The organism is Methylobacterium sp. 190mf (assembly GCF_900107945.1).
In the GTDB taxonomy this organism is placed as follows: domain Bacteria; phylum Pseudomonadota; class Alphaproteobacteria; order Rhizobiales; family Beijerinckiaceae; genus Methylobacterium.
In genome coordinates this window covers 1-111,609 of the sequence record NZ_FNVI01000008.1, presented here as the reverse complement: position 1 = coordinate 111,609, position 111,609 = coordinate 1, and the positions used below count along the sequence as shown (strand labels likewise).

The following is a 111,609-nucleotide window of genomic DNA, read 5'->3' as shown; positions in this document are numbered from 1 at the left end:
TTACGGTCAGGCCGACCTCTACCTGATCGATCCGGCGGTCCGCGTGATCACGCCGATGACCGGGGCGGCCATCGGCCTCGGCGCCCTCGCCCTCGGCTGGCTGATCTATGACGGGCTCAACCGCTCGCCCCTGGCCAACCGGCCGCCGCTGCTCGCGGCCGCCGTGTTCCTCACGGTCGTCGCCTTCGCGTACGGCTTCCAGCAGGTCTTCTCCGGCCGGGCCGCGATGCTGCACACGGGCGCGGTGATCGCGACCTGGATGACCGGCAACGTGTTCTTCGTCATCATGCCCAACCAGCGCAAGGCGATCGCCGAGCTGGTCGCGGGCCGGGTCCCGAACCCCGCCTGGGGCAAGCAGGCGAAGAACCGCTCGTCCCACAACAACTACCTGACGCTGCCGGTGCTGTTCTTCATGCTGTCCGGCCACTACCCGATGGCGTGGTCCTCGCCCTACAGCTGGACCATCGTCGGCCTCGTGGTGATCGCGGGCGGCGTCGTCCGCCACTACTTCAACGTGCGCAACGCCGGTGGGGGCGACCGCTGGTGGACCTGGGGCGTCGCGACGGCCTGTGTGGCGGTGGCGGTCGCGATCAGCGTCGCCTCGTCGCCGGGCGCCCGCGAGCAAATCGGCCTGTCGACCGCCGCCGAGGCGGCCCCGGCTCCGGCCCCGGCGATCAGCCTCGCGGCGGCCGGGGCGGGCGCGCTCGAGGGCCCCGCGGTCGACGACGCCGTGATGGCCGTGGTCGGGACGCGCTGCGCCATGTGCCACGCCGCCGAGCCCCTGTGGCCGGGCCTGACGAGCCCGCCCAAGGGCGTGCTCCTCGACAGCCCCGAGCACGTCGCGCGCTTCGCGCCGGCCATCCGCCTGCAGGCCGTCCTGACGCACGCGATGCCGCCGAACAACATCACCGACATGCAGCCCGAGGAGCGCGCGGCGCTCGCCCGCTGGCTCGCCGCGCGATAACCGTCGGACCCCGTCTATTCGCGCCAACGCAGGATCCCGCCCGTGACCGCACCGGATACAGACGGCCCCCCGCGCGACTTCGTCGGCTACGGCGAGGCGCCGCCCGACGCCCGCTGGCCCGGCGGCGCCCGCGTCGCCGTCCAGTTCGTGCTGAACTACGAGGAGGGCGGCGAGCGCTCCGTCCTCGACGGCGACCCCCACGCCGAGATCTTCCTCTCCGAGATCGCCGGGGCCACGCCCTTCCCCGCGCGGCACATGAGCATGGAGAGCCTCTACGAGTACGGCGCGCGCGCGGGCGTCTGGCGGATCCTGCGCCTGTTCCGCGAGCGCGGCGTGCCCCTCACGGTCTTCGGCGTCGCGCAGGCGCTCGCCCGCAATCCGGCCGCCGTCGAGGCCTTTCTCCGCGACGGCCACGAGATCGCCGGCCACGGCTGGCGCTGGCTGCCCTACCAGGACGTCCCGGAGGCGATCGAGCGGGAGCACCTCGCCCGCGCGGTCGAGACGATCCGGAGCCTGACCGGCGAGACGCCGCTCGGCTGGTACACCGGCCGCGACAGCCCGAACACCCGGCGGCTCGTGGTCGAGCAGGGCGGCTTCCTCTACGATTCGGACAGCTACGCCGACGACCTGCCCTACTGGGTCCGCGTCGCCGGCCGGGACCACCTCGTGGTGCCCTACACCCTCGACACCAACGACATGCGCTTCTCGATCCCCGGCGGCTTCCCGTCGGGCGAGCAGTTCTTCGCGCACCTGCGCGACGCCTTCGACTGCCTCTACGAGGAGGGGGCGAGCGCCCCGAAGATGCTGTCGATCGGGCTGCATTGCCGCCTCGTCGGGCGCCCGGCGCGCCTGCCGGCCCTCGCCCGGTTCCTCGACCACGTCCTGGCCCGTTCCGACGTCTGGGTGACCCGGCGGATCGACATCGCCCGGCACTGGGCGGCCCACCATCCTCCCGGCGCCCCGGCGGCGGGACCGACCCCGGAGAGGACAGGTCCGTGATCACCATCGCCGCGCTCAACGCGCTCGCGCGCGACGCCTTCGTGGACCTCCTCGCCGAGGTCTACGAGCACTCCCCCTGGGTCCCCGAGGCGGCCTTCGACCGCGGGCCCTTCGCGGGGCGCGCGGACCTGCACGCGGCGATGGAGGCGACGGTCGCCGGCGCCGACCGCGTCCGCCAGCTCGCGCTGCTGCGGGCGCATCCCGAGCTCGCCGGGCGGGCCGCCCAGCGCGGCGCGCTCACCGCGCATTCCAGCCGCGAGCAGGCGGGAAGCGGATTGCTGGGCGGCCCCTCCCCCGCGGTGGCGCGGCTGCGGGACCTCAACCGGGCCTACGCCGAGCGCTTCGGCTTCCCGTTCATCATCGCGGTCCGGGGCCTCGACCGCGACGCGATCCTCGCCCGGCTGGAGCAGCGGCTCGGCAACCCGCCGGAGACCGAGCGGGCCGAGGCCCTGCGGCAGGTTGGACGGATCGCCGCCCTGCGCCTTGAGGCCCTCGTCGCGGCCTGAGGCGCCCGCCTCAGACCGCCCGGCCGCCGACCAGGGCGAGCTGCTCGCTCACGTGCTGGCGCAGGGCCTCGTGCGTCATGTCGACGAAGGTCTTGGTCCGGGCCGACAGCATCTTGCGGGACGGGTAGAGCAGGCCGAGCGTCACGCTGGTCGGCGGGGTGTGCTCCAGGACCGGGACGAGCCGACCCTCGGCGATGTGCGCCGCGACCTCGAACAGCGGCTTCAGGACGATGCCCTCGCCGGCCAGCGCCCAGGCGGTGAGCGTGTCGCCGTCGTCGGCATCGATGTGCCCCGAGACCGGCAGGGTCACGGTCTCCTGCCCGTCGACCAGGGTCCAGCGGAACTGCTCGGCGCCGGGATAGCGCAGCAGCAGGCAATCGTGCTGCAGCAGGTCCGCCGGCTCGGCGGGCGCGGGGTGCCCGGCCAGGTAGGCCGGCGCCGCGCACAGGACCCGCTCGATCTCCGCGACTTTGCGCAGGGTGAAGGTGGAATCGCGCATCTGCGACAGGCGGACCGCGACGTCGACCGCCTCCTGCACGAGGTCGAGGAGGTGCTCCGACAGGCGCAGCCGGACATCGGTCTCGCCGTGGCGGGCGCGGAAGCGGGGCACGAGCGGCGCGACGACCCGGCGGCCGAGGCCGAGCGGCGCCGTCACCTTCAGCACCCCGCGCGGCACCGCGCCCGCGGTCTCGACGCTCTTCTCGGCTTGCTCGACCGCCGCGGTGATGTCGAGGCAGCGGTCGTAGAAGATCCGGCCGGCCTCCGTGAGGCTCATGCGCCGCGTCGTCCGGGTGAGCAGGAGGCAGCCGAGATGCTCCTCCAGGGTCTGGATCCGGTAGCTCACCACCGACGGTGACAGCCGCAGCGAGCGGCCGGCGGCCGAGAAGCTTCCTGTCTCCGCCGAGCGCAGGAAGATGCGGATGCTCTCCAGGGAAATCATGGGCGGGGATCGTTAGGAGCAGTTCGGACCTGTCAACGGACTGTCCCGCCAATGTGAACTCGGCGTCCGACCCGATCATCCTCCGCGGCGTGACGCTTCGGTCGGTGCAGCCCGCTCCGTCATTGCGAGCGCAGCGAAGCAACCCAGGGCTGCGGGACATCGGGGAACGTGGTGCCGGCTGGATTGCTTCGCTCCGCTCGCAACGACGGCGGAACCGATCTGATCGACCGAAACGGCATCAGAAGACGTGGAACGCGACGCCGGCGAGGAAGCTCTTCTCCTCGGTGCCCTTGAAGGTCGCGGTCTCGACGTTCCCGAACTTGTTGTGCCAGTACTGGAACCCGACGAAGACATCGACCCGGTTGGGCTGATCGTAGACGAGCTTGCCGAGATCGAGCACGAGGTTGGTGCGCGACAGGAATTCGAGCCCGCGGGGCGGGTTGAAGGCGAAGGCGGCCGGGTTGCTCACGCCCCGCCCCTTCGGCAGCACGATGTTGTTGAAGCCGACGAGGCTGAGCGGCAGCCCCGTGAAGGTCAGGGGAAAGTTGTAGACCAGCTCGAATTCCGGGACCGTGTCGAAGCTCTGGTCGCGGTCCGGCTGGAGATTGAACCCGTTCCGGTTCCACTCCTTGTAGGCTTGCACGGAGAGGTTGAGAAAGCCCGCCGGCACGTCGAAGGCGAAGTTCAGGCCGCCGACGATGTCGCGCTTCTTCGAGCCGAAGGCGTCGTTCTGGGCGTTGGCGTCGAAGCCGAAGGCCAGCGACACCTCCTTGACGAGGCCGGGAACCGTGAAGGCCTTCGTGCCCGTGAGCGCGTTGAGGCTCAGCGTGCCGCGATACAGCCCGTAGGCTTCGGTGTTGCCGTAATCGGCGAAGAACGGGGCGGCGACGGAGCCCGGCGCGTTGGTGGTGCCGGCCGGGAACTGGGACCCGGACTTGAGGATGTCGAGGGAGAAGAAATTCGTCCCGTAGGCCCAGGCATCGGCGTGGGAGATGTTCAGGATGTGCTTGGGCGCCGCGCGGGAGACGAAGCTGCCGTCGGGGCGCTGGATCTGGATTCCTGGCGAGACGGTGGGGAACTGGTAGCGGTAGCTGATCTGGGTGTCGGCGAAGAGGAAGAACGGGCCGTCCTCCACCACCGTCGTGGCCTCGGGCGCCACCGGCGCCGAGGAGGCCGTCCCGAGGTCCTGCGCCCCCGCCGCGCACGTCATCCCGAGCGGCAGCAGCGCGGCCGCGATCCGACAAGCCATGGTCATGTCCGCCCCCTCCTCCCGGCCGCCTTCAGTGCGAAGCGTCGGCCCGCAAACCCGCGCGCTGGCGCGCGACCTCGTCCGGCGTGACCGCCTGACCCTGCCCGCCCCACTCGGCCCGCATCCAGGTCGCGAGGTCGGCGAGCGCCGCGTCGTCGATCAGGGCGGCGAAGGGCGGCATGGCCTCCATCCGCTCGTTGCCCGGGAAGCGCTGCGCCGGGAGCCCGACGAGGATCGCCCGCAGGAGACCGCCCGCGCCCGCGACCCGCATCGCGGTGTTCGTCCGCAGCGGCACGGAGACGTGGGGGATCCCCTCCCCCGCCCCGCCGTGGCATCCGGCGCAGAGGCCGGCGTAGCTGGCCCGACCCCGGGCCGCGACCGCCGCGGGGATCGCCGCGGGGGGGACGGCGACCGGCGTCTCGGGCTCGGCGGGCAGGGCGTCGCGGTCGAACAGGTAGGCGGAGAGCGCCGTGAGGTCGGCCGCGTCCATGTGCTGTGTCGAGAAATGCACGACGTCGAACATCTGGTGCGTCGCGCCGCCCTGGGCCGAGAGCCCCGTGCGCATGAACCCGACGAGCCCGTGCGGGGTGAAGCCCATACGCGCGAGGCCCGCGGGCGTGATGTCGGGCGCCTCGACGCCCTCGATCGTGGCGCCGCGATAGACGGCGTCCGGGCGCATGGCCTGGATCACGGTGCGCGGCGTGTGGCACTCGCCGCAATGGCCGAGGGCGTCGGCGACGTAGCGGCCCCGGTTCCACAGGGGTGAGCGGCCCGGATCGGGCGCGGCGACGGTCGCCGGCAGGCTCAGGAGGTTCCAGGCCGCCAGGGTCCAGCGCTGGTCGAACGGGAAGGCGAGGGTATTGGCCCTGTTCTCCACCGCGACCGGCGCGCGGGTCATCAGGTAGGCGTAGAGGGCGTCGACATCCTCCGGCGTCAGGCCGCGATACGACGTGTAGGGCATCGCCGGGTAGAGGTGGCGTCCGCCCGGCGCGATCCCGTCGCGCAGGGCCCGGTGGAAGTCGGCGCGGCTCCAGCCGCCGATGCCCTGCGGGCTCGGCGAGATGTTGGTGGCGTGGATCGTGCCGAAGGGCGTCTCCAGGGGCAGTCCCCCCGCCCAGGGGGCGCCGCCCCGGGCCGTGTGGCAGGCGAAGCAGTCGGCCGCGGCGGCGACCTTGGCGCCGCGGGGGGCGAGGCCGCGCACGGCCTCCGCGCTCAGCGGGGTCTCGACGGCGCGCGCGACGACGCTGCGCTCCAGGGCGCCGGAGGCGACGAGGCCGGCCGCCGAGACGGCCACCGCGAGGGCGGCGGCGAGCCCGGCGCCGACGCGCCGCGCGGGGGTGGTGAGGGACGGGATCCGCACGGCGCGCCTCAGGCGGTCACGAGACCGGGGGTCGCCAGCACGAGGTCGCGCACCGCCTGATGGTAGCGGACGTAGCCCGTGCAGCGGCAGATGTGGCGGTCGAGCGCCTCGGTGACGACCCGCTCGACCTCGTCGCGGCGGATCGGCTCGCGGCGCAGGCGCTCGATCAGCACGCTCGCCCCGGTGACGAAGCCCGGCGTGCAGTAGCCGCACTGGAAGGCGAAATTCTCGATGAAGGCCTGCTGGACCGGCGAGAGCACGACGGTGCCGTCCGGCGCGGTGCGGGCATGGCCCTCGACGGTGCGGATGCTCCGCCCCTCGAACCAGTGCGCGCCGGTGATGCAGGCGCGGATCTCCCGCGGGCCGGCCGCCTCCTCCAGCATCACCGTGCAGGCGTGGCAGATGCCCTGCCCGCAGCCCATGCGGCTGCCGGTGAGGCCCAGCCACTCGTGCAGGACGTCGAGCAGGCTCGTGCCGACGGGGACGGGGATCGGACCGACCGCCGCGCCGTTCACGCGGAGCGAGAGGTCCTTGATCTCGATGGCGGCGCTCATGCCAGTGCCTCGCGGATGCGCTCGGGCCGGATGGGGAGTTCGTGGAAGCGGTGGCCGATCGCGTGCGCGACGGCGTTGGCCAGCGCCGGGACGACGGCGATCATCACGACCTCGGCGATGCCCTTGGGCGGGTCGGTCTCGGAGAGCGGCGGCAGGATCTCCACCGTCTGGTTCCACGGGGCCACGTCGCGGGCGCGCGGGAGCTCGTAGCGGTTCCAGTTCCACGTGCCGTCGCCGGGGCCGTCCTCGTAGAGGGGCAGCACCTCCTTGAGGGCGTGGCCGATCCCCATGGCGAGGCCGCCCTGCACCTGGCCGGAGACCAGCTCGGGCACGATCTGGCGGCCGCACTCGAGGATCGAGTGGTGGGACAGGATCGTCACGTCGCCGCTGGCGGTGTCGACCGCGACCTCCGCCAGGGTGGCCATCGGCGCGTAGTAGGTCGTGCCGACATTGTTGCGCTGGGTCGGCGGGTAGAAGACCGCCGCCCGGGGCACGAAGTGCCAGCCCGCATCCGCCATCAGGGCGCGGCGCTCGGGCGGGGCCCCGGCGCCGTAGCGCACCGCCAGGGCGTCGACCGGCAGGCGCGTCCGGCCCGTTGCGGGCAGGTCGAACTCGGCCTCGGCCCATTGCCAGCGGTTGAAGGTGTGGAGGGTCACGCCCACCGGCAGCCCGAGCCGGTGCGCCTCGGCGGCCACCGCCTCCAGGGACAGCGGCGGCAGGCCGCCGCCCAGCACTTGCCCGTCCACCAGCCGCAGGTCCTCGCGGGCGACCACGTGGTAGGAAGCCAGCGCCCCGCCGCCGCCGCCCCGCGCCCAGAGCGCGCGGGCGGCGGGCCAGACGGCGTGGTCGACGAGGAACCGCGCGGCCGTCCGGGTGGCGTGGCCGAGGTAGTAGGCGGAGTTGGTCGCGCTCATCGGCGAGGTGAAGCGCGGCGTCCAGCGGGGGTTCTGCGCCCGGCGGTCCTCCTCTTCCTGGGACGTCGTGTAGGGCTGGTCGGAGGTCTCCAGCGGCATCTCGGGCCAGCGCACCACGCCGAACGCGGTCTCCGAAGGCACCCGGCCGAGGATCTCGGCCACCATGACCGCCTGCGAGGTGGTGACGCCCGGGCCCATCTCGTGGGCGACGTGGCGCAGGCTCAGGCGGCCCCGCGGGTCGAGCTCCAGCGACGCGACCGCCGCCTCGGCGCCCGTGCCGTAATCCTTGTGCACCTGCGCGAAGCCGACGCCGTAGCGGCGGCCGGGATGGACGGCCTCGTAGGCAGCCTTGCGCGCCGCCCGGTCCCGCCAGAGCGGGTGCGCGGCGGCCTTCGTCAGGATCTCCGCGTTGCGCAGCGCCCCGGCCGGGACCGCGCCCTGGCTGTTGCGCTGGCCCGAGCGGAGCACGTTGCGCAGGCGCAGGTCGATCGCGTCGATGTCCAGGAGCGCCGCCGCCTCGTCGACCATCATCTCGGTGGCCGACATGGTCTGGAGCGTGCCGAAGCCCCGGGTCGATCCGGCCTCCACGGCCCGCGAGGCCAGGGCGATCGCCTGGAAGTCGCTCTTCGGCAGGTAGTAGATCGACTGCGCCGCGGTGGCGCCGACGAAGGAGACCGCGACGGAGTAGTTGGGGCGCCCGCCGCCGTCGCAGGCGAAGCGCCCGGTCATGGCCCGGAACCGGCCGCTGGCCCGGTCCACCAGCAGGACGTTGTCCATGCGGAAGGCGTGGCGCTTCAGCCCGTTCTGGAACTGCTCGAACCGGTCGTTGGCGAGGCGCACCGGCCGGCCGCCCGCGTAGAGCGCGGCCACGACGCAGAGGAACGGGAAGATGTGGTGGTCCTTCGTCCCGTACCCGACCGTGTAGCCGACCTTGAGATCGACCTCCCTGAGCGGGAACCGGGATTTCGAGACCAGCGCGGCGGCGGCCTCGGCCACGTCGTAGGGCGACTGCGTCGCCATCATCAGGCGCAGCGTGCCGGTGGCCGGATCGTACCAGACGTTGCCGTTGTCGGCCTCCATGGCCGAGGCGTCCGTCGACTGCGACCGGTAGGTCCGCCGCATCACCAGGGCGTCCGCGCCGGCGCCGTCGATCTCGGCGGCGATGGCGGCCGCCGCCGCCATGCCCCGGGCGAAGGGGCCGTCGTCGCCGGCCTTCGGCCAGGCGGGCTCGTCGCCGGAGAAGCCGGCGAAGATCGGGGACTGCGCGAACGGCGAGAACCGGTCGGGCGCGTCCGGCGCGTCGCCCTCGATCCGCACCCAGCGCGAGGCGCCGTAATGGGCCGGCGGCCTGGGACCGGTCTCGGCACCGTACTGCACGACGTCGTCGGCGAAGCGCAGGGCGCGCTTGGCCGCGGCGAAGCGCGGGAAGTCGGCGTAGATCAGGATCGCCACCGGCTGCCCGAGCAGGCGCGGCGTCTCGCCCTGCGGCACGAGGAACCAGTCGCCGAAGAAGTCGGCGTGCGGGACCGAGACCCCGTCCGCCACCAGGTCCTCGTGCCGGACGATCCGGTCCGGCCGCAGGGCGGCCGGGAGCCGCGACAGGTCGAGGCCGGCGAAGCGGCGGTCGGCGCGGGTCGCCGCGACGAGGAAGGCGTGGGCTTGGCCGTCGGGCCAGCCGGCGAGGTCGCGGGCCCGGTAGTCGCGGGAGAAGGTCTTGGCGCCCGTGACCTTGGCGACGGCGTCGAGGCGGTAGCGGGGCCGGCCCGGCGCGGCCCACGGGGAGCCGGCGGACAGGCCGCTCTCGGCGAGCTGCGCCCGGGCCGGGGGCGCCAGGAAGGAGACCTTCACGGCGACGCCCGCCGCCGCGCCGGCCTTCAGGAAGTGGCGCCGCGAGAGCGCCTTGGTCGCTTCGGCCGACATGGCTTCTCCCCTCAGGCCCGGTCCAGGACGGCCGCGTGCGGGAAGGCGGGCTCCGCGTCGGCGACGCGGTGCTCGGCCCCGGCACCGAGACGGTCCGAGTTCAGCAGCAGGTTGAGGACGATCGCCCCGATGGCGCCGAGGGTGATCCCGCTGTGCAGGATCGGCCCGGCCCAGTCCGGCGCCGTGGCGGCGAAGAGCTTCGGCGCCGCCATCGGGATCAGGCTCAGGCCGATGCTGACCGCGACGACGATCTGGTTCCGGCGATCCCCGAGATCGGCGCCGCCCACGATCTTGAGGCCCGCCGCCGCGACCATGCCGAAGATCACGATGCCGGCGCCGCCGAGCACGGCCGGCGGGATCGACGCCACCGCGAAGGCGACCTTGGGCAGGAGGCTGACGCCCAGGATGATGAAGCCCGCCGCGACCGTGACGTAGCGGCTGCGCACCCGCGTCATGTTCACGAGGCCGACGTTCTGGGAGAACGAGGTGTGCGGGAAGGTGTTGAGGCAGCCCGCGATCAGCGTCGAGAGCGAGTCCGCCATCAGGCCGCGGGTCAGGGTCCGCTTGTCCACCGGGCGCCCGACGATGTCGCCCACCGCCAGGAACATGCCGGTCGACTCGACCAGCGTGACCATCATGACGATGCACATCGCCGCCACGGCCGTCAGGTGGAAGGTCGGCCAGCCGAAGTGGAACGGCGTGACGAGGGCGATGAGCGGGCGCTCGGCCAGCCCGTCGAGGCGGAACAGGCCGAGCGGCCAGGCGAGGCACAGGCCCGCGGCGAGGCCGATCAGCACGGCGACGTTGGCGACGAAGCCGGTGGCGAAGCGGCTGACCACCAGGATCACCGCCAGCACGAAGGCCGCGACGCCGAGATGGACCGGGGCGCCGAAATCGGCGGCCCCGAAGCCGCCGCCCGCCCAGTTGATCCCGACCGGCAGCAGCGTGACGCCGATGATCAGGATGACCGTGCCGGTGACCAGCGGCGGGAAGAAGCTCGCGAGCCTGGAGAAGAACGGCCGGAGCAGCAGGCCGAACACCCCCGCCCCGATGGTCGCGCCGAAGATGCCCGGCAGGCCGATCATCGGGTCCTGCGCCATCGCCACCATCGGGCCGACCGCCGCGAAGCTGACGCCCATGATGACCGGCAGGCGGATGCCGAAGATCCCCAGGCCGAGGGACTGGATCAGGATCGCGATGCCCGTCACCAGCAGGTCGCAGTTGATCAGGTAGGCGACCGTCTCGGTCGGCAGGTTCATCGCCGCGCCGAGGATGAGCGGCGGCGCGACAGCCCCCGCGCTCATCACGAGCACGTGCTGCATGCCGTAGGCGAGGAGCTTGGGAAGGGGCGGGATCGCGTCGACCGCGTCCACCTCGCGCGTTGTCCTGTCGTGAGACGTCATGGGCGTGTCCTCCGCCAGCCGGGACCTGTCGAGGCGTCGTCCCGTGATGGTGTCGTCGGGGACCCGGCAGCGGTGGCCGGACCTCTTCCGGGTCCGGGCCGCCAGGAGCGGGTGTGGGGCCAGTCGCAGGGCGGGCCGTGGCGGCACGCCCGGGGGCGGGGGAGCGGGCTCTCGGCGGCCGCTCCGGGGTCATGCGCTGCCGACTTGGCTGGCTCTCAAACCTTGCATGGCTGGCCGCGAATGCCATGCCGGGATTTCGGAAGCAGTTTGCGAAAAATCGCCAAGGTGGCCGGTGGCGGCTGCCGTATGCTGCGGCCCGCTGACGGCCCCGAGACGGTGCGCCCGGCACGGCGTTCCTGCTGCCAGAGGGCGGCATCTGGCCGTGGGGAGGCGTCGCGGCCCGTCCGGCGCGACCTCCAGGGCGTACCCGGAGAGACGCGATGACCTCCCTGCTGCTGACGAACGCCGACATCCTGGTGACGATGGACGCGCAGCGCCGGGAGATCCCCGGCGGCGCGGTCTACGTGGAGGACAACCGCATCGTCGCCGTCGGCCCCGCCGCCGAGGTGCCGCAGCGGGCCGATACCGTCCTCGACCTGCGCGGCCACGCGGTGATGCCGGGCCTCGTGAACACCCACCACCACATGTACCAGACGCTCACCCGCGCGGTGCCGGCCGCGCAGGACGCCGAGCTATTCGGCTGGCTGAAGGCGCTCTACCCGATCTGGGCCCGGCTCACGCCCGAGATGGTCCGCGTCTCGACGCAGACCGCGATGGCGGAGCTGATCCTCTCGGGCTGCACCACGTCGAGCGACCACCTCTACATCTACCCGAACGGTTGCCGGCTCGACGATTCCATCGAGGGTGCCGAGGAGATCGGCATGCGCTTCCACGCCGCCCGCGGCGCGATGAGCGTCGGGGAGAGCGCGGGCGGACTCCCGCCGGACTCGGTCGTCGAGGACGAGGCGGCGATCCTCGAAGACACGCGCCGTCTGATCGAGCGCTGGCACGATCCGGAGCGCTTCGCCATGCGCCGGATCGTGGTGGCGCCCTGCTCACCGTTCTCGGTGAGCCGCGGCCTGATGCGCGATGCCGCCGAGCTGGCCCGGCACTACGGCGTCTCGCTCCACACCCACCTCGCGGAGAACGACGACGACGTCCGCTACAGCCTGGAAAAATTCGGGATGACGCCGGCGGAGTACGCCGCCGACCTGGGCTGGACGGGCCCGGACGTGTGGCACGCCCACTGCGTCAAGCTCGACCGCGCCGGCATCGCGCTGTTCGGCCGGACCGGGACCGGGGTGGCCCACTGTCCCTGCTCCAACATGCGCCTCGCCTCGGGCATCGCGCCCGTCCGGCAGATGCGGTGCGCGGGCGTGCCGGTCGGGCTCGGCGTCGACGGCTCGGCCTCCAACGACGGGTCGCACATGCTGGGCGAGGCGCGGCAGGCCATGCTGCTCGCCCGCGTCGGCTTCGGGCCGGCGGCCATGACCGCGCGGGAGGCGCTGGAGATCGCGACGCTGGGCGGCGCGAAGGTGCTGAACCGGGACGATATCGGCGCGCTGGCCCCCGGCATGGCGGCCGACATCGTCGCCTTCGACCTGCGCGGCCTCGGCATGGCGGGGGCGCTGCACGACCCCGTCGCCGCCCTCACCTTCTGCGCGCCGCAGACGGTGGCCTGGAGCGTCATCAACGGGCGGATCGTGGTGCGCGAGGGCCGCCTGACGACCCTCGACGCCGGGGCGCTGACCGCCCGCCACAACGCCCTCGCGGCGGCCCTCGTGCGGGACGAGGCGTAGGCCGGCCTACTCATCCTCCGCAGAGGGGCTCGCGGATCCAGACATCGGGTTCGGCGGCGCGGCTCCAGGATCGGGCGAACGTCGATGTCCGCTGGAGATTTGAGAAGATCCTGGCATCCAGAGCTGGAGGCTGGAGTAATGCCCTCTTATAATCTCTTCGATTGACAATCCATGCGCGGCTGTCTTTGCGAGCGAAGCGAAGCAAGCCAGAGCCGCGCAACGTCTGTAAAGGTCGCGCGACCATGGGTCACTTCGCTTTGCTCGTGATGACGGCGAGGAATGCGTCGACCGCAGCATTCGGACGAAAGATGTATTACCTTCGGGTCGAGACCGTCAGACATCCACCTCCGTCGCCAGCCCCTTGGCCACCGCGCGGTCGACCGCCACCGCGGCGACCGCGAGGTCCTGCAGCCCGACCCCGGTGCCGTCGAACAGGGTGATCTCGGACTCCGAGACGCGGCCGGGGTGATCGCCGTTGATCACCGCCCCGATCTCCACGATGGAATCCGCGGCGAGGAGCCCCCGCGCGACAGCGTGCTGCGCCTCGCCGATGCTGACCGACTGCGCGACCTCGTCGGTGCACACCGTGGCGGCGGCGAGCAGTTCGGCCTCCACCTCCTGCTTGCCGCGCGTGTCCGTCCCCATGCAGGCGAGGTGCGTGCCCGGCCGGACCTGCGCGGCCTTCAGGATCGGCGCGAACGAGGACGTGATCGTCACGACGACGTCGGCCTCGGACCCGAGCCGGTCGAGGTCGACCGCCTCGAACGCCACGCCGTGCTCCCGCGCCACCGCCTCCATCCGGCCGAACATGCCGGGATGCAGGTTCCACGCGAGGACCCGCTCGAACGGCCGCTGCGCCAGCGCGGCGCGCAGCTGGAACGCCGACTGGTGGCCCGCGCCGATCATGCCCAGCACCCGCGCATCTTTGCGGGCAAGGTGCCGGACGGAGATGGCGCAGGCCGCGGCCGTGCGCAGCGCGGTGAGGAGGTTCCCTCCGACGACGGCCCGGCAGCGGCCGGTATCGGCGTCGAACAGGAACACCGTCGACTGGTGGTTGGTCAGGCCCTTCGCGGCGTTGCCGGGCCAGAAGCCGCCGGCCTTGAGGCCGAGCGCGAGGCTGTCCCGGTCGAAGCCCGACTTGAAGCCGTAGAGCGCGTCGGCGTGGCCGATGGCTTCCCGGACGACCGGGAAGTTGCCGGCTCGCCGCCGCGCCATGGAGGCGAAGACCTGTTCGACGGCGGTAAAGCACTCCGCCTCGGTCAACAGCCCGTCGATCGCGTGCTCGGGAACGATGATCATCGCGGATGTGTCCTCAATTCGTGAGCCGGCATGTCGCCCCCGTCATCGCGGGCGTCGCGAGGCGACCCAGGGCAGCGGGCCCCGTCGAGGCGCGTCCCCGGATCGCTGCGCCGCGCTCGCGATGACGGACGGTGTGCAGGGTGCGTCAGTAGGCCTTGCCGCGGGCCGAGACCGGCCAGAGCGTCTCGACCCGGCCGTTGCGGACGCCGACATACCAGTCGTGGACGTTGCAGGTCGGATCGCAGTGGCCGGGGACGAGGCGCAGACGGTCGTTGACCTTCAGCCGGCCCTCGGGATCCTCGATCACCCCGTGCTCGTCCGAGCACTTGATGTATTTCACGTCGTCGCGGCCGAAGACGAAGGGCAGGCCCGAATCGACCGACTGCACCTTAAGTCCCGCGTCGCAGATCGCCTTGTCGGCCTTGGCGTGGCTCATCACGCTGGTGAGGATGAACAGGGCGTTCTGCCACTCGCCCGCGTCGATGCGCTTTCCGTCCCGGTCGCGGATACGCCCGTAATCGGCGTCCATGAACGCGTAGCTGCCGCATTGCAGCTCGTTGTAGACGCCGGATCCCGCCTCGAAATAGTAGCTGCCGGTGCCGCCGCCGCTGACGAGCTCCGGCTCGAGGCCCTCCCGGTTCAGCGCCGCGACGGCGTCGCGCACCTGGGCGATGGCCGCGTCGAGCTTGGCCCGCCGCTCCTCGTAGCCGTCGATGTGCTGCATGGCGCCCTGGTAGGCCTGGAGGCCCGCGAAGCGCAGGTTCGGCGCGGCCGCGACGGCCTGGGCGATCGCCACCACCTCGGGGGTCGTCCGCACGCCGCAGCGGCCGGCGCCGCAATCGATCTCGACGAAGCAGTCGAGTTGCGTGCCGTGCCGCTGCGCCGCCGCCGAGAGGTCGGCGACGTTCGCCACGTCGTCGAGGCAGACGATGATGCGGGCACCGTGCAGCGGCAGCCGCGCCAGACGGTCGATCTTGCCCGGGTCGCGCACCTGGTTCGAGACCAGGATATCCTTGATGCCCGCGCGGGCGAAGACTTCCGCCTCCGAGACCTTCTGGCAGCAGACGCCGCAGGCGCCGCCGAGGCTCTGCTGGAGTTTCAGGATGTCGACGGACTTGTGCATCTTGCCGTGGGCGCGGTGGCGCATCCCGTGCGCCTTGGCGTAGTCGCCCATCTTGCGGATGTTGCCTTCCAGCGCGTCGAGATCGACGATCAGGCAGGGCGTCTGGATCTCGTCCTCGCGCATGCCGGGCAGCGCGGGGACGTCGAAGCCGACTTCGAGATCGGCGGATCGGGCGTTCATGTGCATCGTGGGCCTCCCGTTATTGCCAGGGCAGCGCGTCGAGATCGACGTTCCCGCCCGTGATGATCACGCCCACCCGCTTGTTCGCGAAGACAGGGCGGTTCTTCAGCACTGCCGCCAGGGCGACGGCGCTGGACGGCTCCATGACGATCTTCAGCCGCTTCCAGATCAGCTGCATCGCCGCGACGATCTCGGCCTCGGAGACCGTCAGGATATCCGCGACGTGGTGGCGGACGAAGTGCCAGGTGAGGTCCTTCAGCGGCACCTTCAGGCCGTCCGCGACCGTCACCGGCGCGTCGTCGGCGATGATCCGTCCGGCCTTCAGGCTGCGATGGGCGTCGTCGGCCTGCTCGGGCTCCGCCGCGTAGACGGCGATGTGCGGGGCGAGCCCGGCCAGCGTCAGGCAGGTGCCCGACACCATGCCGCCGCCGCCGATCGGGGCGATCACCGCGTCGAGATCCGGGACCTGCGCGATCAGCTCGCGGGCGCAGGTCGCCTGCCCGGCGATGACGCGGGGATCGTTGTAGGGATGCACGAACTCCGCGCCGGTCTCGGCGACGACCTCGGCGAACACGGCCTCGCGCGATGAGGTGGACGGCTCGCACTCCACCACCCGGCCGCCGTAGCCGCGCACGGCGTCCTTCTTCGCCTGGGGCGCGGTGCGCGGCATCACCACCGTGCAGGGGATGCCGCGCCGGCCCGCCGCGTAGGACAGGCAGGTGCCGTGGTTGCCCGACGAGTGGGTCGCCACGCCCCGGGCGGCCTGCGCCTCGGTGAGGCTGAAGACGGCGTTCGAGGCGCCCCGCGCCTTGAAGGCGCCGGCCTTCTGCAGGTTCTCGCACTTGAAGAACAGCTGCGCGCCGGCGGCTTCATCGATGATCCGCGAGGTCAGGACCGGCGTCTCGTGGATGTAGGGCCGGATGCGCTCGTGGGCGGCCAGGACGTCGTCGAGGGTGGGCGTGATCAGGGCGCTTTCCATGGCGCGCCCCCTCAGGCGGCGGCGCGCAGGGCGGCGGCCGGGGCGCGGCGGTACACCGCCTGCGCGGCCGCGACCCCCGATCCCAGCGCGATGCGCAGGCCGAGATCGACCATCGCCATCTCGGCGGCTGCGATCCCCGACAGCGCCATCACATCCGTGAGGCTGCCGAGGTGGCCGATGCGGAAGACCTTCCCGGCGACCTCGCCGAGGCCCACCCCGAAGGCGACGTCGTAGTGGCGCGCCGCGTGGGTGACGATCCGCGTGGCGTCGAAGCCCTCCGGGGTGCGGATCGCGCTCACCGTGTCCGAGTAGAGGTCCGGGCGCGCGGCGCAGAGTTCCAGGCCCCAGGCGGCGACGGCGGCGCGGATCCCGTCCGCGATGCGGCGGTGCCGGGCGAAGACGGTCTCGAGCCCCTCGGCCAGGAGCAGTTCCGTCGACAGCTTCAGGCCGTTCAGGAGGCCGACCGCCGGCGTGTAGGGATAGGCGCCGTTCGGGTAACCCTTCGCCATGTCGCGGATGTCGAAATAGGTCCGCGGCAGCGTCGCCGTCGCCGTGGCGGCCATGGCCTTGGGCGAGAACGCCACGATGGCGAGGCCCGCGGGCAGCATGAAGCCCTTCTGCGAGCCCGTCACGGCGACATCGACGCCCCACTCGTCCATGCGGAAATCCATGGACGCGATCGAGCTGACGCCGTCGACCAGCAGCAGAGCCGGGTGGTTGCTGGCATCCAGCGCGCGGCGCACGGCGGCGACGTCCGAGCGGACGCCGGTCGCCGTCTCGTTGTGCGTGACGAGCACGGCCCGGATGCGGTGCGCCTTGTCGGCCGCGAGGGCCTCGGCGAAGCGATCCGCCGGAAGCCCCTCGCCCCACGGGGCTTCGATCATCCGGACATCAAGGCCGTGGCGGCGCGTCATGTCGATCCAGCGGTGGCTGAACATGCCGTGGCGCGCCGCCAGCACCGTGTCGCCGGCGCTGAGCGTGTTGGAGAGCGCGGTCTCCCAGCCGCCCGTAGCCGTCGACGGGAAGATGAACACCTCGGCGTCCTCGCTCTTCAGGACCTTCTTCACGCCGGCGAGCGCCGGATGAAGGATCTGCGCGAAGAGCGGCGACCGGTGATCCAGCGTCGGCATGTCGGCCGCGCGGCGAAGCACTTCCGGCATGTTGGTCGGGCCGGGAATGAAGACGGGATTCTGTGCGAACATCGGCGGCGCTCTCCTCCAATACGGGAACAATAGCACCGCCGATCCCGTATTGATATTTTCTTGAAAAACTTTTTCATACGGGGTCGGAGCGCGGAAACGCGCGCCGCGACAACGCCTTACCTTTTTCCGTTGTGAGAAAAATTTTTCCATCCTAGGGATGGGTTGGGTGGGCTAGGGCGAGGGCGCCATGGATTCGGGAAACCGGCGGCGCGGGCGGCCGAAGGGGTTCGGAGGCGCCAAGCCGGCGGCGACCATCCAGGCGCTTGACCGCGCCCTCGATGTCCTCGACGTCCTGGCGGGCGGCGACGGGCTGACGCTCTCGGAACTAGCCGGCAGGCTCGAGCAATCCGTGGCGACCATGCACCGGGTCCTCGCGACGCTCGAGCGCCGCGGCCTCGTCGAGATCAGCGCCGACAAGCAGGAGTGGCACGTCGGTGCGGAGGCCTACCGGCTCGGATCGGCGTTCCTGCGCCGCCACAACGTCGTCGAGCGGAGCCGGTCGATGATGTGGACGCTGATGCAGGAGACGGGCGAGACCTCCAATCTCGGCGTCGAGAAGGACGGCAACGTCCTGTTCGTCAGCCAGGTGGAGACCCACGAGACGATCCGCGCCTTCTTCCCGCCGGGCTCCCTGTCGCCGCTGCACGCGTCGGGCATCGGGAAGGCTCTGCTGAGCACCTACGCGCCGGCCCGGACCGAGCGCCTGTTCCGGGGAAAGACCTTCGCGCGGTTCACCGACAAGACCATCGGCTCACTGGACCAGTTGCGCGACGACGTCGAGGCGACCCGCCGCCGGGGCTACGCGATCGACGACGAGGAGCGGAGCATCGGGATGCGCTGCGTCGCCGCCCCGATCCTCAACGTCCACGGCGAGGCTATCGCGGGGATCTCGGTGTCGGGGCCGACGCACCGGCTGTCCGACGAGAAGCTGCGCGCGATCGGCGAGCGGGTGCGGAGAGGCGCCGCTGCGGTCTCGCGCGCCCTCGGCGCGCCCGCCGCGACGATGACCGCGACGCCCGACGCGCCGGGCGAGCCTGACCAGGACTGACCAGCGGTGCGGCGAGGCGCGCCCTAGCGCCCGGGATGCGGGCGGCGCGGATCGACGGTGCCGACCGCCGACGGGGGCCTGCCGTCGCCGTCGAGGATACCGGCGCGCCCGTCCGGCGCCGTCCGCGAATCCGCGAGCGTCGCGCGGCCCTGGAGGCCGCCGGGGGCGGTGACGGCCGGGATGCCGGCGGGGGCGGTGAAGCTCTGCGCCAGGGCGGGCCCGGACAGGCCGATCCCGATCACGGCGCCGATCAGAAGACGAGAGGTCATGGCGGAGGTCCAGCTCAGGTCTGTCGCCGGGATCATCCCGGCCGCGTTACGCCTCGATGTGGGATCCGCGACCCCGGGGTCCAACACGCGGGATGAGCCCCCGTGCGCCCGCGCACTGCGCCGCGTGCCGCGCCGCCCGGGCGGTGCCGCCCCGCGGCCCGCGTCCGCCCCGCAGGGCTCCGTGACCGTGGCGGGCGAAAGTCCGGAACGGAGAAGCCGAGCTTCGAGTTGAGGGGCCGCTGAATCAGGGGCCATCCGTGAGACCGTCTCTCCTCGCCACGCTCGGGCTTCTGCTCGTCGCCTACCCGCACGCGTCCGGGGCGCAGGGCGTTCCAGACTCGCGAGGCGTCCAGAGCGTCCAAGACGTGCAGGATGTCCGAGACCTGCCGGCCGCGACCGTCGAGCCGGGCGAGCCTCGCCCGGGACCGCCCCCGCCGCTCCCGGACATCTCGGACCCGAACGGCCGGGCCGGCGAGGCCCTGAACGAGCCCGGCGAGCGCTCCGGCATCCCGAAGGCCCTGCGCTCCTCCGGATCGAAGGCGGGCGGGCCGGCCAACGATCTCAACCCGAGCGGGCAGGCAGAGGCGCCGGCACCGCCGAAGGGCGACCTGGGCCGGGTCATCGCCGGCAAGGAGCTGTTCCACGGCAATTACTGCGGCACGGGTCAGCGCGGCGAGGGGCTGCCGCCGACCGACGCCCTCGATGCCGCGTGCATGCGCCACGACGCCTGCTACGACGCGGCGGGCTACCGTTCGTGCGCCTGCGACGCGACGCTGAGGCGCGAGGCTTCCACCGTGTCGGACAGCCCGGACGCGGCGCTGGAGGTGCGGCGCCGGGCGCTGAGCGTGATCGAGGCTACCGCCGCGATGGCGTGCCGCGCGCCCTGAGCGCCCGCCGCGATGCGGGGATCTCGCCCCGGTGACGCCACCATGGACTTGCATCCCGGCGCATGCCTGCTTTCACGGGCCGCAGTCGAAGTCCGGTCTCGCCCCTTGTCCCACCGCACCGCATCGCAGGGTCCTGTCGCGCCCGCCGCCCGCCGCGGGGCGGGCGCGGCGCGCTGGATCCCGCCCGCGATCCTGGCCGCCGGCCTCCTCGCGACCGGGCTGAGCACGGCCCTCACCTGGCAGGCGGCGGCGCTGCGCGACCGCATGACCTTCGAGCACGCCACCGAGATCGAGCTGCGCACGGTCGAGGACCAGTTCCGCACCTACACCGCCCTCCTGCGCGGCGCCGCCGGCCTGTTCGCCGCCGAAGGCGCCACCGTCACGCTGGCCCAGTTCCGGGCCTACGTGCAGCGGATCGAACTGCAGCGCCTCTATCCCGGGTTCCTCGGCATCGGCTTCACGCCGACCCTGCCCGCCTCCGCGCGGGAGACGTTCGCCGCGCGCGCCGCGGCCCTGGGCGTCGAGAATGCCCGGGTCCGGCCGCCGACCGACAACCCGATGATCAGCCCGGTCCTGTTCGCCGAGCCGCCGAACCCGCGCAACCTCGCCGCCATCGGCTACGACGTGATGTCGGACCCGGTGCGGCGCGACATGGTCGAGCGGGCCCGCGACACCGGCCAGCCGGCCGCCTCGGCGCGGATCCAGCTCGTGCAGGAGATCGACGCGAACAAGCAGGCGGGCTTCCTCGTCGCCATGCCGGTCTATGCCGGCGGCGCCGTGCCGCCGGACCTCGAGGACCGGCGGCGGCGCTTCCTGGGCTTCGTGTTCGGCGCCTTCCGGGCCGACGACCTGTTCAACAGCATCGTGGCGGCGGAGGCCGAGGAGGACGCGGCCTTCGCCATCTACGACGGCGCGCCGAGCGAGGCGAACCTGCTGCACCGGTCCGCGCGGGCCTCCGCCGCCGGGGCGGGGCGCCTCACCCGCGAGGCGCATCTCGAGCTCGGCGGCCGCACCTGGACCGTCGCGTTCGCGCAGCGCGTCTCGCCCCGGCGCGGCTCGGCGCTGCCGGAGATCTGGCTCGTCTGCGGCGGCGGCCTGTTCGCCACCGCCCTGCTGGCCTTCGCGGCCTACCGGCAGCGCCGCACGCAGGACGAGATCCGCCAGCTCAACGCGTCGCTGGAGGCCCGCGTCGAGGAGCGGACGCGCGATCTCCGGGCGGCGGCCGACCGTCTGCGGCAGGCCGGGGAGGAGCGGGCGCGCATGGAGGAGGCGCTGCGCCAGTCGCAGAAGATGGAGGCGGTGGGCCAGCTCACCGGCGGCCTGGCGCACGACTTCAACAACCTTCTGGCGGGCATCTCGGGCTCGCTGGAGCTCATCGAGGCCCGCATCGCCCAGGGGCGGTCGAAGGATGTCGGCAAGTACATCGCCGCCGCCCAGGGCGCCGCCCGGCGGGCCGCGGCGCTGACCCACCGCCTGCTCGCCTTCTCGCGCCGCCAGACGCTGGCGCCCAGGGCGATCGACGCCGATCGGCTGGTCCGCGGGATGCTCGACCTGATCCAGCGCACGGTCGGGCCGAGCGTCGAGGTGCGGCACGTCGGGGCAGACGGGCTCTGGGCCGCGCTCGCGGACCCGTCCCAGCTGGAGAACGCGCTCCTGAACCTCTGCATCAACGCGCGGGACGCGATGCCCGGGGGCGGCCGGATCACCATCGAGACCGACAACCGCTGGATCGACCGGCAGCAGGCCGACGCCCAGGACATGCCGGAGGGGCCGTACCTGTCGCTGTGCGTGTCCGATACCGGCACCGGCATGCCCCCGGAGGTCGTCGCCCGGGCCTTCGACCCGTTCTTCACCACCAAGCCGATGGGCGAGGGCACCGGCCTCGGCCTGTCGATGATCTACGGCTTCGCCAAGCAGTCGGGCGGTCAGGTCCGGATCACCTCGACGGTCGGCCAGGGCACGAACGTGTGCATCTACCTGCCGCGGCACTTCGGCGAGGCGGACGCGGACGGCCCCGACCCGGCCAGGGGCCTGATGGCGCAGGCCGAGGCGGGCGAGACCGTGCTGATCGTGGACGACGAGCCGACGGTGCGCATGCTGGTGACGGACGTGCTGAGCGACCTCGGCTACACGGCGATCGAGGCCGCGGACGGCGCGGGCGGCCTCAGCGTGCTGCAATCGGGTGCGCGGATCGACCTGCTCGTCACGGATGTCGGCCTGCCCGGCGGCATGAACGGGCGCCAGATGGCGGATGCCGCCCGGGTCGGTCGACCGGAGCTGAAGGTGCTGTTCATCACCGGCTTCTCCGAGACCGCGCTGCCGGGCGACGGGCGTCTCGAGCCCGGCATGGCGGTGCTGACTAAGCCCTTCGCCGTGGAGGCCCTGGCCGCCCGCATCCGCGAGCTGATCGCGCGCTGAGCCGGGCCGGCCGCGACGGCGGCGCATCGCCTGTCTCGAGGTGCGCCGGATCGGCGCAGGGCGCCCTCGGGCGGCACGGCCGCGGCCACCGCCGCCCTGCCATTCGTTGAGATCGCGGCCCCGGAGGCCTATGCAGGGACACCATGGAACTCCAAGCGTCCACCGCCCGTCCCCTGGCGCCCCCCGTCCGAACGCCGTCGCCGCGCGGGCCCGCTGCGCCGTTCCTGCCCATGAGCCGAGCCGAGATGGCGGCCCTGGGATGGGAGTCCTGCGACATCGTGCTGGTGACCGGTGACGCCTACGTGGACCACCCGAGCTTCGGCATGGCCATCATCGGCCGGCTGCTCGAATCGCAGGGCTTCCGGGTCGGCATCATCGCCCAGCCCGACTGGCACTCGGCGGAGCCGTTCAAGGCGCTCGGCAAGCCGAACCTGTTCTTCGGCGTCACCGGCGGCAACCTCGATTCGATGGTGAACCGCTACACGGCGGACCGGCGGCTGCGCCACGACGACGCCTACACGGCCGGCGGCGAGGGCGGCCGGCGCCCGGACCGCTGCACCATCGTCTACACGCAGCGCTGCCGCGAGGCCTTCAAGGACGTCCCGGTCGTGCTCGGCGGCATCGAGGCGTCGCTGCGCCGGATCGCGCACTACGATTACTGGTCCGACAAGGTGCGCCGCTCGATCCTGGCGGACGCCAAGGCGGACCTGCTGATCTACGGCAACGCCGAGCGTGCCGTGGTCGAGGTGGCGAACCGCCTCGCGGCCGGCGAGGCGCCGAACCAACTCGACGCGATCCGGGGCGTCGCCCTGTTCCGCCGCGTGCCCGCCCACTACACCGAGCTGCCCGCCGACGACCTCGACTCGACGGACGAGGCCGCCACCCGCCGGCCCGGCGAGACCGTGATCCGGCTGCCCGCCTACGACGAGGTCAAGGACGACAAGGAGGCCTACGCCCGCGCCTCGCGCGTGCTGCACCGGGAGGCCAATCCCGGCAACGCGCGCCCCCTCGTCCAGCGCCACGGCGACCGCGACCTGTGGCTCAACCCGCCGCCGATCCCGCTGACCAGCGACGAGATGGACGCGGTCTACGACCTGCCCTACGCCCGCGCCCCGCACCCGTCCTACGGCGACGCGAAGATTCCCGCCTGGGACATGATCAAGTTCTCGGTGACGATCATGCGCGGCTGCTTCGGCGGCTGCACCTTCTGCTCGATCACCGAGCACGAGGGCCGCGTCATCCAGAACCGCTCGGAGGGCTCGATCCTGCGCGAGATCGAGCGGATCCGCGACAAGACCCCGGGCTTCACGGGCGTGATCTCGGATGTCGGCGGGCCGACGGCGAACATGTACCGGATGGCCTGCAAGGACCCGAAGATCGAGGCGGCGTGCCGGCTGCCCTCCTGCGTCTTTCCGGACGTCTGCCCGAACCTGAACACCTCGCACGACGACCTGATCCGGCTCTACCGCAAGGTCCGCGAGGTGAAGGGCGTCAAGAAGGTGATGGTCGCCTCGGGCGTGCGCTACGACCTCGCGGTGAAGAGCCCCGAATACATCAAGGAGCTTGTCACCCACCACGTCGGCGGGCGCCTGAAGATCGCGCCCGAGCACACCGAGCGCGGCCCCCTCGACAAGATGATGAAGCCAGGGATCGGCACCTACGACCGGTTCAAGGAGATGTTCGACGCCGCCGCCAAGGAGGCGGGCAAGAAGTACTACCTGATCCCGTACTTCATCGCGGCGCATCCGGGCACGACCGACGAGGACATGATGCACCTCGCGCTCTGGCTCAAGAAGAACAACTACCGCGCCGACCAGGTCCAGACGTTCCTGCCCTCGCCGATGGCGACGGCAACCGCGATGTACCACACCGAGATCAACACGCTGCGGGGCGTGAAACGTGGCGGCAGCGAGTCGGTCGAGGCGATCAAGGGGCTGCGCCAGCGCCGGCTGCACAAGGCGTTCCTGCGCTACCACGACCCCGAGAACTGGCCGCTGCTGCGCGAGGCGCTGCGGGAGATGGGCCGCGCCGACCTCATCGGGCCGCGGCCGGACCAGCTGGTGCCGTTCTCGCAGCCGCCGGGGACCGGCGCCGGTGCGGGCCGGACGGGGGGCCAGCCGCGACCCCGCTACACGGGCGGCGGCCAGCGCTTCACCACGAAGGGCGTGCCGCTGCGCAAGTGACGGTTCGTGACGGGTCCGGCGCGCCGTAACGAATTGATACGCGCCGGCCATATTGCCGCGCGGCCGGCCGGTCAGCCTCACCGGCGATCGACACGGAGGTCGCGATGGCTGTCGCCTGCCCTGTTCTGACGCCCGAAGAGCGCAAGGCGTCCGAGATCCTGGACGCCGCGCAGCGCGCGATGATGGAGACGGTGCAGGCGGCCGTGGCGGAGGCCGCCGCGCGGGTGCGCCAGCAGAATCTCGACGCCGGCCTCGACCTCGCCCCGCCGCCCAGGGCCTATTTCGAGTCCGTGGTGCACCAGCGGATGTACCTGACGCTCTGCGGGGCGGCGGTCGGCACGTTCGCGGGCGGCGATGCCAGGACGGCGATCGGTCTCATCCGGAATCAGCAGCTGATCGCCAACCGCTACTGGGGGGCCGGGATCGCGGTGACGCCGAGGGCGCCGTGACGGCGGCGCCCGAGAGCGCCGCCGGGATCGTCCTGGCGCGCGTCGACCGGCTCGCCGGGATCAGCGCCTACCCGTGGACCCTGACGCGGCGCGTCTTCAGCCCGCAGCAGGCCGAGGCCGAGGCGCTCGTCATCGGCTGGATGGCGGAGGCCGGCCTGTCGGCCCGGCGCGATCCCGCCGGCAACCTCGTCGGCCGGATCGAAGGCGCGGTCCCGGGCGGCCCGGCCGTCGTCGTCGGGGGCCACGTCGACACGCGCGAGGATGCCGGCCGCTACGACGGGACGCTCGGCGTGCTGATCGGCATCGCCGCCGTCGAGCGCATGATCCGGCACGGACCGCCGCCGCGCCACGCGGTCGAGGTCGTCGCCTTCGTCGCGGACGCGGCCGGCCGGTTCGGTCCCCGGCAGCTCGGCAGCCGGGCTGTGGTCGGGCGGCTCGCCCCGGACGCGCTGGACTGGGACGACGCCTACGGCGTCACCCTGCGTCGCGCCCTGGAGGCGCACGGGCTCGACCCGGCGCGCCTCGCGAGCGCGCGCCGGGCCTCGGACGCGATCCTGGCCTATCTCGAGGTCGCCGCCGAGGCCGGCCCCGTGCTGGAGCGATCGGGAGCGCCGGTCGGGATCGTGCAGGCCCTGTCGGAATCGACGATGCTCCGGGTCACGCTGACAGGCGCCGCCGTCGACGCGGCGGCGAACCCGATGCCGGGCCGGCGGGACGCCCTCGCCGCGGCGGCCGAATGCGTCCTCGCCGCCGAGCGCGTCGGCCTGGCGCGGGAGGGGGTCACCGTCACGGTCATGCGCCTCGACGTCGCGCCGGTGCCGACCTTCGTGGTCGCGGGGTCGGCGACACTGGGCGTCCGCGTCGATTCCGCCGACGACGGCGCGCGGCGCGCGGCCGTGGCGGAACTCGCCGCGGCGCTCGAGGCGGTCGCGGCGCGGCGCCGGCTGGGGATCACCGTCGAGCGCAGCGTCGATCCCGATGCCACCCGGTGCGATCCCGGTCTGGTCCGCCTGTTCGAGGAGGCCGTCGCGGCCGCGGGACACCGCGCCGTGCGGCTGGCGCAGGGCGTGACCACCGACGCGTCCCACATGGCCCTGCTCGGACCGATCGGCCTCGCGCTGATCCGCTGTCGGGGCGGCGTCGGCTGGGGGGCGGCGGGGACCGTCGACCCGGCCGACGTCGCGATCGGCCTCGACGTGCTCGCCGGCGTTGTCGGCGCGCTCGCGGGCGGCGCGCCCTCCCCCTGCGAGCCGCGGGACGGGCACCTCAGCCCGCCTTGGCCGGCAGGGTGAAGAGGTCGATGAAGGACCGCGCCAGGTCGGCGGGGCCCGCGACGGCGAGCGTCCCGCCGGCGCCGTCCCGGTCCAGCGGCGCCTTGCCGTAGACCGTGCGGCGCATCGCCATCGTGTCGCCGGTGAAGGCGAGGTCGGGCGCCTCGGCGACGCCCCGCCGCACGCGGATCCCGTCGCCGGTCACCGTCGCGACGAAGTCCTCGCCGGGGAAGTGGAAAGCGACCGTCGCCGACAGCGCCGCCGCCCGCCCGCGGTCGACCAGGGCCTCGAGCGACATCATGGCCGACGCCCCCGACATGAACAGGCTCGGATCGTGCCGCGGCGAGCGGGCGGCCCAGCGGCCCAGGTCGCGCATCAGGGGCGCGGCCTCGCGGCCCCAGTCGGTGAGATCGTAGACCTGCACGTTGGCCGGCGACGGCAGCCGGTACCGCAGGGCGATGCCCGTCGCCCCCAGGCTCTCTAGCCGCTGCGTCAGCACGTTCGCGCTGATCCCCGGGAGGTTCGCCCGGATCTCGCTGAACCGCCGGGGGCCGTAGACCAGCTCGCGCATGATCAGCAGCGACCAGCGCTCGCCGATGAACTCCAGCGCGAGGGCCGTGCCGCAGGCGTCGTCGTACAGGCGCTCGCGAGGCCGGGATGCTAAATCAGTTATTTTTTCTGACTTCATGGTTGCTTTGTGTAACCGAGAATGCGAGCCTGGGCAAAGCGGGGCCGGAGGGGGCGCCGCGCAGCGGCCGCAGAGCCGATTGTCACGGAGGAGCGCCCGATGCCACCCGCCGAGGGGACACCCATCTGGTTCGAGCTGAACGCGTCCGACCCGGACGCCGCGCAGGCCTTCTACGAGGCGGTCGCCGGCTGGCGCGTCGCGCCGTCGCCGATGCCCGAGCACGGCGGCTACCGGATCGCGGAGGCCGACGGGGCGCCCGTGGCCGGGATCCGGCGGCCGATGCCCGAGGCCCCCGGCCTCCCCGGCTGGGCGGTCTACCTCGCGACCTCGGACGTCGACGCCCTGGCTTCCCGCGCGGTCGATCTCGGCGGCGCGGTCCGGTTCGGGCCCGTCGACATCCCCCATGTCGGCCGCTTCGCCATGGTGAGCGACCCGCAGGGCGTGGTCTTCGCCGCGATGGATCCGGCCCGTCCCGGCGCGAGCCGGGCCTTCGGGCCGGTGCCGCTCGAGACGGAGCGGACGCGCGGCCACGGCGTCTGGATCGAGCTCGCCACCCCCGATCCCGCGGCGGCCCTCGCCTTCTACGGGGCGCTGTTCGGCTGGGAGAAGCTCGGTGCCATGCCGATGGGCGACTTGGGCGAGTACGCCTTCATCGGGCGGGGCGACCTGCGCCCCGGCGCGATGATGTCGAGCGCGGCCACCGGCGCGCCGGCCCGCTGGAACTGGTACATCCACGTCGCCGACATCGACGCCGCGCTCGCGACCGTCCGGGCGGCGGGCGGCACGGTCCTCCAGGGACCCGACCCGATCCCCGGCGGCAGCTACGCGGCCAACATCGCCGATCCGGCGGGCCACCAGCTCGGCCTCGCCGGCCCGCGGCAAGCCACGTGAGGAGCGTCCGGCCATGACGAGCGACAAGCTGACGACCTGCCTGTGGTTCGATCGCGGCGAGGCCCGCAAGGCCGCGGACTTCTACGCCGCGACCTTCCCCGACAGCCATGTCGGCGCGCCCATGAACGCCCCCTCGGATTTCCCCGGCGGGTCCGCGGGCGACGAACTCACGGTCGCGTTCACCGTCCTCGGCCGTCCGTTCGTCGGCCTGAACGGCGGCCCGGCCTTCCGGGCCAACCAGGCGGTCAGCTTCATGGTGCTGACCGACGATCAAGCGGAGACCGACCGCTACTGGGACGCCGTCGTGGGCCACGGCGGCGCGGAGAGCGCGTGCGGCTGGTGCACGGACCGCTGGGGCTTCTCCTGGCAGATCACGCCGCGCGCGCTCCTGCACGCCAACAGCCACCCCGACCGGGCTGCGGCCCGGCGCGCGTTCGAGGCCATGATGACCATGCGCAAGATCGACATCGCCCGGATCGAGGCTGCCCTCCGCGGGGACTCCGCCCATGCGTAAGATCACCGGCTCCCTCTTCCAGTCCCTCGACGGCGTGATCCAGGCACCGGGCGGTCCGGAGGAGGATCAGACCGGCTTCGCGCACGGCGGCTGGACCTTCCCGTACTTCGACGCGTCGCTCGCCGGGCCGATGGGCAAGCTGCTCGGCGGCGATTACGAGCTGCTGCTCGGCCGGCGCACCTACGAGATCTTCGCCGCCTACTGGCCGCACAACGCCGAGCAGCCGATCGGCGCGACCTTCAACGCGATCCGCAAGCATGTCGTCACCGGAAGCGACGCCGCGCTCGACTGGAACAACAGCCGCCGCCTCGCCGGCGACCCCGTCGCGGCGGTCACCCGCCTCAAGGAGAGCGAGGGCCCCGACCTCCTCATCCAGGGCAGCAGCAGGCTCTATCCGGCGCTGCTTCCGGCGGGCCTCATCGACCGGCTCGTCCTGATCACATTCCCGGTCATGCTCGGCCGCGGCAAGCGCTGGTACGCGGACGACCCGGCGGCGGCCCGCACCTGGACGCTGGTCGAGCAGAGCCACTCGCCGAAGGGCGTCCACGTCGCGGTGTTCGCGCGGGACGGGGCGGTCCAGACCGGCAGTTTCGCCAGCAAACCACCCAGCGCGGACGAGATCGCGCTCCGCGAGCGCCAGGCGGCGGGTCGCTGGTAGACCGCCGCCTGCGGCAGCGACCGGCCGGCCGTGCGCACGGCACGGGGTCGTGACCCGTCGGAAGCCGGCAGGTCCCGTGTCAGCCTTCCCTCAAACCTGTTGGCGGCCGCGCCGCGGCCGGGGTAGCCTGCCGCCAGGCCGATGCTGCCTGCCGCTCGCCCCGGAACCGGGATGGTGAAAGCATCGCGGACGACCCACCCCCACCGTGTCCCTGACCGGCGCCGGGTCGGCAATGCGGGCACCGACGGACCGACGCCGGCTCGGGGAGAGGACCATGACGACCGTCGATCAGGCCAAGACCATGGCCAAGCGGCTGCGCGCCGCGCTGGCAGCCCGCGACCTCGCCGTCCCGCACGCGGCCGCCCTCGAACTCGTCGCCGCCGGGCTGGGCTACGACGACTGGAACACCGCCTGCGCCGTCCTGGACCGGGACGCGGATGACGGCCCCCGTTTCCTGGAAGCGGTGCCGGTTCTGCGCATCTTCGACGAGGCCAAGGCGCGCGCGTTCTACTGCGGCTTTCTCGGCTTCACGCCCGGGTTCGAGCACCGGTTCGAGCCGGGTCTGCCGCTCTACATGGAGGTCGCCCGCGCGGGATTGCGGTTGCACCTGACCGAGCACCACGGCGACGCCACCCCCGGCTCGACCGTGTTCGTGCCGATGCGCGGCATCCGGGCCTATCACCGGGCGCTCACCGACCAGCGCTACGGCTATGCCCGGCCCGGCATCGAGCAGGCGCCCTGGGGCGAGGTGCTGGAGGTGGCGGATCCGTTCGGGAACCGGTTGCGATTCTGCGAGCGCCGGACCGGGTGACCGGTCGGGCGGGCGGTCCGATCCGCCGCCGACCCAGCATCTGGACTCGATCGGCACCTAACGGCGACGACGGCGTTCAGAGCGACGCCCGAGGCGTGGTGTTGCCCTCGATCGCGAAGGCGGCCTGTGGGGAAAGGCCGATCCCGGGCGCATCCCCATCGCCGGCCGGGTCCCGATGCCGCCGGCGTGCTGGGCCCGCCTCCAGTCCGAAAGCGGATCGTAGGTGCCGGCCCGGCGCCCGTGCTGCAGCGCTCTCACCGCGACGGAGCCGCACGCTCGTATGGGTGCTCACATAATGACCTTGACGTGGGTTAATAGGGGCGATCTCAAAAAACTTATTGAACATAGACGCTAGGTCTAATATCTGACAATTTTTAGATCAATATTGGTGGGGTCGGCCACATCGCTTTGGTGGGCGCCTGCCTTTCTGGAATCGATTGAATTGCGTTGGAGGGAGCGATGACTGATTTTTTCAAGCAAATCATTCATGCGCCACAGTTGCTTATTACCTGGACAATGTTTTTCGGGTTCGGACTGGCATTTTATGTAGCTTATATTGCAAAGAACCGCGCGAAATTCTCACTCCGTGGACTTGCGAAGCACTGCGTGCCGTTCAATGTCCTCACGGAAAAAAGCTTGCCCACAGATGTAAAAATATACATCATTGGAAAATTGACAGGCAGTTTCATCGTGATACCTGCCATATTTCTCACTGCTGTTTGCTGCAATGCATATAGTTCTCTCGCGCATCTACTGTTCCCGGATTTCAAGAATATCGAGTTTAGTATTTTTTATGCCAGTATTTGCACGATCGTCGTGTTCGTTGTCGTAGAATTCTCGGATTTTATCTGCCATTATGTTGAGCATAAAGTGCCGTTCCTGTGGGAGCTTCATAAAGTCCATCATTCGGCGCAAACTCTGAACCCTCTGACATCGAAGCGAGGCCATCCCGTGGGGATGGCGCTCGAAGCCATCGTTCGAGGGCTTCTGACTGCCGTGCCTGGTGGCTTGTTCATGTTCCTGTTCGGTCTTAGCGTCGTTGAGGCAACGTCACTATCTTGGGTCGCATCGAAAGTTTTTATTTTTCTCACTCTCGATCCGCTGAAGCATTCCCATCTTCCGATAAGCTTGGGTTTCTTCGATAAATTCCTGATCAGCCCGCATATGCACCAGATACATCACAGCAAGGTGCAGGCGCATTGGGACAAAAATTTCGGTACAAATTTGTCTATATTCGATTGGATGTTCGGGACTGCCTACAGACCGAGTCGGAACGAGATGCCGGTATTCGGCATCTCTGGCCTCAAAGACGAAACGTTGATGAAATACAACTCTCTGTACGGGTCCTATGTCGCGCCTCTGACCAGGAGCTACAGAAAGATCCGGAAAATGTTCAATCATGAAACAGGCTCAACCGAGCGATCGGCATCCTAGCTGGGGGCTCATTCAGGCCCATGCGATGACACGGGAGACGAGCGCGACGGCGGCGAGATGATCATGGGTCGAGCGATCGTGGTGGATCGTGACGGGCCGCCAGTTTCTGAGGTGTCCGCAAAGGCGCGCGACTCGATTGCGCCGCCGGTCGGCGATCCGGCTGTGCTTGTAGGGCACCGTCCGCGTGGCCGTGGACGGGATGGTGGCGATCAGTTCGGTGGCTCTTGAGCCAATCCCCCAGGCTCTGCGCGTCGCAGGCTCTGTCGGCCGTCAGAGCCCGCGATGAGCCACCTGTTGTAGCGGTTGTGGATCGTCGTGTGGGTGCCGTGGGCGGAGGGCGTGTCCTGCCAGCGGCAGCCGACCTTCGGGACGTGCCGGATGCCGCTGATCACCCGCCTGTCGTCGATCCGAGGTTTGCCCGGTCGGCCATGCGGCAGAAGCGGCTCGATCCGCGCCCAGGCGTCGTCCGAGAGCTGGAACAACCGCGCCATCGCGATCCTCTCGCGCGGAGAACTCCACAATCAGGAAGAGGACGCGAGCGGACGCAGATCGTTGTATGAGTGCCCGAACTAGGGGAGGAGGGCCGCGATGGGCGTCGATATCGCGCGCGTGAAGGCGCTCATCGCGACGTTGGAGGCGGTGACCTCCGCCCCCCATTTTCACAGGACGGCCTTCCGGACGCCGCGCAAGACCTTCGCGACGCTGGACGAGGTGGGCCACGACATCAACCTGATGTTCGACCCGGACCTGCGCGACTTCTTCTGCGAGCAGGTGCCGGCGGCTTTCAGCCCCGTTCCGGGCGGCTGGGGGCGGATGGGCGCGACGCGGTGCGACCTCGCGATCGTCGACGAGGCGACCCTGATGTCGGCCCTGACGGCGGCCCACCGGCTCGCCGCGCCGAAGCCGCGCACGCCCCGCCGACCGTGACGGTCCCGACCCCCAAGGTCGGGCCGGGATCCGTCCGCCGGCCAGACCTCAGGCCGGGATCCGTCCGTCGGGCGTGTAGCGGTCGACGGCCCGGGGGAGCTCGCGGGACAGCCGGGAGAGCAGCTCATCGCGGGACAGTCCCGTCCGCTGGGTGAGAGCCGTTAGGACGTCGGGTCCGATCGCCTGTTCCAGATGATGCGGCGCGATTTCCTGGTTCGGTCCCGTCTTGACCCAGGACTGGGCGGCCGTCCCGTGACCGGCCTGCTGGAAGCGGTCCAGCATCTCGCCGAGGCCGCTGTGCAGGAACCCGCCGGGAGCCTCGCCGCGCCTGTCGCCCAGCAGGCCGCCGAGGAGACCGCCCAGGCCGGCACCGGAGCCGCTGTTGGAGGCGCTGTTGGAGCCGTCGGCCGGGCCGCCGGGGCCCGCCGGCGCGGTCTGACCGGCGCCGCCCAGCAGTTCCGCGAGCTTGTCGCGGTTCTGGTAGCCTGCCAGGGCGAGGAGGCCCAGGAGCGCCGTCATCGAAGGGTAGCCATCACTCATGGTTTGTCTCCCGCTGCGGGCAGCGGGCCCGCGCCCGTTCGCCACGCGACGCCAACCAACGCGCACGGACCCGGTTGCGATGCGGGCGGCCCCGCCGAGGCCGGCGCGGCCGCATCGCGAACGGCTCTAGCCCGCCGCGGCACCGACGGGGTTGTCGACGCCGATCGGGTAGGTGCCGTGCCCCGCCCGCACGCGGCCGTCCTCGAAGACGAGCACCTCGCTGACGCTCACACCCTTCTGATTGCGATACTGGATCACCAGCGTGTCGATGCCCGCGAAGACCTGCTCCACCGCGAAGTGGAGGTCCGGGATCCGCCGCAGGGCCTCGGTCCAGTAGGCGCGCAGCGCATCCTTGCCCCGCACCGTTCCGCCCGAAGCGGGAACGATCCGCGCGGCGCCCGGCGAGGTGAACACGGCGTCGTCGTGGAAATGGGCCAGCACCCGCTCGACATCGTGCGCGTTCCAGGCGGCGCACCACGCATCGGCGAACGCGTTCCAGTCCAACGGGCGCGGCATCCCGGAGATCCCCTTACAAGTGCCGGACTCGGGCACAGCGGCACCGCGTGACGGGCCGACGGGAGGCTACCGCACGCTCGCGGCGATGGGTAGGCCGGCGGGCCAGGTCCCAAGATAGGGCCGGCCGAGGAGCTGCATGCCCTCGGCGCCGGCGAACCCGGCCGGAGGTCGGCTCAGCGCCACCCGAGCGCGGGGGCCACGTGCGAGAGCAGGCTCTCGATGAGGTGGGCGTTGTAGGCGACGCCCAGCTGGTTCGGGACCGTCAGCAGCAGGGTGTCGGCCTCCGCGATCGCCGCGTCGGCGCGCAGCTCGTCAACCAGCCGGTCCGGCTCCGCGGCGTAGGAGCGGCCGAACACCGCGCGCATGTTGTCGATGATGCCGACCTGGTCGCTGCTCGTGCCGCGCCCGAAATAGGCGCGGTCGAGGTCGTTCACGAGCGCGAAGATCGAGCGCGAGACCGAGACCCGCGGCGTGCGGGCGTGCCCCGCATCCTGCCACGCCTGCCGGTAGCGGCGGATCTGCCTGGCCTGCTGGACGTGGAACGGCTCGCCGGTCTCGTCCGCCTTCAGGGTCGAGCTCTGCAGGTTCATGCCCTGCTGCGCCGCCCAGATCGCGGTCGCGTCGGAGGCCGATCCCCACCAGATGCGGTCCCGCAACCCCTCGGATTGCGGCTCCAGGCGCAGGAGTCCCGGCGGGTTGGCGAACATCGGCCGCGGGTTGGGCTCGGCGAACCCCGTTCCCTTCAGGAGGTCGAGGAAGACCTCGGTGTGCCGGCGCCCCATATCGGCGTCCGTCTCGCCCTCGGCCGGGGCGAAGCCGAAGTGCCGCCAGCCGTCGATGACCTGCTCGGGCGAGCCGCGGCTGAGCCCGAGCTGCAGGCGTCCGCCCGCGATGAGGTCCGCCGCGCCGGCATTCTCGACCATGGAGAACGGGTTCTCGTAGCGCATGTCGATGACGCCGGTGCCGATCTCGATGCGCTTCGTCCGGGCGCCGACTGCCGCCAGCAGCGGGAAGGGCGAGGCGAGCTGGCGCGCGAAATGGTGGACCCGGAAATAGGCGCCGTCCGCCCCGAGCTCCTCCACGGCGACCGCGAGGTCGATCGACTGGAGGAGTGTGTCGGCCGCACTGCGCGTCGCCGATCCGCCGGTCGGCGACCAGTGCCCGAAGGACAGGAACCCGATCGTCTTCATTTGCAGAACCTCCGCCCGCCTGCCGGGACCGGCGATAGCCGCCGGAATCCGGCCGGGCAACGACCCCGCGCCGCGGGGCTGACCCGCGCGGCTGGCCGCGCGCCCGGCGATCCGGCAGACTCGGTCCCGGTGATCCGGCGGGCCGGCACGAAAGTGGCAGGGGCACCGGCGGGCCCGTCCCGGGGACCGGCGCTCGGGGAGGCGTAGCGATGGACCGCGTGTCCGCCATCTCGGCAGCTGTGCGCGCGCAGCGCGGCCGGGTCGAGGCCCTGTTCGCGGAGTTGGCCCGGTGCGGCCGGACGGAGCCCGGGTTCACCCGGCCCTCCTACAGCCCGGAGGAGACCGCGGCGCACGCGGTGTTGGCGCGCTGCGCGGCGGATCTCGGCCTCGCGATCGGCCGGGACGCCGCCGCCAACACCGCGATGACGCTGCCCGGACGGGACCGGACCCTGCCGCCGATCCTGATCGGCTCCCACCTCGACACCGTGGCCCAGGGCGGCAACTTCGACGGGGCCGCCGGCGTGGTGGCCGGGCTCGCCGCCGTCGCGGCCATCCGCCGGCTCGGTCTGGAGCCGGAGCGGGACATCACCGTCCTGGGCATCCGCGCCGAGGAGAGCGTCTGGTTCCAGGTCTCGTACATCGGGAGCCGCGCGGCGCTCGGAGCCCTGCCGGACGGGGCGCTCGACGCGGCCCGGATCGACACCGGCCTCAGCCTCGCCGCCCACATCGCCCGGGAGGGCGGCGACCCGGACGCGCTCGCCCGCGGACCGGCGGCCCTCGACGCCGCCGCGATCCACGCCTTCCTGGAGGTGCATATCGAGCAGGCGCCGAGCCTGGAGGAGGCCGGGATCCCGGTCGGGCTGTGCACCGGGATCCCCGGCAACGTCCGCTATCCCGACGTCCGCATCGCCGGCCGCTACGACCATGTCGGGACGCCGCGCCGCTTCCGGCGCGACGCCGCCATGGCCGGGGCCGAGATCGCCCTGGCTCTGGACCGGGTCTGGGCGGAGCGCGAGGCGGCCGGCTGCCCGATGGCCGTGACCTTCGGCCGGTTCCACACCGACGCCGCGGCGCACGGCCTGACCACGGTCCCGGGCGAGTTCCGGTTCAGCCTCGACATGCGGGCCTACGCGGCCGAGGTGCTGGCGGAACTGGAGGCGGCGTTCCTGGCGGCCGTCGCGGAGGTTTCCGCGCGGCGCGCCGTGACGGTGACGCTGGGCCCGCGCGCCGAGGCGGGCGTCGGCGCCGTCGCGCCGCGGATCCGCGACGGGTTCGCGGCGGCCGCGGACGCGCTCGGCATCGCGACCCGGCCCCTCGGCAGCCCGGCCTCCCACGACGCCGCCGCCTTCGCCAAGGCCGGCGTGCCGATGGCCATGCTGTTCGTGCGCAACGCCAACGGCAGCCACAATCCCCGCGAGGCCATGGCGATCGACGACCTGCTCGACGCCGTGGCGATCCTCACGACGTGGCTCGTGGCGGAGACCTGCACCGCCTGACGGGCGCCCCGTCAGGCGGCGAAGCGCGCGAGGCGGCCGACGGGCTCGCCCAGCACCGCGTCGTCGCGCATGACGGGGATCCCGCGCACGATCGTGGCGACGGGCCAGCCGGTGACGTCGACGCCCGCGAAGGGCGTCCAGCCGCAGGGCGACACGATCCAGGATTCCTCGATCCTGCGGCGGGCCTTCAGGTCCACCAGGGTGAAGTCCGCGTCGTAGCCGGCGGCGATGCGGCCCTTGCCGAGGAGCCCGTAGACGCGGGCCGGCCCGGCTGCCATCAGGTCGACGAGGCGGGCGAGGGACAGCCGCCCCGCCGCGACGTGGTCGAGCATTACCGGCACCAGCGTCTGGACCCCGGTGAGGCCGGCCGGGCAGTCCGGCCAGGGCTGCGCCTTGGCCGCCCGCGCGTGGGGCGCGTGGTCGCTGCCGACCGTGTCGACGGTGCCGTCGCGCAGGGCCGCCCAGGCGGCCGCCCGGTGGCGCGCGTCGCGGATTGGCGGGTTCATCACGCCGAGGCCGCCCAGCGTGTCGTAGCAGTCCGGCGCCACCTGGGTCAGGTGATTGACCAGCACCTCGACGGTGGCGACGTCGCGGAAGTCGCGCAGGTAGGCGAGTTCCTCGGCGGTCGAGACGTGCAGGATGTGGGTCGCCCGGCCGGTCTTGCGGGCGAGGGCTATGAGGCGCCGCGTGCCCAGGAAGGCGCATTCCGCGTCGCGCCACTCCATGTGAGTCCGGTAGGGCTGGCCCCGGCTGAACAGCGGCCTGCGCGCCTGGAGCCGGTACTCGTCCTCGCTGTGGAAGGCCATGCGCCGGTGGCCGGCGCGCATCGCCCGCTCGAGATGCGCGTCGTCCTCGATCATCAGCGCCGCCGTGGAGCTGCCGGCGAAGACTTTGACGGCGCAGACCCCCGCCTCGCGCTCCAGGGCGGCGAGCGCGTCGATGTTGGTCTTGGTGCCGGCCACGTAGAGGCCGATGTCGCACCAGCTGCGGCCCGCGACGTAGTCGCGCTTCCAGGCGAGGCGCCCGGCGTCGGCGATCGGCGGGACGGTGTTTGGCATGTCGAAAAGGGTTGCGATGCCGCCGAGGATCGCGGCCCGCGTGCCGGTTTCGATCGTCTCCACCGCCGGGTCGCCAGGATCGCGCAGGTGAACGTGACTGTCGATCAGGCCGGGCAGGACGTGCAGGCCCGCGGCGTCGATCACCGCCTCCGCCGTCGCTCCGGCCGGGACCCCGAGGGCCGCGATGCGCCCGTCGCGGATCCCGACATCCGCCGTCTCGGTGCCCCACGGCGTCACGCAGGTACCGCCGCGGATCAGGAGGTCGTACTGCATCGCCGGTTCCTTCTCACGGGGCGGCCCGGAGCAGCACGGCCCCGAGGGCCGCGGCGGCCGCCTGCTGGCAGGGCTCGATGACGGGGCACCCGATCGCGGCCTCCGCGGCGGCCCGGTGGCGCGCCATGCCGGCGCAGCCGAGCACGACCACGTCGGCGCCGTCGCGCTCGACCAGGGTCCGACCGGCCGCGATCAGGCGCGGGCCCATCGCGGCGTCCGCCGTCTCGGAGGCCCGCGCCTCCACCGGCCGGCTCCCGGCATAGCGATCCCCGAGGCCCATCTGGCGCACCGTGCGGCGCTGGCGCCGGACGCTGCCCTCGGACAGGGCCACGATGCCGAAGCGCTCCCCGAGCGTCAGGGCCCGCAGGATCCCCCACTCGGCGATGCCCATCACCGGGCGACCGCTCGCCGCCTCCCGGACCGCGTGCAGGCCCGGATCGCTGAAGCAGGCGATCACGAAGGCGTCGGACGGATCGTCCGCCACACACCGGACGAGCGGCATCACCACCGAATCCGCGTCCCGCTGGGTCGCGATGCTCTCCGGGCCCTCCGGCAGGTCGGTCACCGCGAGGATGGGGCCGCCCGGCAGCCGCAGCGGCGCCAGGGCGGCGTCGATGGCGGCCGTCACCGCCCGGGACGCGTTCGGGTTGATGATCAGGATGCGCGCGGGCTCGGTGGTGTCGCGAGGCCGCATGGCGCCTTCCCTCTGAATACCGGTCGATCGGGATCGACCGCGATGCCGCGACGTCGACCGACCCATCGTGACCGCGGAAGACCTCAAGCGAAACCCGGGCCGCATGGCCGCCGATCCGACCGGAAGGCACCGTTCTTGCCCGCCCGCTTACGCAAGGGAGAGGTTATCGATGCAGGACGAAGCTCCGGACGCCACCGCCGAAATCACGCTGGTGAAGGGGGCCCGGTGGGTCGTCGCCTGGGATCCGGACAGCGGCAGTCACGTCTACCGCACCGGCGCGGACGTCGCCTTCGCGGACGGCGCCCTCATCCATGTCGGGCCGGGCTACGCGGGTCCCGAGCCGGCCCGGACTGTCGACGCCTCCGGCTGTCTGGTCATGCCCGGCCTCGTGGACATCCACACCCACCTGTTCTCGGAGCCGATGAACAAGGGCATGTGGGACGAGGTCGGCAGCCAGCGGCTCTACAACACCTCGCTCTACGAGTACCTGCCGATCCTGCGGCCCGACGCGGAGGGGACGCGGGCCGCCTACGGGGTGGCGCTCGCCGAACTCGCGCTCTCGGGCGTCACCACCGTCTGCGACCTCGCCCTGCCGAGCGCGGGCTGGCTGGATCTCCTCGGCGCCTCGGGCCTGCGGGTCTGCATCGCCCCGATGTTCCGCTCCGGGCGCTGGCTCACCCGCAACGGCTACAGCGTGGACTACGAGTGGGACGCGGCGGCGGGCCAGCGCGGCCTGGAGCAGGCCCTCGCCGAGATCGCGGCGGCGGAGGGGCACCCGAGCGGCCGCCTCTCCGGCATGCTCTGCCCGGCGCAGGTCGACACCTGCACGGCGGAGCTGCTGCGGGACGCCCATTCCGAGGCGGTCGCGCGCGACCTGCGCTTCCACACCCACGCGGCGCAGTCCCTGTCGGAATTCCACGAGATCACCCGCCGCACCGGGATGACGCCGATCGAGTGGCTCGACGATCTCGGCGTGCTCACCGAGCGGACCATCGTGGGCCACGGGATCTTCCTCGATGACCATCCCTGGACCCACTGGCACAGCCCGGGCTCGGACCTGCGCCGCCTGGCCGAGCGCCGCGCCACGGTCGCCCACTGCCCGACGGTCTTCGCCCGGCGCGGCATCGCGCTCCACCATTTCGGGCGCTACCTCCAGGCCGGAGTCAACATGGGGATCGGCACCGACGTCTACCCGCACAACATGCTCGACGAGATGCGCCTCGTCTCGTACCTCGCCCGGGTCGTCGCCGAGAATCCCCGCGACACCCGCGCGGCGGACGTGTTCCACGCCGCCACGGTGGGCGGCGCCAGGGCGCTCGGGCGCGAGGACATCGGCCGGCTCGAACCGGGCTGCAAGGCCGACTTCGTGCTCGTGGACTGCGGGCATCCGGCCATGCGCCCGTGCCGCGATCCCGTGCAGTCGCTGATCTACTCGGCCGGCGACCGCGCGGTTCGACAGGTCTTCGTCGGCGGCCGCGAGATCGTCCGCGACGGGCGCGCCCTGACGATCGACTACGCCGCCGCCGCGGCCGCGCTGGAGGAGGCGCAGGGCCGCGCGCTCGCGCAGGTCCGGCAGCTCGACTGGGCCGGGCGCGGCCCCGACGCCATCGCGCCGCCGACCTTCCCGGGGCTGTGAGGCCCCGGAACTCGCCCCCTCAGGCGGGCCGGACGTTCCAGAACGTCGGGAACCCGTCGAGGATCCCGGTGAGGCGGGAGCGGTAGGCGGTCGGCTGCAGGTACTGGCCCAGCGGGTAGTGGGGCACGTCCTGCATCGCCTGGAGCTGGATGTCCCGGCACAGGGCGGCACGCGCCGCCTCGTCCGGGGCGGTGAGCCACGCGTCGCGCAGGGACTCGATCCGCGGGGTCGTGGCCCAGCCGGCGTAGCCGCTCTCGCCGGTGCCGCGCAGGGCGATGTAGCCCGCGGGGTTCAGCCAATCCATGCCGGACCAGTTGGTGACGAAGGCGCTCCAGCCGCCCTCCGAGACCGGCCCCTTTCGGTTGCGCCGCTGCAGCATCGCGTTGAACTCGACCGCGTAGACCTCCACCGTCATGCCGACCCGCTGCAGCAGGTCGGCCGCGACCTGGCCGAGCGCCAGCAGCGGCGCCGAGTTCGACGGCACCATCAGCAGCACGGTCTCGCCGCCGTAGCCGGCCGCCTTGAGATCGGCGCGCACCCGCGCCGGATCGCGCGGATCCGTGAGCGGCTGCAACCCGTCCGTCGAGGCCATCGGCGTGCCCGGGCAGAAGAAGCCGAGGGGCACGTGGAACAGGCCGGGATCCTCGGCGCCGACGACCCCCTGCATGCACGCGGTCTGGTCGATCCCGCCCCAGAGAGCCCGCCGGATCGCCGGGTTGTTGAAGGGCGGCTGCAGGTGGTTGACCCGCAGCATGGTCACGAAGCCGGTCGGGTCGAGGACGCGGGTGCTCACGCCCTTGGCCGCCTGCAGGAGCGCGATCTGGTCGTGCGAGGCGTATTCCTGCCAGTCCGTCTCGCCGGCGATCAGCGCGGAGGTCGCCGTGGAGGTGTCGCCGATGACGCGCCACTCGACCCGGTCGAAATGGACGACCTTCGGACCCGAGGTCCAGGTCAGCGGGCCGTCCGGGCGCGGCACGTAGTCCTCGAAGCGGGTGTAGACGACGCGGTCGCCGGGCACCCGCTCGTCGGGCTTGAAGCGGAACGGTCCCGAGCCGATGAGCTCCGGCACCTGCTGGAACGGGTCGATGGCGGCGAGGCGCTCCGGCATCATGGCGCAGACCGGGACGGACGCCTTGCCCAGCGCGATTGGCAGCAGCGGGAACGGGTGTTTCAGGCGGAACCGGATCGTCCGGTCGTCGGGCGCGGAGAGTTCGTCGGTCGCCTCCATGAGGGAGCCGCCGAACGGGTCGCGCTTCGCCCAGCGCCGCAGCGACGCGACGCAGTCGCGGGCCAGCACCGGCGTCCCGTCGTGGAAGCGCAGGCCCGCCCGCAGGATCAAGTCCCAGCGGCGCCCGTCCGCCTCGACCCAATGGCCCTCGACCATCTGCGGCGTGGCGCGATAGGCCGCGTCCATGCCGTAGAGCGTGTCGAAGACCATGTAGCCGTGGTTGCGGGTGATGTACGCGAAGGTCGTCACGGGATCGAGGGTGACGAGATCCTGCTGCGGGATGAAGCGCAGGGTCCGGGCCGCCTCCGCGCGGACGAGGGCCGGCGCCGCGACGGCGCCGGCGACGAGGGCGCCGGCTCCCTGCAACAGCGTGCGTCGCTTCATCCGAGACCTCCCGCTCCGCTCCGGCACCACGCACCGGTGGGCCGGGTCCCCGCGGGAAGCCCGGCCCGGCATCGCTTGCAGGAATGGGGCCGGCTCCCGCTCGGCGTCGCCGACCAGTCCGCGACCGCGGGAGCGGTACGGCGGCCCGTCAGTTCAAGCTCCGCTTGTGAAAGCAACGCCTCACCGCACCGACAGGGTGCGCGGCAGGTCGGACAGGGGCTCGACCCCGTCTGCGGTGACGATGACGGTCTCCGAGGCGCCGACCGTCCAGGCGCCGTAGCGGCGCAGGGTGGCCGGCAGGTGGAAGACCATGCCGGGTTCGATCGGCCGGTCCTGTCCGGTGAACAGCGAGAGCAGGGCACCCTCTCCCCAGTCCGGCGCGAAGGCGACGCCCATCGAGTAGCCGATCCGCTTGCGGAAGGCCGGGCCGTAGCCCGCCGCGTCGATCACGGCCTGCGCCGCCGCGTGCGGGGCGGCGCAGGGATGGCCGGGGCGGATCGCGCCGAGCGCCGCGTCGAGGGCGCGCAGGGCGCAGTCCATCATCCGCTGCGCCTCGGCCGGCGGCGGGCCGATCCAGACGCTGCGCATTAGCGCCGCGTGGTAGCGGGCGTGGCTGCCGGCGAGCTCAAGGAAGACCGCGTCGCTCGGCTCCAGCCGGCGGCGCCGCCACGTCATGTGCGGCAGACCGCTGCGCGGTCCCGACGCGACCAGCGGCTCCATCGCCATGGCCTCGGATCCGGCGGCCGTTGCGGCCGCCAGCATGGCGGCGGCGACGGCGTTCTCGTCGGTGCCGGCCGCGCAGGCGTCGAGCCCCGCGGCGAGACCGGCCTGCGCGTACCGGGCGGCGGCCCGGATCGCCGCCAATTCGGCCGCCGACTTCACCGCCCGCAGGGGGGCGAGGAGGCCGGATCCGTCGGGCAGCGGGCCGCTTCCGAGGGCGGCGTCGATCCGCGCCGCGAGCGCCGGCGCGACGAACCAGCCGTCCCGCTCCAGGGCCGGCCGGGCGACCCCGCGCCCGCGCACGAGGGCCGCCAGGGCCGCGGCCGGGTCGGCGCCGTCCGGGTAGGCCCGGATGTCGTCGAGCCACGTGTTGGCGGCCGCGCCCGGCAGTTCGAGCTGCCGGACCAGGAGGGCCGGGTCGCCGTCCACGGGCACGAGGAGTGCCTGGAAGGCGAAGTAGCCCGCCGTCTGGCGGCCGGTCAGCCAGTAGATCGTCTCCGGGCCGGTCACCACGAGGGCGTCGTGGCCGGCACCCGCGATGGCGGCCCGGGCCGCCGCCTGCCGGGCGGCGAACTCCGCCTCCGGGAAGGCCGCCTCGCGGCCGCGCAGCTCCGTGAACTCGTGCATCGCGCCGCCCTCGTCCCAGACTTCGCTCAGACTTCGCTCAGGCGCTGGATGATGCCCTGCTTGAAATTCTCGAGATGGGCCGCGATCGCGTCCGCCGCCGCCGCCGCGTCCTTGGCCCGCAGGGCGGCGACCACCGCGAGGTGCTCGCGATGGACCGCCTCGAACCGCTCGGGCATCCGGCTTAGGTTGAACATCTGCGTCTTGAGCCGCAGGTCCTTGATCGTCTTGGCGAGGGTCGCGTTCTGGCTGTGCTCCGCGATCAGGTCGTGGAAGCGCCGGTCGACCTCCCAGTTGCCCGGCGCGTCCGGGTCGCCCGCCGCCAAGAGTGCCTCCATCTGACGCTGCAGGTCCGCCAGCACCGCGTCGGCGATGCGGCCGGTGGCCAGCGCGACGCTCTCCCGCTCCAGCAGGCGGCGGACATGCAGGATCTCGATCAGCTCGCGCAGGGAGAATTCCTTGACCACGAGCATCCCGCCGGGTTGCCGCTCGATCAACCCCTCGGTCTCCAGCCGCGACATCGCCTCGCGGGTCGGGGTCCTGGAGATGTCGAGCATCTCGGCGAGGCGGCGCTCGTGCAGCACGGTGCCGGCCGGAAGGTCGCGGCGGACGAGCATGTCGAGCAGGCGGTCGTAGGCCATCTGGCCGAGGCTCTGCTCGCGCCGTGCACTGAGCGCCGTCGTGTACGACGCGGCGTCGAGGGTCTTCATGGTGTCCTCCCGGAGCGGCCGGCTCAGCCGCTCCCCATTCTTGTTCTCGCGCGTCCGCCGTGCCCGCTCACATGGCGGGCGTGCGGATCGGCTCCTTCGGGGCCGGATCATAGCCGATCAGCGGGGTAACGAGCTTGGCGTAGGTACCGTCCGCGACCATCTCGCCGAGCGCCTTGTTGACGGCGGCGTGCAGGTTCGGCTTGCCCTTCTTGATGGCGAAGCCCTTCTGGACCGTGCTCAGCGGGGTCTCGATCATCACCAGGGGCAGCTTGCGCGCCTTGATGGCGTAGTTGCCGGCCACCGCGTCGTTGATCACCGCGTCGATGTTGCCGCCGACGAGGTCCTGCATGGCGTCCGCGGCCGTCTTGTAGCTCTTCAGGGTGGCGCCGTTCTCCTCGGCGAGCTTGCCGAAGGTCGAGGCCGAGAGGGCGCCGACGTTGCGGCCCTTGAGATCCGCCGGCCCCTTGATGCCGGTATCCTTGCGGGTGACGATCCGCGCGCCGGATTCGAGCCACCCGTCCGCGAAGGCGACCTGCTTCTGCCGGGCGGGGGTGATGTCCATCGACTCGCTGGTGATGTCGTACTGGTCGGCCATCAGGCCCACCAGCAGGGCGTCGAACTTGATGTTGACCGGGCTGTACTCGAGCCCGAGCCGGCGGCAGACCTCGCGCATGACCCGGACCTCCAGCCCGTCGAGCTCGCCGCTCGGCGTGCGCATGCTGAAGGGCGCGAAGGTGCTGTCCGTCGCCACGATCAGCTTGCCGGGCTCGATCAGCTCCAGCTTGCCCTCGGCCGCGCGGGTCGCGGGGGCGGCGAGGATCCCTGCGCCGAGGCTGGCGCAGAGGGCGGCGAGGGCGAGGACGTGGCGGCGGTTCATGGTGATCTCCGGTCTCGGGACGGGGCGGGAAGGATCGGCCGCGGCCCGTCCCGCGGCGGGGGGGCTCAGGACAGGCGGGCGTAGCGCCGCTCGAAATAGGCCGAGAGCTGCGACAGGATCGACGTGAGGCCGAGGTAGATCAGCGCCGCCGCGATGTAGAAATCGAACGGCCGGAAGGTCGTGGCGATCATGAGCTGCGCGTAGAGCGTCAGCTCCACCACCGTGATCGTCGACAGCAGCGAGGTATTCTTCACCGCCGAGATCGCCTCGTTGGTCAGCGACGGCAGGATCATGCGGAAGACCTGCGGCAGGACGATGCGCACCATCATGATCCGCGGGTTCATGCCGAGCGCCAGCGCCGACTCGACCTGACCCCGGGGGATCGCCGCGAGGCCGGCCCGGATCGTCTCGGCCACGTAGGCGCCGCTGCTGACACCCAGCGCGATGATGCCGGCGGTCACGGGCGAGAGCTTCACCCCGACCTGCGGCATGCCGAAATACACGATGAAGACCTGCACGAGGGTCGGCGTGCCGCGGATGAACCAGACGTAGAAGCTCGCCAGCGCCCGGAAGGGCGCGAAGGACGAGCGCTTGCCCAGCGCCCCGAGCAGGCCGCAGGCCCAGCTCACCAGGATGCTCGCCACCGTGACGCCGAGCACCACTAGGGTCGCCGAGAGGAAGCCGGGGCCGTAGGTGACGACCTCGTCCGAGAGGGTGAGCCACCACTCCTGCAACGCCGCGACGCTCATCGCTGTCCCTTCTCCCCGGTGATGGGCCGGCGGCTCACGCCGTCTGTCCCGGCGCGGCGGGCTGGTGCAGGACGCGCCGGAGGAACTGGCGCAGCCGCTCGCTCCGGGGCGCGCCGATGATGGCGTCGGGCGGCCCGTCCTCGGCGATCACGCCGCCGTCGAAGAACAGGGTGCGGGTGCCGACATCCCGGGCGAAGGCCATCTCGTGGGTGACGAGCAGCATCGTCATCCCGTCCGCCGCGAGGGAGCCCATCAGCGCCAGCACCTCGCCGACCAGCTCCGGATCGAGGGCCGAGGTCACCTCGTCGAACAGCATCACCTTGGGCGCCATCGCCAGGGCGCGCACGATCGCCACGCGCTGCTGCTGCCCGCCCGAGAGCTTCGACGGGTAGGCGTGCCGCTTCTCGTAGAGGCCGATGCGCTGGAGCAGCGCCTCCGCCTCCGCGACGGCCTGCCGGCGCGGCATCCGACGTACCCGGATCGGCGCCTCGATGACGTTCTCCAGCACGGTCATGTGCGGCCAGAGATTGTAGCTCTGGAAGACCATGCCGATCCGCGCCCGCAACTCGCAGAGCTGCTGCGGCGTCGGCTGGCGGCGGGCGCCCTGCTCGTAGTCGAAGGCGAAGCGCTCGAAATCCATGAAGCCGGAGGTCGGCGTCTCCATGAGGTTCAGGCAGCGCAGGAACGTGCTCTTGCCCGAGCCGCTCGCACCGATGATCGACACGACCTCGCCCTCTCGGATGTCGAGGGAGATGCCCTTCAGGACCTCGTTGGTGCCGTAGCTCTTGTGCAGCTTCCTGATCTTCAGGAGCGGGGGCGCGGCCGTCTCGGTCTGAGCCATCTTTAAACCTGATGTTTTGCAGTCGCTTCGCGGATCGATGCTTAGATCCGCACGCAGATCGCATTATGTTGCTGTTTTATCGTTCATAAAATCTCTCAATATAGAGATTTAATTTTCCATCCGCCGACGTTTTACATTGCCAAATCGGATGGGATGCCTTAGCAGAACCGGTATACCGCCGGCATTCAAGCGGTATTTTTGAGCATGGCTGCCTCCGACATGGTCATCGAACTTCCGGATCCCGGTATTTCCTTCGCGACTGCGCCGGGCGCGTGCCTCATTGTTCAGCCGATGGACCGGGTCGGACCCGCGCGGCAGCCGGCATGACCCGGCTCGCGATCGATCCGGATCTCTGCGCGGGCCTGTTCGCCGAGCTCCTGAGCTTCAGCGAGGACGCGCCGGGCGTGACGCGGGCGGCCTACGGCGTCGGCGAGGAGCGCGCCCACGCCCTGATGCGAGCCACCGGGCTGGCACTCGGGCTCGCCGCCGAGACCGACGCGGCCGGCAACCTGTTCCTGACGATGGCGGGCCGCGACCCGGCACTGGCGCCCTGGATGGTCGGCTCTCACGTCGACACGGTGCCCCACGGGGGCAATTTCGACGGGGCGGCGGGCGTGATCGGCGGCCTCGCGGCCGTGGAGGCCCTGCGCCGGGCTGGGATCGTGCCGGCGCGTCCCGTGACGGTGGCGGTGTTCCGGGCCGAGGAGAGCGTGTGGTTCCCGGCCTCCTACGTCGGCAGCCGGGCCGCGCTCGGCCTGCTGCCGCCGGAGGTGCTCGACCTGCCCCGCGCCGATACCGGCCGGAGCCTGCGCGACCACATGGCCGAACTCGGCCTGCGGCCGGGGGCGGTGGCGCGGGGCGAGCGGCTCCTCGATCCGGCGCGGATCCACGGCTTCGTCGAGATGCACATCGAGCAGGGCCCGGCGCTGGAGGCGGCCGGGCTCCCCGTGGGCTTCGTCACGGCGATCAGCGGCAGCTTCCGCTACCGCAAGGCGGCCTGCTTCGGCCGCTACGGCCATTCCGGCGCCGTGGCGCGGGGCGACCGCAGCGACGCCGTCTTCGCCCTCGCCGACCTGATCACCGGCCTGGACGCGCTCTGGGGCAGGCTGGAGGCGGAGGGCTGCCCGGCCACGATCACGCTGGGCGAGGTCGCCACCGACCCGGTTCAGCACGCCTTCGCCAAGATCCCCGGCGAAGTCCGCTTCTGCCTCGACGTGCGCAGCACCGAGCCGGCCGTTCTCGACCGGGTCGAGGCGGCGCTCGCCGAGCATATCGCCGCCATCGAGGCCGTCCGCTCGGTACGCTTCGTGCTGGGCGAGCGGACCGGCAGCACGCCGGCGCGGATGAGCGCCGCGCTGGTCGAGGCCCTGTCCGGCCACGCGCGCCGGCTCGGGACGCCGTTCCGCACGATGGCGAGCGGGGCGGGGCACGACACCGCGACGCTGGCCGGCCAGGGCGTGCCGAGCACGATGATCTTCATCCGCAACCAGAACGGCAGCCACAACCCGGACGAGGCGATGCGGATCGCGGATCTGTGCGCCGCCGCCACCCTGGTGGCCCACCTGGTCGCCGAAGCCTGACCCCGCGCGAGAGAAGGGATGCACCGATGATCGTCGATCTGAACTGCGACATGGGCGAGGGCTTCGGCGTCTACCGTCTGGGCGACGACGCCGAGATGCTGACCGTGGCGACCTCGGCCAACATCGCCTGCGGCTTCCACGCCGGCGACCCGCTGGTGATGCACGAGACCCTGAGCCGCGCCGCCGCGAACGGCGTGCAAGCGGGCGCCCACCCGAGCTTCCTCGACCTCTGGGGCTTCGGCCGGCGGCCGATCCACGGCGAGCGCCCCGCCGACATCGAGAAGGCGGTGCTCTACCAGGTCGGCGCGCTGCTGGCGCTGGCGCAGGATGCCGGCTGCCCGGTGCGCCACGTGAAGACCCACGGGGCCATGGGCAACATGGCCAACGAGGATGCCGACCTCGCTCTGGCGGTGGCCCGGGCGATCCGCACCCTCGACCGCGACCTGATCTTCGTGGTGATGCCCGGCCTGGAGACCGAGCGGGCCGGCGAGAAGCTCGGGCTGCCGATCGCGCGCGAGATCTACGCCGACCGCGCCTACGCGGATGACGGCACCCTGGTCTCGCGCAAGCTCCCCGGCGCCGTGCTGCACGATCCCGATTCCGTCTCGGAGCGCGTGGCGCGGATGCTGGAGGACGGGGCGATCACCTGCCTGTCCGGGCGGCGCATCCCGACGCGGATCGACACGGTCTGCGTCCACGGCGACACGCCCGGCGCGGTCGCCATGGCGCGCCGCCTGCGCGACGACTGCGCCGCCAAGGGGATCGCCCTGCGCCCGATGGCCGAGGTGCTCGGTGTCTGAGCCCGGCTACCGCCTCCTCGATAGCGGCGACCGGGCGCTCACGGTGGAGCTCGGCCGCGCGGTCGATCCCGCGATCAACGCGCGGGTCATCGCCCTCGACGCGGCGCTCCGTGGCGCCGGGCGCCCGGGCCTCTTGGAGACCGTGCCGACCTACCGCTCGCTCCTCGTCCTCTACGATCCGGACCTGCTGCCCCGGGCCGACCTCGCCGCGCTGATCGCCGCGCACTGGCCGCCGCCGGACGGGGCGGCGGGCTCGCTGCGCCGCTGGCGGGTGCCGGTCCATTACGGCGGCGCGCACGGCGCCGACCTCGACGACCTCGCCGCCGGGGCCGGGCTCAGCCCGGAGGCGGTGATCGCCCTTCATTCCGGCCGCGACTACCGCGTCTACATGATCGGCTTCGCCCCCGGCTTCGCCTATCTGGGCGGCCTCGATCCCCGGCTCTACGCGAGCCGGCGCACCGATCCCCGACCCAGGACCCCGGCGGGCAGCGTCTCGATCGGCGGGAACCAGACCGGCGTCTCGCCGCCCCTGGAGCTGCCGAGCGGCTGGCAGCTCATCGGCCGCACGCCCGCGCGCTCCTACGATCCGGGCCGGGCCGAGCCGTTCCTGTTCGCGGCCGGCGACCTGATCCGGTTCGAGCCGATCGACCGCGCCGCGTTCGACGGCCTCAGCGAGGCCGCCCGCGCCGGCGAGACCGTCGCGACCCTGGAGCGGATCGATGCCTGAGGGCCTGCGCGTCATCGCCCCCGGCGTGGCCTCGACCCTGCAGGATGCCGGGCGGCCGGGCTACCTGCGCTACGGCATCTCGGGGTCCGGCGCGATGGATCCCGACCTGCTGGCCCTGGCCAACGGCCTCGTCGGCAACCCGCTCGACGCCGCGGTGATCGAGATGGCGATGGTCGGTCCGACCCTCGCCTGCGAGACGGATATCTGCCGCGTCGCCCTCGCCGGCGCGCCCTTCGCGATGAGCCTGAACGGCCGCGCCCTCGACCCGTTCACGGCCCACGACCTGCGGCGGGGCGACCGGCTCGTCCTGGGCGGACCGCGGCAGGGCCTGCGCGCCTGCCTCGCGGTCGCCGGGGGCTTCGCCGTCGCGCCGATGCTCGGCAGCGTGGCGACGCACACCCGCACCCGCCTCGGCGGCCTCGACGGTCATCCCCTGGCCGCGGGCGACCTGCTGCCCCTCGCGGCGCCCGCGCCCCGCGACCGTCCGCTGACCCTGCCGCCGGCCCACCGGCCGACCTTCGGTGGCCCGATCCGGGTGGTGCTCGGGCCGCAGGCCGACGGCTTCACCGAGGACGGCCTGCGGACGTTCCTCTCCGAGCCCTACACCCTCACGGCGCGGGCGGACCGGATGGGCTGCCACCTCGACGGGCCGCCGATCGCCCACGCGGACGGTTTCAACATCGTCTCGGACGGGATCGTGAACGGCTCGATCCAGGTGCCCGGACACGGGCGCCCGCTGATCCTGCTGGCCGACCGCCACACCACCGGCGGCTACCCGAAGATCGCCACCGTGATCTCGGCGGATCTCGGCCGCCTCGCGCAGGTGCGGCCGGGGGAGACGATCCGGTTCGCGGCCGTCGCCGTCGCGGAGGCCCAGGTCATCGCCCGCGCCGCGCGAAGCGCTCTGGCCGCGCGGCTGACGGCGCTGGTGCCGGCCGGCGGCGGCGATCTCGACAGCGCGTTCCTGCTGTCCTGCAACCTCGTCGGCGGCGTCGTCTCGGCGCGTGCCCCCGATCCGGCGCCCTGACGGCGCCGCACCTCCTCCATCCAGCAAGAGACCGTCGATGCTCACGCCGTTCCACCTCGCCTACCACGTCACCGACCTCGACGCGGCGCGCCGCTTCTACGGGGGCGTCCTCGGCTGCCAGGAGGGCCGCAGCACCGAGACCTGGGTCGATTTCGACTTCTTCGGCCATCAGCTGTCGCTGCACCTGGGCGAGCCCTTCGCCACCACCCGGAGCGGGAAGGTCGGCGACCACACGGTGATGATGCCGCATCTGGGCGTGGTGCTGCCGCTCGACGCCTGGGAGGCGCTCGCCGGCCGTGTCGAGGCGGCCGGCATCGCCTTCGACATCCCGCCCGTCGTCCGCTTCGCCGGCGAGCCCGGCGAGCAGCGCACGATGTTCTTCTTCGACCCGAGCGGCAATCCGATCGAGATCAAGGGTTTCCGGGATCTGGCCGGCGTCTTCGCGCACTGAGGCGCGTATCCGCGAAGCCGCCCGTCGCCGGAGCGGCGACGGGCGGCCAGGACGCGACGTCCGTCAGGCGCGGCGGGCGTTCCAGAAGACGAACTGGCCGTCGACCACGTCCCGAAGGTCGCGCCGGAAGGCCGTCCGGTAGAAGTACTGGCCGGTCGGCAGGTACGGCACGTCGCGCATCGCGAGAGTTTGCATCCGGGCCGCGATCGCCTTGCGGGCCGCCTGGTCCGGCGCCTCGATCCAGGCCTCCCGCAGGCTCTCCAGCTCCGGCAGGTCCGGCCAGCCGAAGAAACCCTTCTCGCCGCCGCAGCGCAGGACCTGCTCCACGACCGGGTTGGCCATGTCGAGGCCGGTCCAGGTCGTGGTGAAGATGTTCCAGCCGCCCTGGTCGGGGGGCGCCTTGCTGGCGCGGCGGGTGACCAGCGTGCCCCAGTCGGAGACGACGTACTGCACATTCATCCCGAGGCGCTGGAGCAGGTCGTGCATGATCTCGCCGAGGGCGCCGAGCACGGGGTTCTCGCTCGTCGACATGAGCACGACGCGCTCGCCCTTGTAGCCGGCCGCCACGAGGTCGCGCTTGGCCTTGGCGAGATCGCGCGGCCGGGTGAGCACGTCGAGCCCGGCATCGGTGGCCATCGCGGTCCCCGGCGTGAACAGGCCTACATCCTTGCGCCACAGCTTGGGATCGTCGCCGGCGGCCGCCGCCATGAAGTCTGCCTGGGACAGGGCCTCGAGGACCACGCGCCGGACCGCCGGCTTGTCGAAGGGCGGGTGGAGATGATTCATCACGCCGGTGCCGAGATTGCCGAGCGGCGAGGCGAGCTGCGTCGCGATCTGCGGGTGCGCCTGAAGCGTCGGCACGAGATCGCTGATCGGGTTCTCCCACCAGTCGACCTCGCCGTTCTGAAGGGCGGCGGCCGCGGTGCCGGGATCCGGCATGACCTGCCACTCGACCCGCTCGAAATGGACACGCTTCGGCCCCGCCACCCAGGAGACCGGGCCGTTCTCCCGGGGCCGGTAGTCCGGGTTGCGGTCGTAGACCACGCGGGCGCCGACGAGCCGCTCCTTGGTGTTGAACCGGAACGGCCCGGAGCCGATCAGCTCGGGGATCTGCTGGGCCGGGTCGGTGGCGGCTAGGCGCTCGGGCATGATGACGAGGACCGGCGGACCGAGCTTCGCCAGCGTCTCGAGCATCAGCCCGTAGGGCCGCTTCAACCGGATGACGAAGGTGCGGTCGTCCGGCGCCTCCAGGGCGTCCGTGCGCGCCATCAGGGCCTGCCCGAGGCTGTCGCGTTGCGCCCACCGCCGGATCGACGCGACGCAGTCGCGGCCCCGCACCGGCTCGCCGTCGTGGAATCTCAGGCCCTCGCGCAGCCGGAAGGTCCAGCGCCGCCCGTCCTCCTCGACCGTGTGGCCCTCGACCATCTGCGGCTGCGGCGTGAACTGCGCGTCGAGGCCGTAGAGCTGGTCGAACACCATGAGCGCGTGGTTGCGCGTGACGTAGGCCGTGGTCGTCACCGGATCGACGATGGTGAGGTCGGATTGCGGCACGAAGCGCAGGACGCTCGCCCGGCCGCCCTGGGCCAGGGCCGGGCGGGCCGGAAGGAAGGGCGCGGCGGCCGCGACGGCGGCACCGCCGAGGAAGGTTCGTCGCAGCATGGGGTCACTCCTGGCGTTCCGGGGCAGGCGGGCGGGGACGGGGGCGCCGGGCGGGATCCCTAGCGAGGATGCCTTCTGCGGGCGCGCATTCCGCAGGAACACAACCTGCAAGCGCCATTCCGCCCGGCACGGTCACGGGACGCGGACGGCCTCTTCGGCCCGCCGGCGCAGGGCCGCGCGGTCGATCTTGCCGGTCGAGGCGAGCGGCAGCGCCTCGACGAACCAGACCCGACGCGGGTGCTGGTAGGCCGGCGCGTGTTCGAGCGCGTAATCCTTGAGAGCGGCCTCGTCGACGGTGGCGCCGGGCCGGCGGACCACGAAGGCGACCGGCTTGGTGCCCTTGATGGCGTCGTCCACCGGCACCACGCAGGCTTGGAGCACCGCGGGGTGGCGCTCCAGCACCAGCTCGACCTCGCCCGGAAAGATGTTCTCGCCGCCGGAGACGAACATGTCGTCGGTCCGCCCGAGGAAGTAGAAGAACCCGTCCGCGTCGCGGCGGAAGACGTCGCCGGTGTCGTAGAACCCGTCCGCGGTGATCGGGACGGGCACGTCCGGCCGGTTGTGGTAGCCGAGCATGATCGCGGGGCTGCGCATCTGCAGGATCCCGGTCTCCGGGGCGTCCGGTCCGACGAGGCGCACCGCCACCTGGGGATGCGGCACGCCGACCGACGCGACCGGCGTCGGCAGGCCGTCCGGATGGTCGCCGAACACGACCGGGCCGCCCTCGGTGGTCCCGTAGGCGTTGAGGATGCGGGCGTTCGGCAGGAGGGCGCGGATCTGCCGGGCGAGGGTGTCGTTGACCGGCGCCGAGCCCATCCGGACCGTCCGCACGCCGGTGAGGTCGGCTTCCGCGAGGAGATCCGGCTCCCGCAGCATCATGGCGATCATCGGCGGCACGGCGGTGAGCCACGTGCAGCGGTACCGGTCGATCGCCGCGATGTAGGCCCGCGCCTCGAATTGCGGCAGCAGCACCATCGTGGCGCCGGCCGCGCAGACGAGGAGCGCCAGGGCGAGCGCGTTCATGTGGTAGAGCGGCGCCGCCACGAGCAGCCGGTCGTCGCGCAGGTCCGTCTCCGCGGCGCGGGTCCGCGCCACCCAGAGGTGGCTGGCATGGCTCAGCCGCACGCCCTTCGGCCGGCCCGTCGAGCCGGACGTGTAGAGGAACAGGGCCGCCTCGTCGGGCTCGGGCACGACCGGCACGAACGGACCGGGGTCGAGCCAGGCCGCGAAGCCCTCCGGCCCGTCATCGTCGAACCCGGCGATCCGGATATCGGGGCCGAGATGGGCCAGCAGCGCCCGGCGCGGGCCGTCGCAGAGCACGAGCCGCGCCCCGCAATCGGCGAGCACGGCGGCGATCGTGGCCGGCGGGAACTTGTGATTGACCGGGACCGGGACCACGCCGGCGCGCATCGCCCCGAGCAGCGCCGCGATCGTGTCGGGCCGGTTGGCCGCGAGGATCGCGACCCGCGCGCCGCGGGCGATCCCGCCGCGCAGCAGGCCGCGCGCGAAGGCGTCGGCCCGGGCGTCGAGGCCGGCGCGGGTCATCACGGCGGGCTCGCCATCGGGGGCGACGCCGATGATCAGCGGCCTGTCCGGCGGCCCGGACCGGTCGACGAGATCGCCGAGATTGGTCGGAGCCGTGGCCGCGCGCGTCATGGGGCCGCCCTGCACGGGAGGTTGAGGTCGAAGGTCGGCAGCGTCAGCGTGGCCGCGCCCGGCCCGTGCCGAACCCAGCCCGCCTCCGGGAGCGCGCCCGCGCGGGCTTCGAGGGCGTCGAGGCTGCGGAAGCGCAGGGTCAGGGTGGCGAAGCGGCCGGCCGGCCCCGGCGCGATCGCGACCCGCGTCTCCCCGAGCCGGAGGGTCCAGCCGTCACCCACGGCCTCGGCCGGCGCACCGCTCGCGGCGGCGTAGAGACGGGCGTCGGCATCCGGTGCCGGGCTCTCGATCTTCAGCGCGTCGATCCCCGTGAAGCCGTTCGGATGGTCGAGCCATTCGGGGCGCCAGACGAGATCCGGGGTCAGGTGCTCACAATGGTAGAGGCGCCCCGCCGGGAACCGGTCGACCGGCACCCGCACCGTGCGGAACCGGGCCGTGTCCTCGCGGCCGTCGACGGTCACGGGGCGCGTGAAGGCGACGGTCGGCCCGGCCGCGAGCCCCGCCGCGGCGAGGCGGGCATGCGTCGCGTCGGCGTCCCGGCTCGCCACGACGAGCCCGTTCAGGCCGAACGGGCTGTCCAGAACGTCCTGCCGCTGCGGACCCGTCTCGGGCAGGCCGACGAGTTCGAGGTAGGGTCCGGCCGTCATCATCAGGTGGTTGATGGAGCCCAGCGAGTGGTGGCCGCGCGGTGTCAGGCGGAAGCCGAGGGCGGCGAACAGCTCCGCCGCCTCGTCCATCCGCCGCAGCACGTTGATCACCACGTGGTCGAGGGCCCCATCCGCCGGGGCGCCGGGGGCCGGTCCGGTCATTTCGGCGGCGCCGTCATGTAGACGCCGCGGCCGCTCGCGAGCAGGCGCCCCTCCGGGTCGAGGATCTGCGCCTCGGCCACCGAGAGCTGGTTGCCGAACTTCACCACCGTGCCGCGGCAGGTGAGATCGCCCTGCATCGCGGCCCGGTGATAATCGACCCGCAGGTCAACGGTGGGGACGCCGCGGCCGGTCTTGGAGACCAGCGCCCAGTCGGCGGTGAGATCCACGAGCGTCGCCAGGATGCCGCCGTGCACGTAGCCGCGCTCGGCGTTGACGACCCATTCCGGCCGCCACGTCGCCTTCAGCTCGATCGTCCCATCGCCGACGGCGACGACGGAGAGGCCGAGCCACTGGTGGAACGGGCCGCGCAGCAGCAGCGCCTCGACCTGCTCCTTGGTGAGGGGGGTGTCGGACATGGCTTGGGGGATCTCCTCGGGCGGTGTCAGGGGGTGACGACGATCTTGCCCATGACCTCGCGGTCGCGGATCATCCGCAGGCCCTCGGCGGCCTCCTCGAGGGGCAGGAGCTTGTCGATGGTCGGCTTCAGCGTGCCGGCCTGGATCATGTCCATCAGGGCCGACAGGTTGTCGTCGTAGAAGCTGTTCGAGCCGATCACCTTGAGCTCGAAGCTCCAGATGTAGCGGAGATCCTCCTTGGGATCGTGCCCCGCGGTGGCGCCGCAGACCAGCAGCGTGCCGCCGCGCTTCAGGCACTTGAGCGAGGGCACCCAGGTGTCGCCGCCGGTGAAGTTGATCACCACGTCGACCCCGCCCTCGTAGGTCCGGCGCTGCGGCTTGCCGTACTGCTGGATCGCCCACTTGGAGAAGTCGGTCTCGCGGTAGTTGACGACGTGGTCGGCCCCGAGGGCCGTCAGCGCCGCCATCTTCTCCGCGCTGCCCGCGCAGGCGATCACCTCGGCGCCGAGCTGCTTGGCCAGCATCACGCAGCCGGTGCCGACGCCGCCGCTGGCGCCCAGGATCAGGACCTTGTCGCCGGCCTTCACGGTGTTGTGGGTGATCAGCATGCGGTGGGCCGTGCCGTAGGCCACCGGCAGGGACGCCGCGTCCGCGTAGCTCACGTCCGGCGGCATCGCGATGAGCTGGCCCGTCGAGACCCGGCAATACTCGGCCATGCCGCCGTCGAGCATCTCGCCCATCAGGCCCTTGGCCTTGTTGAGCGGGTTGACCAGCACCCGGTCGCCGACGCGCCACTCCGCGACGCCTTCGCCGAGCTCGACGATCTGCCCGGCCATGTCGAGGCCGATCACCACCGGCATCGGCACCTTGATGCCGGGCATGCCCTTCACGGTGAACACGTCGTGGTAGTTGAACGAGGACGCGCCGACGCGGATCAGGACCTCGCCCGGGCCGGGGGACGGCCTCGGATAGTCGTCGACCACCTTCAGCGTGTCGATGTCGCCGTGCGCCTCCAGCACGAGCGCCTTCATCGTCTGAGCCATCGTGGAAACCCTCTTCTGCAGGTCGGAAAGGCTATGGGATCGACTTCGACCGCTCGTAGGGGCCGGGGACCAGGGCCGTGTCCGGCAGGCTGCCCTGGACGGCGCCGACCGCCTTGAACACGTCGAATTCCCGCTTCAGCGAGGCGATGTCGGCGGGCTCCAGGCTGACCGTGTAGATGCCGTCCCAGAGGCCCGCGTAGGCCGCGGCGTCGGCGTCGCTCAGGTTCGCGGCCGCCTTCAGGATCTTGGCCACGCCGGGCTTGTCGGCCTGGCCGAAGGCGTAGGCCTTGCGCATCGCGGCCACGACCTTGGCGGGCGCGTCCGGATTCTGCGTCATCCAGGCGTTGCGCATCAGGCCGACGCCGAGGACCGGCGGCGCGTCCTGCTGGGTGAGGCGCCTCCACTCCTCCCGGAAGGTGCCGAGTCGGCGCAGCTTCACGTCCGGCAGGAGCGCGAGGGTCACGGTGCGCAGGGCCGCGGCGTCGATGTCCTTCTGGACGAGGAATTGCGCCAGCCGGGAATCGTTGCCGGGGACGGCCTGGTAGTCGGCGGGCTTGAGGCCGTGATTGGTCTCCAGGATCGCCGCCGCGATGGCGGCGGTGCCGCTGCCGGCCGGCGAGGTGCCGATCTTCCTGCCTTTGAGGTCGTCCATAGTCTTGATCGGCGAGTCCTCCGGGACGACGAAGTCGAGATCGGCCACCTGGGTCGCCAGGACGATGCTCATCGGCAGCCCGTCGGCGGTGACGCTCAGCGCCGTCCCGGCGCTCGCCGCGATCGCGAAATCAATCGCCCCGGCGGCCATCGCCTTGGTCGGCGCGTTCACGTCCGGGAACTTGACGTACTCGGCCGTCAGGCCCTCCTTCTCCATGAACTTGCCGGCTTCCAGCACGGCGCCGAAGCCGAGGCTGATGCCCGAGCTCCAGTATCCGATGCGCACCGTCTCGGCGCGCGCGAGGCCGGGCAGGCCGAGTGCGCAGAGCGCGGCGGCGGCGAGGACGCGGATCCGTTTCAAGGCGTTCTCCGGGACGGGCGATGAGGGGTCGTGCGACGGGCGTGTCGCCGGGCGGTGCCGGCCGTCACGGCTGCGCCACCTTCTTCCAGGCGAACAGGCGCTGCTCGGCCGGCTTCAGGACGAGCGTCTCGAGCCCGATCATCAGGGCGACGAGGGTGAGGGTCCAGGCGAAGACCTGGTCGGTCTGGACGAGGTCGGCCGCCTGCCGCAGGCGGTAGCCGATGCCGCTGCTCGCCCCGAGCGATTCCGCCACGAGGACGACCCGCGCCCCGAAGCCGATGGCGAGGCGCGCGCCCGCGAAGAAGGCGGGCAGGATCGTCGGCAGGTAGATCTTGGTCAGCACCTTGCGGCGCGGCATCCGGAAGGTGCGGGCGAGCTCGAGATGCTCGGCGCTGACCGTGCGCGTGCCCTGCCAGACGTTGGTCAGGATCAGCGGCATCGCGGTCATGAACACCACGAAGATCGTGGTCCAGTTCGAGAGGCCGAACCAGATCAGCGCGAAGATCGCCCAGATCGCGGAGGAGACGGTGTTGGTCACCGTCAGCACCGGCTCGAAGAAGCGCCCGAGGCGCGGGCTCGCGCCGAGCAGCAGGCCGAGCGGCAGCCCCACGAGGGCCGCGAAGGCGAGGCCGGCGCCGATCCGGCCCAGCGTGATGCCGAGATCGGCGGCGAAGCTCGGCGTGGCGACGAGGCCGAGCCACGTGTGCCAGACCCGCGCGGGGCTCGGCAGGACGAAGCTCGGCGCGTGCAGCGATCCGAGCTGCCACGCGGCCAGCGCCAGGGCGAGCAGGGCGAGCCGCTGGAGCAGCACGCCCGCCCGGCGTCCGGCGCCGGACGTCCGCGTCCGCCGGATCAGGCGCGGCGGGGTCTTCACGAGCATCGCGCGCTCGCGGCGGAGAGGCTGATGCGCAGGCGCCGGACCTCCTCGGCGACCTCCGTCGAGAGCGGGTCGCGGGGGTACGGCAGATCGATGGCCCGGACGGTGCCGATCCGGCCCGGCCGCGGGTGCAGGACGACCACCCGGCTCGCCAGCACCACCGCCTCCTCGACGTCGTGCGTGACGAAGACCAGGGTCATCGCCCGCAGACCGGCGATGCGCAGCAGCTCCGCGTGCATCTGCGCGCGGATCTCGGGATCGAGCTTCGAGAACGGCTCGTCGAGGAGCAGGATCTTGGGCTCGGTCACGAGGCTGCGCGCGAGCGCCACCCGGCTGCGCATGCCCCCCGACAATTCGTGCGGGTAGGCGTCGCGGAAGGCCTCCAGCCCGACGAGCCGCAGGGTCTCGTCGACCCGCCGCGCCCGCTCCGCCCGGCCCATGCGTCCGGCCTCGAGGCCGAAGGCGACGTTCTGGGCGGCCGTGCGCCAGGGCAGCAGCCGGTCCTCCTGGAACATGTAGGTCATGGCCCGCCAGTCGCGGAAGGCGTGCGACGGGATGCCGTTCAGGAGGACGGCGCCCTGATCGGGCTCGACCAGCCCGGCGATCATGTTGAGGAGGGTGCTCTTTCCGCAGCCCGACGCGCCCAGGATCGCGACGATCGCGTGCTGCGGGATCGCGATGTCGACGGTGTCGAGGACGTGGAGCGGCCCGCCCTCGCGCCGGTCGAACCACTTGCTGACGTGGTCGAGCTCGACGGCGTTCACGGCTCGCCCCCGTCGACCCGGGCCGGCCGCACCGGCGCCACCACCGCGGTGTCGCGCAGGCTGGCGATGACCTTCTCCAGGGTCATGTCGCGGAACGTCTCGACGTGGCGGCGGGCCACCAGGGCGGCGCTGTCGGCGTCGCCCGCCACGAGGTGCTCGATCATCGCGGTGTGGTCGTTCTCGATGTTCGGCCGCACCCCCTGCACGCCGAAGCCGAGGGCGACGAGGCGGGTCATCTCGTCGAGGAGGCCCGACAGCGTCCGGTACAGGCGCCCGTTCCCCGAAGCCGCGGCGATCGCGAGGTGGAAGCCCCGGTTGGCCTCCAGGAAAAAGTCGATCTGGTTGCCCATCTCCACCGTGATCTTGCGGCGGCAGGCCTGCTCCAGGCGCTCCAGATGCGCCCGGTTCACGCGGCCGGCGGCGCCCCGCGCCGCGAGGGGCTCAAGCTCCATCCGGAGGGCGAAGACCTCGTCGACATCCTTCACGGTCACCGGGCTGACCCGGTAGCCGTGCCGCGGCATCGAGCTGACGAAGCCTTCCTGGGCCAGGCGCTGGAGCGCGATCCGGCAGCTCGCCTTGCCGATCTCGAACCGCTCCATCACCTCGGCCTCGGTGAAGCGCGTGCCGGGCAGGAGGCGGCAGGCGACGATCTCGCGGCGCATCAGGTCGTAGGCCTGGTTGCCCTTGCGCGTGGCGTCGGGGACGGCGAGCACCGTCGTGGTCGGGCGAGCGGGCCGGGACCTGTCATCGCGGGTCGTCATCGCACCTCGCTGTTCGGGCATTGAGGCTCCCACAGCATGCTGTGAGCTGCCCACCACACGCAGGACATGTGCCAACCCCGCGCCGGCCCGCCTGCGCGCGGCGCGCATCGGCAGGCGGAACGATGGTCGGGTGCCGGCATTCGTCGCGCGGTGGGAAGCTCAGATGCGACGCGTGATCAGCTCAGCGCGCGCTGTGGGCATTCCATGCCGTATTTATGCGCAACGTCTCCGCGTTCTGTAAATGGAATGCGCGTCCAATTTTCGCGAAGATGTTGGAAGAAAGAGCTTTTCGCGGCACTCCAAGGCAGAACGATCTGTATTTTCTTTGAGCAGTGGGGCCTGCTGCGGGCCGCGTCGGCGACGCCCTACAGGATGTCGGGCTGGCCGCGCCGATGCTCGTGCCCCGCGATGACGCGGCGCAGGAGCCGGGTCAGGGTGTCCTGCTCCGCCGGCGTGAGGGCCTCGACGGTGAGGGCGTGCGCGGCCCGCGCCGCCGGCTCCATCGCGCCGTGGAGCGCGGCGCCTTCGTCCGTCAGCCGGCAGACCTGCGCGCGGCGGTCGAGGGGCGAGGTCGTGCGGCTCACCAGACCGCGGGCCGCGAGGCGCTTCAGGGCGCCGGTCGTCGTCGTCCGGTCAAGGGCGACCGAGCTCGCGAGCGTCGTCTGATCGGCCTCCCCCAGATCGCGCAGCAGCGAGAGCAGGCTGTACTGGAGCGGGGTGACGCGAAACGCGGCACAGCGTTCGGCGAAGAGGCTGACGTGGATCTGGTGCATGCGGCGGGCGAGGAAGCCCGGGCGCTCGGCTAGTGGCCAGTGCCGCGCCTTCGCGTCCGTTGCCGCGCTCGCCGCCCCCGCGGCGACCCCCGCCTCTGCCGACCCCGCAGCGAACCCGGCGTCCGGGACCTCATCCATCGTCCGCCTCCACAGAACGGTTCCAGCCTTGGCACGCGGTGTGCAACGCCGGAATACGAAGCATGCTTCGCTTTTGGCAAGGGCGAGGCCGGCGTGCGCCGGCCGGGACCACGAGGTCGACATGGACAATCGCCGCTATGATCTGGTTCTGCGGGGCGGGCGGGTCATCTGCCCTGCCTCAGGCATCGACGGCATCCGCGACGTGGCGGTGCGGGACGGGCGCATCGCCGCCGTGGCGGAGACGATTTTGCCCTCGGCCGCCGCCGAGGTGGTCGACGTCTCGGGCAAGCTCGTCCTGCCCGGCATGATCGACACCCACGCCCACGTCTACCAGTACGTCACCGGCCGGTTCGGCCTGAACCCCGACATGGTCGGCGTGCGCTCGGGCGTGACCACGGTGGTGGACCAGGGCGGGCCGTCCTGCATGACCCTGCCGGGCTTCCGCCACTTCATCGCCGAGCGCTCGGAGACGCAGGTCCTCGCCTTCCTGTCGGCCTACCTCGTCGGCGGCCTGGAAGGGCATTTCTACCCGAACCTCTACAGCCCGGACGGCGTCGACATCGACGCGACCGTGAAGTCGGCCACCGAGAACCGCGACCTCGTGCGCGGCATCAAAGGCCATGCCGAGATCGGCGGCTTCGCCCGCTGGGGCATCAAGGTGATGGAGATGGCGGCCGAGATCAGCCGGCGCGCCGACCTGCCGCTCTACGTGCATTTCGGCCAGCTCTGGGGCCTGCCGGAATCGGGCGCCAACGGCGAGGATGCCGACACCATCGTCGAGCGGGTCATCCCGCTGCTGCGGCCCGGCGACGTGCTGGCCCATCCCTTCACCCGCCACCCGGGCGGCTTCATCAACGAGCAGGGCGAGGTCCACCACATCATCCGCCGGGCCATGGAGGCCGGGCTGAAGGTCGATGTCGGCCACGGCAGCCACTTCTCCTACCGCGTGGCCCGCGCGTCCCTGCCGGCCGGCGTGATCCCCTACACGCTCGGCGCCGACATGCACGGCTACAACACCGAGATCCCCGAGGTGACGAAGCCCGCCGGCACCCCGGACGAGCACCACGACGACGAGAACCATCCCTTCCTCGGCCAGGCCCGGTTCAGCCTCACCCAGGCGATGAGCTCGATGATGGCGCTCGGCATCCCGCTGGAGGACGTGGTGCCGATGGTGACGTCGCACCCGGCCGAGATGCTGCGCATGGGCGACCGGATCGGCGCGCTCAAGGTCGGCTACGCGGCCGACGTCTCGGTGCTGCACGACGATCGCGGCCGCTTCCTGCTGCGCGACAACGAGGACACGCGGGTGATCGCCGACCGCCTGCTGCGCCCGGCCTTCTGCCTGCGCGCGGGGAAGCGCTTCGAGGCCGACTCGCCGATCCTGCCCCAGGCGATCGCGGCCTGAGGTGGCGCCGGTGACCGCCTTCGTCCTCGACGACCCGACACCGCCGGACCCGCGCCGCCGCTGGGACAGCCTGGACTTCGCGGCCCGGGGCGCCTGCTACGACAACAACGCGGGCGTGCCCGACAGCGCCGCGCAGGTCGCGGCCCGCAACGCGGCCTCCGCGGCCTACCGCGCGGCGCACCCGGCCGGGCTCGACATCCCCTACGCCGCCGGCGCGCGCACCGGCTTCGACCTCTACCCGGCGGCGGAGACGGGGGCGCCCTGCCTCGTCTTCGTCCACGGCGGCTACTGGCAGCGCAACGCCCGGGCCGATTTCGCCTGCTTCGCGGAAGGGCTGAACGCCGCCGGATGGTCGGTGGCGATGCCGGGCTACACCCTGGCACCCGAGGCGAGCCTCACCGGGATCGTCGCCGAGATCGGGGCCGCCCTCGACTGGCTCGCCGCGCACGGGACGGCGCGCGGGATCGGCGGCCCGATCGTCCTCGCCGGCTGGTCCGCGGGGGCGCAGCTCGCCGCGCTCCATCTCGGGCATCCCGCCGTGTCCGCGGGTTTGGCGATCTCCGGCGTCTACGACCTCGCGCCGATCCGCGAGACCTACCTGAACGAGAAGCTCGGGCTGACCGAGGACGAGATCGGGACGCTGTCGCCCCTGCGCCTGCCCGTCGTGCCCAAGCCCATGACGGTCACCTACGGCAGCCGGGAGCTGCCCGCCCTCGTCCGCGACGCGCGCAACCTCCACGCCCTGCGCGGCGCCGCCCACGCGCCAGGCGCCCTGCTGCCGGTGCCGGGCGCCGACCACTTCTCGATCCTCGACGAATTCCGCCGGCCCGACGGCCTCCTGGTCCGCGCCGCGCAGGATCTTCTCGGAGGCCCGCGATGAGCCGCGAGGGCGTCGGGGCCCCCCTGCCCCGCAAGGAGGACGACCGCCTGATGCGCGGGCGCGGCCAGTATGTCGGCGACCTCCGGCTGCCGGGGATGCAGGACGTCGCCTTCGTGCGCAGCCCGCTCGCCCATGCCCGGATCCGCGCCGTCCACGTGCCGGAGGCCTACCGCGACCGCGTCTTCACCGCCGCCGACCTCGACGGCGTGCTGCCGATCCGGGCGGTCTCGGGGCTGCCCGGCTTCAAGGTGTCCGAGCAGCCGGTGCTCGCCACCGGCAAGGTCCGGCAGGTCGGCGAATTGGTGGCGATGTGCGTCGCCCCGACCCGCGCGGAGGCCGAGGACATCGCCGCCGCCGTCGTCCTCGACCTGGAGGAGCTGCCGGCCGTCCACGACATGCTGGCCGCGCGCGAGCCGGGCTCCGCCCTCGTCCACGAGCACTGGGGCGACAACGTCTTCCTGGAGACCCTGGTCGACGTCGGCATCGAGGGCGCCCTCGACGCGCCGGTCAAGGTCAGCCGTACCATCTCGACGGGGCGCCAGTGCATGGCGCCGATCGAGGGCCGCGGCACCGTGGTGCAGCTCGATCACCGCCTCGACCAGCTCGTGGTCCACACCGCGAGCCAGATGCCGCACATCGTGCGCAACGGCCTCTCGGAGTGCCTCGGGATCGAGCAGGGGCGCATCCGCATCGTGTCGCCGGATGTCGGCGGCGGGTTCGGCTACAAGGCGATCCTGCTTGCCGAGGACGTGGCGCTGGCGTGGCTCGCGCTCCGCTGCGGCCACCCGGTCCGCTGGCTGGAGGACCGGCGCGAGCACCTGACCGCCAACGCCAATTGCCGCGAGCACCATTACCGCATCACCGCCTACGCGGAGCGGGACGGGACCCTGCGCGGCATCGACTGCGAGGCCACCGTCGATTCCGGCGCCTACTCGGCCTACCCGTTCTCGGCCTGTCTGGAGGCCGCGCAGGTCGCCAGCATCCTGCCCGGCCCCTACGACTTCCCGGCCTATCGCTGCCGCACGTGGTCGGTGGCGACCAACAAGTGCCCGATCCTGCCCTACCGGGGGGTGGCGCGCACCGGTGTCTGCTTCGCCCTGGAACTGGTGCTCGACGCCGTCGCCCGCGCGGCGGGGGTCGCGCCCGAGACCGTGCGCGAGAAGAACCTCGTGCGGCCCGGGCAGATGCCGTTCGAGAACATCACGAAGAAGCACTTCGACAGCGGCGACTACCCGGAGGCGCTCGCCCGGGCGCTGAAGGCCGTCGACGTGGCGGCGGTCCGCGCCCGCCAGCGTGAGGGCGAGGCGGACGGGCGCCGGATCGGCCTCGGCCTCGCGATCTACTGCGAGCAGGCCGCGCACGGCACCTCGGTCTATTCCGGCTGGGGGATCCCGATGGTGCCCGGCCACGAGCAGGCCAGCGCCCGCCTGACCCCGGACGGCGGCCTGGAATTGCGGATCGGCGCCCATTCCCACGGCCAGGGCCTGGAGACGACGCTGGCCCAGGTCGCCCACGAGATCCTGGGCGTGCCGGTGGCGCGCACCCGCCTCGTCCACGGCGACACCGCCATGACCCCCTACTCCACCGGCTCCTGGGGCTCCCGCGTGATGGTGATGGCGGGCGGCGCGGTCGCGGCGGCCTGCGAGGCGTTGCGCGACCGCGCCGTGCGGATCGGCGCCCACCTGCTCCAGGCGCGGCCCGACGAGTGCCGCTTCGAGGGCGGCCACGTCGTCGGCCCCTCCGGCGACGTGCCGCTCGAGGTGATCGCCCGCACCTGGTACCGCCGCCCGCAGGACCTCGCGCCCGACACCGATCCCGGCGGGCTCGAGGTCACCGCCGGCTACAAGCCGGTGCGCGATTCCGGCACCTTCTCGTACGCGGCGCACGCGGCCGTGGTGGCGGTCGATCCCGATCTCGGGGCGGTGGAGATTCTCGACTACGTCATCGTCGAGGACGGCGGCACGCTGGTGAATCCCCTCGTGGTCGACGGCCAGATCTACGGCGGCCTCGCGCAGGGGATCGGCACGGCCCTGTTCGAGGAGATGCGCTTCGACGCCCGCGGCCAGCCGCTGGCCTCGACGTTGGCCGACTACCTCCTGCCCGGCGCCGCCGACGTGCCGATGGCGCGCATCGACCACATGGAGACGCCCTCGCCCTACACGCGCTTCGGCCAGAAGGGCATCGGCGAGGGCGGCGCGATCGCGCCGCCGGCGGCGCTCGCCAACGCCGTGAACGACGCCCTCGCGCCGCTGGGCGTCGAGCTGCTGCACTCGCCCCTCACCCCCCGGCGGATCGTGGAGGCGGTGCTCGCCGCCCGTGATCCCGCCGTGACCGCGCGGGAGGCCGCATGAAGCCCGCCGCCTTCGCCTGGGAGCGCCCCGACAGCCTGCCCGCGCTGCTGGCGCGCCTCGCCGAAGCCCCCGCGGGCGTGAAGCTGATCGCGGGGGGCCAGTCCCTCGGGCCGATGCTGAACCTGCGCCTCGTCGAGCCCACCCTGATCCTCGACATCACTGGCATCCCCGAACTCCGGGACGCGCGGGTCGAGGGCGACACGCTCGTCCTCGGGGCCTGCGTGACCCACGCCGACGTCGAGGACGGGCGCGTCCCGGACCTCACCGGCGGCGCGCTGCGGCGGGTCGCGGCCGCCATCGCCTACCGGCCGGTGCGCAACCGCGGCACGATCGGCGGCAGCCTCGTCCACGCCGACCCGGCCGCCGACTGGGTGAGCGCCCTGACCGCCCTCGGCGCCGAGGTCGAGATCGCGGGGCGCAACGGCCGCCGCACCCTGCCGGTGGAGCATTTCGTGACCGGCGCCCTCAAAGTGGCGCTCGGCGCGGACGAGATCCTGGTCGCGGTGCGCGTCCCGGCGCTGCCGGCGGGCGCGGCCTGGGGCTACGTCAAGCACTGCGCGAAGATCGGCGAGTTCGCCCACGCCATCGGGGCCGTGCGCCTCGAGCCCGGCGCGGGCCGGGGCCGGGCCGTGATCGGCGCGGTCGAGGGGCCGCCCGTGCTCCTGGCCGATGCCCGCCCGCTCTTCGGCGGCCGCATCGGCGCCGACTTCGCCGCGCGCTTCGACCTTCGGGCCGCCGACCTCGCGCTGCGGGAGGCCGGGATGGCCGACGCGGTCGAGCGGCACATCCACGTCACCGCCCTGAGCCGCGCGGTGGCCGCGGCGGCCGCGCCCGATCCCCGCGCCAACACCCTTCCGGAGGCCGCATGAGCGCTGCGCTGGCCGAACCCGGGACGTCGCGCATGGCCCTGGCGCTGACGGTGAACGGCCGGGCCGTGCGGGTCGCGGCCGAGCCGCGCAGCCACCTCGGCGACGTGCTGCGCGACGGCCTCGACCTCACCGGCACGCATCTGGGCTGCGAGCACGGCGTCTGCGGCGCCTGCACGGTCCTGCTCGACGGTGAGCCGGCCCGCGCCTGCCTCACCTACGCGGGGGCCTGCGCGGGCGCCGCGGTCACGACGATCGAGGGCCTCGACGCGGACGCGATCGCGGGCGAGTTGCGGGCCGCCTTCAACCGCGAGCACGCGCTCCAGTGCGGCTACTGCACGCCCGGGATGCTGGTGGCCGCCCGCGATTTGGTCCTCCGGCTGCCCGAGGCCGACGAGCGGCGGATCCGCGTCGGCCTGTCGGGCAACCTGTGCCGCTGCACCGGCTATGCCGGCATCGTCCGGGCCGTGATGGCGGTGATCGCGGAAAGGCGCGGGCGCGGCATCCCCCCGGAGACCGGTGCGGCGCGGCCGCTCGGCCCGGTCGGCGCCCGGATCGGCGACGCGGCTTTCGCGCCCCTGGAACCGCCGGCGGATCGGATCGCCCCGGCGGCGCCCGCGGCCGTCGCGGACCTGTCCGACGCGTTCACCCCGGCCCACGGCTTCACGCAGGTGCTCGACCTCCTCCACCCGCCGGAGGCCGTCTTCGCCCTGCTGGGCGACATCGCGGTGGTCGCCGCCTGCCTGCCGGGCGCGGTGCTCACGGCGCGGCCCGCCCCCGACACGGTCGAGGGCGGCCTGCAGGCGCGGATCGGGCCGATCGCCGCGACGTTCCGCGGCCGCGCCCGCCTCGCGCGGGACGAGGCCGCCCGGACCGGCGCGGTCCACGGGGCCGGCACCGACGCGGGCGGCCGCTCGGCGACCGAGGGCCGGATCCGCTACCGGGTCGAGGCCGGGCCGACGCCCGGCACCGCCCGGGTCGAACTCGACGTCGGCTACACCCTGACCGGGCCGCTCGCGCAGTTCGGCCGGCCCGGCCTCGTGCGCGACCTCGCCGGCCGCATCGCCGCGGAGTTCACCCGCAACCTCGATGCCCGGCTCTCGGGCGTCGCGGCGCCGGCGCCCGCCGGCCTCAACCCGCTCCGCCTGCTCCTCGGCCTCGCCCGCGCGCGCCTCGCGGCGTGGTTCGGCCGCGCCTGATCCCCTCCCGCCCCAACGCACCGGAGACACGCGAATGCTAGGCAGGTTCACCCTCACGACCGCGATCCTGCTGGCGCTGACGGCCACCGGCGCACGGGCGGAGGCGATCCGCATCGGCGTCAACGAGCCGCTGACCGGGCCGTTCGCGGCCTCGGGCACCTACGTGGTCAACGGCGCCAAGATCGCCGCCGACGAGATCAACGCCAAGGGCGGCGTCCTCGGAAAGAAGCTCGAACTCGTGATCGAGGACAACAAGAGCAACCCGACCGAGGCCGCCGCGGTCGCCGAGAAGCTGATCACCAGCGATAAGACCCCGGTGATGATGGGCGCCTGGGGCTCCAGCCTGACGCTCGCCGTGATGCCCAAGCTCGCGGATTACGAGACGCCGATGCTGGTCGAGACCTCCTCGTCCGGCAAGATCACGACCTCCGGCAACCCCTACGTGTTCCGGATCTCGCCGCCCTCGTCGCTCGAGGCCGAGACCTTCGCGCCCATGGTCGGCCGCCTCGGGCTGAAGAAGGTCGACTTCCTCGTCCTCAACAACGATTTCGGCCGCGGCGCCGCGACCGATTTCGGCAAGATGCTCAAGGACAAGGGCGTGACGGTCGGCCTCGTCGAGACCATGGACCAGGGCGCGCAGGACATGAGCGCCCAGCTCGCCAAGCTGAAGGCGTCGGATTCCGACACGATCATGATCACGAGCTCGGTCGATCAGCTCGTGCTGCTGTTCAAGCAGATGGCGGCGCTCGGCCTGAAGAAGCGGGTCATCACCACCGGCGGATCCCAGAACCCGGACCAGATCATCGCCCAGGCCGGCGCGGCCGCCGACGGCACGATGCACCTGACGACCTTCCTGCCCTGGTCGCCCGACAAGACGCCGGACCCGAAGGCAACCGAGGCCTTCATCGCCGCGTGGAAGACGCGCGGCTTCGACTTCGCCGGCGTCACCGAGAGCTTCCGCGGCTACGACGGCATCCGCGCGATCGCCCACGCCATCGAGAAGGCGGGTTCGGCCGATCCGGCCGCGATCACCAAGGCCTTCTGGTCGGTCGACTTCGTCGGGCTCAACGGACCGATCCGCTTCGCCAAGGCCGGCCCCGCCGGGAAGGAGAGCGGCCAGAGCAAGCCCGACGTCTACCTCATCGAGATCAAGAACGGGACGGTGATCGTGCCGGCGCTGTGAGCGCCCCTGGGCCGGCGCTCTGATGCCGGCCCCCTCGCCCGTCCGCCGGCCTCCGGGCCGGGGCGCACCCTCGGAGGCCGCCCGTGAACGAACTGATCCAGCACCTCGTCAACGCCCTCATCCTCGGCGGCACCTACGCGCTGCTGGGGATCGGCCTTACGCTGATCTTCGGGATCATGAACGTCGTGAACTTCACCCACGGCGCGCTCTACACGGTCGGCGCCTACGTCATGTACCTCGCGGTCGCCGCGCTGGGACTGAACTTCTTCCTGGCGCTTCCTGTGGCGATCCTCGGCGGGCTCCTGCTCGGGGCCGCGATCGAGTTGCTGCTGCTGCGCCCGTTCCGAGGCTCGGACATCGACACCACCATGCTGGTGATGATCGGCGCCGGCATCGTCCTGCAATCGGGCACGCTCTGGACCTTCGGCGGCGTCGCCAAGGCGATCCCCGCGCCCTTTCCCGAGGCGCCGCTCCAGGTCGGCCCGGTCTCGGTGTCGTGGCTGCGGCTGTTCGTGCTCGGGGCGGCGCTGACGCTGATCGCCCTCACCTACGCGCTGATCAACCGGACCAAGCTCGGTCTCGCCATGCGCGCCGCGTTCCAGGATTCCGACACGGCGGCGCTGATGGGCGTCGACGTCCGCCGGATCTACACCGCGACCTTCGCGCTCGGCTCGTCGCTCGCCGCGGCCGCCGGCGCGCTCCTCGGTCCGGTCTACGTGGTGTTCCCGCAGATGGGCGGCCTCGCCGAGCTCAAGGCCTTCGCCATCGTCATCCTGGGCGGGCTCGGCAACGTCACCGGCGCGGCGATCGGCGGCTTCATCCTGGCGCTCGCCGAGGAGCTGGGCGCCGGCTACGTCTCCTCCGGCTACCGGGACGCGATGGGCTTCCTGATCATCATCGCGGTCCTGCTCTGCAGGCCGACCGGGTTGTTCGCCAAGGCGGAGCGCATCGGATGAACCGGCTCCTCCCCCTCGCCCTGCTCGCCGGCCTCGTCGCCCTGCCCCTGGGGCTCGGCGCCAACCCCTACCTTCTCAACGCGCTGATCGTGACCGGCATCCTGACGATCGGCGCCATGAGCCTGAACCTGCTCCTCGGCCTCACCGGGCAGCTCAGCCTCGGCCACATCGCGTTCTTCGGGATCGGCGCCTACGTCAGCGCGCTGACCAGCCTCGGCTTCGACGTGGATCTCGGCTTCGGCATCCGGGCGGTCCACGAGCCCTGGCCGGCGGTGGTCGGCCTCCTGCTGGCGACGGCGGCGGCGGGCGCTTGCGGCTACCTGATCGGGCGGCTCTCCTTCCGGGTGCGGGGCGCCTACTTCGTCATTGTGACGATCTCGTTCGCCGAGGTCGTGCGGCTCGTGGCGCTCAACTGGGTGGAGCTGACGCAAGGGCCGCTGGCGCTCACCAACATCCCGGCCATCACCCTCGGCCTGCCGGGCCTCGGGATGTGGACCCTCAAGACCAAGCTCCAGAACTACTACCTCGTGCTGGCCGTGGGGACGCTCTGCTACGCCGTGATCGCCCGCCTGGTCGGCGGGCGCTTCGGCCGGGCGATGCGGGGCCTCAAGGAGAACGAGCCGCTGGCGCTCTCGGTCGGCATCAACGCCACGCGCACGCTGACGGTGGCGGCGGTGATCTCGGCCGCCATGGCCGGCGCGGCCGGCAGCCTCTACGCCCATTACCTGCGGATCATCGATCCCGACGTGTTCCTGTTCGCCACCACGGTCACCATGGTCATCATGGTGGTGGCGGGCGGCAAGGGCACCCTGCTGGGCCCGGTCGTCGGCGGCCTGATCTTCGGCCTGCTGCCGGTGGCGCTCCGCCCGGTCATGGCGCCGGAGGCGCAGTGGATCGTCTACGGCCTCGTGCTGATCGTGATCCTGTTCGTGATGCCGCGGGGCATCGTGCCGGGACTGGCGGCGCTGCTGGGCCGCCGGCCGGCCCCGGCCGCGCCCGTCCTCGAGGCCAACCCGGCGGTGCAGCGATGAGCGCGATCCTCTCCGTCGAGCATGTCGGCGTCCGCTTCGGGGGCCTCGTCGCCATCGCCGACCTGCATTTCGACGTCCGGGCCGGCGAGATCGTCAGCCTGATCGGCCCGAACGGGGCCGGCAAGACGACGGCCTTCAACGTGATGACGGGCTTCCTCAAGCCCAGCCAGGGCGCGGTCCACTTCCGCGGCACGTCCCTGAAGGGCCTGCCGCCGCACGCGATCACGCGGCTCGGCCTCGCCCGCACCTTCCAGCGCACCAGCGTCTTCCCGGACGACACGGTGTTCGACAACGTGATGATCGGCCTGCACCAGATGGGCGCCGCGGCGGGCCGCGCGCCCGTTCTGGACGCGCTCCTCGGCCGCGCGGGGGCCGGCGAGAGGCAGCTGCGCGCCCGGGCCGCGGCGCTCCTCGACTGGGTCGGGCTCGCCGGACGGGCGCAGGAGAAGGCCGGCGCCCTCGCCTACGGGGAGCAGCGCCTCGTCGGCGTGGCGCTGGCGCTCGCCACCGAGCCCGCCATGCTGCTTCTCGACGAGCCGGTCTCGGGGATGAACGCTTCCGAGACGCGGGTCTTCGTGCGCCTGATCCGGCAGATCCGGGAGCGCGGCGTCACCATCCTGCTCGTCGAGCACGACATGCCGATGGTGATGGAGGTCTCCGACCGCATCGTCGTCCTCAACTACGGGCGCCTGATCGCCGAGGGGCCGCCGGACCGGATCCGCAGCGACCCGGCGGTGATCGAGGCCTATCTCGGCCAGGGCAGCGCCGCCCGGCAGGCCGCCGCGGCTGCCGCGCAGGAGGCGGTCCATGCTTGAGATCCGCGACCTCGTCTGCGGCTACGGCCACGTCACGGCTCTGAAGGGGCTCACGATCGACGTGCGCGCGGGCCAACTCGTCGCCCTCGTCGGCGCCAACGGCGCCGGCAAGTCCACGACGCTCCGGGCGATCTCCGGGCTCGTCCCGCCGCGCTCCGGCGCGATCCGGTTCGCCGGCCGGGACATCGCGGGGGCGGAGCCCCGCCGGATTTTGGCGGCGGGCATCGCCCATTGCCCGGAGGGCCGGCGCGTCTTCCCGCAGATGACGGTCGCCGAGAACCTCGCCATGGGCGCCTACCTGCGCCGCGACCGGGCGGCGGTCGCGGCGGACCTGGCGCGCATCTACGGGGAGTTCCCGCGCCTCGCGGAGCGCCGCGACCAGGCGGCCGGCACGCTGTCGGGCGGCGAGCAGCAGATGCTGGCGATCGGCCGCGCGCTGATGGGGCGCCCGAAGCTCGTGCTGTTCGACGAGCCCTCCCTGGGGCTCGCCCCCAACATCGTCGAGCGGATGTTCGCGGTGATCGGCGCGATCCGCGACGCCGGCACGACCGTGCTCCTCGTCGAGCAGAACGCCTTCGCGGCCCTCGAACTCTGCGACTACGCCTACCTCCTCGAGACCGGCCGCATCGTCCTCGAGGGGCGCGGGCAGGACCTCATCGCCGATCCCCACGTTCGGGACGCCTATCTCGGTGGCTGAGCGGGATCTGCCGGGGCGGATCCGCCTCGGCCCGGTCGACCTTCTCGGCGACCGGGACCTGCTCCCCGTCAACGCGGGCGGCCGCCGCCTGCTCCTCGTCCGGGACGGCGCGCGGATCGTGGCCGCCGAGCGCGCCTGCCCGCACGAGGGGGCCGACCTCGCCCTCGGACGCTGCGTCGCGGGCCGGCTGCACTGCCCCCGGCACCAGGCCTCGTTCGACCTCCGGGACGGTGCCGTCTCGCCGGGCTGGTCGTTCCGGGCCCTGCGCCTGTCCGCGGTCGAGGCGGCGCCGGACGGGCTCTGGCTCAGGACCGGCTCCGGCCTTCTCGCGCCGGACACCGCGCCGCCGGGCGGCCGCGGATTCCCGGCCGGCCCGGAGATCCGACGGTAGAGCGACCGAGATCAGCCGATCCGTCTCGCTCTACGGCAGCGAGGTCGGGATCGCGGCGCTCACCGCCTGTCTCGTGCGGACGAACGGCCCGCACGCGCGCCTGCTCGCGCGGGGACGCATCGCGAGGACGGTCGCGGGTCCCTCCGGCCGCTGAGGATCGGCGCTGATCGCCCGTCCGAAGGTGTCGGCCCAGGACAGCCTCGTCACGTTGTCCGGGGTCGGAGCGGGCGGAGCTTCCCGGTCGGCCGCCCGGCCGCGCTTGCGGGCCGCGGCACCGATCCACCGCACGATCAGGGGACCCTTCGCGTCGAACGTCGGATCGGACGCGGTCCGGCCGATGCCTCGTCTCTGACGGCGATGAACCATGGAATTCCCTCGAATCGACTTGGGAGGGCCGCGCGCGCGGTCCGACGGACGTCACCGCCCGCGATCACCGGACCGTCGCCGCGACGGCAGCGGTGTGAAGCGCGGGCCGCGCGGGCTGGCGGGCGCCCTCGCCCAGCATCCGATCCCGTCCGCGTGGTCTCCAACTGCATGTCCGGGCGCGCGCGATCGAATTCCTCGACCCGTGGCTTAGCCGATCGGAATGGCTTCGTGGACCAGTCCACATGGACTGGTCCATGACCCGTGACGGCGCCTGTGCGGTTGCTCTAGACAGGATCCGCATGGCGCAGGAAGCAATCCTCATCATCGATGACCACGCGCTGTTCCGGTCCGGCATCGTCTCGATGCTGTCGACGGCGTTCGATGAGATCCCGGTTCTCGACAGCCCATCGCTGCACGAGGCGCTCGCCATCGTGGCCGTCGTCCCGACGATCGTCCTCCTCGACATCCAGTTGCCGGGCATCGGCGGGCTCGAGGGGATGGGCCTGCTCCAGCAACGCTGGCCGGCCGCCCGGATCGTCGTCGTGTCCGGCCTGGATCTGCCCGATACCGTCAGCACGGCTCTGGCGCAGGGCGCCTGCGCGTTCCTGTCCAAGACCGACCGCCCCGAGCGGATGATGACGGTCCTGCGCGAGATGCTCGCCCGGTCGTCCGCGGTCCCGCAGGTCGGGGGCGCCCTCTGCCCGACGCTCACGCCGCGGCAGGCCGAGGTGCTGACCCTCGTCGGGCGCGGATTGTCCAACAAGATGATCGGACGCAATCTCGGTCTGTCGGAACACACGGTCCGCGGCCACGTGCAGGGTCTGCTGTCGGTCCTGGGGGTGACCCGGCGCGCCGAGGCGGTGTTCAAGGCGCAGCAGTTCGGCCTGATCCGATGAGCCCGTCGCAGGAGGAGCGGATCGCGGCCGAGCAGTTGCGCCTCGTCCTGGACGGCGTCACGCAGTCGGTCGCCGTCGGTTTCCTCGTCTCGACGCTCATGCTGGCCGTGCTGTGGACGCTGGTGCCCCACGCCGTCCTGCTGAGCTGGTACGGCGCGTTCCTCGTCGAGCGGTTCGGGGCGGCCGCCTACGCGCGTCGGGTCCGCGCCGCGATCGGCGAGCCCGACCGCGCCCGCCGGGTCGAGCGGGTCATCTTCCTGAGCAAGATCGTCGAGGGCGCGATCCTGGGATCGCTGATCTGGATCGCGCTGCCGCTCCAGGTCCCGGCGGTGAGCATCCTGACCATGTCGCTGCTGGGCGCGACCTGCAGCAACGGCGTCTCGCTCCTGGCGCCGCGGCGGCACCTCTACCTCGCCCTCGTCGTGCCCGTCGCCGTCCTGGCCGCGGGAACCCTCTGGTCGCTCGGCGGCGCGCCCTACCGGGCCCTGGCAATCTGCTCGATCCTGTTCGTGGTCGGGCAGTACGGTCAGGTCGTGCTCGCCAGCCGCCGCGTGCGGGAATCGATCGAGCTCCGCTTCGAGAACGCGGCCCTCGTGGAGCAGCTGCGCGCGGAGACCGCCGCGGCGCACCGGGCCCGCCGCGACGCCGAGCACGCCAACACCGCGAAGTCGCAGTTCCTCGCGGCGGCCAGCCACGACCTGCGCCAGCCGGTCCACGCCCAGGGCCTCTTCCTCCAGGCGCTGAGCCAGACGGATCTCGCCGCGCCGCAGCGGCGGATCCTGCAGAACGCCCAGACCGCGAACGTCGCGTCGACCGACATGCTCAACACGCTTCTGGACTTCTCGCGCCTGGAGGCCGGAGTCATCACGCCGCGGCCCCGCGCCTTCGAGCTCCAGCCGCTCCTCGACAAGATCGAGAACGAGCTGGCGCCGCTGGCCGACGCCAAGCGCCTGATCTATCGGACGCCCCAGACGGACCTGGCGATCGTCTCGGACCCGGCCCTGCTGGAGCTGGTCCTGCGCAATCTCGTCCTCAACGCCATCCGGTACACCGAGCGCGGCGGCGTCCTCATCGGCTGCCGGCGCCGGCGCGCGGGCGTGTCGATCGAAGTCTACGACACCGGGATCGGCATCCCGGTCGACAAGCGCGAGGACATCTTCCGGGAGTTCTACCAGCTCGGGAATCCGGAGCGCGATCGTCACAAGGGTCTGGGGCTGGGACTCGCGATCGCGCGCGGGATCGCCGCCTCGCTCGATCACCCGCTCTCCCTCTCGTCGAAGGTGGGGAGCGGCAGCGTCTTCCGCATCCTCGTCCCCCGGACGCTCGATGCTGGGCGGGACGCCAGGCTCGACGACGCGCCCGCGGCCGCCATCGCGGAGAGCGGTGGCCTGGTCGGCGCCCGCATCCTGATCGTCGACGACGATGCCATCGTCCGCGACGCGATGGTGGCGCTCCTCTCCGGCTGGGGTTGCCTGTGCTGGGCCTTCGAGGATCCGACCGACGTCACCGAACGGCCGCCGCAGGGGCCGCCGCCGGACGCACTGATCTGCGACTACCGACTGCGCAGGGGCCAGACCGGCGCCGAAGCCATCGCGACGCTGCGGCAGCATTGGGGACGGCCGATCCCGGCGATCCTCATCACCGGCGACACCGCGCCCGTCCGCATGCGGGAGGCCTTGGACAGCGGGGTCCCTCTGATTCACAAGCCGGTCCGGCCCGACCTTCTCCAGAAGGCGCTCGCCGCGCTGATCCCGCCGGGCCGGCCACCCGTCGGTCCCTTGGGCGCGGAGGTTCGGCGCGGACCGGAGACGACGGATCTCGTCCGCGCGGAGGGATAGCCGGCGCCTCACGCGGCGCCGCGGACCCTCGAACGCCCGCCGCGCCGCCGTCGCGGTCTCGCCGCGCGGCTGGCGCGAGCGTCAGCGGGACGGCTCGGCGGCAGCCTCGGTCCAGCTCGGGAGCGGGAAGGTTCGATCGTAGGCGAGATTGAACACGAAGGCGTAGGCCACGTAGAAGGCCGCGATCGCCAGATCCATGAAGAAGGCCTCCACGAGGCCGATGCCGAGATACCACGCGATCGGCGGCAGCAGGATCAGGAGCAGCCCCGCCTCGAACAGCACCGCGTGGGCGACCCGCAGGACGAGGCTCTTGCGCGTGTGCCCGGCGAGCCGCTGCATCGTCCGGTCGAAGCCGAGATTGTAGACGTAGTTCCAGCTCGTCGCGACGAGGGCGCTGCCGATTCCGATCACGCCCATGTCGGCGGCGTGCAGGCCGAAGGCCGCGGTCCCGAGCGGGACGATGAGGAGCAGCCCGATCACCTCGAACAGGATGGCGTGGCGAATGCGGTCGCGGGTGGTGCGCATGGTCTCGCTCTCGAGAGGCGGATTGGTCGGCCGCTCTCTATCTGCGATAAGGCGATCCACAAGTTAGGAAGTATCGGGTAATCAGATAGATGGCGGTCTCGCTCGACCAGCTCCAGGCTTTCGTGGCGGCGGCCGAGGCCGGGTCGTTCTCGGGCGCGGCGCGGGTGCTGCGGAAGGCGCAGTCGGCCGTCAGCACGCAGGTGGCTAACCTCGAGACGGATCTGGGGCTGGCGCTGTTCAGCCGCGCGGGCCGGAACCCGGTGCTGACCCCGGCGGGCGAGCGGCTGCTGCTGGAGGCGCGCGTGGTGCTCGACCGGCGGGAGCACCTGATCGGTGTGGCGAGCAGCCTGGAGCAGGGCGTCGAGAACCGGCTGGTGGTCGCCATCGACGAGCTCTACCCCGAGCACGCCCTCGGCGCCCTCTTCGCCAGCTTCGCCCAGCGCTTCCCCTTCGTGGAGCTCGAGCTGCTCTTCCCGCTGATGGAGGATGTCAGCCGCATGGTCCGGTCGGGCGCCGCCGACCTGGGCGTGATGTGGCGCCAGGAGGAGCTCCCGACGGAGCTCGGGTTCCGGACCATCGGCTGGGTGCCGCTCAAGCTGGTCTGCGGCCGCGATCACCCGCTCGCGAAGGAGCGGGTGGCGTGGGAGGAGCTGAAGCGCCACCGCCAGATCCTCGTGGCCGCCCGCGGCGACGGGGCGGAGAAGCGCCGTCTGCGGGTCGCCGCCGAGGTGTGGTGGGTGGAGAGCCACTGGGTCATCCTGGAGATGGTGAAGCACGGGATCGGCTGGGCCTTCGTCACCGACCACGTCATCGCCGCGTCCCTCACGGCGCCGTACCTCGTGACGCCCGACCTCCAGTTCGATGAGGGCGACTGGCCGATCGCCCTGGAACTGGTCTGGCACAAGCAGCGGCCCTGCGGCCCCGCCGCGACCTGGCTCCGCGAGCGTTTCGCCGCGGAGCGCGTCGGGATCCACCCGGGCGGGACCTGAGCGCGGTGCGGGACGGACGCCTGCCGCGCCCCGCCTCGGCGACACGCCCCTGTCGACGGTCCTGACGGGCCGGCGAGATCCCGGCCGTCGAGGACGTCCACCCCGCGAGTCTAGACGCAAAAGACCTTCCGTGCTTCTATCCATTCGAAATTCCTATGGGTCGGCCCATGGAACTCCGGCATCTTCGCTACTTCGCCGCGGTGGCGGAGCATCTCAGTTTCACCGCCGCCGCCCAAAGCCTGGGCGTGTCGCAGCCGCCGCTGAGCCAGCAGATCCGCGATCTCGAGGTGGAGATCGGCGTCAACCTGTTCGAGCGCTCGAGCCGGCGCGTCGTCCTGACCGCGGCGGGCGAGGATTTCCTTGGGAACGCGCGGGCGGTCCTCGCGCAGGTCGCCGATGCCGTCGACCGGGCGCGGACGATCGGCACCGGAACGGCCGGCATCCTCAACATCGGCATGACGAGTTCCGTCCTCGCGGGGCCGGCCGGTTGCCTGATCCGGGCCTTCGAGCAGCGCTTCCGGGCGGTGGACGTGCGCATCCACGAGATGGCGCCGGCCGACCAGATCGCGGCCCTCAAGGCGAACCGGACGGATCTCAGCTTCCTCCGCAGCCCCCCCGAGGATCCGGATCTCGTCGCCCACCTGGCGTGGCCGGAGCGGCTCTGCGTGGCCGTGCCGCGCGAGCACACCCTCGCCGCCGGTCGCAGTGTCGCGATCGATGTCTTCCGCAGCGAGCCGCTGATCTCGCTCGGCCTCGAGAGCTCGCGCTTCGCGGCGGATATCTACCAAGCCTGCATCGCGCGCGGGTTCACGCCGAGCATCTCGCAGCAGGTCCGCGAGGCCTCGTCGCTGATCAACCTGGTCGCGGCGGGCTTCGGTCTCGCCATCATCCCAGAATTCGTCGGCCGACCGAGGCATCCGGACGTCGTCGTCCTGCCGATCAAGCCGCCGTTCCTGTCGGCGGACGTCTACGCGCTGCATCATCAGCGCCGGAACCCGGTGATCGACAATTTTCTCGGGCTGATCCGCGAGGAGGCCCCGGGCTTGATCGCGCGCTTCCAGAGGCGGTGACGCCCTTCGTCCCCGCACCCGCTCGCCGGCGCCGTCCGCGACCGTCTCCGAGGCAGCGTCCTGCGCGCAGGCGCCACCCCGAAAGCCAACGCGAAACCACGCGGTAGCCCGCAGCGGCATTCCCGGTGGCGTCCCCGGCGGCACCTGTCTCAATCCTCGACGAGCCGGCGCAGCCGGGTCCGATGCAGGCACACCTGTCGGCCGCCGTCGCGTCGCAACACCCCGTCCTCCTCCAGCTGCGAGAGGGTGCGCGATACGGTCTCGATGGTCAGGCCGAGGTAGTCGGCGATGTCGCGGCGGGTCATCGGCAGCGCGAAGGTGCCGGCCGCACCGAGGCGGTCATCGACCTCCAGCAGGAAGGCGGCGACCCGCTCCTGGGCCGAGCGCCGTCCGAGCAGGAGCGCCAGGTCCTGGGCGTGTCGCAGGTCGCTCGTGGCCATGCTCCAGAGTCGGCAGGCGACCTCGGCCCGCCCGGTCGCGGCGCGCTCGACCTGTCGCCGCTTGAAGATCAGCACCTTGGTGCTGGTGAGGGCCTCGGCGGTCTGGCGATTGGTCTCGCCCTGCCCGAGCCCGAACAGGTCGCCGGGCAGGTGGAAGCCCGTGATCTGGCGGCGCCCGTCGCTCAGGACCCTGTGAGTGCGCACCGCGCCGCTGAGGACCTTGTAGACGAACTCGGCCTCCTCGCCCTCTCCGTAGATCTCCTCCTCGCGGGCGTAGGAGAACGGTGTCCCGACGACGTCGGGGCATCCCGCGAACAGGGTGCTCCCCTCGATCTCCGGGACGGGAGCGGGACGGGCTGCGGGCCCCTCCGGTGCTGTCCGTGCCGTGAACTCGGTGCTCATCGCTGCGCTCCTCGCCTGCGTCGGTCGGGACGAGATTGGCAGCGGGCGGGAGGCGGAGAAATTCCGGTCGGAGCCTTAAGGCGCGCCCCTTAAGGGCAATCCCGTAGTCGCGGGTGCCGGCCGAATGCCCGCGGCCGCGGCGGCGACGGGCGCGCCTCAGACGGAGCGCGCCTGAGGCGACACGAAGAGCCGCCACAGCGCGTACGCGGCCAGGGCGGCCACGGCGAGCCCGGTCACGCCGTGCACCCACACGGGTGCCGTCGCGTCGGCGAAGCCGAGAACCCAGGGCGCCATGGCCGCCCAGAACCCGAGGGCGACGTTGAGGTATTCCTCCCAGGCGCAGGTCACGCCGAGGGCCAGGAGTGCGACCACGGTGATGGCGCCCCCGGTCACGAAGGCGTTGCGCGCGGCGGCCGTCTCGTAGCCCAGATCCAAGTACCAAGGTGCGAGGAGGAGCGCGACGCCCAGGAGCATGTTGAGCGCGTTCGGGACCATATCCGCCGTTCGGTTCTCGATCGTTCTCACCGGATTCCCCGCGCGGGCTGACGGCATCGGCGGCCCGATGTCCGGGCACCCGAGCCCTGAGCGACAGACGACCTGTCATCTTTCACGGCCCGAGCATCCGGTATCCGTGCGGCCGGTCATTGATCTGGCTCAAGTCGATCGCGGCCTTGCCCGCGTGTCGGGATCCGGCAAGCTTGGCGCGGCCGCGGATTTGCTGCGCGCTGTGGGTGGCAGACTCGAGTCTCTTGATTGTCGTCGCCGACGGGACGCGCGCGTCGGCGAGATCCGCGTGCTCCCGTCAGACCGGGCGGACGCGGATCTCGGCCGTGGCCACCCTCAGGCGGCGCGCACGGTGGCGAGGAAGCGGGCGACCTCGGCGCCGAGATGCTCGGATTGCCGCGACAGCTCCGAGGCGGCCGACAGGACCTGCGAGGCCGCAGCCCCCGTCTCCTCCGACGCCTCCGCCACGCCGGCGATGTTGCCCGTCACCGCATTCGTCCCCGCCGAGGCCTGCGCCACGTTGCGCACGATCTCCTGGGTCGCCGCGCCCTGCTCCTCGACGGCCGCCGCGATCGAGGTCGCCACGCTGTCGATCTCCCGGATGCGGCCCGTGATCCCGCCGATCGCCGTCACCGCCTGCGCGGTCACACCCTGGACCTCGCCGATCTGGCGCGCGATCTCCTCGGTCGCCTTGGCGGTCTGCTCGGCGAGCGCCTTCACCTCGGAGGCCACCACCGCGAAGCCCCGCCCGGCCGCGCCGGCGCGGGCCGCCTCGATCGTGGCGTTGAGCGCCAGCAGGTTGGTCTGGCCGGCGATGCCGGAGATCATCCCGACCATGTCGCCGATCCGCGCGGCGTTCTGGCTGAGCGCCTGGACGAGGTGGGCGGTCTGGTCGGCCTCGCCGACCGCGGCCTGGGCGAGGTGGGCCGAGCCGGTCACCTGCCGGCCGATCTCCTGCACGGAGGAGCCGAGTTCCTCGGCCGCGGCCGCCACCGTGTTGACGTTGGTCGAGGCCTCCTCGGCGGCGGCGGCCACGGTGGTCGACTGGGATGCGGTCTCCTGGGCGGTGGCGGTCATCTGCTGGGCGGTGGCCTGGAGCTCGGTGGCCGAGGACGAGACCAGGCCGACGATGCCGCCGACGGCGCGCTCGAAGCCGTCGGCGAGCTCGATCATGGTACGCTTGCGCTCGGCAGCCGCGGCCGCGTCGGCGCGGCGTTTCACCTCGGCCTCCTCGGCGGCCTTGCGGGCGACCATGGTCTTGATGCCCTCGACGGCCTGGCCGACGGCACCGATCTCGTCGCCGCGGGTGGCCTCGCGGATCTCGGCGTCGACCGCGCCCTTGGCCATCCGCTGCAGGACGCCCACGAGGCTGCCCAGCGGGCGCGTGATCTGTACGACGATCACGTACACGCCGTAGGCGATGCTGAGCGCGGCGAGCGCGAGCGCGGCCAGGAGCGCGAGGCGCGACCAGCCGGCAATCGTCTCCGAGCGCCGGAACTCCGCCTCGGCTTCCCGGACCTGCAACGCGGTCAGCTTGCTCAGCGTGGCGTTGGTGGCCTGCATGCTCTTCAGCAGGTCCGTGTGGGTGGCCTCGAAATCCGAGGCCGCGCCGGCGGCGACGCGCTTGAGGATCTCGGCCGCGATCGCGTCGTTCCGATCGACGCGCACCTGCAGCTCCTTGGCGAGGACGTCCTCTTCCGGAGTCAGGTAGGTCGCCAGATAGGCCGACCACTCCTTGTGGAGCTTCGACAGATCGCGCTCGATCTTGTCCTTGGCCTCTGCCGGCGCGATCTGCTTGCCGCGCAGCTGGCGCGAGGCGTCGAGCAGGTCGTCATAGGCGTCGCGGATGATGCTGAACTGCCGGAGACAGACGACGCGATCGTCGAAGACGGTCTTCAGGCTCTGATGGCTCCAGTGGAGCGAGAGATTTCCGAGCGCCGCCGTGGCGAGCAGCACCAAGCCGAGTCCGCCGAGCAGCGAGACGAGTCGCAGTTTGATGGTCATTTTCATGAGGCGGATGTCCAGGCGACGGAACCCAGGGCTGCGAACGCGTCAGCCAGGCTGAGCAGTCATGATCGGGTTGCGTAAAATATACGCAAACTGATTAAGATTTATTCCAAAGAGGTTTCTGTCGCGGGGTCTGTCATTCGGTCTCCGGATCGCGATATCGTGGGCGCGGAGACGGTTGTTCAACTTTAAGATGATGAGACGGAGCTGAATCAATCGGAAACGGCCTCCGGTGCGGACCGGAGCGTCACCGCCCGACGTGTCGGATCGCCGCACAGCGAGCGGCACGCGCAGGGCGGGATCGACCGGTTAGGAACGTCGCCGGTCTCAGAATGGCGGCAGCACGGACGCGGCCCCGGTCTTGAGGCAGGTCAAGGTCGGCCGCCGCGGACCGCCCCTAAGCTCGGCACCATGACCTCACTGGACGCCACGTTCCCGGCGAACGCCACGCTGCCCGCCGCGTCGAGCCTCATCTACGTTGTGGACGATGACCCGACCATCCTGCACTCGACCCGCTTCCTACTGGAGAGCGCGGGCCACCGGGTGGAGACCTTCGCCGACGGACGCGCTCTGCTGGCCGCCTTCCCCGGCCCGCACCCGACCTTCGTCCTGCTGGACCACGTCATGCCGGGGATGGACGGGCTCGCGGTGTCGGGCCGGCTGCGCGACCTCGCTGCCGGCGTGCCCGTGATCCTGATCACCGGCCACCCCGATCCGGGCATCCGGAGCCGCGCCCGCGCCGCCGGCATACCCCTGGTCGAGAAGCCGCTGGCGTTCGACGCCCTGATGGGCATGCTCGCCGCCGGCCCGATCCCCGCCAGCCGCACCCGTTAGGGTCCGCGGTGCCCGCTCGGGATGCCCGACCGTCGGCCCGCCGACGCGGCGGCGGGTGTGATCGTCGACCCGGCACGGGCAGGCTGCGCCGGATCGACGACAGGCCGGTGGCGGTCCGCCCGACGACGCTCCGACACTCAGATCAATGATCGCACCATCTAAACGTGCAACCTATCAATCAAGCCGAACAAGATATTGGACCAACGGTCGGGCGTGCGTCTATCTCGCATCGGAACGAGGGATCACGCCATGTTCGACCTCGACCAGGACTATCCCCGCGACATGGTCGGATACGGCCGGCATCGACCGGACCCGGCCTGGCCCGGGGGCAAGCGCGTCGCCGTCCAGTGCGTCATCAACTACGAGGAGGGCGGCGAGAACTGCATCCTCCACGGTGACGCGGCGTCCGAGGCCTTCCTCTCCGAGATCGTCGGGGCCCTGCCCTGGCCGGGGAAGCGCCACGCCAACATGGAGTCGATCTACGAGTACGGCGCCCGCGCCGGCTTCTGGCGCCTCTGGCGCGCGTTCACGCGCCGCAACCTCCCGGTCACGGTCTTCGGCGTCGCCTCGGCGATGCAGCGCAACCCCGAGGCCGTCGCCGCGATGGTCGAGTCCGGCTGGGAGATCGCCAGCCACGGCCTGCGCTGGATCGACTACCGCGACCACAGCCCGGAGGCCGAGCGCGCCGATATCGATGCCGCCGTCGCGCTGCAGGCATCGCTGACGGGCAGCAGGCCCCTCGGCCTGTACCAGGGACGCACCTCCGCGAACACGCTCGCCATCGGCGCCGCCGAGGGCGGGTTCCTGTACCTCGCCGATTCCTACGCCGACGACCTGCCCTACTGGCTGCGGATCGGGGGGCGTCAGCAGCTCGTCGTCCCCTACACCCTCGACGCCAACGACATGCGGTTCGCCACCGCCCAGGGCTTCAACAACGGCGACCAGTTCTTCGGCTACCTCAAGGACACGTTCGACGTCCTGTACCGCGAGGGCGAGGCGGGACGGGGCGGCATCATGTCGGTGGGGCTGCACTGCCGCCTGGTCGGGCGTCCGGGGCGGATGGCCGCGCTGGAGCGGCTCCTCGACTACGTGGGCGATCACCCCGACGCCTGGGTGACCACGCGGCTGGACATCGCCCGTCACTGGATCGCGGCCCACCCGCCGCGCGGCGGCTACCGGCCGACCTGCATGGGCCGCGCCCTGTTCGGCGCGGTCTTCGGCCCGGTCTGCGCCGGGCTGGCCGACGCGTCGCCCGCGGCGGGCGTGGCGATGGCGGAGCGGGTCCACGCGGCCGGACTCCCCGCGGAGGCGGACGACCCGTCCGGCCTGGCCCGGCTCCTCGCGGAGGCCGCGGGCGCCCCGGCCGACACGGGCGGCCTCCGGACCCGCCTCGCGGCGGTCGTCGCGGGATAGACAAGACGACGTCGCGACCGGGACTTGGAGGTCCGAACTCGGTCGTGATCTGTATTCAGGTCGTGTTTTCAGAAGTCAGGAGACGGAGAGTTCCAGGTTTTGCATGGCGGCCCCGGCGGGTCGTCAGCGTCACGGAAAAAGCCCGGCAACAGGGCTGCGCCAGTCAGGGAGAAACGCCATGTACGCACAGGTTGAGGCCGCCGGCATCAGCACGGCCGTGTCGGACGAACGGGAAGCCGTCGTCATCAAGCCGAGCTACGATCCGGATCTCGTGAACAAGGATCTGGCCCCGCTGCGCAAGCAGACCTGGGGCACCTACAACATCTTCGCCTTCTGGATGTCTGACGTCCACAGTGTCGGCGGATACGTGACCGCCGGCTCCCTGTTCTCGCTGGGCCTCGTGAGCTGGCAGGTGCTGATCGCCCTGCTCGTCGGCATCGTGATCGTCCAGATCTTCTGCAACCTCGTCGCCAAGCCGAGCCAGCAGACCGGCACGCCCTATCCGGTGATCTGCCGCGCCTCCTTCGGGGTCAAGGGCGCCAACATCCCGGCGATCATCCGCGGGCTGATCGCGGTCGCGTGGTACGGCATCCAGACCTACCTCGCCTCGGCGGCGCTGACGGTGGTGGCGCTCCGCTTCTACCCCGAACTCGCCGTCTACGCCGACGTCAAGCAGTACGGCTTCGCCGGCCTGTCCGGTCTGGGCTGGGCCGCCTTCATGACGCTCTGGGTCCTGCAGGCGCTGGTCTTCTGGCGCGGCATGGAGGCGATCCGCGTGTTCATCGACTGGGCGGGGCCGGCGGTCTACGTGGTGATGATCGCGCTCGCCGCGTACCTCGTCGCCAAGGCCGGGATCGGCGAGATCGGTCTGACCCTGGGCACCGTGAAGTATACCGGCTGGGACGCCCTGCCGGTGATGATCAACGCCGTCGCCCTCGTGGTCTCCTACTTCTCCGGGCCGATGCTGAACTTCGGCGACTTCTCGCGCTACGGCGCGAGCTTCGAGGCGGTGAGGAAGGGTAACTTCTGGGGTCTCCCGGTGAACTTCCTCGGGTTCTCGCTCCTGACGGTCGTCACCGCCTCGGCGACGGTTCCGGTCTTCGGCCACCTGATCACTGACCCGGTGGAGACGGTGAGCCGCATCGACAGCACCTTCGCGGTCGTGCTCGGCGCCTTCACCTTCATGACCGCGACCATCGGGATCAACATCGTCGCGAACTTCGTCTCGCCCGCGTTCGACTTCTCGAACGTGTCGCCGCGGCGGATCTCGTGGCGCATGGGCGGGATGATCGCGGCCGTCGGCTCGATCTTCATCACGCCCTGGAACCTCTACAACAATCCCGCTGTGATCCACTACACGCTCGACGTCCTCGGCGCGTTCATCGGCCCGCTGTTCGGGATCCTGATCGCCGACTTCTACTTCGTGAAGAAGCAGAAGGTGGTCCTCGACGACCTCTACACGATGAGCCCCGCCGGGACGTACTGGTACAGTGGCGGATACAACCGCGCCGCGGTGACCGCCATGATCCCCTCGGCCCTCATCCCCGTGCTCTGCGTGATCCTGCCGGGCCTGGAGGGCGTGGCGAACTTCACGTGGTTCATCGGGTGCGCCCTGGGCTTCGCGATCTACACCGCCCTCATGCGCCGCCCCGCGGGCGCGGCCCGTCCTGCCTGAGGCCGTCCGGACCTGGACCCGCCCCGGTCCGGACCTGGACCCGCCCCGGTCCGGATCGGAGACACGAACGGCCCGGCGGCGCGGCCTGACCCGCGCCGCCGGGCACCCCGACCTCCCCATCCCCGGCCGGCTGCGTGCGGGCCTCTGCCCGGCCATCCGGCCGGCTCCCGCTACCCGAGGGCGCCATGCGGATCCTGCTGCTCAATCCGAACACCAGCACGTCTGTGACCGACCTCCTGGCCGGGCAGGTCGGGACGATGGCGGGCGCGACTGCGACCTTCGTCCCGGCCACGGCGCGGTTCGGCGCCGCCTACATCGCCAGCCGGGCGGCCCTGGCCATCGCCGGCCACGCCGCCCTCGACGCCTTCGCGGAGCACGGCCGGGACTGCGACGCGGTCTTCCTCGCCTGCTTCGGCGATCCCGGGCTGCTGGCCCTGCGCGAGGTCTCACCGGTCCCGGTGGTGGGGATGCTCGAAGCGTCGTGCCGCGAGGCCCAGCGGGTCGCCGGGCGCTACGCCATCGTGACCGGCGGGGCCCTGTGGAAGCCCATGCTCCGCGAGTGCGTCGCGAGCCTCGGCGTCGGTGATGGCCTCGCGGGCATCCGGACGATCGCGCGCACCGGCGGCGAGATCGCCAAGGACCCGGAGGCGGCGCTGTCCGACCTCGCGGCCGCCTGCCGGGCCTGCGCCGAGGAGGATCGCGCCGAGGCGGTGATCCTCGGCGGCGCCGCCCTGGTCGGCCTCGCGGCCCGCCTGCAGCCGCACGTGCCGGTCCCGGTCCTGTGCTCGGTCACGTCGGGGGTGAAGGCGGTCGTCGCCGCCGCGGCCGCGCCCTACCGGCGCCCGCCCGCCGTCGCCGCGGACAATGTCGGCCTCGGCCACGCCCTCGCGACGCTGCTCGCGCCGCGCGAAGCCATCGGCTGAGACGGGGCGGGCGGCCGCCGGCGCGAGACTGGCAGCCGTCCTGCATCGCTCGGAATTCCAACGCCCCGTTCCGGATGGGGCAACCTTGTGGGGCCAGCCATGACGATCCAGGCGCACCACGCGACCGACATGCCGGCCCTCGCGGCGCCCGCGCGCCTGGACGACGCCTACCGCCGGATCACGTGGCGGCTGCTGCCATTCCTGATGGTCCTGTGGATCCTGTCCTGGATCGACCGGGTCAACATCGGCTTCGCCAAGCTGCAGATGCTGGCCGAGCTCCGGTTCAGCGAGACCGTCTACGGCATCGGCGCAGGGATCTTCTTCATCGGCTACTTCCTGTGCGAGGTGCCGAGCAACCTGCTGCTGGAGCATATCGGCGCCCGCAAGACGATCGCGCGGATCACCCTGCTGTGGGGGCTCTGCTGCGTGGCGATGATGTTCGTCACCACGCCGGCGTTCTTCTACGTCCTGCGCTTCCTGCTCGGCGTCTTCGAGGCCGGCTTCTATCCCGGCGTCATCCTGTACCTGACCTACTGGTATCCGAGCGAGCGCCGGGCGAAGGTGTTCGGGCTGTTCATGTCCGCCTCGGCGCTGGCCGGCGTCATCGGGGGGCCGCTCGCGGGCGCGATCATGTCGGGGATGCACGGCGTCAACGGCTGGTCCGGCTGGCAGTGGGTGTTCCTGCTCGAGGGCATCCCGTCGATCCTGGCCGGGATCGTCACGCTGTTCTACCTCACGGACCGGCCCGCCAAGGCCGGCTGGCTGACGGCGGAGCAGAAGGCGCTGGTCGAGGCCGACCTCGCGCGCGACGCCGCGGCCCTCGGCCACCGCGAGCACCGCATCCTCGCCTCGCTGAAGGACGCGCGCGTCTGGCAGTGCATCGCGATCTTCTTCTGCATCGTCACGGCGAACTCGGCCCTGACCTTCTTCGGCCCGAGCGTGGTGCGCGACGCCGGCTTCACCGACCCGCTGACGGTCGGCTGGATCATGTCGGCGGCCTATCTCTGCGGCGGCGCCGGGATGATCCTGAACGGCCGCCACTCGGACCGGACCGGCGAGGCGCGGCTGCATTGCGGGGTCCCGGCCTTCATCGGGGCACTGGCCATCGCGCTCACCGGCGTCTTCATCGCGGGCGCGCCGGTCCTCGCGCTGCTCATGCTCGGGGTGGCGATCGTCGGCACGATGAGCGCGATCCCGGTCTTCTGGCAGATCCCCGGCCGCTTCCTGGCCGGGTCGGCGGCCGCGGCCGGCATCGCGCTCATCAACTCGGTGGCCAACCTCGCGGGCTTCGGAGCGCCGGCGGCGATGGGTTACCTGCGCGAGCAGACCGGCTCGGTCGCGACCGGCCTCTGGCTGGTCGCCGCCGTCGAGGCCGCGGCGCTCGTCCTGATCCTGGCCTTCGTCCCGCCGGCGACGCCGGAGATGGGTCGGCGCGCCCGGGCCCGCGCGGCGCACGAGCCGGCGTGAACCGCTGCACGAGAGGGAGGCTTTCTTGGAACACGGACCCGAACGACACGCTCTGACGCGGCGCGGCCTCGTCGCGACGGGGCTCGGCGCCGCCGCCGCGGTCTCCGCGGGCCCGGCGCTGGCGCAGGGCATGCCCGCTCCGGCGGCGGCTCCGGCCAATGCTCCGGCCGGTTCCCCGACCAAGCCCGGCACGCTGAACACCGCGCCCGTGTCGCAGGCCGGCCTCTCGCCGCGGCTGACCCTGCACGCCATCGACAATTTCCACGGCACGCCCGGTGCCGGGATGGTCTGCGACCTCGCGATGCACGACGGCACCGGCTACCGGCCGATCCGGACGGTCACCACCGCGCCGAACGGCCGGACCGCCGAGCCGCTCCTGGTCGACGAGGCCTTCAAGGCGGGCCGCTACGAGCTGGTGCTGCACCTCGAGGCGTATTTCGCGAACCTGGGCGTGAAGCTCCCGACCCCGAACTTCCTCGGCCTCGTGCCGATCCGGTTCCGGATCCGCGACGCGAGCCAGCGCCACCACCTGCCGGTGCTGTTCACGCCCTGGGGCTATTCCTACTACCGCGGCAGCTGACCCGTCCGATCCCCGACGCGACAAGGAGACCCGGCATGGCGGGCATCACCACACACGTCCTCGACACCGATCGCGGCCGCCCCGTCGCGGGGGTCCGGATCGACTTCTCCGTCCTCGAGAACGGCCAGTGGCGGCTCGTGAAGAGCGTCGTCACCAACGCCGACGGCCGGACCGACGCGCCGATCCTCCCGGCCGACAAGGCCGAGACCGGCCAGTATCAGCTGGAATTCTTCGTCGACCCGTATTTCCAGGGCCGGGCCGGCACGGCGGAGGCCGACATCTTCATCGACAACCCGGTCGTGCGGTTCACCGTCTTCGACGCCAAGCAGCATTACCACGTGCCGATGCTGTGCGCCCCGTCGAGCTTCACCACCTATCGCGGAAGCTGAGCGGCATGATCGACCTCGACCGCCTCAACGCCCTCGAGCGCGACGCCTTCGTCGCGTATCTCGGCGGCGTCTTCGAGCACGCGCCCTGGGTCGCCCGAGCCGCCCACGGCGCGGCGCCCTTCGCCGACCTCGACGCTCTCCACGGGGCGATGATGGCGGCCGTGCGCGCGGCGCCGCCGGACGTGCGCCTGGCCTTCCTCAACGGCCATCCCGAACTCGCCGGCCCGGAAGCCCGGGCCCGGGCGATGACCGCCGATTCCGCGCAGGAGCAGGGCAGCGCCGGCCTCGACCGGCTGACGGAGGCGGACGCCGCGGCCTTCGACCGGCTGAACGCCGCCTACCGGCACCGGTTCGGCTTCCCGTTCATCGTCGCCGTGCGCGGCCGGGACCTGCGCGAGATCCGCGCGCTGTTCGAGGAGCGCCTCGCGCGCGCGGTCGCGGACGAGGAGGCGACGGCCCTGGAGGAGATCGGCGCGATCACCCGGATGCGGCTCGACCGGCTGGTGCGGCCGGTCTAGCGCGGCGCCCCGCGGCGATTTCGATCTTGGCCGGCCGGTCGGGCGCGTCCATGCTGGGCGCGGTCGGGACCGCCGTCCCGGTTCGAGGGCTGCATGAAGCGACTGGACGTGGCCGTCATCGGCGGCTCGATCGCCGGACTGACCACGGCGTGCCTGCTCGCGCGGAGCGGCCACGCCGTCACGGTGTTCGAGCGGTCGGCGGCCGCGCTCACGGGCCGCGGGGCGGGGATCGTCACGCATCCCGGCCTCCGGGCGGTGCTGGCGCGCTGCGGTGCTCCGGCCGGGGCGGGCGATCTCGGCGTCACCGTCGAGGGCCGCCGGGTCCTCGACCGGGACGGGACCGTGATCGCGGAACGGAGCCTGCCGCAGGTGCTGGCGAGTTGGGGACGGCTCTACGGCCTGCTCCTGGACGCCGCGCCCCCGGACAGCGTCCGCTACGGCGCGGCGCTCGCCGCGGTCGAGCCCGACGGCGCGCGCGTCGTCGCCTTCTTCGAGGACGGTCGCCGGATCTCCGCGGATCTCCTCGTCGGCGCCGACGGGCAGTTCTCGACGGTGCGGTCCCGGTTCCTGAGCGGTGTCGCGCCGCGCTACGCCGGCTACGTGGCGTGGCGCGCCGTCGTCGACGCGGCAGCCCTCGCGCCGGCGACCCGGGAGGCGATCGGCGGCCATTTCGCGTTCTGCCTGCCTCCGGGCGAGCAGATCCTCGGCTATCCCGTGCCCGGGCGCGCGGACGAGGCCGCCGGGCTGTGCTTCAACGCGGTCTGGTACAGGCCGACCGAGGAGGCCGCGCTCGCCGCGCTGCTGACCGATACCGGCGGCGTCCGCCACGCCCTCTCCATCCCGCCGGGCCGCATCAAGGCCGCGGTGCTGGAGTCGATGCGCGCCGACGCGGCGCGGATCCTCGCGCCGCCCTTCGCCGAGGTCATGCTGCGCGCCGAGCAGCCGTTCCTGCAGGCGATCCTGGACATCGAGACGCCGACCATGATCCCGGCGCGCGGCGTCGCGCTGATCGGCGACGCCGCCTTCGTGGCCCGGCCGCATGTCGGGATGGGCGCGACCAAGGCCATGGAGGACGCCGCCGCCCTCGCGGACGCCCTGGACGCGGCCGGCGCCGACGTGGACGCCGCGCTCACGGCCTTCGAGGCGCGCCGACGCGCCTACGGCGCGGCCGTCGTGGCGCGGGGACGCGATCTCGGCGCGTACCTGCAGGCGCAGCAGCGCGGCGCGGCCGAGCGGGCGGCGGCGGAGCGGTTCCGCAGCCCCGAGGCGGTGATGGCCGGGACGGCGGTCCCGCCCGATGTCCCCCGCGCTTAGGCCGCGCGGCGGGTCGCCTCCGCGCGCACGGCGGCCGGGAGCGCGAGGGGCGGGTTCGCGCTGTCCAGGAACTCGACGGTGGTGAAGATCAGCTCCGTGTCGCCGATATTGGCGAGGTCGTGGGTCATCGACTCGCCCGGCCCGAACGACAGGTGCTGGATGTCGCCCGCGCGGTAATCGACCTCCGCGACCCGCCCGTCGCCGTAATGCGAGCGGGCCCGCCCCGCCGTCACCGCGGTCCAGAAATAGTCGAGCACGTGCGTGTGGAAGCCGATCCGCGCGCCGGGCGCCAGGACGATGGTCCAGACCCGGGAGCGGTCATCCTCCGAGAGCAGCCGGGTGCCGACGCAGCCGTTGTCCCGCGCCGCCGCGTATTCCTGTGCCAAGTGGGGCGGCAGCGCCGCCGGTTCCGTTCCCTGGGTCATGGCGTTCCTCCGGCCCGCGAGGCTAACGCAGTTCCCGCGAAAGTCATCGCCGCGGCGGCCCGCTTCGGTGACGCGGGCGGGCTGGACCGGCGCCTCCCGTGATCCGGGGATCCCGGGATGGCCCTACAGCGCGTCGGACGACCGCGCCGCCGACACCACCCGGCGGTGGGTGGCGAGCAGCCCCGGAAGCGCGGCGTCGAGCATGGCGGCCCGGACCGCGTCGCGGTCCGCCGTGCCGTCCATGCCGTAGACCCGCGAGCGCAGGCCGACGTAGACCAGCGCGCCGTGGATGCCGAACAGGAGCTCGAACTCGTCCGCGGCGAGCGGCTGCACCTCAGGGTCCGGCAGGTTCGACTCGGCGCGCATCCCGGCGAGCAGCGGCGCGAAGATGCGCGCGCGGACCATGCCGAGGTAGCGGCTCGGCAGATCGAACCCCTTGAGGCCCGCCGAGACGAAGATCCGCAGCCACGCGTAGTCGTCGATCCGGCGCTGGTAGTCGATCTCGAAGCGCCGGAAGCGCTCGAGGACGGGGAGCGCGGTGTCGCGCACCGTCGCCTCCCAGCCGGGATCCCAGCGCCTGAGATAGACCTCCTCGTAGATGCGCTCGATCAGCGCCGCCTTGGTCGGGAAGTAGCGGAACAGCAGCGGCTGCGTGATGCCCAGCCGGCGGGCGAGCTCCCGGGTGTGCCCGTCGAGGCCGACCTCGGCGAAGTAGGCGACCGCGCCCTCGACGATCTGGCGCTCGCGGGCCTCCGGCGTCAGCCGCCGGCCGGTCGGCACGCGACCGTCACTGTCCGCCGGCCTGCTTGACGCCATCTCGGTTTCGCCTTCTATTGAGCGAACGATCAATAAGGGCCTCCAGCCTGTCCCATCGGCGCGGTCATGGGCAAGCCCATCGGGAGGAGGACCAGGGCTTGAAGGCGCCCGACTTCGCCTACGCGCGTCCGGCCTCGCTCGACGCGGCGCTGGCCCTGCTCGCCGAGCACGGGGAGGACGCCGTTCCTCTGGCGGGGGGCCAGAGCCTCGTCACGGCCCTCAACATGCGGCTCTCGGCGCCCGGCCTGCTGGTCGACCTCAACGCGATCCCCGAACTCACCGGCGTCTCGGAGGCCGGCGGCGAGGCCGGCGGCATTGTGCGGATCGGCGCCATGACGCGCCACCGCGACGTCGGGACCGCGGCGCTCGTGCGCGAGCGCCTGCCGCTGCTCGCCGCCGCCCTGCCGCACATCGCCCATCCGGCGATCCGCAACCGCGGCACGATCGGCGGCTCGGTGGCGCTGGCCGACCCGGCCACCGAGTGGCCCGCCTGCTGCCTCGCCGCGGGCGCCTCGATCGTGGTGCGCGGGCCCGGGGCCGAGCGGCGCGTCCCGGCGGACGATTTCTTCCAGGGCCTCTACACGACGGCCCTGGAGCCCGGCGAGATCGTCACGGCGATCGAGTTCCCGGTGCCGGGGGCCGACGCGGTCTGGGGCTTCGAGGAGTTGTCGCGCCGCCACGGCGACTACGCCCTCGTCGGCCTCGCGGCGACCGGGCGGCGGTCCGCGGGCGGCCTGTCGGACCTGCGCCTCGCCTTCTTCGGCGTGGCCGACCGGCCGGTGCTCGCCCGCGACGCCGCGGCGGCCCTGGAGGCCGGCGATCTCGCGGGCGCCCAGGCGGCGCTCGCCGGTGAGCTCGACCCGCCGGACGACCCGACGACCAAGGCCGCGACGCGGCTCCACCTCGCCCGCGTGATCCTCGGCCGCGTGGCGGCGAGGATGCGCGGCGGCAGCGCGCAGGAGGACGGTCCCGATGGCGTCTGAGAACCCCGACCGCGCGCACGCGGTCGCCTTCACGCTGAACGGCGAGGCCGTGCGGGCGCATGTCCCCGCCCGGATGCATCTCGGCGACCTGCTGCGCCAGTCCTTCGGCCTCACCGGCGTGCATCTCGGCTGCGAGCACGGCGTGTGCGGCGCCTGCACGATCCTGGTCGACGGCCGGGCGGTGCGGTCCTGCCTGATGCTCGGCGTCCAGGCCGACGGCGCCACCGTCGAGACCGTGGAGGGCCTGACCGAGAGCGGGCGCATCCGCGACCTGCAGGACGCCTTCCACGCCCGCAACGCCCTGCAATGCGGCTACTGTACCCCCGGCATGCTGGTGACGGCCGCCGAGCTTCTGGACGACGCGGACGCGGCCACCTCGCGCGAGGCGATCCGCGCGGCGATCGCGGGCAATTACTGCCGCTGCACCGGCTACCACGCCATCGTCGACGCCATCGCGTCGACCGCCGAGGCGCGCGGGCAAGGCCGCCGGGATGCCGGCAGGGATGCCGGCCTGGAGGCCGCCGAATGAGCGCGGATCCGGGCGGCCTCACCTTCCTCGACCGGCCGAACAGCTATATCGGCCGCTCCGTCCCGCGGCCGAACGCGCGGCGCCTGCTCGAGGGACGGGGCGTCTACGTGGACGACGTGGCCGTCGCCCGCCTCGGCCACGTCGCCTTCCTGCGCAGCCCCCACGCTCACGCCCGCATCGTCGCCCTGGACACCGCGGACGCGAAGGCGATGCCCGGCGTGATCGCCGTGGTGACGGGGCCCGAACTGGCGGCCGTGTGCACGCCGTGGGTCGGCGTGCTCGGCCACTTCAAGGGCCTGCGCTCGGCGCCCCAGCACGCCCTGGCCCTCGACCGGGTGACCTGGGTCGGCGAGCCGTTCTGCGCGGTCGTCGCGCACGGCCGGGCCGAGGCCGAGGACGCGCTCGCGGCGATCACGGTCGAGTTCGACCCGCTCCCCGCCGTCGTCGACATGGAGACGGCGCTCGATCCCGCGACGCCCGCGATCCACGCCGAGCTCGGCGACAACCTCGCCTTCGAGCGCGTCCTCAACGTCGGCGACGTCGACGCGGCCTTCCGCGACGCGGCTCTGGTGGTCGAGGAGACCTTCCAGTTCGGCCGGCACACGGGCGTGTGCCTGGAGCCGCGGGCGATCCTGGCCGACTGGGCGGCGGCGGACGGGATGCTCACCGTCCACCACTCCTTCCAGGCGCCGCACATGATGCAGGACATCCTGTGCAAGCACCTCGCCCTCCCCGAGGGGGCGGTGCGGGTGATCTGCAAGGATGTCGGCGGGTCCTTCGGGATCAAGGTCCACATCTACCCCGACGAGATGGCGACCTGCGCGCTGGCGCTGATGCTCAAGCGCCCGGTCAAGTTCGTCGCCGACCGGCTGGAGAGCTTCCAGAGCGACATCCATGCCCGCGACCACCGGGTCACCGCCCGGATGGCCTTCTCGGCCGAGGGCGACATCCTCGCCCTCGACATGGACGACCTCACGGGCATCGGGCCCTACTCGGTCTACCCGCGCACCAGCGCGGTCGAGGCCAACCAGGTCGTCAACCTGACCGGCGGCCCCTACCGGCACCAGCACTACCGGGCCCGCGCCCGCGTCGTGCTCCAGAACAAGGCGCCGACCTGCCAGTACCGGGCGGTGGGCCACCCGATCGCCACGATGGTCGCCGAGGGGCTCGTCGATCTCGGCGCCGCCCGGCTCGGCCTCGACCCCCTGGCCGTGCGCGAGCGCAACGTCATCCCGGACGACGCCTATCCCTGCGCGGGCGTCTCGGGGATCAAGCTGGAGAAGCTGTCCCACCAGGCGGCGCTCGCCAAGCTCAAGGCGATGATGGATTACGACGGTCTCAGGGCCGAGCAGGCGGACCTGCGCCGGCGGGGGATCCACCGGGGCATCGGGCTCGCGGCCTTCATCGAGATCACCAACCCGTCGGCGGCCTTCTACGGGGTCGGCGGCGCGCGCATCTCCTCCCAGGACGGCTGCACGATCCGGCTCGATCCGCAGGGCGGCGTCGTCGCGTCGGTCAGCGTCACCGAGCAGGGCCAGGGCACCGAGGGCATCATCGCGCAGATCGTGGCCACCGCCACGGGCGTGCCGATGGACAAGGTCCGGGTGATCTCCGGCGACACGCAGGCGACGCCCTACGGCGGCGGGACCTGGGCCTCGCGCGGGGCCGGCATCGGCGGCGAGGCCGCGTGGCAGGCCGGCAAGGCGCTGCGCGGCAACGTCCTGGTGGTGGCGGGCGCGATCCTGCAGGCCGATCCGGAAAGCCTCGACGTCCGCGACGGCGCCGTGGTGGACGCAGGCACCGGGACCGAGCGCATGCCGCTCGCGGAGCTCGGCCGCATCGTCTACTTCCGCCCCGACACGCTGCCGCCGGGGGTGCAGCCCGAATTCGTGGCGACCCGGCACTACGTGCCCAAGGACTACCCCTTCGCCTTCACCAACGGCGTGCAGGCCTCCTACGTCGAGGTCGACACCGAGACGGGCTTCGTGCGGCTGCTCAAGCACTGGTGCGTCGAGGATTGCGGCACCGTGCTCAACCCGCTCCTGGTCGACGAGCAGATCCGCGGCGGCATCGTCCAGGGGATCGGCGGGGCCCTGTTCGAGCACTGCCTCTACGACGGCGAGGGCCAGCTGCTGAACGGGTCGATGGCCGACTACCTCGTGCCGATGGCCGGCGAGATGCCCGATATCGCGGTCGCCCACGTGGTCTCGGCCACCGCGTCGTCCGAGATCGGCGCCAAGGGCGCGGGCGAGGCCGGCACCGCCGGCGCGCCGGCCGCGGTCGTCAACGCCATCAACGACGCGCTCGCGCCGCTGAACGCCCGTGTCGCGCGCCAGCCGGTGACGCCCGAGGTCGTGCTGGAGGCGCTGGGACTGATCTGAAACCGGCTGCGGGCTTCCCCGTCTTTGCGAGCGCAGCGAAGCAACCCAGGGCAGCGGGACGCTGCCGAACGTGGCGGATCCCTGGATCGCTTCGCTGCGCTCGCGAGGACGGATGACCCTTTCGGGTCAGGACACATCGACCATCACGGGGCACGGTCCGCCGAAGAGACCGGTCCCGATCAGGAAACGCCGACGGAGGGACGGGAATGGGAACGGGCTTCGACAGGCGCCGGCTGCTCCAGGGCAGCGCCGCCGCATCCGCGCTGGCGCTCGCCGCCCCGGCGCTCCTGCGCTCCGCGATCGCGCAAGGCGGTTCGACCGGAGGCCCGATCCGGATCGGCTTCCCGGTGCCGCTCACCGGCGCTTTCGGGGCCGAGGCGAACGACCAGGTCCGCGCCGCCCAGCTCGCCGTCAAGACGTTCAACGAGGCCGGCGGCTTCCAGGGCCGCACGGCCGAGCTCCTCGTGCGCGACGACAAGCTCAACCCCGGCGAGGCGGCGACCCGGACCCTCGAATTGATCGAGAAGGACAAGGTCAACTTCCTGGTCGGCGGCCTCTCGGCGGCCGTGACCCTGTCGATCAACAACGTCGCCCGCGAGCGCGGCGTGATCTACAACTCGATCAGCCAGTCCGACGCGATCAACGAGGCCAAGGATTTCGGCCGCACGACCTTCCACGAGGCCCTGAACCCGCACATGACCGCGGGCGCGGTCGGCCGCTACGTCTTCCCGAAATCGGGCAAGCGCGTCGCCTTCCTCAGCGCGGACTACGCGTACGGCCACGAGATGATGCGCGGGTTCAAGCGCGCCGGCGAGGCCTCGGGCATCGAGGTCGTGGCCGACATCCGCCACCCGATCGGCGCCTCCGACTACTCGGCCTTCCTGCCCCGGATCGCCGCGCTCAAGCCCGACGTGCTCTGCCTGTGCAATTTCGGCCGGGACCAGGTCGTCTCGATCCAGCAGGCGACCGAGTTCGGCCTGAAGCGCACCACCAAGCTCGTCGCGCCGGTCCTGCTCTTCACCGCCCGCAAGGCCGGCGGCGACGCCTTCGACGGCGTGATCGGCGGCACCTCCTACTACTGGCGCCTGGAGGACAGCGTGCCCTCCGCCAAGGCGTTCAACGACCGGTTCCGCGCCGCCTACAACGGCGCCGTCCCGTCGGATTACGGGGCGCTGGGCTATGCCGGCATCCGCTCGGTGCTGGAGGGCGTGAAGGCCGCCGGATCGGTCGAGACCGACAAGGTCGTGGCCGCCATGGAGGCTCTGAAGGCCGACTTCTACAAGGGTCCGCAGAGCTTCCGGAAATGCGACCACCAGTCGGTGCAGTCGGTCCTGATCGTCGAGGCGAAGTCGAAGGACATGAAGACGCCGGACGACGTCTTCACGATCCTCGGCACGGAGGGGCCCGACGAGCGCTTCCTGCGCGGCTGCGACGAACTCGGGCACAAGGCGTGAGGCGCCCCATGCGAACCCGCGGGAGGGCGCGGCCTTGAGCGCCATCACGATCGGCGGTTTCCCCCTCGATCTCCTCGCCCTCCAGCTCGTGACCGGCATCGCGCTGGGGGCGATCTACGTGCTCGTCGGCATCGGCCTGTCGCTGATCTTCGGGCTGATGAACGTCGTCAACTTCGCCCACGGCGCGTTCTTCATGGTCGGCGCCTATGTCGGCGTCTTCCTGTACGGCTACACCGGCAGCTTCTGGCTGAGTCTCGTCGCGGCGCCGCTGGCGATGGGGCTCCTCGGGCTCGCCGTGGAGCGCGTGCTCGTGCGCCCCCTCTACGGGCGCGGCATCGACGACCCGCTGCTCCTCACCTTCGGCCTGTCGTACGTGATGGTCGAGAGCGTGCGCATCGCCTTCGGGCTGACCGGCCTGCCCTTCGGGGCGCCGCCCGAGCTGCGCGGCGCGGTCGACATCGGCATCGGCTACTTCCCCCTCTACCGCCTGTTCCTGATCGGATTCGCGCTGGCGGTGGTGGGCGTCCTGTGGCTGTTCATCGAGCGCACGCCCTTCGGCCTCGTGATCCGGGCCGGCGCCCGCGACCCGCAGATCGTGCAGGTGCTCGGCATCGAGATCACCAAGGTCTGGCTCGCGGTCTTCGCCCTGGGCTGCGCGCTCGCCGGGCTCGCCGGCATCCTCGCCGCGCCGCTGCAGGGCGTCACGCCCGAGATGGGGATCCCGGTGCTCGCCGAGGCCTTCGTGGTCACGGTGGTGGGCGGCATGGGCTCGCTGGCCGGGGCCGTGCTCGCCGGGCTGGTCGTCGGGATCGTGGTGGCGATGACGTCGCTCGTCGCCCCCGACATGACCAAGATGGCGATCTTCGCCCTCATGGCCCTGGTGCTGCTCGTGCGGCCCCGGGGCCTCCTCGGCCGGGCCGGGGCCCTCGGATGAGCGCCCGCGCCCCCTCCCCCGCCGTCACGAAGGGAGGCGCCCTTCCGGCTACCTTGCCGGCGGCCCGGCCGGGCTCCGGCCGGGCCGGGCGCCGGGTGGCGTGGTGCGGCCGGCACCGCGTCGCCCTGACGCTCGCCTTCCTCCTCGTGTTCCCCTGGATCGCGCCCTACCAGGCCCTCGCCGTGAACATCCTGGTGCTCGGGCTCTACGCCCTCGGGTTCAACCTGCTGTTCGGCTATACCGGGCTCCTGTCCTTCGGCCACGCTGCCTTCCTGGGCGGCGGCGCGTACGGCTGCGGCATCGCCATCGTCCATTACGGGCTGCACCCGGCCCTGGCGCTCGTCGCCGGCACGCTGCTCGCGACACTCATCGCCGCCGTCATGGGCGTGCTGGCGATCCGCACCCGCGGCATCTACTTCGCGATGACGACCCTGGCGCTGTCGATGTGCGTCTACTACGCCTTCTACCAAGCGGAGGCCTTCACCGGCGGCGAGAACGGCCTGCGCGGCATCAACGTGCCGGCGCTCGCCCTGCCGGGCTTCAGCCTCAATCTCCTCGACCCGGTGGTGAAGTACTACGCCGCGCTGGCGGTGGTCGGCGTCGCGGTCTGGCTGTTCTCGCGCCTCCTGTCGTCGCCCTTCGGGGCCGCCCTCGAGGCGATCCGCGAGAACGAGGGCCGGGCGCAGGCCTGCGGCTACGACGTGCGCCGCATGAAGCTCGCGGCCTTCGTGATCTCCGGGGCCCTGTGCGGCCTCGCGGGCGGTCTCCAGGCGATCCACCTCTCGATCGTGCCGATCGAGACGATGCACTATTCGACCTCCGGCCAGGCCGTGATGATGGCGCTGCTCGGCGGCATGGGGACCTTCTTCGGGCCCTTCGTCGGCGCCGCGACCTTCGCGCTCCTTCAGGACGGGCTCGCCACCGTGACGAGCCACTGGCAGCTCTTCGTCGGCGCCGTCTTCATCGCCTTCGTGCTGTTCCTGCCGCTCGGCATCTGGGGCGAGGCGCTGGCGCGCCTGAGGAGGGCCGGATGGTGAGCGCCGCCCCGGTCGTCGCCGCGCCCGCCACGGCGCCCGTGGCGGCGCCGCCGATCCTCGCCACGGAGGGCCTCGGCAAGCGGTTCGGGCATTTCCGCGCCCTGTCGGACGTGACCGTCGCGTTCCCGGAGGGCGGCATCACCGCGATCATCGGACCGAACGGGGCGGGCAAGTCGACCTTCTTCAACCTGATCTCGGGCGCCTTCCCGCCGAGCGAGGGCCGCGTGCTGTTCCGCGGGCGCGACATCACCGGCGCGGCCCCGCACGCCTTCGCCCGGATGGGCATCGCCAAGTCGTTCCAGATCACCAACGTCTTCCCGCACCTCACGGTGCGCGAGAACGTGCGGGTGGCCGCCCAGGCTCGGCGGGTCCGCTTCGCGTTCTTCCGGGACCGCGCGGCCTATCCCGAGCTGGCGGAGCGGGCCGAGGAACTCCTCGGCGAGGTCGGGCTCGGCGCCCGGATGGACCGCCTCGCGCGCGAACTCGCCCACGGCGAGCAGCGCGCCCTAGAGATCGCGGTGGCGCTGGCCGCCGAGCCGAGCCTCCTCCTCCTCGACGAGCCGACCGCCGGGATGAGCCCCGAGGAGACGCGCGAGATGATGGACCTCGTGCAGCGCCTCGCCGAGACCCGGACGCTGATCCTCGTCGAGCACAAGATGAAGCTCGTCATGGGCCTGTGCCGGCGCCTCGTCGTCCTCCACCAGGGCCAGCTCCTGGCCGAGGGCAGCCCCGACGACATCCGGGCGCATCCGGAGGTGCGCCGCGTCTACCTGGGCAACACGGCGGGCAAGATCACGGGCACGACCGCATGAGCGCCGCCGTCACGCAGCCGCTCCTGGCGGTCGAGGACCTGCGGGCGTGGTACGGCCACTCCCACATCCTGCAGGGCCTCTCGCTGGAGGTGCGCCCCGGCGAGATCGTCACGCTGGTCGGCCGCAACGGCGCCGGCAAGACCACCACGCTGAAGGCGATCATGGGCCTCGTGGCGAAGCGCGAGGGGCGCGTGACCTTCGCGGGCGCCGACATCCTCCACCGGCCGCCCCACGAGCGCTTCCACCAGGGCCTCGCCTACGTGCCGGAGGAGCGGCGCATCGTGCCGGGGCTGACCGTGGAGGAGAACCTGCGCCTCGGCATCCTGGCCGCCAGGGGGGCAGGACGGGGGGCGCGCGCGACGCGCCGCGACGAGGCGCGGCGGATCGAGGTCATCGCCGAGACCTTCCCGCGGCTGAAGCAGCGCCTGAAGCAGGAGGCGGTCACGATGTCGGGCGGCGAGCAGCAGATGCTCGCCATCGCCCGGGCGCTCATGGCCGAGCCCGTGATGGTGCTCCTCGACGAGCCCTCGGAGGGGATCATGCCGATCCTGGTCGAGGAGATGTTCGCGCAGTTCGTCGCGATGAAGCGGGCCGGCACCACGATCCTGCTCGTGGAGCAGAACGTCGAGCTCGCCCTCGACGTGTCCGACCGCGTCTACATCGTCGACGGCGGCGCCGTCGTCTACCACGCCCCCGCGGCCGCGCTGCGGGACGATCCCGAGATCCAGGCGCGCTACTGCGCGGTCTGAGCGCCCGCACCGGCCGGTGGGCGGCGCAGTGTCAAGAGGAGACCAGGATGGACATCACTGGCGCGTATCGGATCCCGGTCGCGCGGGAGGCCGTCTGGGCGGCGCTGAACGATCCGGAGGTGCTGGCCCGCTGCATCCCCGGCTGCAAGGAGCTGGTGCAGGCCTCCCCGGAGGAGATGACGGCCAAGGTCGCCCTCAAGGTCGGGCCGGTCTCGGCGACCTTCGCGGGCACGGTCCGCCTGGAGGACATGCGCCCTCCCGAGGGCTACAGCCTCGTCGGCCAGGGCAACGGCGGCATGGCGGGCTTCGCCAAGGGCCGCGCCGCCGTCAGCCTCGCGGCGGAGGGCGGCGAGACGCTCCTGACCTACACCGCCAAGGCCGAGGTCGGCGGCAAGATCGCGACGCTGGGCGGCCGGCTCATGCAGGCGACCGCGCGCAAGCTCGCCGACGAGTTCTTCGGCAAGTTCGCCGCCGAACTCGGGGCGACCGGCGACCCGGCCGCGCCCAGGGCGGCCGAGGCCTAGGAAAGCCGCGCCTCGACCGCGTCTCGACCGTGCCGGCCGGGACAGTCGTGCTCCGGTCCGGCGCGTCGGAGCCCGGTCATCGCTGCGACCCGATCTGCAGGACATTGAAGCCGCGCTGCAGGGAGGTCCCGAGGAACTCTCCGAACGGGGTGTTCGCACCCGCGGCACGATCGACGCGGAGGACGGCGGCACAGCCGCGCTGTGGGCTCTCGACCGAGCGGCCGTCGACGGAGGCCGCAGGGGCCATGCCGGCTCGCCAACGCGCCTTCAGCGCGGAGACGGCCCTGTCGGCCGTCCGGCAATCGGGATAGGCGAGGGATACGAGCAGGGCCGGACCGTTCTTCCCTTGATAGTCCGCCACGATACCGCCGGCATAAGCCGGGACGCCGTCCCGTCCGCGCTCGCGCTGACCCTCGATCGCCTTCCTCTGCGCGGCCAGATCGGTCGTCGCCGACAGGAGGGCGGCAGGATCGTCGGGGGTGATCCCCATCAGCGGCGTCACGACGGCCGCTTGAAGGATCGCGCCCGGGTCGCGCTCATCCGCGGCGGCCAGACCCGTCAGCGCTGTGGCGACCGCCTCGTGATCCGCCGCGCTCCGGCCGCCCCCGACGCGTGTCTCCAGATCTGCGGCCGCGGACGCCTGCGCGATGACGCGATCGATCGCCAGGATCGCGCTGGTCTCGCCCATCGGGCCGGACCAGGGATCGGTCGGCTGCCGGGCCCTGAGATTCAGGGCGCGGGGCTCCCCGTTGGCGAGAATGCGCGGCGCGGTCGGGACCGGCCGGAAGTTCCTGTCCTTCAGTTTGGCGACCAGGGTGTCGGCTGCCGCCTTCGTCGCCAGACCCCAGTGAGTGACGCGCGCCGGAGGCTGGCCGAAGGCCGCGAAATACGAGATGTCCTCGAACGGGATGCCGGCCTTCTCGGTCCATGTCTGCGCGCCGCCGTAGCTGAGGGCGTTCAGCGGGCGGATGCTCTGCGCGAAGGCCATGCGCCGCAGGCCGGCGTCGCTCAGCGCGCCGCCGGCGGCCCGGGACAGCGCCTGGACGTCCATGAAGACGATCGGCATCGGGTCAGGCGTCGCCAGGACGGAATCCGGCACCGCGCGGAGAGCCGCCTCCAGAGTGCTGGCCGCCCGCGCCGCCGGCGCGATCATCAGGACTGAGAAGGACACGACGACGAGGCGGGATGAGACTGAGCGCCAGAGAGGTCGTGTCACGTCGAATCCCATGCTCCAGGTCCCTCGGGAGCGCCGATGCCCGTCTGCCGGTCATGGCGATGACCGCGTCGAGCAAGAAGAGATCTCCGCAGTGCTCACCCGATCATTGCTGGACAGGCTCTCTTCTGTCTCCCTCAGTCGATTTTAGCTGAGCCGCTCTCGGCTTCCACTAGTGAGGGTGACCTATTGACCGCGCCGCCCGGATTGCCGCCGATCGGACGCCCGGCACCGTCGAGACGAGCGCCGACCGATGGGGGCGTCGGCTCTGTGAGAGCCGCAATGTGACTTCGGCCTCCGCGTGTCGCCCCCCGCGCGCCGATCCTCTCACGCGAGCGATTCTCCGGTCCGATCGCGCATCGTGAGGACTGCGGCGAGCGAGATGGCCGACAGCACGGCGACGTAGAGGCCCGGCCCCGTGGGCCAGGCCAGGTGGTGGACGATCCACGTCGCGGCCATCGGGGCGGTGCCCCCGACCAGCGCCATCGAGGCGTTGAAGCTGATTGCCAGGGCCGTGCAGCGCGAGCGGTGCTGGAACATCTCGACGAACGCCGTCGGCACGACGGCGGCGTTGCCGGCGATCAGGATCGCGAACGCGACCTGGCTCAGGACGATCAGAAGCGTGTCGCCGGTGGTCAGCAGCATGAAGAGCGGCCATGACAGGATTGTCAGGCCCGCCCCGGTCAGAACCAGAACACACTTGCGCCCGAAGCGGTCGGACAGGGCTCCGGCGATCGGGATGCACACGGCTTGAACCACCATGGCGAGGGAGTTGATGAGAAACGCCGTGTGTTGCGGGAGGCCCGACACGGTGTGCATGAACGTCACGAGGTAGACGAACACCACGTAGAAGCCGCACGCCAGGCCGAGATTCATCGCGAAGGCGCGCAGCATGGCGGAGCCGTCGATCTCGACGGCCGTGCGCAGCGGTGAGCGCTGGTCCGTCGGTGTCCGATCTTCGCGAAACACGGTCTCGACGTGATCGTCGTCGATATGGCGACGCAGGGCGAAGATGAAGATGCCGAGCACGATCCCGAAGAGGAACGGCAGGCGCCAGCCCCACTGGTGCACGTCCTCCGGCGTGAGCAGGCCGGTGACGAGCGTCCCGGCAATGGAGCCGAGCAGGATGCCTCCGGCGGCCCCGATGCAGGCGAGGCTGCCGGTCAGACCGCGGCGCGCCGGTGCTGCGGTCTCGGACAGGAAGATGGCCGAGGAGGTGTACTCGCCGCCGACGGAGAGACCCTGGCCGAGCCGCAGCACCACGAGCAGGACGGGCGCGAGGAGTCCGGCCGACGCGTAGGTGGGCAGGCAGCCCATCAGGAAGGTCGAGACCGCCATGAGGCCCGCCGACAGCAGCAGGGCTGTCTTCCGGCCGTAGCGGTCGCCGATGTGGCCGAACACGATGCCGCCGATCGGGCGCATGAAGAAGGCGGCGGCGAACACCGCGAAGGCCGAGAGCAGCGACGTCGTGGGGCTGTCGGACGGGAAGAAGTTCCGGCCGATGACGGCACTGAAATACCCGTAGGTGGCGAAATCGTACCATTCGAGCGTGTTGCCGATGGCGCCCGCGACCACGGAGCGACGCCGCGCCGCGCCGGGGACCTTCGGGCCGTCGGCGATCGCGTCGGAACTGATCGGGAGCGGCGGCTCACCGTACGGAGGGGTGGATTGCATGATGCGCCCGCCTTGCCGCCGAATTCAGTCTAGACGCTAGACTGAAACGCCAAGTTTGGCGAGACCATTGGAGAAGGACGACATCGCTCTTCCGCTCGACAGTTAATAGGCGCGGGGCCGCCCCGCGCGGGCGAGCCCGCCAGGGCCGCACGCCCCTCCGTCCTCCGCGGCCAGACCGCGATCGGGAAGCCCTCCGTCCTCACGGTGCCTCGGCGTCGGCGGGAAGATCCGGAGCTTCGGCCGCCGCGGCGAACGCCCGCCGGGCCCGCTCGATCTCGGCGTGGTGCGTCTCGGCCCAGATCCACACGCCGCAGAACGCGGCGCCCAGGCTCCGGCCCAGCGGCGTCAGCGTGTAGTCCACGCGCGGCGGGATCACCGGATGCACCGTCCGCCGGACGAGACCGTCCCGCTCCATCTGGCGGACGGTCTGCGTCAGCATCTTCTGGCTGATCCGGCCCACGGCCCGGCCGAGCTGCGTGAACCGGAGGGTGCCGTGCTCCTCCAGGGCCTCGAGGATCAGCATGGTCCACTTGTCGGCCACTTGGCCGATGATGTCGTTCACCAGGGCCTCGATCGCCGGATCGACGTCCTGCGGGGGTGGCCCGCGCCGCTTCGCCTCGATCGCGGGATCCGGGGCAGCCCTGCGCATTCGACACTCTCCTTTCGGTGCGTACAAATCTTTTCGGTGCCTACTTCAGGGCGGAGAGTGTCAACCATACTCTCTGCGGCGACAACAACGGGGTCGCCATCATGAAAACCTCCGGCAACACGATCCTCATCACGGGCGGCGGGTCCGGGATCGGAGCCGCGCTCGCCCATCGCTTCCACGACCTCGGCAACACCGTCATCGTCGCCGGTCGCCGCGTGGAGGCGCTGGAACGGGTCACGGCCGGCCGCCCGGGCCTGCACGCGATGCCCCTCGACATCGCGGATGCCGGAGACATCGCGGCGTTCGCCCGGCGCGTCACGGTTGAGCACCCGGCCCTGAACGTGGTGATCAACAACGCCGGCATCATGCGCTTCGAGGCGCTGGATCAGGCGCGCGACCTCTCCGACGCGGAGGCGACGATCACCACCAACCTGCTCGGCCCGATCCGTCTGACGGATGCCTTCGTCGCGCATCTGGTCACACGGCCGGACGCGGCGCTGATCAACGTGTCGTCCGGGCTGGCCTTCGTGCCCCTGACGACCACACCGACCTACTCGGCGACGAAGGCGGCGATCCACAGCTACACGGTCTCGCTGCGCGAGGTCCTCAAGGGCCGGGTCGAGGTGATCGAGCTGGTGCCGCCGGCGGTCCAGACGGATCTCACGCCCGGCCAGGCCACCCGTGCGGGCTACCTACCGCTGGCCGACTTCATCGACGAGGTGATGGCCCTGTTCCAGCAGCGGCCGACGCCGGCCGAGATCCTGGTGCAGCGCGTCGCCTTCCAGCGCAACGCCGAGGCCGAGCACCGCTTCGACGCGGCCGTCGCGACCCTGAACGAGGCCGCTCACGCGGCCCGCGCGGCGCAGGAATGAGGTGCGCGCGGAGATCCGCGAGGAGATCCGCGTCGCCGCGCGGGCGCGACCCGTGTTTCATCAGTTCAGCCTGGAGACGATCGATGCCGTTCGCCAATTTCAAGATCCCGCAGGGCATGATGACCGGTCCGCAGAAGGCGGATCTGATCCACCGCACGACGGATCTGCTGGTCTCCTTCTTCGGGGAGGCCGCGCGCCCGCACACCATGGTCCTGGTCGACGAGGTCGTGGATGGCGGCTACGGGCGCGCGGACGAGGTCTTCGATCTCGAGGCCCTGCGACGCCTGCGGGCGCACCACGAGACGGGTTCGCGCTGACGGCCTCCACATCGTGACGGCGGCCCTGCTCGTCGCGCATGTCCGTCCCCGGACCGCGCGCCGGGCGCCGTTCCGACGGGACTAGGAGGGAGCGCCGTTGCGTGAGACTCTGGGCCTGCCCCGGCGGGCGGGGCGAGGCGGAGTGCCATGCGATGAGCCAGGACGACGAATCGCCGCCGGCGCGGCGCCGCTTCCTCGCACAAGGCGCGGCGGCGGCCGCGGCCGTCCTCGCGGGCGGGCCGGCCCGATCGGACGAGGCGGCGCCTCCGGCCGTTCCCGAATGGATGAAGGTCCCGGGCGCCGATGTCGGCAGCCAGACTTACGGCCGGCCCTCGCGCTTCGAGGAGGGCGTCATCCGCAACGTCCCGAAGGGTCTGAAGCAGTACATCTCGGCGTCGAGCCGCACGCCGCTGCAGGATCTCGACGGCATCCTGACGCCCAACGGCCTGTTCTACGAGCGCCACCACGGCGGCATCCCGGACATCGATCCCGCCCAGCACCGGCTGATGATCCACGGACTCGTCGAGACGCCGCTCATCCTGACGATGGACGACATCCGCCGCTTCCCGTCGGAGTCGCACATCTACTTCCTCGAATGCTCGGGCAACCCGGGCTTCGAGGCGATCAAGGGCAAGACGGCGTCGGACCTCGTCGGCCTCGTCAGCTGCGCCGAATGGACCGGCGTGCGCCTCGCGACGGTCCTGGCGGAGGCCGGGCTCAAGCCAGACGCGCGGTGGGTCGTGGCCGAGGGCGCGGACGCCGCCGCGCTGACCCGCAGTATCCCGATCGCGAAGTGCCTCGACGACGCCCTGCTGGTCTACAGCCAGAACGGCGAGCGGCTGCGCCCCCAGCAGGGCTACCCGCTCCGGGTGCTGCTGCCCGGCTACGAGGGCAACATGAGCGTGAAGTGGCTGCGCCGGCTCAACGTCACGGCGGAGCCGGCCTTTTCCCGCGAGGAGACGTCGAAGTACACCGACCTGATGCCGGACGGCACGGCGCGGCAATTCACCTTCGTCATGGAGGCCAAGTCGATCATCACGCGGCCCTCGGGCACGCAGCGGATCGCCCCCGGTTTTCACGAGATCACCGGCCTCGCCTGGAGCGGGCGCGGGCGGATCCGCGTCGTGCAGGTCTCGACGGACGGTGGCGGGAGCTGGCGCGACGCCGCCCTGCAGGAGCCGGTGCTCAACCGGGCGCTGACGCGGTTCCGCCTGCCCTGGCGCTGGGACGGGACGCCGACGACCATCGCGAGCCGGGCGATCGACGAGACCGGCTACGTGCAGCCGGGCTTCGAGGCGCTGACGGCGGTGCGCGGCCTCAAATCCTTCTACCACAACAACGCGGTCGTGCCCTGGCGCATCGCCGCGGATGGCGAGGTGGCCAATGGCTATGCGTGAAGCCCGCGCCGCCGCGGGGATCGCCCTGGTGCTCGCCGGCGCCGGGCCGGTACGGGCGACGGAGCGCCTCGGGATCGGGCGTCCGGCCACGGAGGCCGAGATCGCCGCCTGGAACATCGACGTCGACCGGGACGGCCGGAAGCTGCCGCCCGGACAGGGCAGCGTCGCCCACGGCCGAGAGGTCTTCGAGACCCAATGCGCCTCGTGTCACGGCAGCCGGGGCGAGGGCGGGACCGGCGAGCGGCTGGCCGGCGGCCAGGGCACGCTCGCCTCGGCGAAACCGCTCAAGACCGTCGGCAGCTTCTGGCCCTACGCGCCGACCCTGTTCGACTACATCCGGCGGGCGATGCCGATGAACGCCCCGCAATCGCTCAGCGCCGACGACGTCTACGCGGTCTCGGGCTACGTCCTGTACCTGAACGGGCTCGTCCCGGAGAGCGCCGTGCTCGATGCCGCCACCCTGGCCGCCGTCCGCATGCCGAACCGCGACGGGTTCGTGCCGGATCCCAGGCCGGATGTGAGACCCTGACGGGAGCGGCGTACCCGATCAGGCCGCCCCGGCCCCGCTCGCCGCCGTGGCGCCACGGTGCTGTGGCCGTTCCGCCACTGTCGTCGCAACATTATTACATTCGGTTGCCGGGGCGTTGACCCGGGCGGTCGCCGCGGCAAGTATTTTCCTGCCAAGGTTATCCGGGCACGGTCCGGAGCCGGGGTGGTAATCCGGTGCGCGCTGCGCGGTGCGTCCGGATCTGCCCCGCACCTGTCGACTGGGCGCGCCCGTTCCCCGCGGCCGCCGGTGCCGCGCACCGGGACGGTCCGGCGGCGGCGATGACGCGCGTCACGGGAGGCGGCCTTCGGCGCGACGACGTTCCTCGGGCGCGGTGCCCCAGCGGAGCGCGCGGTGCCGCCCGTCCGGGCGTGACGCCGCCCGCCTCCGCGTGGCCGCGCGCCGGCAGCAGCGAGTGTGTGGTGGCGAGTTCTGGACGATTGTCGTTCCGCGAGAGTCCCAGGCCGCGCCGGGGATGCGCCCGCCCTGCCGGGGCGCGGCGCGGCAGCCCGCGCCTGGCCCTGGCGGCCATGCTGTCCGCCGGCGTGCCGGTCGGGGAGGTCCGCGCGCAGGAGAGCGTGACCCTGGAGGAACTGTCGGTCGAGCATGTCGGCGAGGGCGCCGCCCGGACGACGGCGTCCGGGCGCGGCAGCATCGGCCTGATCGGTCCGACACCGGGCTACGGCGCCGGCGCGGCGGTCAGCGCGACGCGCACGGCCACACCGCAGATCGACGTGCCCGTGGCCGTGTCGGTGGCGCCGCGCGAGACGATCACCGATATCGCCGCCACCCGCGTCGACCAGGTCTTCGACTACCTGCCCGGCGTCGCCCGCCAGAACAATTTCGGCGGCCTGTCGATCTTCAGCTACGCCATCCGCGGCGTGACCACCTCCGAGATCTACAAGAACGGCTTCCCCCTCAATCGCGGGACGCCGCCGCCGCCCGACGCCCAGAACATCGAGCGCATCGAGGTGCTCAAGGGGCCGGGAGCGGCCCTGTTCGGGCGCAGCGACCCCGGCGGGCTGGTCAACCTGATCACCAAGCAGCCGACCGCCGAGCGGTTCGTCGAGTTCGGCAACCAGGTCGACTCGTTCGGCCTGACCCGGGGCACGATCGATGCCGGCGGTGCGCTGAGCGCGGACGGCACGGTGCTCTACCGCTTCAACCTCGCCGCCCAGGGTGCGGGCAGCTTCCGCGACTTCGTCGACAGCGACCGGCTCCTCGTCGCGCCGGTGGTGAGCTGGCAGGTCACCCCGGACACGCGGATCACGGTCGAGACCGAGTTCGTGAAGAACCGGATCGTCTTCGACCGGGGCGTCATCGCGCTGAACCGGCAACTCGGGTTCCTGCCCGTCTCCCGCTTCCTCGGCGAGCCCGGGCAGAGCACCTATCAGAACAACAACACGCTGCAGGTCCGCGTCGACCACCGGTTCGACGAGAACTGGCAGCTTCGCTTGGCGACCTACTTCAACACGGGCGATCTCGCGGGCGAGTCGGCGGAGATCCGCGCCATCGCTGCCGACAACCGCACGGTCTCGCGCGACCGCAACGTGCGCGACTACCGCTGGGACGTGGCCGTCGGGCAGGCCGACCTCGTCGGGCGCTTCGATACCGCCGGCATCGGCCACACGCTACTGCTCGGCATGGACCGGGAGAGCACCGACAGCCGCACGCAGTACTTCCGCTCGAACTTCCGCACGAGCCCGTTCGCCCTGGACATCTACGCCCCGGTCTACGGGCAGGCGCTGCCGCCGATCACCATCCCGCGCAACAACCTGGAGCGGATCACCAACACCGGCCTCTACGCGCAGGACGAGATCGTCCTGAGCCCCGAATGGCGGGCGCTCGTCGGTGTGCGCCTCGACATCTTCGAGCAGAGCTTCCGCGAGCGCGCCGTCCGCAGTCAGGTCGACCAGTCGCGGGTCGCCGCGTCGCCCCGGGCGGGCCTCGTCTACCGGCCGATCCCGGAACTCGCCCTCTACACCAACGTCGGCACGAGCTTCCGGCCGAACATCGGCCCGGACGCCGCCGCCGTGACCCGCGGCACGGCCCTGCCGCCGGAGACCGGCCTCGGCTACGAAGTCGGCGCCAAGTCCGAGCTGTTCGGCGGCAGCCTGCTCCTCACCGCCGCCGCCTTCCGGGTGGAGCGGGAGAACGTGCTCACGCCCGATCCCGCCAATACCGGCTTCTCCCTCGCCGCCGGGGCCGTCCGCAGCCAGGGGTTCGAGCTGACGGCCCAGGGGCAGATCACGCCCGAGCTGAAGCTCCTGGCCGGCTACGTCTACGCCGACGCCCGGGTGACCAAGGACAACGTGCTCCCGGTCGGAGCCCCGCTCATCAACGTGCCGCGCCATTCCGGCAGCCTCCTCGCGGTCTACGAGCCGGAGGGGGCGTGGCGCGGCTTCGGCATCGGCGGCGGCGTGCGGGGCGTGGGCGCGCGCGCCGGCGACGCGGCCGGCTCCGGCTTCACCCTGCCGGCCTACGTCGCGGTCGACGCGCTCGCCTACTACCGCTTCGACAACGCCCGGATCGCGCTCAACGTCGAGAACATCTTCGACACCGCGTACTACGAGAGTTCGCTGAACGTGTTCCGGGTCTATCCGGGCTCGCCCCGGCGGATCACGGGCTCGGTGACGGTGCGGTTCTGATGGCGGGCCCGCGGCCCCCGTCCAAGCAGCCGCCGGGGTCATCGCTCCGGCGAGAGGGCGCGCCTGCGGGACTCCGCAGGCCGACCGCTTCTGCGCTATGTCGGATTCCGTGCTGCACGGCAGCAGCGACGCGACAGGCCCGGGCAACGGGACCGAGGGGACGGTATTCGGGTGGGTAAGGCTTTGATGGAAGCGATCGTCCCGTCCGATGGCACGGCGCCCCGCGTCGTGCGGCGCCGCATCGTTCTGCTCTACCTCGTCCTGATCGCGGCCAACGTCGCCGCCTGGTCCTGGGCCTACAGCCTGTTCGCGGGGCAGCCGGCCCTGCTCTCGACCGCGCTGCTGGCCTACGTCTTCGGGCTGCGCCACGCGGTCGACCCCGACCACATCGCCGCCATCGACAACGTCACGCGCAAGCTGATGCAGGCGGGCCAGCGGCCGGTCTCGGTCGGCTTCTGGTTCGCCCTCGGCCATTCCACCGTCGTGGTGGTGGCCGCGGCCGCGGTGGCGCTGGCCGCCACCAGCCTGATCACGGCCTCGGAAGGCTACCGGGAACTCGGCGGCCTGATCGGCACAGGCGTCTCGGCCGCCTTCCTGATCCTCATCGGCCTCGTCAATCTCGTCGTCCTCGCGGGGGTCTGGCGCGCGTTCCGGCAGGTGCGGCGCACCGGCCGCTACGTCGAGGCCGACCTCGACATGCTGCTCGCCAACCAGGGCGTCCTCGCCCGGATCCTGCGGCCGCTGTTCCGCCTCGTGACGCGCTCCTGGCACATGTACCCGCTGGGCCTGCTCTTCGCGCTCGGCTTCGATACCGCCACGGAAGTGAGCCTGTTCGGGCTCTCGGCCGCCCAGGCGAGCCAGGGCATCAATCTCTGGACGATCCTGGTCTTCCCGGCGCTGTTCACCGCCGGCATGACGCTGGTCGACGCGACCGACGGCGTGCTGATGCTCGGCGCCTACAGCTGGGCCTATGTCCAGCCCATGCGCAAGCTGTTCTACAATCTCACCATCACCCTGGTGTCGGTGGTGGTCGCGCTGGTGGTCGGCACGCTGGAGGCGCTGAACCTCCTGGCGGACAAGCTCAACCTCCAGGGCTGGCTCTGGGAGCGGATCGCCGCGATCAACGACCATTTCGGCGTGCTCGGCTTCGCCATCGTCGGCCTCTTCGCGGCGGCTTGGCTCCTGTCGTTCCTCATCTACCGCCTCGGCCGGTTCGACCGGATCGACGTCAAGCCGGCCGACATCCCCTGACCGGCGTCGGCCGTGTCCACGCGGGACGTCCGGCGCCGGTGAGTTGGGCCGATGTCGGAGCGCGCCGGATGCGCGCGGCGGGCTGAACCTACCCGGCCGCCTCGCTGAGCCTCAGGCCGGTGAACGTCAGCGTCGCCGTGTAGATCGGCGCGCCGGCCGCATCCCGGACGACCACCGTGTAGGTTTGCCTGTCCCCGTCGCTCGGGATCTCCCATCGCGCGACGTCCGGGAGGGAGATCATCGCTTCTCTGCGCGCAGCGTCGAAATCGGCGCACTCGGTCCTGAATCGCCCCGGGTTTTCCGGAGGCCGTTTGGTTTGGCTCAGGCGGCCAAGGCTTGGACCTCGGCCTGGGCATAATAGCGTGCCTCCGCCTCGGCGGGAGGGATGTGGCCGATTGGTTCGAGCAGCCGACGGTGGTTGAACCAGTCCACCCATTCCAGCGTGGCGTACTCGACCGCCTCAAAGGACCGCCACGGCCCGCGTCGATGGATGACCTCCGCCTTGAACAGGCCGATCACCGTCTCGGCGAGAGCGTTATCGTACGAGTCGCCAACACTGCCGACGGAGGGTTCGACGCCCGCCTCGGCCAAGCGCTCGGTGTAGC

Annotated in this window: 107 protein-coding genes and 1 pseudogene (1 of these 108 only partly in view); 62 read left to right on the top strand and 46 right to left on the bottom strand. The window is 72.0% G+C overall.

Annotated features, from left to right (window positions below; genetic code table 11):
* The 3 genes in view from C4T42_RS11520 to uraD (C4T42_RS11510) are tightly spaced (at most 42 nt apart) and all read left to right on the top strand, a layout consistent with a single transcriptional unit that may run on beyond the window.
* A protein-coding gene (locus tag C4T42_RS11520; protein WP_020094529.1) for a urate hydroxylase PuuD crosses the window boundary here: on the top strand, positions 1-964 show its 3' portion. The gene continues 296 nt to the left of window position 1, outside the view; 964 of the gene's 1,260 nt are visible here — the last part of the coding sequence; its start codon lies beyond the left edge, outside the window; the stop codon is at positions 962-964.
* A gap of 42 nt (positions 965-1,006) precedes the next feature.
* Positions 1,007-1,963: an allantoinase PuuE gene (gene puuE / locus C4T42_RS11515; RefSeq protein ID WP_020094528.1), complete on the top strand. Its 957-nt coding sequence runs from the start codon at positions 1,007-1,009 to the stop codon at positions 1,961-1,963.
* Positions 1,960-2,469: a 2-oxo-4-hydroxy-4-carboxy-5-ureidoimidazoline decarboxylase gene (uraD, locus tag C4T42_RS11510; RefSeq protein ID WP_020094527.1), complete on the top strand. Its 510-nt coding sequence runs from the start codon at positions 1,960-1,962 to the stop codon at positions 2,467-2,469. Before puuE (C4T42_RS11515) ends, uraD (C4T42_RS11510) begins: the two co-directional genes overlap by 4 nt.
* Before the next feature lie 10 nt (positions 2,470-2,479).
* Here uraD (C4T42_RS11510) and C4T42_RS11505 read toward each other — a convergent pair whose 3' ends face one another.
* The 6 genes from C4T42_RS11505 to C4T42_RS11480 form a co-directional block, all read right to left on the bottom strand.
* Positions 2,480-3,409, bottom strand: a complete 930-nt coding sequence (locus tag C4T42_RS11505) for a LysR family transcriptional regulator (RefSeq protein ID WP_020094526.1) — start codon at positions 3,407-3,409, stop codon at positions 2,480-2,482.
* Positions 3,410-3,647: 238 nt separating this feature from the next.
* Positions 3,648-4,664 carry a hypothetical protein gene (locus C4T42_RS11500; protein ID WP_020094525.1) on the bottom strand — a complete coding sequence of 339 codons (1,017 nt, stop codon included), beginning with the start codon at positions 4,662-4,664 and terminating at the stop codon, positions 3,648-3,650.
* A 25-nt stretch (positions 4,665-4,689) separates the two neighbouring features.
* On the bottom strand, positions 4,690-6,018 hold the full coding sequence (locus C4T42_RS11495; RefSeq protein ID WP_103985117.1) for a c-type cytochrome: 1,329 nt from the start codon (positions 6,016-6,018) through the stop codon (positions 4,690-4,692).
* An 8-nt stretch (positions 6,019-6,026) separates the two neighbouring features.
* Positions 6,027-6,572 carry a 2Fe-2S iron-sulfur cluster-binding protein gene (locus C4T42_RS11490; RefSeq protein ID WP_020094523.1) on the bottom strand — a complete coding sequence of 182 codons (546 nt, stop codon included), beginning with the start codon at positions 6,570-6,572 and terminating at the stop codon, positions 6,027-6,029.
* Positions 6,569-9,406, bottom strand: coding sequence for a molybdopterin cofactor-binding domain-containing protein (locus tag C4T42_RS11485; RefSeq protein WP_020094522.1), 2,838 nt, complete (start codon positions 9,404-9,406; stop codon positions 6,569-6,571). Before C4T42_RS11485 ends, C4T42_RS11490 begins: the two co-directional genes overlap by 4 nt.
* An 11-nt stretch (positions 9,407-9,417) precedes the next feature.
* Positions 9,418-10,809 carry a nucleobase:cation symporter-2 family protein gene (locus tag C4T42_RS11480; protein ID WP_026605151.1) on the bottom strand — a complete coding sequence of 464 codons (1,392 nt, stop codon included), beginning with the start codon at positions 10,807-10,809 and terminating at the stop codon, positions 9,418-9,420.
* Between the two features lie 440 nt (positions 10,810-11,249).
* On the opposite strand from C4T42_RS11480, the gene C4T42_RS11475 reads away from it, so the two are divergent.
* On the top strand, positions 11,250-12,608 hold the full coding sequence (locus tag C4T42_RS11475; RefSeq protein WP_020094520.1) for an 8-oxoguanine deaminase: 1,359 nt from the start codon (positions 11,250-11,252) through the stop codon (positions 12,606-12,608).
* Positions 12,609-12,941: 333 nt separating this feature from the next.
* Here the strand turns inward: C4T42_RS11475 and bhcD are convergent, their stop codons facing one another.
* The 4 genes from bhcD to bhcA form a co-directional block, all read right to left on the bottom strand.
* Positions 12,942-13,907, bottom strand: coding sequence for an iminosuccinate reductase BhcD (gene bhcD, locus C4T42_RS11470; protein ID WP_020094519.1), 966 nt, complete (start codon positions 13,905-13,907; stop codon positions 12,942-12,944).
* Positions 13,908-14,052: 145 nt separating this feature from the next.
* Positions 14,053-15,216: a 3-hydroxy-D-aspartate aldolase BhcC gene (bhcC, locus tag C4T42_RS11465; protein ID WP_026605150.1), complete on the bottom strand. Its 1,164-nt coding sequence runs from the start codon at positions 15,214-15,216 to the stop codon at positions 14,053-14,055.
* 13 nt (positions 15,217-15,229) lie between these two features.
* A complete protein-coding gene (bhcB, locus tag C4T42_RS11460) occupies positions 15,230-16,189 on the bottom strand; it encodes a beta-hydroxyaspartate dehydratase BhcB (protein WP_091978570.1) in 960 nt (319 codons plus the stop codon).
* An 11-nt stretch (positions 16,190-16,200) separates the two neighbouring features.
* Positions 16,201-17,391, bottom strand: a complete 1,191-nt coding sequence (gene bhcA, locus C4T42_RS11455) for an L-aspartate--glyoxylate aminotransferase BhcA (protein ID WP_020094516.1) — start codon at positions 17,389-17,391, stop codon at positions 16,201-16,203.
* A 187-nt stretch (positions 17,392-17,578) separates the two neighbouring features.
* Between bhcA and bhcR the strand changes: the two genes are divergently transcribed.
* Positions 17,579-18,439 carry an HTH-type transcriptional regulator BhcR gene (bhcR, locus tag C4T42_RS11450; protein WP_020094515.1) on the top strand — a complete coding sequence of 287 codons (861 nt, stop codon included), beginning with the start codon at positions 17,579-17,581 and terminating at the stop codon, positions 18,437-18,439.
* 23 nt (positions 18,440-18,462) lie between these two features.
* Here the strand turns inward: bhcR and C4T42_RS11445 are convergent, their stop codons facing one another.
* Complete coding sequence (locus C4T42_RS11445) at positions 18,463-18,708, bottom strand: hypothetical protein (RefSeq protein WP_042670232.1); 246 nt, start codon at positions 18,706-18,708, stop codon at positions 18,463-18,465.
* Positions 18,709-18,965: 257 nt separating this feature from the next.
* Here C4T42_RS11445 and C4T42_RS11440 point away from each other — a divergent pair, with 257 nt between their 5' ends.
* The 5 genes from C4T42_RS11440 (at position 18,966) to C4T42_RS11425 (ending at position 25,937) form a co-directional block, all read left to right on the top strand.
* Positions 18,966-19,595: a phospholipase A2 family protein gene (locus C4T42_RS11440; RefSeq protein ID WP_026605148.1), complete on the top strand. Its 630-nt coding sequence runs from the start codon at positions 18,966-18,968 to the stop codon at positions 19,593-19,595.
* Positions 19,596-19,700: 105 nt separating this feature from the next.
* Entirely contained in the window at positions 19,701-22,013 is a 2,313-nt protein-coding gene (locus tag C4T42_RS11435; protein WP_020094512.1) for a CHASE domain-containing protein, read from the top strand.
* A 143-nt stretch (positions 22,014-22,156) separates the two neighbouring features.
* Positions 22,157-24,196, top strand: a complete 2,040-nt coding sequence (locus tag C4T42_RS11430; protein ID WP_026605147.1) for a YgiQ family radical SAM protein — start codon at positions 22,157-22,159, stop codon at positions 24,194-24,196.
* A gap of 104 nt (positions 24,197-24,300) precedes the next feature.
* Entirely contained in the window at positions 24,301-24,645 is a 345-nt protein-coding gene (locus C4T42_RS31930) for a hypothetical protein (RefSeq protein ID WP_020094510.1), read from the top strand.
* Positions 24,642-25,937 carry a hydantoinase/carbamoylase family amidase gene (locus tag C4T42_RS11425; protein ID WP_020094509.1) on the top strand — a complete coding sequence of 432 codons (1,296 nt, stop codon included), beginning with the start codon at positions 24,642-24,644 and terminating at the stop codon, positions 25,935-25,937. Before C4T42_RS31930 ends, C4T42_RS11425 begins: the two co-directional genes overlap by 4 nt.
* Here the strand turns inward: C4T42_RS11425 and C4T42_RS11420 are convergent.
* On the bottom strand, positions 25,912-26,604 hold the full coding sequence (locus C4T42_RS11420; protein ID WP_103985116.1) for a helix-turn-helix domain-containing protein: 693 nt from the start codon (positions 26,602-26,604) through the stop codon (positions 25,912-25,914). The two genes, C4T42_RS11425 and C4T42_RS11420, sit on opposite strands and share 26 nt — an antisense overlap.
* 99 nt (positions 26,605-26,703) lie before the next feature.
* On the opposite strand from C4T42_RS11420, the gene C4T42_RS11415 reads away from it, so the two are divergent.
* From C4T42_RS11415 to C4T42_RS11395, 5 genes are all read left to right on the top strand, one after another.
* A complete protein-coding gene (locus C4T42_RS11415; protein ID WP_042670237.1) occupies positions 26,704-27,495 on the top strand; it encodes a VOC family protein in 792 nt (263 codons plus the stop codon).
* A gap of 13 nt (positions 27,496-27,508) precedes the next feature.
* Positions 27,509-28,009 (top strand): VOC family protein, encoded by a 501-nt coding sequence (locus C4T42_RS11410; RefSeq protein ID WP_020094506.1) that lies wholly within the window; start codon positions 27,509-27,511, stop codon positions 28,007-28,009.
* Positions 28,002-28,667, top strand: a complete 666-nt coding sequence (locus tag C4T42_RS11405) for a dihydrofolate reductase family protein (RefSeq protein WP_020094505.1) — start codon at positions 28,002-28,004, stop codon at positions 28,665-28,667. Before C4T42_RS11410 ends, C4T42_RS11405 begins: the two co-directional genes overlap by 8 nt.
* 274 nt (positions 28,668-28,941) lie before the next feature.
* A complete protein-coding gene (locus C4T42_RS11400; protein ID WP_042670241.1) occupies positions 28,942-29,478 on the top strand; it encodes a glyoxalase superfamily protein in 537 nt (178 codons plus the stop codon).
* A gap of 459 nt (positions 29,479-29,937) precedes the next feature.
* Positions 29,938-30,912 carry a sterol desaturase family protein gene (locus tag C4T42_RS11395; protein WP_103985115.1) on the top strand — a complete coding sequence of 325 codons (975 nt, stop codon included), beginning with the start codon at positions 29,938-29,940 and terminating at the stop codon, positions 30,910-30,912.
* Between the two features lie 12 nt (positions 30,913-30,924).
* On the opposite strand, the gene C4T42_RS32395 is transcribed toward C4T42_RS11395, so the two are convergent.
* Together C4T42_RS32395 and C4T42_RS32390 are read right to left on the bottom strand one after the other, a co-directional pair.
* Entirely contained in the window at positions 30,925-31,089 is a 165-nt protein-coding gene (locus C4T42_RS32395; protein WP_244435156.1) for a hypothetical protein, read from the bottom strand.
* A gap of 110 nt (positions 31,090-31,199) precedes the next feature.
* Positions 31,200-31,403: pseudogene (locus C4T42_RS32390) on the bottom strand (transposase); the annotation flags it as partial.
* 97 nt (positions 31,404-31,500) lie between these two features.
* On the opposite strand from C4T42_RS32390, the gene C4T42_RS11385 reads away from it, so the two are divergent.
* Positions 31,501-31,839 carry an MmcQ/YjbR family DNA-binding protein gene (locus C4T42_RS11385; protein WP_020094502.1) on the top strand — a complete coding sequence of 113 codons (339 nt, stop codon included), beginning with the start codon at positions 31,501-31,503 and terminating at the stop codon, positions 31,837-31,839.
* Positions 31,840-31,887: 48 nt separating this feature from the next.
* Here C4T42_RS11385 and C4T42_RS11380 read toward each other — a convergent pair whose 3' ends face one another.
* The 3 genes from C4T42_RS11380 to C4T42_RS11370 all read right to left on the bottom strand — a co-directional run bounded on the left by C4T42_RS11380 (position 31,888) and on the right by C4T42_RS11370 (position 34,085).
* Positions 31,888-32,379, bottom strand: a complete 492-nt coding sequence (locus C4T42_RS11380) for a YidB family protein (RefSeq protein ID WP_026605145.1) — start codon at positions 32,377-32,379, stop codon at positions 31,888-31,890.
* Between the two features lie 126 nt (positions 32,380-32,505).
* Positions 32,506-32,895, bottom strand: a complete 390-nt coding sequence (locus C4T42_RS11375) for a nuclear transport factor 2 family protein (protein ID WP_020094500.1) — start codon at positions 32,893-32,895, stop codon at positions 32,506-32,508.
* 173 nt (positions 32,896-33,068) lie between these two features.
* Positions 33,069-34,085, bottom strand: coding sequence for an LLM class flavin-dependent oxidoreductase (locus tag C4T42_RS11370; protein WP_020094499.1), 1,017 nt, complete (start codon positions 34,083-34,085; stop codon positions 33,069-33,071).
* A gap of 209 nt (positions 34,086-34,294) precedes the next feature.
* On the opposite strand from C4T42_RS11370, the gene C4T42_RS11365 reads away from it, so the two are divergent.
* The gene (locus C4T42_RS11365; protein ID WP_103985114.1) at positions 34,295-35,581 is read left to right on the top strand and encodes a hydantoinase/carbamoylase family amidase; all 1,287 of its coding nucleotides are present in this window, start codon (positions 34,295-34,297) and stop codon (positions 35,579-35,581) included.
* Positions 35,582-35,592: 11 nt separating this feature from the next.
* Here C4T42_RS11365 and C4T42_RS11360 read toward each other — a convergent pair whose 3' ends face one another.
* Positions 35,593-36,912 (bottom strand): dihydroorotase, encoded by a 1,320-nt coding sequence (locus tag C4T42_RS11360; RefSeq protein WP_020094497.1) that lies wholly within the window; start codon positions 36,910-36,912, stop codon positions 35,593-35,595.
* Between the two features lie 13 nt (positions 36,913-36,925).
* Complete coding sequence (locus C4T42_RS11355) at positions 36,926-37,606, bottom strand: aspartate/glutamate racemase family protein (RefSeq protein WP_020094496.1); 681 nt, start codon at positions 37,604-37,606, stop codon at positions 36,926-36,928.
* 169 nt (positions 37,607-37,775) lie between these two features.
* Between C4T42_RS11355 and C4T42_RS11350 the strand changes: the two genes are divergently transcribed.
* The gene (locus C4T42_RS11350) at positions 37,776-39,242 is read left to right on the top strand and encodes an amidohydrolase family protein (protein WP_103985113.1); all 1,467 of its coding nucleotides are present in this window, start codon (positions 37,776-37,778) and stop codon (positions 39,240-39,242) included.
* A gap of 19 nt (positions 39,243-39,261) precedes the next feature.
* Here the strand turns inward: C4T42_RS11350 and C4T42_RS11345 are convergent, their stop codons facing one another.
* The 6 genes from C4T42_RS11345 to C4T42_RS11320 form a co-directional block, all read right to left on the bottom strand.
* Complete coding sequence (locus C4T42_RS11345) at positions 39,262-40,854, bottom strand: ABC transporter substrate-binding protein (protein ID WP_020094494.1); 1,593 nt, start codon at positions 40,852-40,854, stop codon at positions 39,262-39,264.
* A gap of 180 nt (positions 40,855-41,034) precedes the next feature.
* Positions 41,035-42,201: a Xaa-Pro peptidase family protein gene (locus C4T42_RS11340; protein ID WP_020094493.1), complete on the bottom strand. Its 1,167-nt coding sequence runs from the start codon at positions 42,199-42,201 to the stop codon at positions 41,035-41,037.
* A 26-nt stretch (positions 42,202-42,227) separates the two neighbouring features.
* Positions 42,228-42,908, bottom strand: a complete 681-nt coding sequence (locus tag C4T42_RS11335; protein ID WP_020094492.1) for a GntR family transcriptional regulator — start codon at positions 42,906-42,908, stop codon at positions 42,228-42,230.
* A 67-nt stretch (positions 42,909-42,975) separates the two neighbouring features.
* Entirely contained in the window at positions 42,976-43,785 is an 810-nt protein-coding gene (locus C4T42_RS11330; protein ID WP_020094491.1) for a transporter substrate-binding domain-containing protein, read from the bottom strand.
* A 65-nt stretch (positions 43,786-43,850) separates the two neighbouring features.
* The gene (locus C4T42_RS11325; RefSeq protein ID WP_020094490.1) at positions 43,851-44,534 is read right to left on the bottom strand and encodes an amino acid ABC transporter permease; all 684 of its coding nucleotides are present in this window, start codon (positions 44,532-44,534) and stop codon (positions 43,851-43,853) included.
* A gap of 34 nt (positions 44,535-44,568) precedes the next feature.
* Positions 44,569-45,375 (bottom strand): amino acid ABC transporter ATP-binding protein, encoded by an 807-nt coding sequence (locus tag C4T42_RS11320; RefSeq protein WP_056527014.1) that lies wholly within the window; start codon positions 45,373-45,375, stop codon positions 44,569-44,571.
* A 323-nt stretch (positions 45,376-45,698) separates the two neighbouring features.
* Here C4T42_RS11320 and C4T42_RS11315 point away from each other — a divergent pair, with 323 nt between their 5' ends.
* Genes C4T42_RS11315 through C4T42_RS11295 form a run of 5 tightly spaced genes read left to right on the top strand, consistent with a single transcriptional unit; the run spans position 45,699 to position 49,960 of the window.
* Positions 45,699-46,955, top strand: a complete 1,257-nt coding sequence (locus tag C4T42_RS11315) for a Zn-dependent hydrolase (RefSeq protein WP_103985112.1) — start codon at positions 45,699-45,701, stop codon at positions 46,953-46,955.
* 26 nt (positions 46,956-46,981) lie between these two features.
* Positions 46,982-47,755: a 5-oxoprolinase subunit PxpA gene (locus C4T42_RS11310; RefSeq protein WP_056527019.1), complete on the top strand. Its 774-nt coding sequence runs from the start codon at positions 46,982-46,984 to the stop codon at positions 47,753-47,755.
* Positions 47,748-48,482: a 5-oxoprolinase subunit PxpB gene (gene pxpB, locus C4T42_RS11305; RefSeq protein ID WP_056527022.1), complete on the top strand. Its 735-nt coding sequence runs from the start codon at positions 47,748-47,750 to the stop codon at positions 48,480-48,482. The genes C4T42_RS11310 and pxpB overlap by 8 nt, the downstream gene beginning before the upstream one ends.
* A complete protein-coding gene (locus C4T42_RS11300) occupies positions 48,475-49,509 on the top strand; it encodes a biotin-dependent carboxyltransferase family protein (RefSeq protein WP_056527025.1) in 1,035 nt (344 codons plus the stop codon). Before pxpB ends, C4T42_RS11300 begins: the two co-directional genes overlap by 8 nt.
* A gap of 37 nt (positions 49,510-49,546) precedes the next feature.
* A complete protein-coding gene (locus tag C4T42_RS11295; protein WP_012329553.1) occupies positions 49,547-49,960 on the top strand; it encodes a VOC family protein in 414 nt (137 codons plus the stop codon).
* 63 nt (positions 49,961-50,023) lie between these two features.
* Here C4T42_RS11295 and C4T42_RS11290 read toward each other — a convergent pair whose 3' ends face one another.
* The 10 genes from C4T42_RS11290 to C4T42_RS11245 all read right to left on the bottom strand — a co-directional run bounded on the left by C4T42_RS11290 (position 50,024) and on the right by C4T42_RS11245 (position 59,868).
* On the bottom strand, positions 50,024-51,619 hold the full coding sequence (locus tag C4T42_RS11290) for an ABC transporter substrate-binding protein (RefSeq protein ID WP_056527028.1): 1,596 nt from the start codon (positions 51,617-51,619) through the stop codon (positions 50,024-50,026).
* A 132-nt stretch (positions 51,620-51,751) separates the two neighbouring features.
* Positions 51,752-53,275, bottom strand: a complete 1,524-nt coding sequence (locus C4T42_RS11285; protein WP_056527159.1) for a class I adenylate-forming enzyme family protein — start codon at positions 53,273-53,275, stop codon at positions 51,752-51,754.
* Positions 53,272-54,084 (bottom strand): VOC family protein, encoded by an 813-nt coding sequence (locus tag C4T42_RS11280; RefSeq protein WP_020094481.1) that lies wholly within the window; start codon positions 54,082-54,084, stop codon positions 53,272-53,274. The genes C4T42_RS11285 and C4T42_RS11280 overlap by 4 nt, the downstream gene beginning before the upstream one ends.
* Positions 54,081-54,500 carry a PaaI family thioesterase gene (locus C4T42_RS11275; protein ID WP_020094480.1) on the bottom strand — a complete coding sequence of 140 codons (420 nt, stop codon included), beginning with the start codon at positions 54,498-54,500 and terminating at the stop codon, positions 54,081-54,083. The genes C4T42_RS11280 and C4T42_RS11275 overlap by 4 nt, the downstream gene beginning before the upstream one ends.
* Before the next feature lie 26 nt (positions 54,501-54,526).
* On the bottom strand, positions 54,527-55,543 hold the full coding sequence (locus tag C4T42_RS11270; protein WP_026605141.1) for a zinc-binding dehydrogenase: 1,017 nt from the start codon (positions 55,541-55,543) through the stop codon (positions 54,527-54,529).
* Positions 55,544-55,574: 31 nt separating this feature from the next.
* Positions 55,575-56,555: an ABC transporter substrate-binding protein gene (locus tag C4T42_RS11265; RefSeq protein WP_042670254.1), complete on the bottom strand. Its 981-nt coding sequence runs from the start codon at positions 56,553-56,555 to the stop codon at positions 55,575-55,577.
* 64 nt (positions 56,556-56,619) lie between these two features.
* Complete coding sequence (locus C4T42_RS11260; protein ID WP_020094477.1) at positions 56,620-57,435, bottom strand: ABC transporter permease; 816 nt, start codon at positions 57,433-57,435, stop codon at positions 56,620-56,622.
* Entirely contained in the window at positions 57,426-58,196 is a 771-nt protein-coding gene (locus C4T42_RS11255) for an ABC transporter ATP-binding protein (RefSeq protein WP_020094476.1), read from the bottom strand. The genes C4T42_RS11260 and C4T42_RS11255 overlap by 10 nt, the downstream gene beginning before the upstream one ends.
* Positions 58,193-58,957 (bottom strand): GntR family transcriptional regulator, encoded by a 765-nt coding sequence (locus tag C4T42_RS11250; protein WP_042670257.1) that lies wholly within the window; start codon positions 58,955-58,957, stop codon positions 58,193-58,195. Before C4T42_RS11250 ends, C4T42_RS11255 begins: the two co-directional genes overlap by 4 nt.
* Before the next feature lie 365 nt (positions 58,958-59,322).
* Positions 59,323-59,868 carry a MarR family transcriptional regulator gene (locus tag C4T42_RS11245; RefSeq protein WP_026605140.1) on the bottom strand — a complete coding sequence of 182 codons (546 nt, stop codon included), beginning with the start codon at positions 59,866-59,868 and terminating at the stop codon, positions 59,323-59,325.
* A 121-nt stretch (positions 59,869-59,989) separates the two neighbouring features.
* On the opposite strand from C4T42_RS11245, the gene C4T42_RS11240 reads away from it, so the two are divergent.
* From C4T42_RS11240 to C4T42_RS11175, 13 genes are all read left to right on the top strand, one after another.
* Positions 59,990-61,273 (top strand): amidohydrolase/deacetylase family metallohydrolase, encoded by a 1,284-nt coding sequence (locus tag C4T42_RS11240; RefSeq protein ID WP_103985111.1) that lies wholly within the window; start codon positions 59,990-59,992, stop codon positions 61,271-61,273.
* 10 nt (positions 61,274-61,283) lie between these two features.
* Complete coding sequence (locus C4T42_RS11235) at positions 61,284-62,153, top strand: alpha/beta hydrolase (protein ID WP_103985148.1); 870 nt, start codon at positions 61,284-61,286, stop codon at positions 62,151-62,153.
* Positions 62,150-64,504, top strand: coding sequence for a xanthine dehydrogenase family protein molybdopterin-binding subunit (locus tag C4T42_RS11230; RefSeq protein WP_103985110.1), 2,355 nt, complete (start codon positions 62,150-62,152; stop codon positions 64,502-64,504). The genes C4T42_RS11235 and C4T42_RS11230 overlap by 4 nt, the downstream gene beginning before the upstream one ends.
* Positions 64,501-65,373, top strand: coding sequence for an FAD binding domain-containing protein (locus C4T42_RS11225; protein WP_103985109.1), 873 nt, complete (start codon positions 64,501-64,503; stop codon positions 65,371-65,373). Before C4T42_RS11230 ends, C4T42_RS11225 begins: the two co-directional genes overlap by 4 nt.
* A complete protein-coding gene (locus tag C4T42_RS11220; protein ID WP_103985108.1) occupies positions 65,370-66,569 on the top strand; it encodes a 2Fe-2S iron-sulfur cluster-binding protein in 1,200 nt (399 codons plus the stop codon). The genes C4T42_RS11225 and C4T42_RS11220 overlap by 4 nt, the downstream gene beginning before the upstream one ends.
* A 34-nt stretch (positions 66,570-66,603) precedes the next feature.
* Positions 66,604-67,752, top strand: coding sequence for an ABC transporter substrate-binding protein (locus tag C4T42_RS11215; protein ID WP_103985107.1), 1,149 nt, complete (start codon positions 66,604-66,606; stop codon positions 67,750-67,752).
* 83 nt (positions 67,753-67,835) lie between these two features.
* The gene (locus tag C4T42_RS11210; RefSeq protein WP_103985106.1) at positions 67,836-68,708 is read left to right on the top strand and encodes a branched-chain amino acid ABC transporter permease; all 873 of its coding nucleotides are present in this window, start codon (positions 67,836-67,838) and stop codon (positions 68,706-68,708) included.
* The gene (locus tag C4T42_RS11205; protein WP_103985105.1) at positions 68,705-69,739 is read left to right on the top strand and encodes a branched-chain amino acid ABC transporter permease; all 1,035 of its coding nucleotides are present in this window, start codon (positions 68,705-68,707) and stop codon (positions 69,737-69,739) included. Before C4T42_RS11210 ends, C4T42_RS11205 begins: the two co-directional genes overlap by 4 nt.
* Positions 69,736-70,554 (top strand): ABC transporter ATP-binding protein, encoded by an 819-nt coding sequence (locus C4T42_RS11200; RefSeq protein WP_103985104.1) that lies wholly within the window; start codon positions 69,736-69,738, stop codon positions 70,552-70,554. Before C4T42_RS11205 ends, C4T42_RS11200 begins: the two co-directional genes overlap by 4 nt.
* The gene (locus tag C4T42_RS11195) at positions 70,547-71,251 is read left to right on the top strand and encodes an ABC transporter ATP-binding protein (RefSeq protein WP_100251686.1); all 705 of its coding nucleotides are present in this window, start codon (positions 70,547-70,549) and stop codon (positions 71,249-71,251) included. Before C4T42_RS11200 ends, C4T42_RS11195 begins: the two co-directional genes overlap by 8 nt.
* Positions 71,244-71,642: a Rieske (2Fe-2S) protein gene (locus C4T42_RS11190; protein ID WP_103985103.1), complete on the top strand. Its 399-nt coding sequence runs from the start codon at positions 71,244-71,246 to the stop codon at positions 71,640-71,642. The genes C4T42_RS11195 and C4T42_RS11190 overlap by 8 nt, the downstream gene beginning before the upstream one ends.
* Positions 71,643-72,307: 665 nt before the next feature.
* The gene (locus C4T42_RS11180; protein WP_020094461.1) at positions 72,308-72,904 is read left to right on the top strand and encodes a response regulator transcription factor; all 597 of its coding nucleotides are present in this window, start codon (positions 72,308-72,310) and stop codon (positions 72,902-72,904) included.
* Complete coding sequence (locus C4T42_RS11175) at positions 72,901-74,742, top strand: hybrid sensor histidine kinase/response regulator (RefSeq protein WP_042670266.1); 1,842 nt, start codon at positions 72,901-72,903, stop codon at positions 74,740-74,742. Before C4T42_RS11180 ends, C4T42_RS11175 begins: the two co-directional genes overlap by 4 nt.
* Positions 74,743-74,823: 81 nt before the next feature.
* Here the strand turns inward: C4T42_RS11175 and C4T42_RS11170 are convergent, their stop codons facing one another.
* The gene (locus C4T42_RS11170) at positions 74,824-75,267 is read right to left on the bottom strand and encodes a PACE efflux transporter (RefSeq protein ID WP_020094459.1); all 444 of its coding nucleotides are present in this window, start codon (positions 75,265-75,267) and stop codon (positions 74,824-74,826) included.
* A gap of 89 nt (positions 75,268-75,356) precedes the next feature.
* Between C4T42_RS11170 and C4T42_RS11165 the strand changes: the two genes are divergently transcribed.
* Together C4T42_RS11165 and C4T42_RS11160 are read left to right on the top strand one after the other, a co-directional pair.
* Positions 75,357-76,256 carry a LysR family transcriptional regulator gene (locus tag C4T42_RS11165; protein ID WP_020094458.1) on the top strand — a complete coding sequence of 300 codons (900 nt, stop codon included), beginning with the start codon at positions 75,357-75,359 and terminating at the stop codon, positions 76,254-76,256.
* A 167-nt stretch (positions 76,257-76,423) separates the two neighbouring features.
* On the top strand, positions 76,424-77,326 hold the full coding sequence (locus C4T42_RS11160) for a LysR family transcriptional regulator (RefSeq protein WP_020094457.1): 903 nt from the start codon (positions 76,424-76,426) through the stop codon (positions 77,324-77,326).
* Between the two features lie 149 nt (positions 77,327-77,475).
* Here C4T42_RS11160 and C4T42_RS11155 read toward each other — a convergent pair whose 3' ends face one another.
* From C4T42_RS11155 to C4T42_RS11145, 3 genes are all read right to left on the bottom strand, one after another.
* Positions 77,476-78,168, bottom strand: coding sequence for a helix-turn-helix domain-containing protein (locus C4T42_RS11155; RefSeq protein WP_020094456.1), 693 nt, complete (start codon positions 78,166-78,168; stop codon positions 77,476-77,478).
* Positions 78,169-78,324: 156 nt separating this feature from the next.
* The gene (locus tag C4T42_RS11150) at positions 78,325-78,663 is read right to left on the bottom strand and encodes an SPW repeat protein (RefSeq protein WP_020094455.1); all 339 of its coding nucleotides are present in this window, start codon (positions 78,661-78,663) and stop codon (positions 78,325-78,327) included.
* A gap of 345 nt (positions 78,664-79,008) precedes the next feature.
* Entirely contained in the window at positions 79,009-80,682 is a 1,674-nt protein-coding gene (locus C4T42_RS11145) for a methyl-accepting chemotaxis protein (protein ID WP_244603197.1), read from the bottom strand.
* Positions 80,683-81,090: 408 nt separating this feature from the next.
* On the opposite strand from C4T42_RS11145, the gene C4T42_RS11140 reads away from it, so the two are divergent.
* From C4T42_RS11140 to C4T42_RS11100, 9 genes are all read left to right on the top strand, one after another.
* Positions 81,091-81,513: a response regulator gene (locus C4T42_RS11140; RefSeq protein WP_020094453.1), complete on the top strand. Its 423-nt coding sequence runs from the start codon at positions 81,091-81,093 to the stop codon at positions 81,511-81,513.
* Positions 81,514-81,762: 249 nt separating this feature from the next.
* Positions 81,763-82,926: an allantoinase PuuE gene (gene puuE, locus C4T42_RS11135; RefSeq protein WP_020094452.1), complete on the top strand. Its 1,164-nt coding sequence runs from the start codon at positions 81,763-81,765 to the stop codon at positions 82,924-82,926.
* Between the two features lie 178 nt (positions 82,927-83,104).
* Positions 83,105-84,601, top strand: a complete 1,497-nt coding sequence (locus C4T42_RS11130) for an NCS1 family nucleobase:cation symporter-1 (RefSeq protein ID WP_020094451.1) — start codon at positions 83,105-83,107, stop codon at positions 84,599-84,601.
* A gap of 185 nt (positions 84,602-84,786) precedes the next feature.
* The gene (locus C4T42_RS11125; RefSeq protein WP_020094450.1) at positions 84,787-85,524 is read left to right on the top strand and encodes an aspartate/glutamate racemase family protein; all 738 of its coding nucleotides are present in this window, start codon (positions 84,787-84,789) and stop codon (positions 85,522-85,524) included.
* 99 nt (positions 85,525-85,623) lie between these two features.
* Complete coding sequence (locus tag C4T42_RS11120) at positions 85,624-86,991, top strand: MFS transporter (protein WP_020094449.1); 1,368 nt, start codon at positions 85,624-85,626, stop codon at positions 86,989-86,991.
* A gap of 25 nt (positions 86,992-87,016) precedes the next feature.
* Positions 87,017-87,571, top strand: coding sequence for a hydroxyisourate hydrolase (gene uraH / locus C4T42_RS11115; protein ID WP_020094448.1), 555 nt, complete (start codon positions 87,017-87,019; stop codon positions 87,569-87,571).
* Positions 87,572-87,606: 35 nt separating this feature from the next.
* Entirely contained in the window at positions 87,607-87,960 is a 354-nt protein-coding gene (gene uraH, locus C4T42_RS11110) for a hydroxyisourate hydrolase (RefSeq protein ID WP_020094447.1), read from the top strand.
* 5 nt (positions 87,961-87,965) lie between these two features.
* Positions 87,966-88,478 carry a 2-oxo-4-hydroxy-4-carboxy-5-ureidoimidazoline decarboxylase gene (uraD, locus tag C4T42_RS11105; RefSeq protein ID WP_020094446.1) on the top strand — a complete coding sequence of 171 codons (513 nt, stop codon included), beginning with the start codon at positions 87,966-87,968 and terminating at the stop codon, positions 88,476-88,478.
* A gap of 93 nt (positions 88,479-88,571) precedes the next feature.
* The gene (locus C4T42_RS11100; RefSeq protein ID WP_020094445.1) at positions 88,572-89,792 is read left to right on the top strand and encodes an FAD-dependent oxidoreductase; all 1,221 of its coding nucleotides are present in this window, start codon (positions 88,572-88,574) and stop codon (positions 89,790-89,792) included.
* On the opposite strand, the gene C4T42_RS11095 is transcribed toward C4T42_RS11100, so the two are convergent.
* Together C4T42_RS11095 and C4T42_RS11090 are read right to left on the bottom strand one after the other, a co-directional pair.
* Complete coding sequence (locus tag C4T42_RS11095) at positions 89,789-90,217, bottom strand: hypothetical protein (protein WP_020094444.1); 429 nt, start codon at positions 90,215-90,217, stop codon at positions 89,789-89,791. The genes C4T42_RS11100 and C4T42_RS11095 overlap by 4 nt on opposite strands.
* A 123-nt stretch (positions 90,218-90,340) precedes the next feature.
* Complete coding sequence (locus C4T42_RS11090; RefSeq protein WP_020094443.1) at positions 90,341-90,997, bottom strand: TetR/AcrR family transcriptional regulator; 657 nt, start codon at positions 90,995-90,997, stop codon at positions 90,341-90,343.
* A 134-nt stretch (positions 90,998-91,131) separates the two neighbouring features.
* On the opposite strand from C4T42_RS11090, the gene C4T42_RS11085 reads away from it, so the two are divergent.
* The 9 genes from C4T42_RS11085 to C4T42_RS11045 all read left to right on the top strand — a co-directional run bounded on the left by C4T42_RS11085 (position 91,132) and on the right by C4T42_RS11045 (position 100,436).
* Positions 91,132-92,016, top strand: coding sequence for a xanthine dehydrogenase family protein subunit M (locus C4T42_RS11085; RefSeq protein ID WP_020094442.1), 885 nt, complete (start codon positions 91,132-91,134; stop codon positions 92,014-92,016).
* On the top strand, positions 92,006-92,545 hold the full coding sequence (locus C4T42_RS11080) for a (2Fe-2S)-binding protein (RefSeq protein ID WP_020094441.1): 540 nt from the start codon (positions 92,006-92,008) through the stop codon (positions 92,543-92,545). Before C4T42_RS11085 ends, C4T42_RS11080 begins: the two co-directional genes overlap by 11 nt.
* Positions 92,542-94,926: a xanthine dehydrogenase family protein molybdopterin-binding subunit gene (locus C4T42_RS11075; protein WP_020094440.1), complete on the top strand. Its 2,385-nt coding sequence runs from the start codon at positions 92,542-92,544 to the stop codon at positions 94,924-94,926. The genes C4T42_RS11080 and C4T42_RS11075 overlap by 4 nt, the downstream gene beginning before the upstream one ends.
* Positions 94,927-95,132: 206 nt before the next feature.
* Positions 95,133-96,380: an ABC transporter substrate-binding protein gene (locus C4T42_RS11070; protein ID WP_020094439.1), complete on the top strand. Its 1,248-nt coding sequence runs from the start codon at positions 95,133-95,135 to the stop codon at positions 96,378-96,380.
* A 34-nt stretch (positions 96,381-96,414) separates the two neighbouring features.
* Positions 96,415-97,314 carry a branched-chain amino acid ABC transporter permease gene (locus C4T42_RS11065; RefSeq protein WP_103985100.1) on the top strand — a complete coding sequence of 300 codons (900 nt, stop codon included), beginning with the start codon at positions 96,415-96,417 and terminating at the stop codon, positions 97,312-97,314.
* The gene (locus C4T42_RS11060; RefSeq protein WP_103985099.1) at positions 97,311-98,351 is read left to right on the top strand and encodes a branched-chain amino acid ABC transporter permease; all 1,041 of its coding nucleotides are present in this window, start codon (positions 97,311-97,313) and stop codon (positions 98,349-98,351) included. The genes C4T42_RS11065 and C4T42_RS11060 overlap by 4 nt, the downstream gene beginning before the upstream one ends.
* Complete coding sequence (locus C4T42_RS11055) at positions 98,345-99,163, top strand: ABC transporter ATP-binding protein (protein ID WP_100251663.1); 819 nt, start codon at positions 98,345-98,347, stop codon at positions 99,161-99,163. Before C4T42_RS11060 ends, C4T42_RS11055 begins: the two co-directional genes overlap by 7 nt.
* Positions 99,160-99,912: an ABC transporter ATP-binding protein gene (locus C4T42_RS11050; protein WP_100251662.1), complete on the top strand. Its 753-nt coding sequence runs from the start codon at positions 99,160-99,162 to the stop codon at positions 99,910-99,912. Before C4T42_RS11055 ends, C4T42_RS11050 begins: the two co-directional genes overlap by 4 nt.
* A 47-nt stretch (positions 99,913-99,959) precedes the next feature.
* Positions 99,960-100,436 (top strand): carbon monoxide dehydrogenase subunit G, encoded by a 477-nt coding sequence (locus tag C4T42_RS11045; RefSeq protein WP_100251661.1) that lies wholly within the window; start codon positions 99,960-99,962, stop codon positions 100,434-100,436.
* A 76-nt stretch (positions 100,437-100,512) separates the two neighbouring features.
* Here the strand turns inward: C4T42_RS11045 and C4T42_RS11040 are convergent, their stop codons facing one another.
* From C4T42_RS11040 to C4T42_RS11030, 3 genes are all read right to left on the bottom strand, one after another.
* Positions 100,513-101,652, bottom strand: coding sequence for a hypothetical protein (locus C4T42_RS11040; RefSeq protein ID WP_244534888.1), 1,140 nt, complete (start codon positions 101,650-101,652; stop codon positions 100,513-100,515).
* Positions 101,653-101,976: 324 nt separating this feature from the next.
* On the bottom strand, positions 101,977-103,323 hold the full coding sequence (locus C4T42_RS11035) for an MFS transporter (protein WP_103985098.1): 1,347 nt from the start codon (positions 103,321-103,323) through the stop codon (positions 101,977-101,979).
* A gap of 199 nt (positions 103,324-103,522) precedes the next feature.
* Complete coding sequence (locus C4T42_RS11030; RefSeq protein ID WP_020094431.1) at positions 103,523-103,972, bottom strand: helix-turn-helix domain-containing protein; 450 nt, start codon at positions 103,970-103,972, stop codon at positions 103,523-103,525.
* Between the two features lie 101 nt (positions 103,973-104,073).
* On the opposite strand from C4T42_RS11030, the gene C4T42_RS11025 reads away from it, so the two are divergent.
* The 6 genes from C4T42_RS11025 (at position 104,074) to C4T42_RS11000 (ending at position 111,004) form a co-directional block, all read left to right on the top strand.
* On the top strand, positions 104,074-104,844 hold the full coding sequence (locus C4T42_RS11025) for an SDR family oxidoreductase (RefSeq protein ID WP_020094430.1): 771 nt from the start codon (positions 104,074-104,076) through the stop codon (positions 104,842-104,844).
* 83 nt (positions 104,845-104,927) lie between these two features.
* On the top strand, positions 104,928-105,161 hold the full coding sequence (locus C4T42_RS11020) for a tautomerase family protein (protein ID WP_020094429.1): 234 nt from the start codon (positions 104,928-104,930) through the stop codon (positions 105,159-105,161).
* Positions 105,162-105,313: 152 nt separating this feature from the next.
* On the top strand, positions 105,314-106,558 hold the full coding sequence (gene soxC, locus C4T42_RS11015; protein ID WP_103985097.1) for a sulfite dehydrogenase: 1,245 nt from the start codon (positions 105,314-105,316) through the stop codon (positions 106,556-106,558).
* A complete protein-coding gene (locus C4T42_RS11010; protein WP_244603196.1) occupies positions 106,545-107,087 on the top strand; it encodes a cytochrome c in 543 nt (180 codons plus the stop codon). The genes soxC and C4T42_RS11010 overlap by 14 nt, the downstream gene beginning before the upstream one ends.
* 548 nt (positions 107,088-107,635) lie before the next feature.
* Positions 107,636-109,753, top strand: a complete 2,118-nt coding sequence (locus C4T42_RS11005) for a TonB-dependent siderophore receptor (RefSeq protein ID WP_020094426.1) — start codon at positions 107,636-107,638, stop codon at positions 109,751-109,753.
* A 186-nt stretch (positions 109,754-109,939) separates the two neighbouring features.
* The gene (locus tag C4T42_RS11000; protein ID WP_103985095.1) at positions 109,940-111,004 is read left to right on the top strand and encodes a HoxN/HupN/NixA family nickel/cobalt transporter; all 1,065 of its coding nucleotides are present in this window, start codon (positions 109,940-109,942) and stop codon (positions 111,002-111,004) included.
* A gap of 88 nt (positions 111,005-111,092) precedes the next feature.
* Here the strand turns inward: C4T42_RS11000 and C4T42_RS10995 are convergent, their stop codons facing one another.
* Both C4T42_RS10995 and C4T42_RS10990 read right to left on the bottom strand, forming a co-directional pair.
* Complete coding sequence (locus tag C4T42_RS10995; RefSeq protein WP_103985147.1) at positions 111,093-111,329, bottom strand: hypothetical protein; 237 nt, start codon at positions 111,327-111,329, stop codon at positions 111,093-111,095.
* Positions 111,326-111,609 (bottom strand): integrase core domain-containing protein (locus C4T42_RS10990; RefSeq protein ID WP_146073995.1); only part of this gene is annotated, 284 nt, incomplete at its 5' end. The genes C4T42_RS10995 and C4T42_RS10990, both read right to left, overlap by 4 nt.

Excerpts from the sequence above, each read along its gene's own strand:
- C4T42_RS11505 (WP_020094526.1), bottom strand. The coding sequence starts at position 3,409 with ATGATTTCCCTGGAGAGCATCCGCATCTTCCTGCGCTCGGCGGAGACA.
- C4T42_RS11500 (WP_020094525.1), bottom strand. The coding sequence starts at position 4,664 with ATGACCATGGCTTGTCGGATCGCGGCCGCGCTGCTGCCGCTCGGGATG.
- C4T42_RS11490 (WP_020094523.1), bottom strand. The coding sequence starts at position 6,572 with ATGAGCGCCGCCATCGAGATCAAGGACCTCTCGCTCCGCGTGAACGGC.
- C4T42_RS11485 (WP_020094522.1), bottom strand. The coding sequence starts at position 9,406 with ATGTCGGCCGAAGCGACCAAGGCGCTCTCGCGGCGCCACTTCCTGAAG.
- C4T42_RS11480 (WP_026605151.1), bottom strand. The coding sequence starts at position 10,809 with ATGACGTCTCACGACAGGACAACGCGCGAGGTGGACGCGGTCGACGCG.
- C4T42_RS11475 (WP_020094520.1), top strand. The coding sequence starts at position 11,250 with ATGACCTCCCTGCTGCTGACGAACGCCGACATCCTGGTGACGATGGAC.
- bhcD (WP_020094519.1), bottom strand. The coding sequence starts at position 13,907 with ATGATCATCGTTCCCGAGCACGCGATCGACGGGCTGTTGACCGAGGCG.
- bhcC (WP_026605150.1), bottom strand. The coding sequence starts at position 15,216 with ATGCACATGAACGCCCGATCCGCCGATCTCGAAGTCGGCTTCGACGTC.
- bhcB (WP_091978570.1), bottom strand. The coding sequence starts at position 16,189 with ATGGAAAGCGCCCTGATCACGCCCACCCTCGACGACGTCCTGGCCGCC.
- bhcA (WP_020094516.1), bottom strand. The coding sequence starts at position 17,391 with ATGTTCGCACAGAATCCCGTCTTCATTCCCGGCCCGACCAACATGCCG.
- bhcR (WP_020094515.1), top strand. The coding sequence starts at position 17,579 with ATGGATTCGGGAAACCGGCGGCGCGGGCGGCCGAAGGGGTTCGGAGGC.
- C4T42_RS11445 (WP_042670232.1), bottom strand. The coding sequence starts at position 18,708 with ATGACCTCTCGTCTTCTGATCGGCGCCGTGATCGGGATCGGCCTGTCC.
- C4T42_RS11430 (WP_026605147.1), top strand. The coding sequence starts at position 22,157 with ATGGAACTCCAAGCGTCCACCGCCCGTCCCCTGGCGCCCCCCGTCCGA.
- C4T42_RS31930 (WP_020094510.1), top strand. The coding sequence starts at position 24,301 with ATGGCTGTCGCCTGCCCTGTTCTGACGCCCGAAGAGCGCAAGGCGTCC.
- C4T42_RS11420 (WP_103985116.1), bottom strand. The coding sequence starts at position 26,604 with ATGAAGTCAGAAAAAATAACTGATTTAGCATCCCGGCCTCGCGAGCGC.
- C4T42_RS11415 (WP_042670237.1), top strand. The coding sequence starts at position 26,704 with ATGCCACCCGCCGAGGGGACACCCATCTGGTTCGAGCTGAACGCGTCC.
- C4T42_RS11410 (WP_020094506.1), top strand. The coding sequence starts at position 27,509 with ATGACGAGCGACAAGCTGACGACCTGCCTGTGGTTCGATCGCGGCGAG.
- C4T42_RS11405 (WP_020094505.1), top strand. The coding sequence starts at position 28,002 with ATGCGTAAGATCACCGGCTCCCTCTTCCAGTCCCTCGACGGCGTGATC.
- C4T42_RS11400 (WP_042670241.1), top strand. The coding sequence starts at position 28,942 with ATGACGACCGTCGATCAGGCCAAGACCATGGCCAAGCGGCTGCGCGCC.
- C4T42_RS11395 (WP_103985115.1), top strand. The coding sequence starts at position 29,938 with ATGACTGATTTTTTCAAGCAAATCATTCATGCGCCACAGTTGCTTATT.
- C4T42_RS11385 (WP_020094502.1), top strand. The coding sequence starts at position 31,501 with ATGGGCGTCGATATCGCGCGCGTGAAGGCGCTCATCGCGACGTTGGAG.
- C4T42_RS11380 (WP_026605145.1), bottom strand. The coding sequence starts at position 32,379 with ATGAGTGATGGCTACCCTTCGATGACGGCGCTCCTGGGCCTCCTCGCC.
- C4T42_RS11375 (WP_020094500.1), bottom strand. The coding sequence starts at position 32,895 with ATGCCGCGCCCGTTGGACTGGAACGCGTTCGCCGATGCGTGGTGCGCC.
- C4T42_RS11370 (WP_020094499.1), bottom strand. The coding sequence starts at position 34,085 with ATGAAGACGATCGGGTTCCTGTCCTTCGGGCACTGGTCGCCGACCGGC.
- C4T42_RS11365 (WP_103985114.1), top strand. The coding sequence starts at position 34,295 with ATGGACCGCGTGTCCGCCATCTCGGCAGCTGTGCGCGCGCAGCGCGGC.
- C4T42_RS11360 (WP_020094497.1), bottom strand. The coding sequence starts at position 36,912 with ATGCAGTACGACCTCCTGATCCGCGGCGGTACCTGCGTGACGCCGTGG.
- C4T42_RS11355 (WP_020094496.1), bottom strand. The coding sequence starts at position 37,606 with ATGCGGCCTCGCGACACCACCGAGCCCGCGCGCATCCTGATCATCAAC.
- C4T42_RS11350 (WP_103985113.1), top strand. The coding sequence starts at position 37,776 with ATGCAGGACGAAGCTCCGGACGCCACCGCCGAAATCACGCTGGTGAAG.
- C4T42_RS11345 (WP_020094494.1), bottom strand. The coding sequence starts at position 40,854 with ATGAAGCGACGCACGCTGTTGCAGGGAGCCGGCGCCCTCGTCGCCGGC.
- C4T42_RS11340 (WP_020094493.1), bottom strand. The coding sequence starts at position 42,201 with ATGCACGAGTTCACGGAGCTGCGCGGCCGCGAGGCGGCCTTCCCGGAG.
- C4T42_RS11335 (WP_020094492.1), bottom strand. The coding sequence starts at position 42,908 with ATGAAGACCCTCGACGCCGCGTCGTACACGACGGCGCTCAGTGCACGG.
- C4T42_RS11330 (WP_020094491.1), bottom strand. The coding sequence starts at position 43,785 with ATGAACCGCCGCCACGTCCTCGCCCTCGCCGCCCTCTGCGCCAGCCTC.
- C4T42_RS11325 (WP_020094490.1), bottom strand. The coding sequence starts at position 44,534 with ATGAGCGTCGCGGCGTTGCAGGAGTGGTGGCTCACCCTCTCGGACGAG.
- C4T42_RS11320 (WP_056527014.1), bottom strand. The coding sequence starts at position 45,375 with ATGGCTCAGACCGAGACGGCCGCGCCCCCGCTCCTGAAGATCAGGAAG.
- C4T42_RS11315 (WP_103985112.1), top strand. The coding sequence starts at position 45,699 with ATGACCCGGCTCGCGATCGATCCGGATCTCTGCGCGGGCCTGTTCGCC.
- C4T42_RS11310 (WP_056527019.1), top strand. The coding sequence starts at position 46,982 with ATGATCGTCGATCTGAACTGCGACATGGGCGAGGGCTTCGGCGTCTAC.
- C4T42_RS11300 (WP_056527025.1), top strand. The coding sequence starts at position 48,475 with ATGCCTGAGGGCCTGCGCGTCATCGCCCCCGGCGTGGCCTCGACCCTG.
- C4T42_RS11295 (WP_012329553.1), top strand. The coding sequence starts at position 49,547 with ATGCTCACGCCGTTCCACCTCGCCTACCACGTCACCGACCTCGACGCG.
- C4T42_RS11290 (WP_056527028.1), bottom strand. The coding sequence starts at position 51,619 with ATGCTGCGACGAACCTTCCTCGGCGGTGCCGCCGTCGCGGCCGCCGCG.
- C4T42_RS11285 (WP_056527159.1), bottom strand. The coding sequence starts at position 53,275 with ATGACGCGCGCGGCCACGGCTCCGACCAATCTCGGCGATCTCGTCGAC.
- C4T42_RS11280 (WP_020094481.1), bottom strand. The coding sequence starts at position 54,084 with ATGACCGGACCGGCCCCCGGCGCCCCGGCGGATGGGGCCCTCGACCAC.
- C4T42_RS11275 (WP_020094480.1), bottom strand. The coding sequence starts at position 54,500 with ATGTCCGACACCCCCCTCACCAAGGAGCAGGTCGAGGCGCTGCTGCTG.
- C4T42_RS11270 (WP_026605141.1), bottom strand. The coding sequence starts at position 55,543 with ATGGCTCAGACGATGAAGGCGCTCGTGCTGGAGGCGCACGGCGACATC.
- C4T42_RS11260 (WP_020094477.1), bottom strand. The coding sequence starts at position 57,435 with ATGCTCGTGAAGACCCCGCCGCGCCTGATCCGGCGGACGCGGACGTCC.
- C4T42_RS11250 (WP_042670257.1), bottom strand. The coding sequence starts at position 58,957 with ATGACGACCCGCGATGACAGGTCCCGGCCCGCTCGCCCGACCACGACG.
- C4T42_RS11245 (WP_026605140.1), bottom strand. The coding sequence starts at position 59,868 with ATGGATGAGGTCCCGGACGCCGGGTTCGCTGCGGGGTCGGCAGAGGCG.
- C4T42_RS11240 (WP_103985111.1), top strand. The coding sequence starts at position 59,990 with ATGGACAATCGCCGCTATGATCTGGTTCTGCGGGGCGGGCGGGTCATC.
- C4T42_RS11230 (WP_103985110.1), top strand. The coding sequence starts at position 62,150 with ATGAGCCGCGAGGGCGTCGGGGCCCCCCTGCCCCGCAAGGAGGACGAC.
- C4T42_RS11225 (WP_103985109.1), top strand. The coding sequence starts at position 64,501 with ATGAAGCCCGCCGCCTTCGCCTGGGAGCGCCCCGACAGCCTGCCCGCG.
- C4T42_RS11220 (WP_103985108.1), top strand. The coding sequence starts at position 65,370 with ATGAGCGCTGCGCTGGCCGAACCCGGGACGTCGCGCATGGCCCTGGCG.
- C4T42_RS11215 (WP_103985107.1), top strand. The coding sequence starts at position 66,604 with ATGCTAGGCAGGTTCACCCTCACGACCGCGATCCTGCTGGCGCTGACG.
- C4T42_RS11205 (WP_103985105.1), top strand. The coding sequence starts at position 68,705 with ATGAACCGGCTCCTCCCCCTCGCCCTGCTCGCCGGCCTCGTCGCCCTG.
- C4T42_RS11200 (WP_103985104.1), top strand. The coding sequence starts at position 69,736 with ATGAGCGCGATCCTCTCCGTCGAGCATGTCGGCGTCCGCTTCGGGGGC.
- C4T42_RS11195 (WP_100251686.1), top strand. The coding sequence starts at position 70,547 with ATGCTTGAGATCCGCGACCTCGTCTGCGGCTACGGCCACGTCACGGCT.
- C4T42_RS11180 (WP_020094461.1), top strand. The coding sequence starts at position 72,308 with ATGGCGCAGGAAGCAATCCTCATCATCGATGACCACGCGCTGTTCCGG.
- C4T42_RS11175 (WP_042670266.1), top strand. The coding sequence starts at position 72,901 with ATGAGCCCGTCGCAGGAGGAGCGGATCGCGGCCGAGCAGTTGCGCCTC.
- C4T42_RS11170 (WP_020094459.1), bottom strand. The coding sequence starts at position 75,267 with ATGCGCACCACCCGCGACCGCATTCGCCACGCCATCCTGTTCGAGGTG.
- C4T42_RS11165 (WP_020094458.1), top strand. The coding sequence starts at position 75,357 with ATGGCGGTCTCGCTCGACCAGCTCCAGGCTTTCGTGGCGGCGGCCGAG.
- C4T42_RS11160 (WP_020094457.1), top strand. The coding sequence starts at position 76,424 with ATGGAACTCCGGCATCTTCGCTACTTCGCCGCGGTGGCGGAGCATCTC.
- C4T42_RS11155 (WP_020094456.1), bottom strand. The coding sequence starts at position 78,168 with ATGAGCACCGAGTTCACGGCACGGACAGCACCGGAGGGGCCCGCAGCC.
- C4T42_RS11150 (WP_020094455.1), bottom strand. The coding sequence starts at position 78,663 with ATGGTCCCGAACGCGCTCAACATGCTCCTGGGCGTCGCGCTCCTCCTC.
- C4T42_RS11145 (WP_244603197.1), bottom strand. The coding sequence starts at position 80,682 with ATGAAAATGACCATCAAACTGCGACTCGTCTCGCTGCTCGGCGGACTC.
- C4T42_RS11140 (WP_020094453.1), top strand. The coding sequence starts at position 81,091 with ATGACCTCACTGGACGCCACGTTCCCGGCGAACGCCACGCTGCCCGCC.
- puuE (WP_020094452.1), top strand. The coding sequence starts at position 81,763 with ATGTTCGACCTCGACCAGGACTATCCCCGCGACATGGTCGGATACGGC.
- C4T42_RS11130 (WP_020094451.1), top strand. The coding sequence starts at position 83,105 with ATGTACGCACAGGTTGAGGCCGCCGGCATCAGCACGGCCGTGTCGGAC.
- C4T42_RS11125 (WP_020094450.1), top strand. The coding sequence starts at position 84,787 with ATGCGGATCCTGCTGCTCAATCCGAACACCAGCACGTCTGTGACCGAC.
- C4T42_RS11120 (WP_020094449.1), top strand. The coding sequence starts at position 85,624 with ATGACGATCCAGGCGCACCACGCGACCGACATGCCGGCCCTCGCGGCG.
- uraH (WP_020094447.1), top strand. The coding sequence starts at position 87,607 with ATGGCGGGCATCACCACACACGTCCTCGACACCGATCGCGGCCGCCCC.
- uraD (WP_020094446.1), top strand. The coding sequence starts at position 87,966 with ATGATCGACCTCGACCGCCTCAACGCCCTCGAGCGCGACGCCTTCGTC.
- C4T42_RS11100 (WP_020094445.1), top strand. The coding sequence starts at position 88,572 with ATGAAGCGACTGGACGTGGCCGTCATCGGCGGCTCGATCGCCGGACTG.
- C4T42_RS11095 (WP_020094444.1), bottom strand. The coding sequence starts at position 90,217 with ATGACCCAGGGAACGGAACCGGCGGCGCTGCCGCCCCACTTGGCACAG.
- C4T42_RS11080 (WP_020094441.1), top strand. The coding sequence starts at position 92,006 with ATGGCGTCTGAGAACCCCGACCGCGCGCACGCGGTCGCCTTCACGCTG.
- C4T42_RS11075 (WP_020094440.1), top strand. The coding sequence starts at position 92,542 with ATGAGCGCGGATCCGGGCGGCCTCACCTTCCTCGACCGGCCGAACAGC.
- C4T42_RS11070 (WP_020094439.1), top strand. The coding sequence starts at position 95,133 with ATGGGAACGGGCTTCGACAGGCGCCGGCTGCTCCAGGGCAGCGCCGCC.
- C4T42_RS11060 (WP_103985099.1), top strand. The coding sequence starts at position 97,311 with ATGAGCGCCCGCGCCCCCTCCCCCGCCGTCACGAAGGGAGGCGCCCTT.
- C4T42_RS11055 (WP_100251663.1), top strand. The coding sequence starts at position 98,345 with ATGGTGAGCGCCGCCCCGGTCGTCGCCGCGCCCGCCACGGCGCCCGTG.
- C4T42_RS11050 (WP_100251662.1), top strand. The coding sequence starts at position 99,160 with ATGAGCGCCGCCGTCACGCAGCCGCTCCTGGCGGTCGAGGACCTGCGG.
- C4T42_RS11045 (WP_100251661.1), top strand. The coding sequence starts at position 99,960 with ATGGACATCACTGGCGCGTATCGGATCCCGGTCGCGCGGGAGGCCGTC.
- C4T42_RS11035 (WP_103985098.1), bottom strand. The coding sequence starts at position 103,323 with ATGCAATCCACCCCTCCGTACGGTGAGCCGCCGCTCCCGATCAGTTCC.
- C4T42_RS11030 (WP_020094431.1), bottom strand. The coding sequence starts at position 103,972 with ATGCGCAGGGCTGCCCCGGATCCCGCGATCGAGGCGAAGCGGCGCGGG.
- C4T42_RS11025 (WP_020094430.1), top strand. The coding sequence starts at position 104,074 with ATGAAAACCTCCGGCAACACGATCCTCATCACGGGCGGCGGGTCCGGG.
- C4T42_RS11020 (WP_020094429.1), top strand. The coding sequence starts at position 104,928 with ATGCCGTTCGCCAATTTCAAGATCCCGCAGGGCATGATGACCGGTCCG.
- soxC (WP_103985097.1), top strand. The coding sequence starts at position 105,314 with ATGAGCCAGGACGACGAATCGCCGCCGGCGCGGCGCCGCTTCCTCGCA.
- C4T42_RS11010 (WP_244603196.1), top strand. The coding sequence starts at position 106,545 with ATGGCTATGCGTGAAGCCCGCGCCGCCGCGGGGATCGCCCTGGTGCTC.
- C4T42_RS11005 (WP_020094426.1), top strand. The coding sequence starts at position 107,636 with ATGCTGTCCGCCGGCGTGCCGGTCGGGGAGGTCCGCGCGCAGGAGAGC.
- C4T42_RS11000 (WP_103985095.1), top strand. The coding sequence starts at position 109,940 with ATGGAAGCGATCGTCCCGTCCGATGGCACGGCGCCCCGCGTCGTGCGG.